This is a genomic window from Streptomyces sp. NPDC026206, from assembly GCF_040638465.1.
GTDB lineage: Bacteria > Actinomycetota > Actinomycetes > Streptomycetales > Streptomycetaceae > Streptomyces.
Window position 1 is genome coordinate 12,501 of the sequence record NZ_JBEZYL010000008.1, and the last position, 112,902, is coordinate 125,402.

Genomic DNA, 112,902 nt, shown 5'->3' on the forward strand with positions numbered 1-112,902 from the left:
TGGGAGCGGCTGCCGGGGCGGCCCGCGATCGAGCGTCCCGCCACGACGGCGGACGCCATCGAACTGGTGGCGGCGGGAGTGGGAGTGCTGATCGTCCCGCAGTCGCTCGCCCGTCTGCACCACCGCAAGGACCTCACGTACCGGCCGCTGACGGACGCCCCCGAGTCACGCGTCGCGCTGTCCTGGCCCGAGGACGAGACCACCGATCTGGTGGAGCAGTTCATCGGGATCGTCCGCGGGCGGACGGTCAACAGCACGCGGGGCCGCCCCCCGGCCCCGGCACAGCCGAAGACCAAGCGCTCCGACAAGGGCGGCGCGCAGCGCAAGCCCACGGCCGGCAAGCCGGCGACCGGCAAGAGCCCCCGGAGCGGTTCCGGCGGCCCCAAGGGCGGCTCCAAGGGGGCCGGCAAGCGCGGTAAGCCCCGCCGCCGGTCGTAGGGCGCCGGCGGGTCCGCGGACCGTCGTCGCCGGGGCGCCCGGGGGGCTTGCTCGGCTGTGATCCTGTTCGCCCCCACCCGGCTCGCGAAGCGCGTTCCGTTACGGGCTGATCACGGTACGGACGCGCACCTCCCGCTCCGCACCGCCACCGGACCGGGCTTAACGGCCCGGCGCCCCGCTCAGTCCTGGGGGCGCGGCGCGACCAGCCCCGTCTCCCAGGCCCAGGCGGCGATGCCGACGCGGTTGCGCACCTTCAGCTTGGCCTGGATGTTGGCGAGGTGGGTCTTGGCGGTGCCCGGGGTGATGAAGAGCTCGGCGCCTATCTCGGCGTTGGTGCGGCCCCGGGCGACGAGGCGGGCGATCTCCTGTTCGCGGTCGGTGAGCGGGGTGGGGCGTGCCGGGGGGCGGGGTGGCGCGGTGAGGCGGCCCAGCAGCCGCACGGTGATCTGGGGGCTGATGAGCGCGTCGCCGGCCATGGCCGACCTGACGCCCTCGATCAGCAGCGCGGGGCCGGAACGTTTCAGCAGGAAGCCGCAGGCGCCGTTGCGCAGCGCCGTGTGCACGTAGTCGTCGAGATCGAAGGTCGTGACGACCACGACCCGCGTGGGACGGTCGGCCTCCGGCCCGGCGAGCAGCCGGGTCAGTTCGAGGCCGTCCAGGCGGGGCATGCGGATGTCGGCCAGCACGACGTCCGGCCGCAGTCGCCGGGCCGCCTCGAGCGCGGTGGCGCCGTCGGCGGCCTCGCCCACGACGGTCATGTCCGGCTGCGAGTTCAGCACGAGGCGGAAGCCGCTGCGGACGTCGTCCTGGTCGTCGGCCAGCAGGATGCGCGTCGGTCCGCCGCTCATGGCGCGCCCTCCGGCGCCTGCGGCAGGACGGCGGCCACCCGCCATCCGCCCTCGTGCGGACCGTAGGACAGGGTCCCGCCGGCCGCCCGTACGCGCTCACGCAGACCGCTCAGGCCGCGTCCGCCGTGCCCGTCGCGCTCCCGGCGCAGGGCCGTGCGGTTGCCGGTCCCGGCGTCGTTGACCACCTCGACCTCGACGGCGGCCGCGCCACCGGCCGTACGGACGCGCTCCAGCCGCACCTCGACGAGGCGGGCGCCGGGGGCGTGGCGGCGGACGTTGGTGAGGGCTTCGACCACCACCCGGTAGGCCGTCGAGCCGGTGGCGCGGGAGAGGCCGTCGGTGGCGCCGGGCGCCACGGCGAGGCAGGCCCGGCCGGAGCCGGCGACGGAGAACCGCTCGACGAGCCCGGGGAGCTGGTCCACGCCCGGCAGGGGTTCGACGGCGCCGGGGACCTGCCGTCCGGTGCCGGGGTCCCGCCGACCGATGCCGGGGTCCTGTCGTCCGGTGCCGGAGCCGGCCGCCGCGTGCAGCATCGCTATGGTGCGGTCCATCGAGGCCAGCGCGTTGAGCCCGGCGGTCTCGATGCGCTCCAGGGCCGGCAGCGCCTGCCGGGGGTCGGTCGCGGCCACGAACCGGGCGGCCTGCGCCTGCGCCACGATGCCGCTGACGTCGTGCGCCACGAAGTCGTGCAGGTCGCGGGCGAGTTCGAGCTGCTGGGCGCGTCGGACCTCGGCGACCAGCAGGTTCCTGCGGTGCTCCATCAGCCGCGGATAGCCGCCCACGACGACGGCGCCCAGCACGGGTACGGACCAGAAGGCCGCGGCACCGGTCAGCGACAGGAGCGAGGTCTCCGGCAGCAGCGGCAGCGACCACGCCGCGACCGCCGAGCCCGCCAGACCGCCCGCCACGGCCGCCTGCCGGAGCGGGGCCCAGCGGGTCACGACGACGAGCAGCATCAGGAGCGCCGCGGTCTCCCCCAGCCGTGGCCACCCGCCCCCGGGCGTCGTCGGCGGGCTCGCGAGGACCGTGGTGGCCAGGGACAGGGCACCGGTGAGGGCCAGCGGCCCGGCCAGCCGGTGCCGCGCGGACGGCCAGCAGGCGAGCGTCCACAGCAGCAGCGCGGCCGCGGTGGTCGCCGGCACGACCGCGTACGGCATCGCCGCCGTCCCGTATGCGACGGCGGTGGCGATCACCGCCGCACAGCCCGTCGCGGCGGCGAACACGGCCGTGATCACGTCGCGGCGTCTCAACCTCTCGACCCTCCCCACACAGTTGATCATACGGGCGGGTGACCGCCGGTCCTCTCTGCCGATCGGCAGAGGAGGCACCACGCCGGGGACGGAGATTCGCTGTTCGGCAGATGGTCCGGAAGCCGGATTCCCCATGAGATGGGAGGCGGCCACCACCACAGGCGGTCGCCGTACCGCCCGACGAACAAGGGACTTCGCCATGCCGCGCATCCTCGCCACCCCGCGCCCGACCGCACCCACGGCACCAGCCGCACAGGACGTCCCCCGGGCGATCCGCTGGGCCGCGCACGCCGCCGCACTGACGCTGGTCCCCTCCGGGCTCTGGCGGTGCGCCATCGCCTTCGGCATGCCGTCCGGATTCGCGGAGGGCAGCGAGCTGCACGAGAGCAACTTCCCCAGCTGGACGTCGCTCAACCTGATAGCGCTGAGCGTCTTCGCCGAGTGCCTGGGTCTGCTCACCCTCGGCCTGGTGCACGCGTGGGGCGAGCGAGTGCCGCGCCGGGTGCCCGTCCTGGGCGGGCGGAACATCCCCGTCCTCGCCGCCGTCGTCCCCGCTTCCCTGGGGGCCGCCGTCGTCACCGCGCTCACGATGATGGCGGCGTGCGGCGGCTGGCAGGATCAGATGCACACCGCCGAGGCCCCGACGGGCGGCTCCGCGTGGCTCATGACCGCGTGTTACGTGCCGCTGCTGGCCTGGGGCCCGCTGCTGGCGGTGGTCACGGTGGCGTACTACCGCAGGCGCCGCGCGACGGGTGCGTGAGCCGGTACGGGCCGGGGTTTCCGTCCCTCACGCGCGCTCCGGTTCGCGGCGCTTGCCGGTGCGCGGCGCCGGGCGGCGTACCGCGTCACCGGCGGTGGGGTGCAGGAGCAGGGCGCCGGCCAGCGCGCCCAGGCAGACGAGCGCGAGCAGGCAGAAGGCCACCCCGTAGGCGGTCGCCGGACCCGCGTGGCCCGGCAGCCGGTCGCCGATGGGACCGCCGGCGCGCAGCGCGAGGGTGGCGGCGGCGATGCCGAGGCCCGCGGCGGCCTGCTGGGCGGTGGACTGGAGGGTGTTGGCCTCGCGCATCCGCTCCTGGGGGACGTCGGCGAAGGCGATGACCTGGTAGCAGGTGAGGCCGAGGGAACGGGCGGCGCCGCTGACCACGGTGAGGACGACGACGAGGGCGAGCGGCGTCGCGGCGGTGAGGAAGGCGCACAGGACCGTGGTGGCGCCGACCCCCGAGGCGGCGGCGACCAGCAGCGGCCGGAAGCCGAAGCGGCCCAGCAGGCGGTTGGTCGCGGGCTTGATGGCGATGTTGCCGACGAAGACGAACAGCACCACGGCGCCGGAGGCGACCGCGCTCCAGCCGAAGACCTCCTGGAACAGCAACGGCAGCAGGAAGGGCACGGCCGACACGACGATCCAGAACAGCGTGCCCCCGGACACCGCCGCCCGGAAGGTCGCCACCTTGAGCAGGCGCAGGTCGAGCAACGGCTGGGCCGTGCGCAGCAGATGCCGGGCCGCCGCCGCCAGCAGCAGCACGGTGAGGCCGCCGGCGGCCAGCGCCGGAGGCCAGGCCGTCCCGTTGCCGGACAGCAGGTGTGCGGTCCACGTCAGCGCGCCGAGGCCGGTGGAGGTGAGGACGACGCCCCACCGGTCCAGGCGCGGCGGGGCGGTGCCGGCCGGTGCCGCGTCGACCAGGCGCCAGGCGACGGCGAACGCCAGGGCGCCGAGGGGAAGGTTGATGAGGAACATCCAGCGCCAGCTCGCATAGGTGGTGATCAGCCCGCCGGCCAGTGGCGCGATCACCGGGGCGGCCAGGGCGGGCCAGACGACGTAGGAGACCAGCCGGGGTATGTCGGGCTTCTCCGCACCGGAGACCACCATCAGCCGTCCGACCGGCACCATCATGGCGCCGCCGGCTCCCTGCAGGACGCGCATGGCCACCAGTACGCCGAGACCGGTGCTCGCCGCGCACGCCAGGGAGGCCAGCGTGAACACGGCGATGGCGCCCAGAAAGACGCGCCGCGCCCCGAAGCGGGCGGTCAGCCAGCCGCTGAGCGGTATCAGGACGGCCAGGGTCACCAGATACGCGGTGACGACCAGCCCGATGGCGGCCGGGGCGACGCCCAGCGCCTCCCCCATCCGGGGAGCGGCCGTCGAGACGATCGTCCCGTCCAGGTTCTCCATGAAGAAGCAGCCCGCGACCAGGAGCGCGGTGTTGCGGTGTTTGGTGTCGATCATCGGGTCCCATCGCTTTCTCGTTCCCGGTTCATCGTGGAGCCGGGGGATGATTGACCACAAGTTCCGAATGCTCAAGCCAGAATTGACTCCCATGCAACTACCGGACATGAATCTGCTGCCCGCGCTGGACGCCCTGCTGCGCGAGGCGAGCGTGACCGGGGCCGCGGCCCGGATGAACGTCTCGGCCTCCGCGATGAGCCGCACCCTGGGCCGGCTCCGCCGGGTGCTGGACGATCCGCTGCTGGTTCCGTCCGGGCGGGGCCTGGTCCTCACCCCGCGGGCGGTGGAGCTGCGCCCGCAGGCCGAGGCGGCGCTCGTCGGCGCGCTGGCCGCGCTGCGGCCGGCGCAGCCGGTCGATATCGCCTCGGTCGAGCGGAAGTTCACGCTCCGGACGAACGACGCCTTCGCCGTCGTCGTCGGCCCGGCGCTCACCGACCGCGTCGTACGCCAGGCCCCCGGCATCCAGCTGCGCTTCCTGCCGGAGGGCGACGAGGACCCGGCCGACCTGCGCGACAGCGTCGACCTGGACATCGGGCACCTGCCCGACCTCCCCCACGACGTGCTCAGCGCGCCCCTGTCCCGGCACCGTTACGTCGCCGTCTGCCGCGCCGGCGCGCCGCACGCGGACGAGCCGCTGACCCTCGAACGGTTCGCGGCGCTCCCCCACATCACCGTCACCCGGCGGGGCCGGTTCCACGGTGTCGTCGACGACCGGCTCGCCGGGCTCGGGCTCGGCCGCCGGGTCCTGGCGACGGTGCCGAGCCATGTGACGGCCTGCTTCCTGGCTCTGCGCTCGGACGCCCTGGCGCTGGTGGCCGCGCCCGTCGCGGAGCATGCGGCCGAGGCCATGCCGCTGGTCGTCCGCGACATTCCGCTGTCGCTTCCCTCGGTCGGGACCGGGATGGCCTGGCATGTGCGGGTGGACGACGATCCGGCTCACCGGTGGTTGCGGGGCGCGGTGGCGGGGGTGGACGGCGGGGGGCTCCGGGACCGGGTGGGGTGATGCCCCCTCAGGCGCCGGACGGGCCCGCGTCCGTCCCCTCGTACGCCGCCCGCAAGCGCCGCACTCCTTCGGTGAGTTCGGCCGTGCCCGCGGCACCCGCGAAGCACAGGCGCAGGTGCGGCGCCGGGGGTTCCGCGGAGTAGAAGGGGCGGCCGGGGTTGACGGCCACCCCGGCGCGGAGTGCGGCGGCGGCCAGGGCACCCTCGTCGGTGCCGTCCGGGAGGCGGGTCCAGACGTGGAAGCCGCCGGGCGGGGCGAACTCCGCGTTCAGCGCGGGAAGCTCCCGGCCCAGTCCGGCGAGCAGCACCTCACGGCGGCTGCGCAGCTCGGCGGCGACCGTGCGGCGGTGTCGCGGCCAGGCGGGCGAGCCGACGAGTTCGAGCGCCGCTTCCTGCAGGGGGCGGGGCACGAAGAAGGTGTCGACGACCTGGATGGCCCGCAGCCGGTCCAGGACCGGGCCGCGGGCGGCGAGGGCGCCCACGCGCAGGCTGGGCGAGGTGAACTTGGTCAGCGAGCACACGTGGACGACGACGCCGTCGGGATCCTCGGAAGCCAGTGTGGGCGGCAGCGGCGGGGCGCCCTCGTGGACGAGGCGGCGCGCGAAGTCGTCCTCGATGACGAACGCCCCGGCCGCCCGGGCGACGCGGAGGACCTCCCGCCGCCGGTCGTCGGCCAGGACCGCGCCGGTCGGGTTCTGGAAGAGCGGCTGGCAGACGAAGACCCTGGCCCCGCTGGCGCGGAACGCCTCGGCGAGCAGGTCGGTGCGTACGCCGTGGCCGTCCACCGGTACCGGCACGGGCCGCAGGCCCGAGGCGCGGGCGGCGGCGAGCATGCCGGGGTAGGTGGGGGACTCGACGAGCACGGGTGCGCCGGGCGGGGCGAGGGCGCGCAGCGCGGTGGTCAGTGCGCTCTGGCCGCCGGCGGTGATCAGTACGCCGGAGGGGGCGACCGTGCCGGCCGGGCCGCCGATCTCGCGGGCGAACCAGGCCCGCAGCTCGCCGACGCCCTCCAGGGGCGGGCGCTCCCAGGCGCCCGGGCGGCGTCCGGCGCGGCCGAGGGCGGCGCCCAGGGCCCGTTCGGGCTGGAGGGCGGGGTGCAGGTAACCGCCGCTGAGCTCGATGACGCCGGGGGGTGGCGCGGCGAGGCTCGCCAGCACGCAGGAGGCGTCGACGGACCGGGGTACGGCCTCGTCGCCGGTGTCCGCGCTGAGCGCGACCTGCTGCCAGGAGGTGTCGCCCGGGCGGGCGGGGGCGGTGCGCGGCTCGGCGCGGAAGGCCCCCGCCCCGGGACGGGTGACGACCAGGCCCTCGGCGGCCAGGGTGGCAAGGGCGCGGGAGACGGTGACGGGGCTGACGTGGAAGCGTTCCACGAGAGCCCGGCTGGACGGCAGCTTCTCACCGGCGGAGTAGCGGTTGAGTTCTCCGCGCAGGATTCCTGCGAGATCGGCCACGCTGTTACGCTCATGCATGACAGCACAAGATAGCGCTACTCTCCCGACCGCGATAGCGGTGAACGCCGCGCGGGCGCCCGGCCGCCCGGCGGGCGGCACACTGCTGGCCGCCCTCGGGGTGAGCATGTTCTCGCTGACGTTCCCGGCGACCGCCTGGGCCCTGGAGGGGCTCGGCCCCTGGTCGGTGACGGCCTGCCGGGCCGTGCTGGCGGCGCTGATCGCCGGTGGCTGTCTGCTCGCGCGGAGGATTCCAGTGCCTGCCCGCCGCCACTGGCCGGGCCTGCTCGCCGTGGCAGCCGGCACCGTCGTGGGCTTTCCTCTGCTCACCACCTTGGCCCTGCAGACTTCCACGACCTCGCACGCGGCCGTGGTCGTGGGCCTGTTGCCGCTGACGACGGCCGCGTACGCGGCGCTGCGGACCGGCGTCCGGCACTCCCGCGGCTTCTGGGCGGCCGCCCTGGCCGGGGCCGCCGTGGTCGTGGCCTTCGCCGTGCAGCAGAGCGGCGGCCGGCCCTCGCCCGGCGACCTGTATCTGCTGGGCGCGCTGCTGATCTGCGCGGCCGGCTACGCCGAGGGCGGCAGGCTGGCGCGCGAGCTGCCGGGCTGGCAGATCATCGGCTGGGCGCTGGTGCTGTGCCTGCCGCCGGCCCTGACCGGTGCTGCCCTCGCCCTGCTCACCGAGCCCGTACGGCTCACCGGGCACGCCGTCGCCGGGGTGCTCTGGCTGGGCACCGCCCAGTTCGTCAGCCTGTGGGTGTGGTACCGGGGCATGGGCGCGATCGGGGTGGCCAGGGCCAGCCAGCTGCAGCTGGCCCAGCCGCTGCTCACCCTCGTCTGGTCGGTGGCGCTGCTGGGTGAGCAGCTGTCCCCCGCCGCGCCGGTGGCGGCCCTGGCCGTGCTCGTGTGCATCGGCGTGACCCAGCGGGCCTCGCGCTGAGAGGCCGCCGGCACATTCCTGGGCGCGCCCTATACCCCCGGTCACCCTAGGCTTGAGACTATCCGAGTGCACCTGCCCCATCACTCGACGAAAGGGTCATGGCGATGCATGCGAGCAAGGGCGACCGGTTGGTGATGCACGGCCGGGTGGTCGGGAAGCACGACCACGTCGTGGAGATCGTCGAGGTATTGGGCCCCAACGGCGCGCCTCCCTACCGCGTCCGCAAGGAAGACGGCCACGAGACCATCATGTCGCCGGGACCCGACTCCGTAGTGGAGCACCGCAAGTCCGGCGACCAGGGCTAGCCGGCGCGGCCGGCCGGCGGCCGGTCATCGCGGCGGGCGCGCGCGGTGGGGGTAGTGGTCCTTCACCACGCGCGCCATCGCCCCGATCCGGTCGGCGGCCACGTGCTTGGCGGAGAAGTAGACGTTGCCGAGCACTTCGGGATGCGACCGGCTCAGGGCAATGTGGCGGGAGAGTTCGGCGGGGTCCTGCCAGGGTGCGGGCTGCGCGGGATCGCCCGCCCGGTACAGGGCCTCGCCGATGTACAGGTGCACGTCCGTGCCGCGTACGGTCTCCGCCCACCAGGGCAGGAGCTTGGCGTAGTCGGCGGCGGCGAAGCCGATGTGCCAGTAGCACTGCGGGACGATGTAGTCGATCCAGCCCCGGCGGACCCATGTGCGGGTGTCGGCGCCCAGGTCGTCGTACGTCTGCACCCCGGCCCGGGTGTCGGAGCCGAGCGGGTCCGTGGAGCGGTTGCGCCAGACGGCGAACGGGCTGACGCCGAATCGCACATGTCTCTTGCGTCTCTTGATGCGCTCGCCCGTCTCCTTCACCAGGCGGTCGATGTTGTCGCGCCGCCAGGACGCCCGGTCGGGGAAGCCGGCACCGTAGCGCTCGTAGGCGGCGGTGTCCTCGAAGGTCTGCCCGGCCACGGGATAGGGGTAGAAGTAGTCGTCGAAGTGCACGCCGTCCAGGTCGTAGCGCCAGACCGCGTCGAGCATGGCGTCCTGGACGAAGCGGCGGACCTCGGGCAGGCCGGGGTTGTAGTAGAGCTTGCCGCCGTAGGGGACGGCCCACTCGGGGTGCACCCGGGCGGGGTGGGTGGCCACGAGCCGTCCCGGGTCGGTGTGGTTGGCGATGCGGTAGGGATTGAACCAACCGTGCAGCTCCAGGCGGCGCTTGTGCGCCTCGCGCACCGCGAAGGCCAGCGGGTCCCAGCCCGGCGAGCGGCCCTGAGTCCCGGTCAGATACTCCGACCACGGCTCGTAGCGGGACGGCCAGAAGGCGTCGGCGGTCGGCCGGACCTGAAGGATCACGGCGTTCAGCCGGCGCGCCACGGCCGCGTCGAACAGCGCCAGCAGCTCGGTCCGTTGCACCTGCGGGGGCAGGCCGGGTCTCGACGGCCAGTCGACGTTCACGACCGTGGCCACCCACATCCCGCGGAACTCCCGCCTGCGGGCCCGGTCGTCGGCGCGCTCCGGCGACTGCGCGGCGGCCACGCCCGTCGCCGGCATGACCGCCATCGCACCCGCGGCCGCCACGGTGAACCCTCTTCGACTCATACGTCCCATATGGAACCCCTCTCTCTTCAGAGACGACCGTTCCGTCACACCGCTTCGCGCAGAGCATGCCCGCCCCGGCCCACCCGGCACCGTCCCGCGCGGAGTAACGTCTTTTCCGAGGCGGGAACCGGATGACCTTCGATCCCCGCCGGTCGACGAAGATCAGCGATCAGCGAAAGGCACGATGTGACCGACATCGAACGCGTCGGAGTGGTGGGCTGCGGCCAGATGGGCGCGGGGATCGCGGAGGTGTGTGCCCGGGCCGGCCTGGACGTCAAGGTCGCCGAGACCACCGGCGAGGCGCTGGAGCTGGGCCGCACCCGCCTGACCAACTCCCTCGGCAAGGCCGCCGAACGCGGCAAGATCACCGAGGAGGAGCGCGACGCCACCCTGGCGCGCCTGACCTTCACCACGGACCTGGGCGAGTTCGCCGACCGCGACCTGGTCATCGAGGCCGTCGTGGAGAACGAGCAGGTCAAGACGGAGATCTTCCAGATCCTGGACCAGGTGATCACCCGTCCGGACGCCATCCTGGCCTCCAACACCTCCTCCATCCCGCTGGTGAAGCTGGCCGTGGCGACCTCCCGCCCCGACCAGGTGATCGGCATCCACTTCTTCAACCCGGCCCCGGTGCAGCAGCTCGTCGAGCTGATCCCCGCGCTCACCACCGGCGAGGAGACGATCAAGCGCGCCGAAGTACTGGTCGGCAACGTGCTGGGCAAGCACGCCATCCGTGCCCAGGACCGCTCCGGCTTCGTCGTCAACGCCCTGCTCATCCCGTACCTGCTCTCCGCGATCCGGATGTTCGAGTCGGGCATGGCCAGCCGCGAGGACATCGACAACGGCATGGAGATGGGCTGCGCCCACCCCATGGGCCCGCTCAAGCTCTCCGACCTCATCGGCCTCGACACGGTCGCCTCGGTCGCGGACAGCATGTATGCCGAATACAAGGAGCCGCTGTACGCCGCCCCGCCGCTGCTGCAGCGCATGGTCGACGCGGGCCGGCTGGGCCGCAAGACCGGCTCCGGCTTCTACACCTACTGACCGGTCCGCACCGGCGCACACCCGTCTTCACACGGGGTGTGCGCCGGTGACCCGCATATACCCCCCGCACACGCTCCCGCCCCGCCTGCCGACGCGGTTGACTCGCCTCGTCGGCAAGCAGCCGCAGGACTCTTCCGGAAGGGGTACGGACCGTGACCACCCATCCCGAGCACGCCGCGAAGGCGGCCGAGCTCGCGGAGCTCAGGCGCAGCCTCGATGTGGGCGTCGTCCGCATCGACGGCCACCTCGCTCTCCTCATCCAGCGCAGCGACCAGACGGAGCGCGACGTCACCGAGATGACGGAGCGGGTACGGGCTCTGGAGCACGGCAGGTGGCCGCTGCCGTCACTTGCCGCGCTCACCGGCCTCGCCGCTCTGGCGGTCGCCGTCTGGCAGGCGGCCGGCCGGTGAGCGCGGGACGCTCCCGCGGGCCCGTCAGCCGAGCCGGATGTGGTGCAGGAGCAGCAGGGCGGCCGCCATGTTGGCGGCCGGCACCTCACCGCGGGCGATCAGGTCGGGCACCAGTTTGAGCGGCACCCACTCGCGGCGGTCCGACTCGAAGCCGTCCTCGGGGTCGCCGATGTATTCGGCCTCGTCCGACCAGTAGATGTGGTGCCGGGCATCGGTGAGCCCGTTGGACGGCTCGACGGACATCAGGTGCCGCAGCCGGCCGGGCCGCCAGCCGGTCTCCTCCTCCATCTCCCGGGCCGCCGCGAAGGCGATGTCCTCGCCGTCCTCGACGACGCCGGCCGCCAGCTCCCAGCCCCAGTTGTCGGTGATGAAACGGTGCCGCCACAGCAGCAGGACCTCATTGGCCTCGTTGACCACCGTGGCCACGGCGACGGGCCGCAGCCGGATGAGGAAGTGGTCGAGATGGCTGCCGTCGGGGAGCTGGACGTCCGCGAGATTGACCTGGAACCATCGGTTCTCGTAGACGGTCAGCTCCTTGAGATTCTTCCAACGCACGTGTTTGCCACCTTCCGCCGAGGTGGCCACCTCCCGGGCGCTGTCCTGGCAACTTCCCTCACAAGGGCACGCGCAGCGCCCCGTCGATCATCTCGGCGGCCTCGGCCGTGGCCGCGCACCCACTTTCGATCAGGTGCTCGCGCACCGCACGCAGCCGGTCCCGTAAGCGCTGCGATTCCATGCCTCTCGCCTGCTCGGTCATCTCCCGTGCGGTGGCCACCGCCTTGTCCGCGTCTCCCTGACGCAGCTCGATGTGCGTGAGCATGGCGAGCCGGTGGACACGGCCCCGGTCGTGGGCGGGGGTGTCGACGGCCCGGTCCGCGTGCTCACGGGCGGGTCCGAGGTCGCCGAGGCTCAGCAGCGCCTCCGCGACCTGGACGTTCACCAGGCCGGGCTGGACGTAGCCGGTCTCGGCGGGCTCCTGGCCACGGTGGATGCGCTCGGCGGCCGCCTCGGCCCGCCGGATGCAGCCGAGCGCCCCGGCGCCGTCGCCGAGCCGTGCGTAGGACTTGGCCTGCATGGCGTAGAGGTCGGCGGCGAGGGCCGGGGTCAGCTGGGTGCCCCCGGCCCGGAGCGCGGATTCGGCAAAGGCGACGGCCTGCCGGTACTCCCCGATGAACAGCGACTGGTTGACGAGGAGGGCTATCACGTACGCGCCCAGGCCCCGGTCCCCGCTGGCCTTGGCGAGCCGCAGCGCCTGGTGGAAGTAGCGCTGCGCCAGTCCGTGCGCGTCGGAGTCGTACGCGCAGATCCCGGCGACCGCCACCAGCCCGCCGGTGGCCCGGTGCAGCTGACGCCCCATCGCGTCGGAGTAGCTGCCGCGCAGCAGGGGCGCCGCTTCGGAGTTGAGGAAGCCGACGACCCGGCCCCGGGTCGCCACGCCGCCCGCCTTGCGGTACATCTGCTCGTAGTGCGCCCGGGCCGCGCGCAGCATGTCGATGTCGTCGGCGGAGACCCGGGTCAGGCCGCGCCGGGAGACGTCGGCGTCCTCGGGCGGGTTCTCCCACTCCCAGACCGGGATGACCGCGGGGGTGCCCGTGACGGCGGGGGCCCGCACGACGTGCTCGCGCTGCTGTTCGTCGGAGCGCCACAGGGCGGTGACGCGCTCGACGAAGCCGGACAGCGGGGTGCCGGGCACCCGCGGGGAGCCGGGGGTGCCGAGGCCGATGTCGTCGAGGGTCAGCGCGCGGTGCAGCCGCTCGCCGAGGACCTCGCAGATCAGGTCCGGCACCTGGCCGCGCGGCCGCTGGCCCTTGAGCCAGCGGGCGACGGCGGTGTGTTCGTAACGCAACGCCAGCCCCCGGGCCCGGCCTGCCGCGTTGATGTGGGCGGCCAGGCCTGCGTGGGATATTCCCGCCTCGTCGAGGATGGCGTCGAGCAGTGTGTTGGGCTCCATCCTGCCCTCCGGTGCGCTCGGTGGGATCAGCGTAATGGAGATCCCTTCGCACGGGGTGTGAACGGGCCACGGCCCGGTCCGCACCTCAGGAGCGCAGGCAGGAGCGCACGAGCGGTGCGGGCGGCGCCTGGGCGGGGAGGTATTCGCGGTCGTTGCGCAGGACGAGCAGCGCGAAGTCGTCCGAGAGCTGCCCCCGGGTATGGCTCAGCAGGGCGTCCCGGACGTGCTCGACGACGCCGGCGGGGGTGACAGCCGCACCGTGGGCGGCCTCGGTCAGCGCTCCGGTGAGGGGGAAGAACGTCCCCGCGGCGTCGCGGGCGTCCTCGGCGCCGTCGGTGTGCAGGACGAGGGTGTCACCGTGGTGGAGCCGGGTGAGGGCGAGCGGGGACAGTTCGGCGGGGAGCGGGAACATCCCGAGCGGCGGCAGCGGTTCGCCGCAGGTCGCGGCGACGGCGCAAGGGCGGTCCGCCGCGCCGTGGGTGAGCCGGTGCGGCCAGGGGTGCCCGCAGTTGAGCGCCATGACCTCGCCCGACGCGCGGATCTCCAGCAGCAGCACGGTCACGAACTCCTCGGCGTCCGCGCGCTCGCGCTCCGCGGCGTCGGCGCCCCCCGGCTGCCCGGTGCGGACCCGGTCCCGCAGGTGGCGGTGCAGGGCGCGCTCCAGGCGCCGCAGTACGCCCGGGAGTCCGGGCTCGTCGTGGGCGGCCTCGCGGAAGCTGCCGAGCAGGGCGGCGACGGTGCCGAGCGCGGGCAGGCCGTGGCCGCGCACGTCACCCATGACGATGCGCACACCGTGCGGGGTGGCCTGCGCGTCGTAGAGATCGCCGCCGACCAGGGCCCCTTCGCTCGCCGAGAGATGGCCGCCGGCGAGGGTGAGCCCGTCGAGCCGGGGCGGCAGGGGGCGCAGCAGGGCGTGCTGCGCGGTGAGCGCGACCTCCTTGGCCCGCTCCAGCTCCGCCGTGAGCCGGCGGCCTCGGCCGCTGGTCAGGTAGCCGGCGCCGACCACCGCGAGGATCGCGCAGCAGGTGCCCAGCCGGTCGCCGGGGCCGGAGCGTCCGTAGGGCCCCGGGGGCAGCACGGCGACGAGCGCGCAGCAGCAGCCGAGCACGGCGCACTGGCGGCGGCCGGTGCCGGCGCAGGCGATCGCGGGCGCGGCGGCGACGAGTGGGACGAGCTGCGGGCCGAGCGGGCTCACGAGCCCCCAGACCACGACTGCGAGCACCCACAGGCCGGGCAGCGCGAACACCACACCCCGCCGGCAGTGCAGCGCCCCTGTACGGATCATGCCGTGCCCCCCATAGCAGCAATGACGGGCTCGATTCTTGCGAGCGGTCACGCGAAAGTAACGACCTGACCCCCCAATTCCACCCCATTGAGTGATATTCGGACCGTGTTTCACTGACGGTGCGTGACATGCGGAAGGGCGCCCCGGGCTTCCGGGGCGCCCCTCACGTGCCGCTACGGCGTACTCGCCGCGCGTGCTCGTGGTCGCGCTGAGCATCGCCTCCGCTGCGGGAAGGTGCCGCCCTCGTACCTCGACGAGCGACCCCTACCCTTCGCTGCGGCTCGGCTCAGCCGCTCGGCGCTACGCGCCGCGCAGCACCGCGCCCGTGCGCTCGACGGCCGCACGGACCGCCGCGTCGCGGGCCGCCGAGGCCTCGTCGGCGGTCAGGGTGCGGTCGTCGGCGCGGAAGCGCAGCGCGTAGGCCAGCGACTTCTTGCCCTTGCCGAGCTGCTCGCCGGTGAAGACGTCGAACAGGCGCAGCGACTCGAGGAGTCCACCGGCGCCCGCCCGCAGGGCGGCCTCCACGTCGGCCGCGGCGACCGAGGCGTCCACGACGAGCGCGACGTCCTGGGTGGCCACCGGGAAGGCCGAGACGTGCGGGGCCTCGACGGCGCCCGTGCCGGCCTGCTCCAGCAGGTCCAGCTCGATCTCCATGGCGCAGGTCCGCTCGGGCAAGCCGAACGCCTTGGTGACGCGCGGGTGCAGCTCACCGGCGTTGCCGACGAGGATCTCCTGGCCGTCGACCAGGGCGAGCAGGGCCGCGCAGCGGCCGGGGTGGAAGGGGGCCTGCTGGTCCTGACGGATGATCAGCTCGACCCCGGCCTCGCGGGCGACGGCCCGGCCGGCCTCGACGGCGTCCGCCCAGGTCGACGGGCGGCCCTTGCCCCACCAGCCGGCCTGCTCGCGGGCACCGGCGAGGACCACGGCGGCACGGCGCGGCTGCCGGGGCAGCGCGGCGTTCAGCCGGGCGATCTCCTCGTCCGTGGGACGGCGGTCGACGGGCAGCCGGACCGGGGCGATCTCGTCGCCGGTCGGCCGGAAGACCGCGCCGGTCTCGAAGAGCGCCAGGTCGTGCTCGCCCCGGCTGTCGTTGCGGCGCAGGGCCGCGAAGAGCCCCGGCAGCAGCGTGGTGCGCAGCGACGGCTCGGCGTCCGAGAGCGGGTTGACCAGGCGCACGGTGACCCGGCGCGGGTCGTCGGCGTCCAGGCCCAGGTGGTCCAGGGCCCAGTCCCCGACGAAGGGGTAGCTGGGCGCCTCGACGTAGCCCGCCCCGGCCAGCGCCCGGCCGACCCGGCGGTGCAGGCGCTGACGCGAGGTCAGGCCGCGGCCTGCCGGCGGGTGCGGGAGGGTGGCGGGCAGGTTCTCGTACCCCTCGAGCCGGATGACCTCTTCGGCGAGGTCGTTGGGGTCGGTGAGGTCGGGCCGCCAGCTGGGCACGGTGACGATCAGCTCGTCCTGCCCGTAGACGTCGCAGCCGACCTGCTGGAGGCGGCGGACGACGGTCTCACGGCCGTACTCGACACCGGCGACGCGGTCCGGGTGGTCGGCGTGCAGCGAGATGGTGCGCGGCCCGCTGGGGGCGACGATCTCGGTGACGCCGGCCTCGGCGCTGCCGCCGGCCAGGAGCACCAGCAGGTCGACGGTGCGCTGGGCGGCGGCGGACGCGGCCTGCGGGTCGACGCCGCGCTCGAAGCGCCTGGACGCCTCGGTGGACAGCTTGTGACGGCGGGCCGCCCGGGCGACCGCGACGGCGTCGAAGTGCGCCGCCTCGATGACGACGTCGGTCGTCGGCGCCGCGCTCTCGCCGGCCGCGTGGTCCGCGATCTCGGTGTCGGCGCCGCCCATGACACCGGCGAGCCCGATGGGGCCGCGGTTGTCGGTGATGACCAGGTCCTCGGCGTCCAGGACGCGCTTGGTGCCGTCGAGGGTGGTCAGCTTCTCGCCCGCCCGGGCCCGGCGTACGCCGATGGTGCCCTCGACGCGGGAGCGGTCGTAGGCGTGCAGCGGCTGGCCCAGCTCGAGCATCACGTAGTTGGTGACGTCGACGGCGAGCGAAACCGGTCGCATGCCCGCCTTCTGCAGGCGGCGCTGCAGCCAGATCGGGGAGCGGGCCTCGGGGTCGAGGCCGGTGACCGTGCGGGCGGTGAAGCGGTCGCAGCCGGCGGGGTCGGCGACCGCGACGGGGTAGCCGTAGCTGTTGGGCACGGGCACGTCCAGCAGGGCCGGGTCGCGCAGCGGCAGGCCGTAGGCGGTGGCGGCCTCGCGGGCGATGCCGCGCATCGACAGGCAGTAGCCCCGGTCGGGGGTGACGGCGATGTCGAGGACCTCGTCGACGAGCTCCAGCAGCTCGATGGCGTCGGTGCCCGGCTCGTACTCCTGCGGCAGCACGATGATGCCGTGCGTGCCGTCGTCGCCCATGCCGAGCTCCTCGCCGGAGCAGATCATGCCGTGCGAGGTCCTGCCGTAGGTCTTGCGGGCGGCGATCGCGAAGTCACCGGGCAGCACGGCGCCGGGCAGGACCACGACGACCTTGTCGCCGACGGCGAAGTTGCGGGCGCCGCAGACGATCTCCTGCGGCTCGCCGGTGCCGTTGGCCGTGCCTACGTCGACGGTGCAGAAGCGGATCGGCTTGCGGAAGCCCTCGAGCTCCTCGATCGTGAGGACCTTGCCGACGACGAGGGGGCCCTTGAGGCCGGTGCCGAGCTGCTCGACGCGCTCGACCTCCAGGCCGGCAGCGACGAGCTTCGCCTGTACGTCACGGCCGGTCTCGCCCGCGGGCAGGTCGACGTATTCCCGCAGCCAGGAAAGCGGGGCGCGCATCAGATCTCCATCCCGAACGGCCGGGTGAACCGCACGTCACCCTCGACCATGTCTCGCATGTCTTCGACATTGTGGCGGAACATCAGCATCCGCTCGATGCCGAACCCGAAGGCGAAGCCGCTGTACTTCTCCGGGTCGATGCCCGCGGCGACCAGCACCCGCGGGTTGACCATGCCGCAGCCGCCGAGCTCGATCCAGCCCTCGCTGGAGCAGGTACGGCAGGGGCGGTCGGGGTTGCCGACCGACTCGCCGCGGCAGACGTAGCACTCCATGTCCAGCTCGGCGGAGGGCTCGGTGAAGGGGAAGTAGTTCGGGCGCAGCCGGGTGGTGAGGCCCTCGCCGAACAGCGAGCGCACCATGTGCTCGATGGTGCCCTTGAGGTCGGCCATGGTCAGGCCCTCGTCGATGGCGAGGAGCTCGACCTGGTGGAAGACCGGGGTGTGCGTGGCGTCCAGCTCGTCGGTGCGGTAGACCCGGCCCGGGCAGACCACATAGACGGGGGGCTCACGGTCGAGCATGGAGCGGACCTGCACCGGGGAGGTGTGGGTGCGCAGCACGATGCCGGACTCGGTCTTCGCGTCCGGGCCCTGGACGAAGAAGGTGTCCTGCATGGCGCGGGCCGGGTGGTCCGGCTCGAAGTTCAGGGCGTCGAAGTTGAACCACTCGGCCTCGACCTCGGGGCCCTCGGCGACCTCGTAGCCCATGGCGACGAAGACGTCCTCGATGCGCTCGCAGAGCGTGGTCAGGGGGTGCCGGGCGCCGGCCGGGACGCGGTCGTAGGGCAGGGTGACGTCCACCGCCTCCTCGACCAGCACACGGGCGTCGCGCTCGGCCTCCAGCTCCGCCTGGCGGGCTGCGAGGGCCTTGTTCACGGCACCGCGGGCCATGCCCACGCGCTTGCCGGCCTCGGCCTTGGCCTGCGGGGGCAGGGCGCCGATCTCGCGGTTGGCGAGGGCGAGCGGGGAGCGGTCGCCCATGTGCGCGGCCTTCGCCTCCCGCAGAGCCTCGAGGTCGCCGGCGGCGGCGAAGGCGGCGAGCGCCTCGTCCCGCCTGCGCTCGATCTCTTCCGGTTTCAGTGCCTCGACCTCGACAGGGTCGTACGACTTATTGGGTGCCGACATATCTTCCCGTGCTTCCGATTATCCCCCAGCTACCGCTGGGAGGTGCCCCAGGCTTCGCTTGGCTGCGCGGTTTTCGCCCGACGGCATGGACCAGATGGACCAGGGGGCCTTCAGTTGGTGCAAAGGTGCCAAAGGTCGAGTCTAAGGGGCGCCTGTGGCCGGTTCAGCCCGCGGGGCGCGGCTTCAGGCCTGGGTGAGGAAGGCCGGGGCGCTCACGGGCAGGGTAAATCGGAACCGGGCGCCGCCCCGGGCGGCCCGTCCCACCGTGACCGTCCCGCCGTGGGCCTCGACGATTCCCTTGACGATGTACAGGCCCAGGCCGGTGCCGCCGCGCTTGCTGCCCCGCCAGAAGCGGGTGAAGACGCGGGCCATCGACTCCTCCGGGATCCCGGGGCCCTCATCGCTCACGGTGACCGCCGTCCCCTCCGTCCGGGCCTTCATCAGTGCTGGTGTCACCTCTATGGTGACCGTTCCCTCGCCGTGGCGCACCGCGTTTTCCAGGAGGTTGCCCAGCACCTGGTCGATCTTGTCCGGGTCGGCCCAGAGCGCGGGCAGCGGCTCCTCGGAGACCCGGACCACGAACCGGCCCTCGGGCTGCCCGGCGCGGACGTGCGCCTCGACGTGCCGGCGCACGGCGGCGGCCATGTCGACCGGCTGCCGGCGCACCTCCAGCCGGCCGGAGTCGATCCGCGAGATGTCCAGCAGCTCGGCGATGAGCCGGGTGACGCGGTCGGCGTCGGCGTCGACGGTCTCCAGCATCAGCCGCTTCTGGTCGTCGGTGAACCGCTCCCACTTGGCCAGCAGTGTCGCGGTGAACCCCTTGACGGAGGTCAGCGGCGAGCGCAGCTCATGGGCGACGGTGGCGATCAGCTCGGCGTGGCTGCGCTCGGCGCGCCGGCGCGCCTCGGTGCCGCGCAGCTGGACCACGACGCGCACGACGGGCCCGCCGGGCCGCTCCCGGACGTACCGGGCGGAGACCAGCACCTGGCGGCCGCCGGGCAGCAGCAGATTCCGCTCGGGCTGGCCCGTGCGCGTGGTGAGTCCGCCGTAGGGGTCCGTCAGGGGCCACCAGCGGCGGCCGTCCAGGTCCTCCAGCGGCAGGGCGCTGTCCAGGGGACGGCCGAGCACATCGCCGGGGCGTACGGCGGTGATGCGGGCGGCGGCGGCGTTGAAGCACGTCACGCGGCCGGTGGCATCGGCGACGACCAGGCCGTCGGGCAGGTCGTCGGCGTGCAGGCCGAAGCCCGCGGCAGAACCGGGAGAGCCGATGGAGGCCGTCGGACAGATGCCCGCCACCGCGCTCCCGGAAGGCCTGATGTTCCTCATCCGCACCCCCTCCCGAGCCCCCGGAGCGCCACCCTACTAGCTGGAGGTCACGGAGCGGCACCCTCCGGACGCGCGCTGCGCACGGGCGGAGGCGTAGAGGCACACGGCGGCGGCCGTGGCGAGGTTGAGGCTCTCGGCCTTTCCGTGGATCGGGACGCGCACCACGGCGTCGGCGAGCGCACGGGTCTCCACCGGCAGGCCCCAGGCCTCGTTGCCGAAGATCCAGGCGGTGGGGCCGCCCATGGTGCCCCGGTCGAGCTCCGCGTCGAGGTCCCTCTCGCCCGCTCCGTCGGCGGCCAGGATGCGCGCGCCGGCGTTCTGGAGGCCGCGGACGGCCTGCTCGACGGGGACGCCCACGGCGACCGGCAGGTGGAAGAGCGAGCCCACGGAGGCTCGTACGGACTTGGGGTTGTACAGGTCCACCGAGGCGTCGGTGAGCACCACGGCGTCGGCGCCGGCGGCGTCCGCGCAGCGCAGGACGGTGCCGGCGTTGCCGGGGTCGCGTACGTGCGCCAGGACGGCCACCAGCTTGGGCCGGGCGGCGAGGATCTCCTCGAAGGGCGAGTCGAGGAAGCGGCAGACGCCGACGAGGCCCTGCGGGGTCACGGTCTGCGAGAGGTCGGCGACCGTGGCGTCGTCGGCGTGGTGCACCCGCACCCCTGCTGCGTGGGCGGCCTCGATGATCTCGGCGTGCCGGGCCGCGGCCTCCACGGTGGCGAACAGCTCGAGCAGGGTCGGCTCGCCCGCGCTGCGGTGCTCGATCGCCTCGCGTACGGCCTGGGGGCCCTCGGCGATGAACCGGCGCTCCTTGACCCGGAAACTGCGCTTGGCCAGCCGGCGGGCGGCGATGACGCGGGGGGAGCGCGGGGAGATCAGCTCGGGGGTGCCCATGGGCGGCGGCTCACTTCGTAGTCGGTCGTGCGGGTGGTGCGAAAAGCGTCGGACCCGCAGGCCGCGGGGGCCTGCGGGTCCGTTGCACAGCCTTCGGGCGCCTGGGTCAGGCGGCCTTCGGGGCGTTCACGTCGGCCGGCAGCGCCTTCTGCGCGACCTCGACGAGCGCGGCGAACGCGTTCATGTCGTTGACCGCGAGCTCGGCCAGGATCTTGCGGTCCACCTCGATGTTGGCGGCCTTCAGACCCTGGATGAGGCGGTTGTACGTCATGCCGTTCTGGCGGGCAGCGGCGTTGATGCGCTGGATCCACAGCTGACGGAAGTCGCCCTTGCGCTTCTTGCGGTCGTTGTAGTTGTAGACCAGGGAGTGGGTGACCTGCTCCTTGGCCTTGCGGTACAGGCGCGACCGCTGGCCGCGGTAGCCCTTGGCCGCCTCGAGGATCGCCCGACGCTTCTTGTGCGCGTTGACTGCGCGCTTGACGCGTGCCACTTGTTAACTCCTTGTAGCGGGGCCGCGGTGCGTTCTCACGCGGCCCGAATTCGAATGGGTCCCGGTCCGACGCGCACCCCGTGGAACGGGGTGCGGAGCGTCACTTGCCGAGAAGCTTCTTGATCTTCTTGGCGTCGCCCGGGGCCATCTCGGCGTTGCCGGTGAGGCGACGCGTCAGCTTGGACGACTTGTGCTCGAGCAGGTGGCGCTTGCCGGCGCGCTCACGCATGACCTTGCCGGAGCCCGTGATCTTGAAGCGCTTGCTGGCACCGGAGTGCGTCTTGTTCTTCGGCATCGCGCCGTATCTCCTCGTCGGTGGCACTCCCCTGGCCCGCGAGCGGGCACACGGGAGCGTCAGCTGTGTTCGGTTACTGTCGGGGCGGGTACCCCGGAGGTAATCCAGGGCGCGCGCCCTGGGATCACGCCTCGGCGGGCTCGTCGCCGGCCGGTTCCGCCGCGACGGAACCTTCCTCGACGGGAGCCTCGTCCGCGTGGCCGGCGCCGCGGCGCTCCGCCTTACGGGCTTCGGCGAGCTCACGAGCCTCGGCCATCGCCTCGGTCTTCTTCTTGTGCGGGCCGAGAACCATGATCATGTTGCGGCCGTCCTGCTTCGGATTCGACTCGATGAAGCCGAGCTCCTCCACGTCGGACGCGAGTCGCTGCAGCAGCCGGAAGCCCAGCTCGGGCCGGGACTGCTCGCGACCACGGAACATGATCGTGATCTTGACCTTGTCGCCCTGCTTGAGGAACCGTACGACGTGACCCTTTTTGGTGTCGTAGTCGTGCGGGTCGATCTTCGGCCGGAGCTTCATCTCCTTGATGACCGTGTGCGCCTGGTTCTTGCGCGCCTCACGGGCCTTCATGGCCGACTCGTACTTGAACTTCCCGTAGTCCATGAGCTTGCAGACCGGCGGGCGTGCGTTCGCCGCCACCTCGACCAGGTCGAGGTCGTACTCCTGCGCAAGCTCCAGGGCCTTGGCAAGCGGCACAATGCCGACCTGCTCGCCACTGGGACCGACAAGTCGCACCTCGGGGACTCGGATCCGGTCGTTGATGCGGGGCTCGGCGCTGATGGGGCCTCCTCGGTAGCACCACGCGACACCCTCACGGGCGGCCACGTAACGTCTTTTCGTCAAGACCATCCGCGCCGGCACATGAAAAATGCCCCGACGGGACACAGGCGGGGCTCCATGAAACCGGAACACCGCCACGGCATGCCGCGGGGCGCATCGGGCAGCTCCATCGTCCGTACGGAACGATGGGCGCCACCTGACCGGAGACCTGCCGACCTGAGGTCGGGAGGTGGGAGATCGGAGCTCCACTTGTGGGCCGGGTACGGGAGCACCCAGCCGGTCGTTCCACAACCTTAGCAGCTGGTGAGCAGGCGTGCTAACTGGTGGCGAACCGATACTGCAATGGGACGTATCGTGTCCGCCATGAGCGACGCGACCCACAGCACCAGCGGCAGCGACGGCAGCGCTGACGAGAACAACCCCGACTTCGACACCATGACCCGCGACATCGCGGACGTCCCCGCCGTCGAGGTGATCACCACGGTCGCGGTGCACCTGATGAGCGCGGCGGCGGTCAACCTCGGCCTGGCCGAGGAGGGCGACAAGCACAAGGACCTCGACGAGGCCAGGAAGCTGATCCAGGCGCTCGCCGGTCTGGTGACCGCGAGCGCCACCGAGGTCAGCAACTTCCACGCGGCGCCGCTGCGCGACGGGCTGAAGTCGCTGCAGCTGGCCTTCCGCGAGGCCTCCGTGGTGCCGGACGAGCCGGGCCAGGGGCCCGGCGAGAAGTACACCGGGCCCGTCTTCGGCTGACAACCCCAGGCGGCCGCCTCCTTCAGGGCCGCCCTCCCGGACGCCCTCAGGCCCTCGGGAACCTCAGGCCCGGCCGCCGAAGTGCGGCCGGTCCGGCCTGCCCTCGCCCGGGCCCGCCAGGGGCTCGGGCAGCGCACGCTCGTCCGCGACGTTGGCCTCACCGTGGTACGGGTGCGTGACCCGGTGCGCGTAGGCGGCGAGGGCGCCCCCGATCAGCGGGGCCACGATGAACAGCCACAGCTGGGAGAGCGCCGCGCCACCCGCGAACAGCGCCGGGCCGAGGCTGCGGGCCGGGTTCACCGACGTACCGGTCAGCGGCACGCCGACCAGGTGGACCACGGCCAGGGCGAGGCCTGCGGCCAGCCCGTCGAAGCCGACCATCGCGATCCGGTGCGTCACCGCGAGCACCACGAAGACCAGCAGAAACGTCAGCACCACCTCCGCCAGGAACGCACCGCCCGTATTGAGGTGCACGGCCGAGCGGTCGGCGAAGCCGTTGCTGCCGAAGGTGCCGTCGGTCTTGAGCCCGGGCACCTGCTTGGCCAGCAGGAAGAGGATCGCCGCGCCCACGATGCCGCCGAGCAGCTGGGCGATCCAGTACTCGATGGCCGTGTGCAGCGATATGCGGCGCTCCAGCAGCATGCCGAGCGTCACCGCCGGATTGACGTGACAGCCCGAGACCGGACCCACGGCGTACGCAAGGGCCAGAAGAGTGAAGCCGAAGGCCAGCGCGATACCGAGGACTCCGATGTAGTCGGCCGCGAGCACCACGGAGCCGACGGCGAAGAAGACCAGCAGCAGTGTTCCGAGAAATTCGGCGGCGATGGTCCTCGTCTTCACGGGGTCGAGGTTCTCCAGGGCCGGCTTCACGTTCTTCAGGGCGTCCATGGCGTCCTCCAGAGGATCTCGTGGACCGTCCTCTGGCATTGTCGGACGATCCACGGCGGGGCGCCTCTCGGAGATCAGCGGCTGAAGAGCGCCTCTCCCGGCACGTTCGCCTCCGCCGGCAGCAGCGCCAGGTCCAGGCCCCGCACGAGCCGGGCCCGCAGCACCTCGTCGGCCGCCAGTCCCTCCGCCACCCGCCGCACCACGTCGGGGGCCTGCGCACCGCCCGCCAGGACCAGGGCCAGGGTGCCGTCGGCATCCGGGGACGGTGTGAGGTGGGCGCGCAGCACGCCGGGCTCGGCCGCCAGGACGGTCCGCAGGGCGCCGGTGACGGCGGGGTCGGCGAGCGGGTCGGCGCTGCCGCGCCCCTCGGCCAGCGCGAGCAGCGCCGGGCCGGTCAGCGGGTAGGTCACCGGGCCGGCCAGGTCCAGGACGATCGTGTCCGCCTTCTCGTGCGCGGCGGCCTGCAGCGCCTGGTGCAGGGGCACGGCCACGGGCCGGGCGTCCGCGCGCCAGCGGGCCAGCGTCTCCACGGAGGTGAACGCGGGCAGCGCCCGGCGGCCGTCGGGGGCCTGCAGCGTCGGCACGGCCATGTCGCTGGTCTTCTCGCGCTTGAGCCCGTCGGGCCCGGTCTCCACCTCGCCGAGCACGGCCACGACGGGCACGAGCAGCCGCGCGCCCGGCAGGGCGGCGAGCACCCGGCCCTCGGCGGAGCGGTCGGCCGACCAGGCGGCGAGCGCCTCGGTCAGCGCGGCGTCGGCGGAGCCGTCGTCGTCGGAGAAGCCGGGATCGGGGATGTTCTTCAGGGCCACGGTCCTGAGCCTATCCGGCCGGGCACGGGGGCCCCGCCCCCGGACCCCCGGTCCTCAATCGCCGGACGGGCTCGGTGGTTATCCGGAACCAGCAGCTGGAAAATCAGCCCGTCCGGCGTTCGAGGACCGGGGTCTGGGGCGGAGCCCCAGGACTGCCGCCGCTGCCAGCAGGACAACGCCCGCCCCACCGGCCGCCAGGGCGGGCGCGCCGGGGCCGCCACCCTCCGCATCAGAGGTCCCGGGCCGGGGGCCGGAGCCGAAGTAGCGCGGGGCGCGCGCCCCGGCGCGGCTCCCGGGCCGCTCCTGCGCGGCCCGCGCGATGGCCGCGGCCGGGTCGGCCATGCCCGCGCCGAACTCGTCGCTGCGCCCGCCCGGCGGGGCGTCGCGCGCGGTCTCGGTCAGCAGCTCGCGGACCCGCGCGGGGCTCAGGGACGGGTGGGCCGCCCGCAGGAGCGCCGCGGCGCCCGAGACGAAGGCGGCCGCGGCGCTGGTGCCCCAGCCCTCGTAGTAGCGCCGGTCCGGGTCGGCGATCACGACGTCGACGCCGGGAGCGCTGACGGTGGCGTACCAGCGGCGGGTGGAGAAGGCGGCGCGGGTGCCGTAGCGGTCGACGGCGGTCACCGCTATCACGCCCGGGTACGCCGCGGGGTAGGAGACGCGGTCGCCGTGCTCGCCGCCGTTGCCGGCGGAGGCGACGACGACGGCACCCTTGCCCATGGCGTACTGCACGGCGGCGTCCTCGCGCGGCTCGGGGTGGGCGGTGTCGCTGTCGTCGCCGAGGGACAGGTTGATCACGTCGGCGCCGTGGTCGGCGGCCCAGCGGATGCCGTCCGCGAGGGCGGCGCCGCGGGCTCCCCGGGCCTTGGAGCGGGCGGGGTCGCTGTCCTCGAGGATCACGCGGACCGGCAGGATCCGTGCCTCGGGGGCGACTCCGGTGACCCCGTCGGCGTCGTCCTCCCCGTGCCCGCGCCCGGCGATGATCCCCGCCATGGCGGTGCCGTGCCGGGCCCAGGCCCGGTCGCCGGGCCCGGCCCCGAACCCGATCAGGTCCTTGCCCGGCAGCACCCGCCCCCGCAGGTCGGGGTGGCCGTCGTCGACGCCGGTGTCGAGCACGGCGACGGTGACTCCGGCCCCCTTGGTCGTCCGCCAGGCGTCCTCGGCGTGCAGCGCGCCGAGTGCCCACTCCTGTGCCCGTACGGCGTCGGCGCGCGCGGGCGCGGCGGCCAGCAGCGCGAGGGCGACGGCGACGGCCAGGCCGCGCCCGGCGCGGCGCCGGGCCGGAAGCAACGTTGCCGGCCGCCCGGCGAACCGTTCCCGGGGCGGCTCCTCGCGCGCCGGGCGGGGCGAGGAGGCCGTTGCCCCGGCGCCGTCGGCCGGCCGTGGGGTGCCGGGGCGCGGCGCGCCGGTCCGTCCCCGCAGGGGCATACGTGTCGTCACCGGTCCGCCTCCCCCGCCGTCTTGCGCGCCGCGTCGCGGAAGATGCGCTCCACTTCCTCCGCCAGGGCTGTCGCGTCGTGGCCGAGGCCTGCCTGGGCCGCGGTGGTGCCGGCGCCCGGGGCGACGGCCTGCGCGGCCGGCTGGGGCGGGGTGCCCGTGCGGGCGTCCGCGAAGCCCGTCACGGAGAACACGACCGCCGGGACGTCCGTGAGGACTGCGAGGTGCCAGCTCACGCGCTGCGCGACGCCGAAGCGGTCGGCGACCGTGCCCTGCGGGGCGTACGGGCGGGGCATCAGGTCGGAGCGCTCGTCGAGGCGTTCGTCGGCGAACCGCCTGCGCAGGGCGCGCATGCCGGTCGTGTCGGCGTCGGTGACGAGCAGGCCGACGGTGGTGACGGCCGAGGACGTGGCGTCGGTGTAGGTGGCCCGCAGCAGGCGCTTGCAGCCGACGGGGGCGAGGGCGGTGGCGAGCAGCGGGTCGAAGGCCTCCGCGCAGTCGCTGTCGGGGGCGACGCCCACCCGGGTCCAGTCACGGCGGGCGCCGCCGGGGCCGGCCGCGTCGCGGTGCACGGCGGGCGGGAAGAGGCGGTCGACGGGGACGCTCCGCCAGAGCGTGGCGCCGCGCGCGTACGCCGCCTCGGCGGCCGAGCGCTCGCCGGGATCGTCGGTGAGGCAACTCCCGGCGACCGCCCCGGCTATGAGGCCGAGGCCCAGGACGAGGCACACGACGGCCGCGGCGGTACGCCCGCGGGCGCGGCCCGCTGCGACGGGGACCGGAGCCGGCACCGACGGGGCGTAGCGGGGAGCGGCGGGCGGCGGCATGGCATCCGCTTCGGTGCTCAACTGCGCTCCCCCTCGCGAGCCGGCTCGCCGGTACCGCCTCATGTCGGATATCGCCGCAGGTCCGAAGGCCGCGGCGTGCGCGCCACTTTACGGGGCGCGGCACGGCGGGTGCCATTTCGTCCGCGCGGTACCCCTACCCGGGGCGATTGCGCTCTGGCAGGCTGCGCGCCATGTCGTCCGACCGAGTGCGCTACGACCGGGCCACCGCCCACCTGGACGCTCCGCTGGCGGTGGTCGATCTCCAGGCGTTCGACGCGAACGCCGCCGATCTGGTGCGGCGGGCGCGCGGCAAGCCGGTGCGCGTGGCGAGCAAGTCGGTGCGCTGCCGGGCTCTGTTGGAGCGGGTGCTGGCGCGGGAGGGCTTCGCGGGCGTGCTCGGCTACAGCCTGGAGGAGTCGCTGTGGCTGGCGCGTTCGGGGGTGAGGGACGTGCTGCTGGCGTACCCCTCCGCCGACCGGGCGGGCTTCGCGGAGCTGACGTCGGATCCCAAGCTGGCCCGCGCGGTCACGGTCATGGTCGACGACCCGGCACAGCTGGCGGTGGTCGATGCGGCGCGGGCGGGGCGCGAAGAGGTGCGGGTGTGCCTGGAGTTCGACGTCTCGCTGCGGCTGCTCGGCGGCCGGGTACGGATCGGGGCATTGCGGTCGCCGCTGCGCACGCCCGAGCGGCTGGCGGAGCTGGCCCGGCTCATCGACCGCCGCCCCGGGTTCCGGCTGGTGGGCCTGATGGCCTACGAGGCACATGTGGCGGGCGTGGGTGACGCGGTCGCCGGTCACCCCGTGCGGTCCGCTGCCGTCCGCCTGATGCAGTCCACCGCGCGGAGCCGACTGACGGCCCTGCGGGCGGAGGCGGTGCGGGCGGTGCGGGCCGTCGCGGAGCTGGAGTTCGTCAACGGCGGCGGTACGGGCAGCGTGCAGCACACGGCCGCCGAGGAGGCGGTGACGGAGGTCGCCGCCGGGTCGGGGTTGTACCTGCCGCGGCTCTTCGACCACTACTCCTCCTTCCGGGGCCGCCCTGCGGCGCTCTTCGCGCTGCCGGTGGTGCGCCGGCCCGGGGTGGGCGTGGTGACCGTCCTCGGGGGCGGCTATCCCGCCTCGGGCGCGGCCGGCCGGGACCGGCTGCCGGTGCCGTACCTGCCGGCGGGGCTGCGCCTGGCGCCGCGGGAGGGGGCGGGCGAGGTGCAGACGCCGCTGCTGGGGCAGCCCGCGGACGATCTGCTGATCGGCGACAAGGTGTGGTTCCGGCACGCGAAGGCGGGCGAGCTGTGCGAGCGCTTCGCGGCGCTGCACCTGCTCGACGGCGACCGGGTGGCCAGGACGGCCCCCACGTACCGGGGCGAGGGCCGTACCTTCCTGTGAGCCCGGGCGCGTGAGCCGAGCGCGTGAGCCGGACCTGTGAGCCGGGCCTGTGAGCCGGGCCCTGCTCCGGCCGTCGGGGAATTCCGGCCGCTCAAGGGATCCCTCAGGGGATCTCAGGGGATGAGGACGAGCCGGATGGGGTCACCCTCCTTCTTCCGCAGCCGCTCGACCCCGGCGGCCGCGTCGGCGAGCGGAAGCGTCCCGCTGATGGAACGTCCCAGGTCCAGGCGGTGCAGCCGGGCGAGCGCGACGAGTTCGTCCACATGGGAGGGCGCGGAGCCGTAGTGGCCGAGGATGCGCTGTTCGCGGTAGCTGAGGGCGATGCTGTCGGTGAGGGCCAGCGGGCCCGGGTGCAGGCCGACGAGGACGAGGCGGCCGCCCCGGGACAGGCAGCGTACGGCCTGGTCACGGACGGCGGGGACGCCCGCCAGATCGAGGGCCAGGTCCAGTCCGCGGCCGCCGGTGGCGGCGAGGATCCGCTTCCGCAGGTCGGGGGCGGTGGCGTCCAGGGCGAGGTCGGCGCCGAACTCCAGGGCCCGCTCCCGCGCGGCCTCCAGCGGGTCGACGGCGATGACGGGCGCGGCGCCGGCGAGCCGCAGCAACTGGACGGCGTGGGCGCCGAGGCCGCCCACGCCCCACACGCCGGCGGGCCGGGCGGGGCGCACCTGGCCGGTGGCCGTGATGGCGGCCCAGGGGGTGGAGACGGCGTCGGGGATGACGGCGGCCTGCTCGAAGGGGAGGTCGTCGGGGATCGCGACGAGGGTGTGGTGGGTGGCGAGGGCGTACTGGGCCCAGCCGCCGTCGTAGTCGACGCCCCGGGTGCGGACCGCGGGGCACGGCTCGAAGCGCAGGCACGCCGCACAGCGCCCGCAGCGCTCTCCCGCCTGGAGCAGGACGCGCTGCCCCTCGGCCCAGGCGCCGGGTACGTCCGGCCCGAGGGTGTCGATGACGCCCGCGGTCTCGTGGCCGAGGGTGACCTGGTCGGCGGCCGGGTAGGCGGGCTTGAGGCCGCCGTCTATGAGGTGGACGTCGGACAGGCAGATGCCGGCCGCCGCGACCTTGATCCGGACCTGCCCGGGGCCGGGCTCGGGGACGGGCACCTCTTCGACGGCGAAGCGGCCGGAGAGCAGGTCGAGCCGTCCGGCGAGCATGGTGTCGGTCATGGGCTGGGGCCTCCTGGGAAGGAAAGGAACCGGTGAGCCGAAACGAATACCTCGCGTACCGGGTACATCTTGTCCCCATGGGCTCGCGGCGCACGAGACCCGGCCCCGGCCGGCGCCGTGCGCGGGCGGAGAACGGAAACGGGGACCGGCAGCGCCGATGGCCGCCGGTCCCCGTGGCTCGAAGAGCCTGCTGCGACGTTCCGTCAGAAGGCCTTGTCCGTCTGGTCCGGGATCACGCTTCCGTCGGCGCGCAGCACCGGCACCTTCGACCCGTCGGCCGCGGTGGCGCCGGTCGTGGAGCACGGGTACGTACCGGACTTGCGCGGCATCGGCTCGATGAACATCGGGTTGGCCACCCAGCGGCCGTCCGCGTCGTCGTAGGCGCGGCACATCAGCTCGGCCTTGTTGCGGTTGATCGCGACGTGCGCCCCCGTGGCGTCGTTGACGAACGTCACGTCGGTGTCGGCGTCACCCGCGCCGAGGGCGATGCGGTGGGCGAAGTCCTGCTGCTTCCAGGCCTTCGCACCCTTGACCTTGAAGATCTCCTGGTTGATCATGCAGCGCTTGCCGTCCATGTACGGCAGTGCGTCGCCGCGTCCGGTCTCGACGCCGCCGCAGCCCTTGATGGCCGTGGTGAGGCGGCCGTGCTCGGTGATGCTGCGGATGCCGATGGTGTGCTTGCGGTCGAGGCCGACGCCGCTCGACCAGGCCTCGGCGATCGGCTCGGAGGAGGCGGAGACGATGTAGACGTCGAAGCCGGCCGCCTTGAGCGTACGGATCAGGTCCTTCTGCTGGTCGTAGTAGCGGATATAGCCGGCGATGGTGTGGGTGCCGACGGTCTGCTTGGCCCCGACGGGCGCCGCGAGCTGCTCGGCGCGCGCCTGCTGGGCGAAGGAGGTCAGGGCGGCCGGGGTGTGGCCGGCGAACAGCTGAGGTATCCAGGCGTAGGCGGGCACCGTGCGCCGGAAGTTCCAGTCGCCCGCGAAGGCCGCCTCGCCGCCCATGGTCTGCGACTTCTCGCGGATCTCGAAGATCTCGTCGGCACAGGCGGTGTTCTTCGAGGTCGGCAGCGGCCTGCCCACGGGCACGGACGTGCCGCACGCCTTGGTGAGCGCCTTGTCGGCGGCCGGGGTGAGCCACGCGCTGGTGGTGCGCCAGCTCTTGGGCCGAAGGATCTTGTCGTGCTTGAGGGACCAGGCGAGCGTGGCGTCCGTGATGTCGTTCTTGACGACGGTGTTGTCCCAGTCGAAGGCGGCGACGGGGCGCGGGCCGCGCTTGCCGGAGCAGGTACCGCGCTCGTCGATCATCTTCTGCAGCCTGGCGCGGTTGTCGCCGGCCCAGGTGAGGTTCTCATCGAGCCGGGGGCAGTTCGGGCGGGGCGCGCGGTCGTGGGCGGGGGCCGCGGTGGCGGGTACCGAGGCGGCGAGGGCCGCGGCGGCAGCGAGGCCGACGACGATGGCGGACTTGGGGCGCATGTGCTCTCTTTGGTGCGTCAGGGGGCAGGGCGTACGCCGGGACCGGGCCAGGGCCTGACGGCCCGGTCCCGGCGCTTGATCATGGACCCTACAGCGGGGTCACATAGGCGCCCGCGATGCCACCGTCGACGAGGAACTCGGCGGCGTTGACGAAGGAGGAGTCGTCGCTGGCGAGGAAGGCTACGGCGGCCGCGATCTCCTCCGGCTCGGCGAACCGGCCCACCGGAACGTGCACCAGGCGCCGCGCGGCCCGCTCCGGGTCCTTGGCGAACAGCTCCTTCAGCAGCGGTGTGTTCACCGGCCCCGGGCACAGCGCGTTGACGCGGATGCCCTCGCGGGCGAACTGCACCCCCAGCTCGCGGGACATCGCCAGCACGCCGCCCTTGGACGCGGTGTAGCTGATCTGCGAGGTGGCGGCGCCCATCACGGCGACGAAGGAGGCGGTGTTGATGATGGAGCCCCGACCCTGCCGCTGCATGTACGGCAGGGCGGCCTTGCAGCAGAGGTAGACGGAGGTGAGGTTGACCTCCTGGACGCGCTTCCAGGCGTCGAGCCCGGTGGTGAGGATGGAGTCGTCGTCGGGCGGCGAGATGCCGGCGTTGTTGAAGGCGATGTCGACCGAGCCGTAGGTGTCGTAGGCGGCCTTGAAGAGCGCCTCGACCTCCTCGGGGCTGGTGACGTCGACCTTGACGAAGAGCCCGCCGGTCTCCTTCGCGGCGGCCTGGCCCGCGCTCTCGTCGATGTCGGCGCAGACGACGTTGGCGCCCTCCGAGGCGAAGCGCCGGGCGGTGGCCAGGCCGATGCCGCTGCCGGCTCCGGTGACGACGGCGGTGCGGCCGACGAGCCGGCGGCAGACTGGGGTTTCCCCTGCCGAAGGCAAGGGGCTGGTCCGGTCGGTCACTTGGTCTCCTCCAGAGGGTCGATGGCGATGAAGACGTTCTTGGTCTCGGTGAAGGCGGACAGCGCGCCGGGGCCCAGCTCGCGGCCGAGGCCGGACTGCTTGAAGCCGCCGAAGGGGGTCCAGTAGCGGACGCTGCTGTGGGAGTTGACGGAGAGGTTGCCCGCCGCGACGGCCCGCGACAGGCGCAGGGCGCGGGAGAGGTCCCGGGTCCAGAGCGAGCCGGAGAGGCCGTAGTCGGTGGCGTTGGCGATCCGGACCGCCTCGTCCTCGTCCTCGAAGGGGATGACGACGGCGACCGGGCCGAAGACCTCCTGCACGGCGACGCGGTCGCCCGCCGTCCCTTCGAGCACGGTGGCCGGGTACCAGAACCCCTTGCCGGCCGGGGCCTCGCCGCGGATGGCGGCCGGGGCGCTCTCGGGGACGTAGGACCGTACGCGCTCGCGATGCGCGGCCGAGATCAGCGGGCCCATCTGCGTCGCCGGGTCGGCGGGGTCGCCGGCGGCGAAGGCCTTGACCGCCGGCTCCAGCAGTTCCATGAACCGGTCGTACACGCCGCGCTGGACGAGGATGCGGCTGCGGGCGCAGCAGTCCTGGCCGGTGTTGTCGAGGAACGAGCCGGGGGCGGCAGCGGCGGCGCGCTCGATGTCCGCGTCGGCGAAGACGATGTTGGGGCTCTTGCCGCCGAGTTCGAGGGTCACCCGCTTCACGCCGGCCGCGCACTTGGCCATGATCTGCTTGCCGACGGCGGTGGAGCCGGTGAAGACGACCTTGGCGACGCCGGGGTGTTCGACGAGCGCGTCGCCCGCCACGGGCCCGGCGCCGGGCAGGACCTGGAAGAGCCCCTCGGGGAGCCCCGCCTCCAGGGCGAGCCCGGCCAGCCGCAGTGCGGTCAGCGGGGTGGTCTCGGCGGGCTTGAGGAGCACGGCGTTGCCCGCGGCCAGGGCGGGGGCGAAGCCCCAGGCGGCGATGGGCATCGGGAAGTTCCAGGGCGCGATGACGGCGACGACGCCCAGCGGCTCGTGGAAGGTGACGTCCAGGCCGCCGGCCACCGGGATCTGGGAGCCGGTCAGCCGCTCGACGCCGGCGGCCGCGTACTCCAGCAGGTCGCGGGCGTTGCCGGCCTCCCAGCGGGCGTTGCCGACGGGGTGGCCCGCCTCGCGGACCTCCAGCTGGGCCAGCTCCTCCAGGTGTGCGTCGACGGTGGCGGCGAAGCGCCGCAGCTGGCGCGCCCGGTCGCCCGGGGGCAGGGCCGCCCACGCCGTCTGTGCCTTCGCCGCGCGGGCGACGGCGGCGTCGACGTCCTGCCGGGTGGCGGCGGGGACGGTGGCGATGACCTCTTCGGTCGCGGGGTTGACGATGTCCAGCATCGCCGGGTCGATGGTGTCCAACGCAGGGGTCCTTACATCCGCTCGAAGGAGCGGAACCGCTCCCAGTCCGTGACGGCGGTGTCGTACGCCTCCTGCTCGACACGCGCCATGTTCAGGTAGTGCTCGACGACCTCGTCGCCGAAGGCGGCCCGGGCCACGGTGCTGGCCTCCCACAGGGCCGCGGCCTCGCGCAGGGTGGCGGGGACGTGCTCGGCGCCGCCGGTGTAGGCGTTGCCGGTGCACACCTCGGGCAGCTCCAGCTCGTGCTCGACGCCGTACAGTCCGGCGGCGACCATGCCGGCGACGGCGAGGTAGGGGTTCACGTCCCCGCCGGGCAGCCGGTTCTCGAAGCGGTGGGAGAGGCCGTGGCCGACCACACGCAGGGAACAGGTGCGGTTGTCGGGGCCCCAGGCGACGGCGGTGGGGGCGAAGGAGCCGGGCCTGAAGCGCTTGTAGGAGTTGATGTTCGGCGCGTAGAGGAGGGTGAAGTCCCGTAGGACGGCGAGCTGGCCGGCGAGGAAGTGGCGCATGGTCTTCGACATGCCGTACGGGCCCTCGTCGTCGGCGAGCACCGGCCGTCCGGCGTCGTCGCGCAGCGAGAGGTGGATGTGGCAGGAGTTGCCCTCGCGTTCGTCGTACTTGGCCATGAAGGTGAGCGCCATGCCCTCCTGAGCGGCGATCTCCTTGGCGCCGGTCTTGTAGACGACGTGCTGGTCGCAGGTGGTGAGCGCCTCGTCGTAGCGGAAGGCGATCTCGTGCTGGCCGAGGTTGCACTCGCCCTTGGCGGACTCCACCGTCATGCCGGCCGCGCCCATCTCGTTGCGGATGCGGCGCAGCAGGGGCTCGATGCGGCCGGTGCCGAGGACGGAGTAGTCGCAGTTGTACTGGTTGGCGGGGGTCATGTCGCGGTAGCCGCGGTTCCACGCCTGCTCGTAGGTGTCCTTGAAGACGATGAACTCCAGCTCGGTGCCCACATGGGCGCTCCAGCCGTGCTCGGCCAGCCGGTCGAGCTGGCGGCGCAGGATCTGGCGCGGTGAGGCGAGGACGGGCGAGCCGTCGTGCCAGGCGAGATCGGCGGTGATGAGGGCGGTGCCGGGGTTCCAGGGGGTGCGGCGCAAGGTGGCAAGGTCGCCGTGCAGGGCGAAGTCGCCGTAGCCGCGCTCCCAGGACGACATGGTGTAGCCGTCGACCGTGTTCATCTCGGCGTCCACGGCGAGGAGGTAGTTGCAGCCCTCGGTGCCGTGCTCCAGCGTGTCGTCGAGGAAGAACCGGGCGGCGAACCGCTTCCCCTGGAGCCGTCCTTGCATATCCGTGAAGGCGAGGACGACAGTGTCGATCTCCCCGGTGTCGACGAGCCTGCGCAGCTCGTCGACCGTGAGCGGGGGTATGCGGTCTGCCACGGTGTTGCCTCCTGTCGGTGCGACCGGAGGTCTTAAGGTAGGGCCGTAGACCATTGATTGGGAAGGGGGGCCGATGAACGAGCATGCGGGGGACCGGCTGTCGCCGGTCCTGCGGCCGGTCCGCGCGGGCAACGGCTTCGAGGAGGCGCTGGAGCAGATACTCCAGATCATGCGGCTCGGCCTGGTGGCCCAGGGGGAACGTCTTCCCGCCGAGCGCGAGTTGGCGGAGCGGCTGCACATCAGCCGGGTGACGCTGCGCGAGGTGCTGAAGGTGCTGCAGGACCAGGGCCTGGTGGAGAGCCGGCGCGGCCGGTACGGGGGTACGTTCGTGCTGGCCCGGGCGGCGACGGCGGGCGAGGAGGAGCTGCGCCGGCGCGTGACGGCCGTGGACGTGGAGGACACCCTGCGCTTCCGCGAGGTCCTGGAGGTGGGCGCGGCCGGGCTGTGCGCCGCACACGGGCTGACCGGCGAGCAGGCCGGGCGGCTGCGGGCCGCGCTGGACGCCACGCACGACGCGCCGCTGGCGGACTACCGCCGCCTGGATACGATGCTGCACCTGACGCTGGCCGAACTGTCCGGTTCCGCCTCGCTCGCCGCCCAGTACGCTGCCGTCCGGGCGACCGTCAACGACCTGCTGGACTGCATACCGCTGCTGGTACGGAACCTGGAGCACTCCCAGCGGCAGCACACCGCCCTGGTGGGGGCGGTGCTGGACGGTGATGCGGAGGGGGCGCGCGCGGTGATGCGGGAGCACTGCTGCGGCACGGCGGCGCTGCTGCGGGGATTCCTGGCGTAAGCGAATCGGGCGTATGGGAAGCGATGCGCCGAATCGGCGGCGCACGTAACCAGGGTTTAACGCACGGGGGTTGCCTTTCGGTCGCCGGCAAGGCAAAGGTATGGCGCAAAACCTTTGCCCCCGGTATTCCCAGGCAGGAGCGGCTCATGGCCGAACGCACGGATTCCCCCAGCGCACCTCCCGCCGGCGGCGCGCCCGGGGAGGACTCCCCCGGCTACCTCGACAGGCGCACACTGCGCCGGGGAAGCGCCGGCCCTCTCCTGCTCACGGGCCTCGGCGTGGCCTACGTCGTCTCCGGCGACTTCTCCGGCTGGAACTTCGGCCTCGCGCACGGCGGCTTCGGCGGACTGGCCGTCGCCGCCGTGCTCATGGGCCTGATGTACACCTGCATGGTCTTCGCCCTCGCCGAACTCGCCGCCATCCTGCCCACGGCGGGCGGCGGTTACGGCTTCGCCCGCCGCGCGCTCGGCCCCTGGGGCGGCTTCCTCACCGGAACGGCCATCCTCATCGAGTACGTCCTGGCCCCCGCCGCCATCTCCCTCTTCATCGGCGACTACGTCGAGTCGCTGCACCTGTTCGGCCTCACGTCCTCCTGGCCGGTGTACCTGGCCTGCTTCGTGGTCTTCATCGGCATCCACCTGTGGGGCGTGGGCGAGGCGCTGCGCTTCAGCTTCGTGGTGACCGGGGTGGCGGTCGCCGCCCTGGTCGTCTTCGCCGCGGGCGCGTTCACCGACTTCGACGCCGGGCACCTCAACGACATCCCCGCCGACCCGGACGCCTTCGCATCCTCCTCCTGGCTGCCGTTCGGGCTGCTGGGCATCTGGGCGGCGTTCCCCTTCGGCATGTGGTTCTTCCTCGGCGTCGAAGGCGTCCCGCTCGCGGCCGAGGAGACCCGGGACCCGGCCCGTACGCTGCCGAAGGCCATGGCCACCTCCATGGGCATCCTGCTGCTCCTGGCCCTGCTGACGTTCCTCGCCGCCACGGGCGCGGGCGGCGCCGACGCGCTGAAGGACGCCGGCAACCCGCTGGTGGCCGCCCTGCAGCCCGACGGGCGGGCCACGACCCTCGGCCGGATCGTGAACTACGCGGGCCTGGCCGGCCTGGTGGCGTCCTTCTTCTCCCTCATCTACGCCGGCTCCCGCCAGCTGTTCGCCCTCTCCCGGGCCGGCTACCTCCCCCGCTTCCTCTCCCTCACCAGCCGCCGCAAGGCCCCCTACCTGGGGCTGCTGGTGCCGGGCGCGCTCGGCTTCACCCTGGCGGCGGTGACGGGCGACGGGGCGCGGATGCTCAACGTCGCGGTGTTCGGCGCCACCATCTCCTATGCCCTGATGTCGCTCTCCCACATCGTGCTGCGCCGCCGGGAGCCCGGCCTGCCGCGGCCCTACCGCACGCCGGGCGGCATCGCGACGTCCACCGTCGCCTTCGTGCTGGCCTGTTCGGCGCTGGTGGCGACCTTCCTGGTGGACGTCACCGCCGCCTTCATCGCCCTGGGCGTCTACGCCGTCGCCGCCGCCTACTTCGCCCTCTACAGCCGGCACCGGCTGGTGGCGAGCGCACCGGAGGAGGAGTTCGCGGCGCTGGCCGCGGCGGAGGCGGAGCTGGCACGGGAATGACCGCACGCACAGCCGTACGCGAGGAAAGGACGAGGACGTTGGACGACCGGCCGCCGCTCATCGGCGTCACCACCTACTTCACCCGGGCCCGCTGGGGAGCGGCCTGGGACCTGCCCGCCGCACTGCTCCCGGCCGCGTACCCGCAGTACGTCCAGCGCGCGGGCGGCCTGGCGGCGATGCTGCCGCCGGACGACCCGGCGGTAGCCGCCGCCGTGGTCCGGCGGCTGGAGGGCCTGGTCCTCGCGGGCGGCGAGGACCTGGACCCGGCCCTCTACGGCGCCGCCCCGCACCCCCGCACGGGGGCGCCCGTACCGGAGCGGGACCGCTGGGAGCTGGCCCTGCTGGACGCCGCGCTGGAGCAGGGGGTCCCGGTGCTCGGCATCTGCCGGGGCATGCAGCTGATGAACGTCCACGCGGGCGGCACGCTCGTCCAGCACCTCCCGGACGAGGTGGGCCACGAGGCCCACAACCCGGTCGTGGGCGCCTTCACCGGCCACACCGTCAAGCCGGTCCCGGACACCCTGACCGGCAGGCTGCTGCCCGCTGCGCTGGAGGTCGCCACCCATCACCACCAGGCCGTGGACCGCCTCGGCGAGGGCCTCGTCGCGACGGCCCACGCGGACGACGGCACGATCGAAGCCCTGGAGTACGCGGACGGGCGCTTCGCCCTGGGCATCCAGTGGCACCCGGAGGCCCGGGAGGACCTGTGCCTGGCCGAGGCGTTGGTAGCGGCCGGCGCGGGGAAACCCGGCCCGCCCGGGGGCACCTGCCAGCGGTAGCCGGGGGAGATCGAGAACCATGGGGACAAAGGGGGCCCGGGGGCTTGCCACGCCACGCGGCGGAGCCGCACCCCGGGTGCAGCGGGAAGGGACGGGTCAGGGGCTCTCTTCCCTCCGCGGCGCCGCGTCCTGGGGGGCGGGCTCCGGGCCGCCACGGCGCCGCCGCCGCGTCAGCAGATACGTCGCTACCGAGGCGAGGACCGCGGACAGCGCCGCCGTCCCCGCGATGACGGCGGCCAGCTCACCGAGGCTTACGCCACCCTCGCCATCCTCGTCACCCTCGTCCGGCGCGGTCTCGCTGGTCCTGTCGACGGCGCTGTCGTAGCTCCTCGGGCTCTGGCAGAACTCGCGGTTGCCGGGGTCCATTGCGGCGACGACCGTCAACTCGACCGACTCCGCCGGTTCCTCCTCGCCACCGTCCTTGAGGTCGACGGGGTAGGTGCCGGGCGCGATGTCGCAGAGCACCATGCCGGCGACCTTGGTGTACAGCTCGCCGTTCCTTCCCTCGCGGAAGCGTTTCCCCTTGAGGGTCAGCTTCTTGGCGAAGGCCGGGGACTCGACGGTGAGGTAGCCGTCGTGGGCGTCCAGCGTGGCCTGGCCGGTCGTCACCGTGAAGACCGCCTCACGGCCGCGCTGCGTGGGCTCCGCGCTCGTGAGGGAGGACTCGGAGTCCGAGGAGACGGAGTCGGGCCGGGCGTCGGTGGCGGCCGTCAGCACGAGGGCCGCCACGGCCGGCACCATCAGGGCTGTCCTGGCACGATTCATGCGGGGAGGATAGCCCTGGTGATCCGTCAGCCGGGTGACGGACGGCGGCTAGGCGGCGGCTCCGGCCGCCGGGCCGCTCTCCTGCTCCGCCTCCACCTGCTGGTTCCACTCCCGCTTGGCCGCCTGCCAGCCGTCCTCGTCGTGGCCGCGCCGCCAGTAGCCGGAGATGGACAGCCGTTCGCGGGGCACCTCGCGCTCCAGCCGCAGGTGGCGCCGCAGCTCCTTCACGAAGCCGGCCTCGCCGTGGACGAAGGCGTGCACGTCACCGGCCGGGAAGTCGAGCGAGCGCACGGCCTCGACCAGGGCCTCGCCCACGGGCCGGTCCCCGCGGTGCAGCCAGGTCACCTCGACACCGGCGGGCAGCTCCGGCTTCTGCTCCTCCGCCGCATCCGCGATCTCGACGAACGCATGGACGACGGCACCCTCCGGCAGCCGTTCCAGGGACGCGGCGATCGCGGGCAGCGCGCTCTCGTCACCTGCGAGCAGATGCCAGCCGGCCGCCGGGTCGGGAACGTACGCGCCACCGGGGCCCAGGAACCGGATCTCCTCACCCGGCCGGACCCGGGCCGCCCAGGGGCCGGCCAGGCCCTCGTCGCCGTGGACGACGAAGTCGATCGTCAGCTCGCGCGCCGCGCGGTCGAAGGAGCGCACCGTGTACGTCCGCGTACGGGGCCACTCCTCGCGCGGCATGTCGCGGCGGACGGCCTCGATGTCGAAGGGCTCGGGGTAGGAGACGCCCTCCACGGGGAAGAGCAGCTTGACGTAGTGGTCGCTGTACTCGCCGGCACCGAACTCCGCGAGCTCGTCGCCGCCCAGCACCACGCGTGTCATGTGCGGCGTCAGCCGCTCCGTGCGCACCACGTGTGCCCGGGTGATCTGCGGCTTCTTGCGTACGGGACGCTCTGCCATGACGGTCTCCCCTGATCCCCTGATCATTCAAAGTAAGGACTGCCTAACCTAACAGCTCATGCGGCGAGAGTGGACAGCAACCGCTGCAGCGAGCCGCCCAGGCCCCAGCGCCCGGCGAGCGCTTCCAGCCCCCGCGAATCGCGGGGCGCAGTGGGCAGCGCGGCGTCGAAGGGCGCCAGCGGCACGTCCGAGGCGACCCGCACGACCTTCGGCGCCACCGCCAGGTAGGGGCGGGCCTCGTCCAGCCGCCGGCGCTGCGCCGGGCTCAGCTTCGCCGCCGGGTCGTCGACCGCCGCCAGGATGCCCGCCAGGTCACCGAAGGACGCCAGCAGCTTCGCGGCCGTCTTCTCGCCGACGCCCGGCACGCCCGGCAGCCCGTCGCTGGGATCGCCGCGCAGCAGGGCCAGATCGGCGTAGCCGGGTCCGTCCACGCCGTACTTCTCCCGCAGCACCGCCTCGTCCACGGTCTGCAGGGTGCCGACACCCTTCACGGGATACAGCACCCGCACCCCGCGCCGGTCGTCGACGAGCTGGTAGAGGTCGCGGTCGCCGGTGACGATGTCCACCGGTCCCCGCGCCCGCCCGGCCAGCGTGCCGATCACGTCGTCCGCCTCGTACCCCACGGCCCCGACCCGGGCGATGCCGACCGCGTCCAGCACGGCTTCGATCACCGGCACCTGCGGGGAGAGCGTGTCCGGGGTCTCCTCCTCGTCGGGGGCGCCCTCGATCTCCTCCGCCACCCGGTGCGCCTTGTACGAGGGGATCAGCGCCACCCGCCACTGGGGGCGCCAGTCGAAGTCCATGCAGGCCACCAGGTCGTCCGGGTGGTGGTCCTGGACCAGGCGGGCGATGAAGTCCAGCAGGCCGCGCACCGCGTTCACGGGCGTGCCGTCGGGGGCCTTCACGGATTCCGGCACCCCGAAGTAGGCGCGGAAGTACAGGGAAGCGGTGTCGAGGAGCATCAGGCGTCGCGTCACGGGGTCGATCATGCCGCACCCCTCCGACATGTGAACTGGATCACTGTTCGGTTTGCCCCGAATGATCGGGGGCAGGCGCGGCACCGGAGTGGCCCTGCCTCTTGGGGGAGGCGGGGCCTTGCTGTTCGACCCGAGAGGTTTATGTGTCCAGGCTGAAGGCCGAGCATCTGTACAAGGTGTTCGGCAGACGACCCGAAGCCGCCGTCCAGCGACTCGAAGGCGGCTCCGGCCGCGACGAGCTGCGCGCGGACGGCACCACCGCGGCGGTGATCGACGCGTCGTTCGAGGTCGAAGCCGGCCAGATCTTCGTGGTGATGGGGCTCTCCGGATCCGGTAAGTCGACCCTCCTGCGCATGCTCAACGGGCTGCTGGAGCCGACTGCCGGACGCGTCCTGTACGACGGACGCGACCTGACCGCGCTGTCCGCGCGCGAGCTGCGGGAGGTGCGCTCGCGCAGCATCAGCATGGTTTTCCAGCACTTCGCGCTCTTCCCGCACCGCAGCGTGCTGGAGAACGCCGCCTACGGCCTGGAGGTGCGCGGCGTGCCGCGCGAGGAGCGCCGGGCGCGCGCGGCGGAGGCGCTGGAGCTCACCGGGCTCAAGGGCTGGGAGGACTCCTGGCCCGACGAGCTCTCCGGCGGCATGCAGCAGCGCGTCGGCCTCGCCCGCGCGCTCGCCACCGACGCCGACCTGCTGCTGATGGACGAGTCCTTCAGCGCCCTCGACCCGCTGATCCGCCGCGACATGCAGGACCAGCTGCTGGACCTGCAGAAGCGGCTGAAGAAGACCATCGTCTTCATCACCCACGACCTCAACGAGGCCATGCGCCTCGGCGACCGCATCGCCGTCATGCGCGACGGCCGGATCGTCCAGAACGGCACCGCCGAGGACATCCTGGTCCGCCCCGCCAACGACTACGTCGCCTCCTTCATCCAGGACGTGGACCGCTCCCGGGTCCTCACCGCGGGCTCGATCATGGACAAGCCGGCCGGCGTCCCGGACGGTGCCGCCGCGACCGTCAGCGCCGCGACCCCCCTCTGCGAGCTGTTCGCCCCCTTTTCCCTCAGCGGCGCCCCCGTCGCCGTCACCGACGAGCGCGGCGAGGCGGCGGGCGTCGTCACCCGTGACGGGCTGCTGGCCGCGCTGGCCGAGCAGCCGGCCGTGCCGGGAGCCGCGCCGCCTGCCCCGCGACCCGAGCCGGAGGTGAGCGCCCGTGCCTAGGATCCACCTCGGCAGCTGGGCCGAGAGCGCCGTGGACTGGCTGCAGTCCCACCTCTCGTGGCTCTTCGACGCCGTCAACACCGTCCTGTCCGGCATGTACGACGGAGTCAACGCCGTCCTCGGCGCCCCGGACGCGCTGCTCATGGCCGGGATCCTGGCCGTCGTCGCCTGGTGGCTGCGCGGCTTGTCCGCCGGCGTCCTGGCCTTCGCCGGGCTCGCACTGATCGACTCCTTCGGCCTGTGGGACGAGGCGATGGCGACCCTCTCGCTCGTCCTCGTCGCCAGCCTCATCACCCTCGTCGTCGCCGTCCCGCTCGGCGTCTGGGCGGCCCGCGACCGCCGGGTCGGCGGTGCGCTGCGGCCCGTCCTGGACGTCATGCAGACGATGCCCGCCTTCGTCTACCTGATCCCGGGCGTCATGTTCTTCTCGATCGGGCCCATCCCCGGCCTGATCGCCACCATCGTCTTCTCGATGCCGCCCGGCGTGCGGATGACCGAGCTGGGCATCCGCCAGGTCGACGGCGAACTCGTGGAGGCCGCCCGGGCCTTCGGCGCCACCCCGCGCGACACCCTCACCCGGGTCCAGCTGCCGCTGGCGCTGCCGACCATCATGGCGGGCGTCAACCAGGTCATCATGCTGGCGCTGTCCATGGTCGTCATCGCCGGCATGGCGGGCGCGGGCGGCCTCGGCGAGTCCGTGTACGCGGCCGTCACCCAGGTCGACATCGGCGGTGGCGTCGAGAGCGGACTGGCCGTCGTCGTCCTCGCCATGTACCTGGACCGGATGACCGGCGCGCTGGGCACGCTCGTCTCCCCGCTGGGCCGCCGGTCCCCGGCCAGGGCCGCCGCCCCGGCGCGCGGCGCGGTCCCGAGGTTCCTGAGCCACCGTCCCGGCACGGCCGTCGCCACCGCCGGGATCGTCGTCCTCGCGCTCGTCGCCGGCGGCATGCGCCTGACCCAGGGCGCCGGCGACGGGCCCGCCGTGGCCGCGGGCAAGAACGTCGGCCACGGCAAGCAGGTCCATCTCGGCTACTTCCCGTGGGACGAGGCGGTCGCCTCCACCTACCTGTGGCAGAACATCCTGGAGGACCGCGGCTACGAGGCGGACGTCAAGCAGCTCGACCCCGGCCCCCTCTACACCGCCCTGGCGCAGGGCCAGATGGACGTCCAGTTCGACTCCTGGCTGCCGACCACGCACAAGCAGTACATGGACCGGTACGGCGACCGGCTCACCGACCTCGGCTCCTGGTACGGCCCCACGTCCCTGGAGCTGACCGTCCCCTCGTACGTCGAGGGCGTCGACTCGCTGGCGGACCTCAAGGGCAAGGGCGCGCTGTTCGGCGGGAAGATCGTCGGCATCGAGTCCAGCGCCGGGATGATGGGCACGCTCAACGACAAGGTGCTCAAGGCGTACGGGCTGGACGGCGAGTACAAGGTCGTCTCGTCCTCCACCTCCTCGATGCTGGCCGAGCTCGACCGGTCCATGAAGAAGAAGGAGCCCGTCCTCACCACTCTCTGGTCGCCGCACTGGGCCTACGCCAAGCACGACCTGAAGAAGCTCAAGGACCCCAAGGGCGCCTGGGGCAAGGGCGAGGAGATCCACGCGGTCGGCAAGAAGGACTTCGCCAAGGACTTCCCGCGGATCGCGGACTGGGTGAAGAACTTCAAGATGTCGGAGCAGGACCTCGCCTCCCTGGAGGCCGGGATCCAGAGCGGTGGCAAGGGCAAGGAGAAGGACTCCGCCCGCCGCTGGCTGGACGCCCACCCGGGCTTCGCCGACAAGCTGGCTCCTGTCGGCGCCTGACGAACAGGCGTACGGTGGGGCGGTGAGCTCGCTGAGCGGCCGCCCCGCCGTACGCCGTGTCGTCTCCCTTGTGCCCTCGCTCACCGAGGCCGTGGCCGCCACCGCGCCCGGGCTGCTCGTGGGGGCCACCGACTGGTGCGAACACCCCGCCGGTCTCGACGTCGTACGCGTCGGCGGCACCAAGAACCCCGACACCGCGCGCATCGTGGCCCTCGCGCCCGACCTCGTCATCGCCAACGAGGAGGAGAACCGCGCCCCCGACCTCGCCGCGCTGCTCGCCGCCGGGTTGGACGTGCTCGTCACCGAAGTGCGCACCCTGGACCAGGCGTTCAGCGAGCTGGAGCGTGTCCTGGTGCGCGGCTGCGGGCTGGCCCGGCCCACCTGGCTGGACGACGCGCGCGACGCGTGGCGGGACGCCTGCGCAGCCGGCCCCTTCCTGCGGGCCGTCGTGCCGGTGTGGCGCAGACCGTGGATGGTGCTCGGCCGGGACACCTTCGCCGGTGACGTCCTGGCCCGGCTCGGTGTCGTCAACGTCCACGCCGGGCACGCCGAGCGCTATCCGCGCATCCCGCTCGCCGAGCTGAACGCCTGCGGCGCGGAGCTGGTCGTCCTGCCCGACGAGCCGTACCGCTTCACCGCCGACGACGGGCCACAGTCCTTCCCCGGCCTGCCGTCCGCGCTGGTCAGCGGCCGTCACCTCACGTGGTACGGGCCATCGCTGACGCGAGCGCCGGCGGTGCTGGGCGCGGCGCTGCGAGCAGCCTCCCGCTGACCAGGCCGGCCAGCGTACGGGCCCCCGCGACCGCCCAGGCGGCCACCAGCAGGGCGTACAGAGCGACGGCCAGCCAGGTCAGGGCGTGCAGGCCCGTGTGGCGCGCGAGCGCGGCGGCGCCCGTGACGCAGGTACCGAGCGGGAAGGTGAAGGCCCACCACGTCATCGCGAAGCCCATGCCGCCGCGGAAGGCGCGGACCACCATGGCGGTGGCCAGGACGAGCCACAGCAGGGCGAAACCCATGACCGGCGTGCCGTAGAGCACCGCGAAGCCGGCCATCGCCTGCGCGTAGGGGCCCGCGACGGCGCCCGGGGCGGCGTCGGCGAGGTTGTTCACGGCGGTCGTGGACTGGCCCAGCGGGCCCAGGACGAGGAACAGCGTCGGCGTCAGCACGAGCGGCAACGGGCCGTGGTGCACCAGCCGCGCGAAGACCACCGGCAGGATGACCAGCGTCGCCAGCAGGCTCACCCCGAACAGCGCGTAGCAGCCCAGCAGCATCGCCTCCCGCCACTGGCCCGGCGGCAGGTGCGGTACGAGCGCGGGGCCCAGCGCCGCGGAGACCATGGGCGCCACCACGGGCAGCAGCCACACCGGGGAGGCGTCGCCGGGCGCTATCCGGTGCCGGGTCACCATCAGGTACGGGATGGCGGCGGCCGCACCGAGCCCGATGACGGTGCCGCACGTCCACAGCACGGTGTCGGCGGCGACGGCGGCGCGCTCGCCGGTCACCCCGGTCCCCACGGAGAGGGTGGCGCCGCCGACGGCCAGCAGGGCCATCGCCAGACAGCCGTAGAAGGGTGCCACCGCCGGGTCGCCCAGATGCCGCCGGGCCTGGTCGGGATGGCGGGCCCAGTGCGCGGCACGTGCGCCGAGGAGGGTGAGCAGCACCATCGCCGCCAGCGCCCACAGGCTCTCGTACGCCCCGCGCAGCCCGGGCCCGTGCAGGGGCAGCGCCGCCCCGGCGGAGGCGACGATCGCGGTGCCCATGACGGTGGCGTACCAGTTCGGGCCGAGCTGACGGAGGCGGGTGCGGGGGTGCGGGCTCATGCCTCCACCGTCCCCGGGCCCGGGCGCCCTCACCAGGGACCGCCCGGCTATGAGGGCATAAGCTGGGGTTATGAGCCAGGACCGGCCGTCGCCGCTCGCGCACCGGGTGCCCGACCTCGGGGCGCTCGAGCTGCTGCTCGCCGTGGCCCGGCTCGGCAGCCTCGGGCAGGCGGCACGGGAGCTGGGCATCACCCAGCCCGCCGCGAGCGGCCGGGTGCGCAGCATGGAGCGGCTGCTCGGCGTCGCCCTCGTGGAGCGCTCGCCGCGCGGCTCGCGGCTGACGGACGCCGGGGTGCTCGTCACGGACTGGGCGCGGCGGATCGTGGCGGCGGCGGAGGCGTTCGACGCGGGCGCGCAGGCCCTGCGGGGGCGGCGCGACTCGCGGCTGCGGGTAGCCGCCAGCATGACCATCGCCGAGTACCTGCTGCCCGGATGGCTGATCGCACTGCGCACGGAGCGGCCCGGTACGGCCGTCTCGCTGCTCGCCGGCAACTCCGCGGCCGTCGCCGGGCGGCTGCTCGCCGGGGAGGCGGACCTCGGCTTCGTCGAGGGGCTGGACGTGCCGCCCGGGCTGGACGGCACGGTCATCGCCCACGACCGGCTCGTCGTGGTCACCGCACCGGGCCACCCGTGGGCCCGCCGGGCCGCACCGCTCGGCGCGGCGGAGCTGGCGGCCACACCGCTGATCCTGCGCGAGCGCGGCTCGGGCACACGACAGGTCCTGGACGCGGCGCTGTCCTCGCGCGGCCCTCTCGTGGCGGCCGAGCCGCTGCTCGAACTCGCCTCCACCACGGCGGTGAAGGCCGCGGTGGTGAGCGGCGCGGGCCCTTCGGTCCTCAGCGAGCTCGCGATCGGCGAGGAGCAGGCGGCGCGGCGCCTGGTGGAGATACCGGTGGCGGATCTGCCGCTGCGCCGCGCCCTGCGCGCGGTCTGGCCGACGGGCCACTACCCGGCGGGGCCGGCGCGGGATCTTCTGGGGCTGACGCGGTCCCCTGCGGGGAGTGCGTAGTCCTCAAGCGCCGTACGGGCTGCATTCAGCCCGTACGGCGTTTGAGGACCGGGGGTCCGGGGGCGGAGCCCCCGCTACCCCACCGACGAGTACGCCACGACCCCGCGCAGCAACCCATCGACCGCCTTGCGCGCGTTCCGCGCGACAGGACTGCCGGCCGGGGCGGCCGCCGCGATCTGGCCCAGCACGTCGATCAGCTGCTTCGACCAGCGCACGAAGTCACCCGCCGGCATGTCGATCTCCCGCAGCACCTCGTCCAGGCCGTGGCCGGAGGCCCACCGGTACGCGGGCCAGGCGAAGCCGAGGTCCGGCTCGCGCTGGCCGACGCCCTCGGCCTGACTGATCTTGTGCTCCTCCTCCAGGGCGTCCAGCCGGCCCCAGATGCGGATCATCTCGGCGAGCGCCTCCTTCGCCTCCCCCGTGGGCAGCTTCGGCGCCACCGCGTCGTCGGCGGCCCGCGACTCGTACACCAGCGCCGACGCGCACGCCGCCAGCTCCGCCGGCTTGAGGCCGTCCCAGACGCCGTCGCGCAGGCACTCGGAGGCCAGCAGGTCCAGCTCGCCGTAGAGGCGGGCCAGCCGGCGGCCGTTCTCGGTCACCTCGTCGCCCCGCAGATAGCCGAGCTCGCTCAGCAGCGCACAGATACGGTCGAAGGTGCGCGCGATCGTATTCGTGCGGCCCTCGATGCGCCGCTCCAGCTGGCGGTTGTCGCGCTGCAGCCGGTGGTAGCGCTCGGCCCAGCGGGCGTGGTCCTCGCGCTCGTCGCAGCCGTGGCAGGGGTGGGCGCGGATCGCGGCGCGCAGCCGGGTGATCTCGGTGTCGTCGGCCGCGGCGGCCCGCGACGTGCGGTGCCGGCCGGGGTCGAGGTGCCCGGCCTTCGTCCGCAGGGCGGAGGCCAGGTCGCGGCGCGACTGGGGGCTGCGCGGGTTGAAGGACTTCGGGATGCGCATCCGCTCCAGCGCCTCCACCGGGACGGGGAAGTCGATGGCGGCGAGCCGCTTGACCTGCCGCTCGGCGGTGAGCACCAGCGGGCGCGGCCCGTCGTACTGGTCGAAGCCGCGGTGGCGGTCGGTGCGCCCGGCGGGCAGGCCCGGGTCCAGCACCAGGGCGAGGCCGGCGAACTTGCCCGTCGGCACATGGATGACGTCGCCCGGCTTGAGCCGCTCCAGCGAGGCAGCGGCGGCGGCCCGCCGCTGCACGGCGCCCTGCTTGGCCAGCTCGGTCTCCCGGTCCTTCAGCTCGCGGCGCAGCCGGGCGTACTCCTCGAAGTCGCCCAGGTGGCAGTCGATCGCCTCGCGGTAGCCGGCCAGGCCCTCCTCGTTCTTCTGCACCTGGCGCGAGATGCCGACGACCGACTTGTCCGCCTGGAACTGCGCGAACGAGGTCTCCAGCAGCTCCCGCGAGCGGTGCCGCCCGAACTGCGAGACCAGATTGACCGCCATGTTGTACGACGGCTTGAAGCTGGAGCGCAGCGGGTACGTGCGCGTACCGGCCAGGCCTGCCAGGGCGGCCGGGTCCATGGCGCGCTGCCACAGCACGACGGCGTGGCCCTCGACGTCGATGCCGCGGCGTCCGGCGCGGCCGGTGAGCTGGGTGTACTCACCGGGCGTGATGTCGGCGTGCTGCTCGCCGTTCCACTTGACGAGCTTCTCCAGCACCACGGTGCGGGCGGGCATGTTGATGCCCAGGGCGAGGGTCTCGGTGGCGAAGACGGCCTTGACCAGGCCCTTGACGAAGAGCTCCTCGACGACCTCCTTGAAGGTCGGCAGCATGCCGGCGTGGTGCGCCGCGATGCCGCGCTCCAGGCCCTCCAGCCACTCGAAGTAGCCCAGGACGTGCAGGTCCTCGTCGGGGATGGGGGCGGTGCGCTCCTCGACGATCTCACGCACCTTCGCGCGCGCCGCGTCGTCGTTGAGCCGCAGCCCGGCGTACAGGCACTGCTGCACGGCGGCCTCGCAGCCGGCGCGGCTGAAGATGAAGGTGATGGCGGGCAGCAGGCCCTCGGCGTCGAGGCGCTCGATGACCTCGGCGCGGCTGGGCGTCCAGATCCGGTTGCGCTGGCGGCGCTCGCGCTCGCGCTCCGCCTCGCGCACCATCTTGCCCCGGCGGCGCTCGCGCGGGTTGTAGGTGCTGCTGTTCTCCATGCGGGCCATGCGCAGCAGGTCGGGGTTGACCTCGCGCCGCGCGGCACCCCGGCCGCCGTGGTCCGTGCGCTCCTCGAAGAGGTCGTACATCCGCCGGCCCGCCAGCACGTGCTGCCAGAGCGGGACGGGCCGCTCCTCGGCGACGATCACCTGGGTGTCGCCGCGCACGGTGTCCAGCCAGTCGCCGAACTCCTCGGCGTTGGAGACGGTGGCCGACAGGGAGACCAGGGTCACCGACTCCGGGAGGTGGATGATGACCTCCTCCCAGACGGCACCGCGGAAGCGGTCGGAGAGGTAGTGCACCTCGTCCATGACCACGTGGCCGAGGCCTATCAGGGCCTGCGAGCCCGCGTAGAGCATGTTGCGCAGCACTTCGGTGGTCATCACGACCACAGGAGCGTCGGGGTTGACGCTGTTGTCGCCGGTCAGCAGGCCGACCTTGGCGGCGCCGTAGCGCTTGACGAGATCGCTGTACTTCTGGTTGGAGAGCGCCTTGATGGGCGTGGTGTAGAAGCATTTGCGGCCCTGGGAGAGGGCCAGGTGGACGGCGAATTCGCCCACGATGGTCTTTCCGGAGCCGGTCGGCGCCGCGACCAGTACCCCCTTGCCGGCTTCCAGGGCCCGGCAGGCCTCGATCTGGAAGGGGTCGAGCTCGAAGTCGTACATCTCGCGGAAGGGGGCGAGCGCGGTGGCCTGCTCCGCGGCGCGGTGCCGTGCCAGGGCGTAGCGCTCAGCAGGGGACATGTCCTCGGTCATCTTGTCTACGAGCCTACCGGGGACCTCCGACAGTCACCCGATCTTTATTGAGCTCCCAGCAGCCGTACGGCCCCGGGTACCGTTTCGGCGGTGACCGGCAGCGGGCCGAGCGGCTCGCCGTCCGCGTAACCGGTGACGCCGCCCGGCTCCAGTTCGGTCGCCAGTGTCACCTTCGCCGCACGGTAGGTGGTAACCCGCGGGTGGCCCAGGTGGGTGCCCCGGTAGACCTTCGGGAAGACCCTGAGCAGCGTCGAGCGGCGGCAGGGGCCGACGACGGTGATGTCGAAGAGCCCGTCGTCCAGGCGCGCGCCCGCACAGATGCGCATGCCGCCGCCGTAGGAGCCGCCGTTGCCGACGGCGACCAGGGTCGCCTCGATCCGCTGCTCCGGCCCGTCGTCGAGCCGTATCCGGTACGGGACGGTCCGCAGCGCGGCCAGCTCGGCGAGCATGGCCACGTCGTAGCGCAGCCGCCCGGTGGGAAAGCGCATCCGGTTGCCGCGGTCGTTGACCCGCGAGTCGAAGCCGGAGGCGAGGACCGTGCCGAACCAGGTCTCCCCCACCCTGCCGAGGTCGACGGCCCGGCCGCCGTCGCCCTTGAGCGCCGCGGCCACGATCCCGGCCGCCGCGAGCGGGTCCCGTACGGGCAGGCCGGCGGCGCGGGCGAAGTCGTTGCCGGTGCCTACGGCCACCACCCCGAGCGGGGTGCGCGTCCCGGCGACCGCCCGCAGCGCCAGCGACATCATGCCGTCCCCGCCGACGGCGATCAGCGCGCCCGTGCCGGCGGCCACCGCCTCGCGCGCCCGGCGCAGCGCGTCGGGGGCGTCCACGCCCACGACCGTACGGACGCCGAAGCCGGCGTCGCGCAGCACCCGGGCCGCGGGCTGGGCGGCGCGGGCGCCGCGGCCCCGGCCCGCCGAGGGGTTGACGAATAGCGTGATGTCGCTGGTCACGCGGGGACACTACCGCCTTGCGCGAGGCGGCATGAACACGACCAGGCGGCCGCCGTTTCCGGCGACCGCCCAGGGGTCTTAAGTTTCCGCGGCGGCGGATCAGGTCACGTCGTCGTAGCCGCTGTGGTGCTGAACCTGCTCCGGCAGGGCCGGCATCGGCGCGCTGTCACCGACGGGCTGCGGGGTGAGGTCCAGCGGGGCCGCCTCGTCGTCGGCGAGCAGACGGTCGGGGTCGGCCTCCCGCTTGCGCTTGTCGTTGAGGAGCGCGATGCCGACGGCGATGAAGTAGAGCACGATGATCGGCCCGGCCAGCAGGAACATCGAGAACGGGTCCACGGTCGGCGTGGCCACGGCCGAGAAGACCGTGACGCCCATGATCATGCCGCGCCACCAGCCCAGCATGCGGCGTCCGGTGAGCACGCCGCCGAAGTTGAGCATCATCAGCAGCAGCGGCAGCTCGAAGGACAGCCCGAAGACGACCACGAGGCGGGTGACGAGGTCGATGAGCTCGTCGAGCGGCAGGAGGTTGTTGACGCCGTCCGGCGTGAAGTCGATGAGGACCTTCGCCGCCGACGGAAGGATCTTGTACGCGAACCAGCCGCCCGCGGCGAACAGCGGGACACCGGCCGCGACGAAGCCGAGCGCGTACTTCTTCTCGTTCCTGTGCAGCCCCGGCGCCAGGAACGCCCACAGCTGGTAGAGCCACACGGGGGTGGCCAGCACGACGCCGGAGACCAGCGAGACCTTCACCATCAGGGTGAAGGGTCCGACGAGACCCGACATCGTGATGCTGCCGCAGTTGGCCCGGCTGTCCTTCTTCGCAAGCTCCGCGAAGGAGACCTTGCAGCCGATCGCGTCCTGGATCGGGTGCTTGAAGACCTCGATGATGTCCCTGTAGTAGAAGGCGGCCACCACGGCCACGACCACGATCGCCAGCACGGACTTCGCCAACCGGTTGCGCAGCTCGCGGAGGTGCTCGGCGAGCGGCATCCGCCCCTCGGGGTCCTTCTCCAGCTTCCGGGCAGACTTCAGCAACCCACGTCCCTATCTCGTGCGGCAGACGGACGCCCTCGGCGGCCGTCTCAGTCTGTCCTGGGTCAGCGCTGCTGCGTCGTACGGTCGCTCGGCTCGTTCACCGGGCGGGAGGTCACATCGCCGGGCGCGGCCTTGATCGTACGGGGGGCCTGCTCGGCGGCCGGCGGGTCGGCGGGGGCCGCGGCGTTGTCCTGGCCCTCGGTCTTCATCGCCTTGGCCTCGCTCTTGAGGATGCGGGCCGACTTGCCGAGGGCGCGTGCCATGTCCGGAAGCTTCTTCGCACCGAACAGCAGGACGATGACGACAAGAATGAGGATGATCTCGGTGGGGCCGAGCCGTCCGAACATGTGGTTTACCTTCTCACCGAGGCGGCATGGGTGTGGGGCTGACCGACTGATCGGACATATGTCCATCAGCCGTACCGCAGCGATCGTAACGCGCAGGGGTAAACGCTGGGCAATCCCTGTGCATGCTCCCAGTCGCGACCCTCCGCCTCGTCAACAGGGCCACCCCGACCAGCGTACCGTCCGCCCCGGCGGGGCAGCAGGGCACCGGATGCGGCCGCCGGAGGGACCCCGTCCCGTCAGTCCCCGCGTACCACGTGCGCGGTGTGCGCGGCCAGCGGTGCCGCGGCCCGCTCCAGGTCCTCGGCGGCCCGGGTGACGCGCCGCGAGGCCTCGTCCACCTGCCGCGCCAGCCGCCGGGTCTCGGCGAACACGCGCGCGGCGAGGACACCGAGTACGGCGATGCCGCAGAAGCCGAGGGCGATGGCGAGCATGGGCCAGAGCATGGGACGAGCCTATCGGGGGATGCCGCAGGACGCGGAAACGGCCGGAACGCGGGGGCCGGCGGCCGGACGGCGGCCGGGACGGGCGAAGCGGTGGTCAGGCGGTGATGTGCAGCCGCAACGTGCGGACCCCGCCGCCCGTCAGCAGCTCGACGATCCGCTCCCCCGCCGGCTTGCGGACCGCGGAGCCGCAGTCGGGGCAGGTGAAGGAGTAGAAGGTGGTGCGGTCACTGGCGCCGATCGCCAGCCGCAGCGCACCCGCGGCCAGCTCGAAGCAGCCCCGGCAGTCCGGGCACGCGGCCTTGAAGACCGCGGCAGCGGTCGTCCTCGCGTCCCTCACGTCCCCTGCCCATTCCACTGTGCGGTTCCCCTTCACTCTCCGTATGCCGCCAGCGCCTCGCGGGCGGCGTCCCGTGCGCTGTCGGCCAGCGCGGCCGGGGCGGCGATCCGCCCGTCCCGGCCGAGCCGCAGCGCCAGCCGGCGCAGGGAGGCCGGGTCGGGGGTGCGCAGCGTGATCCGCAGGCCGCCGTCGGGCAGCTCCTCGGCCCGGTCGTGCGGGTAGTACTCGGCGACCCAGCGGCCGCCGGGCCCCACCTCGATGACGACCTCGGGGTCCTCGGCGGCCGGCTGCACCAGCCCCTCGGACAGGTCGCGCAGCTCGACGGGGGGCGGGTCGGAGGGCTCGTCCAGCAGCCGGATCTCGGCCACCCGGTCCAGGCGGAAGGTGCGCCGCGCCTCGGACAGCCGGCACCACGCCTCCATGTAGGTGTGGCCGACGGCGAACAGCCGGATCGGGTCGACCTCACGCTCGGTGAGCTCGTCGCGCGCGGGCGAGTAGTAGCGCAGCCAGACGCGGCGGCGCTCGGAGATGGCCCGGTCGACGTCGGCGAAGACGCCGCCCTCGGACTCGAAGGTCACCGAGAGCCGGGAGCTGGCGCCCGCCGCCTCCCCGGCCGCCGCCTCGATCTTGGCGGTGGCGCGCACCAGCGCCTGCCGGTCGCTCTCGCGCAGCCCGGGCAGGGTCGCCACGGCGCGGGCGGCGACCAGCAGCGCGGTGGCCTCGTCGGCGGCGAGCCGCAGCGGCTCGCCGGTGCTCGTGCCGGAGGCGTCGGGGTTGTGCCACCAGATGCGGTCGCCGTCGGTGTCGATGTCCAGCAGGTCACCGCCCCGGAAGCTGGTGCCGCACATGGGCAGCACGTCGAGGTCGCCGATCAGCTCGTCCTCGGTGATGCCAAAGGCGCGGGCCACGTCGGTGACCCGGGCACCGGGGCGCTCGCGCAGGTAGGTGACCAGCGACAGCATCCGCCGGGTCTGGTCAATGGCGTTGGTGGCCATCAGTGGTCGGTTCCGTTCCTCTCAGCCCTTGGCCACGGCACGCAGCCGGTCGATCACTTCGGCCCGCAGTTCGGCGGGCTCGAGCACGATCACATCGGGCCCGAACTCCACGAGCCAGGCGTCCAGCCCGTGCCCGTAGGGGATCTCCAGCTCGTCCCAGCCGCCGCCGAGGTCGTGCGTGCTCAGGGCGCGGGCGCGCAGTGGGTAGCCATGGCCCGCCCGTACCTTGATGCGGGCCGTGCCGGTGGCCTTCTCGCCCGCCCAGCTCTCGACCGTGGTGCGCACCGTGACGTGGTCGGGCACGGGTGCGGTGAACGGCAGGGCCCGGGAGCGGACCTTGCCGGTGATGCGGGAGAGCCGGAAGACCCGCTCGGCCTCGCGGTCGCGGTCCCAGCCCGCCAGGTACCAGTGGCCGCGCCAGCACTCCAGGGCCCAGGGCTCGACACGGCGCTGCTCCGGGTGGGCGGCGTTGCCCTTGCGGTAGTCGAAGACCACGGGCCGGCGGTCCCGGGCGGCGAGCATCAGCGGCTCGAAGGCGGCCTCGTGGACGGGGATGCGGGTCTCGAGCGCGCTGTGGGTCCCGTACGGGTCCTCCGCCAGCGGCATGCCGGCCGCGCGCAGCTTCTGCAGCGCGCCGCTGGCGGCAGAGGCGAGACGGGCCTGCTGCCAGACCTTGGCGGCGAGACCCAGGGCGGCGGACTCCTCGACGTCGAGGGGGATCGCCGGAAGGCGGTTGCTGTCCCGGCGGGCGAGGTAGCCGGTCTCGCCGTCGAGGCCCTCGACGGTCTCGATGATCAGGCCGAGCTCACGCAGGTCGTCCTTGTCGCGCTCGAACATCCGGTTGAAGGCGTCCTCGCCCGCGGAGTCACCGGCCGCGCTCGCCGACGCAGCAGCTGCCTCGATGTAAGCCTCGATCGAGGACCGCAACTCCCCTTTGCTGAGCGGCCGACGCGTACCCAGCAGGCACAGCGCCAGATTCATCAACCGCTCGGCCTTGGCAATCGCCATCGACGCCCTCTCTACTTGTGCTCTCAACCGTTGACCGTACCGCTCGCGGCTCCCACGGCAAAAGCCGAGGGCCCGCGCCAGGCAGGCACGGGCCCTCGGCCTTCGTTCGGGGTGTATCAGACGGCGATCAGGTCGCAAACGAAGATCAGCGTCTCGCCCGGGGCGATGACGCCGCCACCGGCGCCGCGGTCGCCGTAACCGAGGCGGGCGGGGATGACCAGCTTGCGGCGGCCACCGACCTTCATGCCCTGGATGCCCTTGTCCCAGCCCTGGATGACCTGGCCGGCGCCGAGCTTGAACTCCAGCGGCTCGCCGCGGTTCCAGCTCGCGTCGAACTCCTCACCGGAGGAGAAGGCCACGCCGACGTAGTGGACCTTGACGAAGTCCCCGGCCTTGGCCTCGGCGCCGTCGCCCTCCCAGATCTCGGTGATCTCGAGGTCCGCCGGCGGCTGACCCTCCGGGAAGTCGATCTCGGGCTTGTCGATGCTCACGAAAATGCTCCTACGAACGGAATCTTGCTGACAACCGTGCAATTCTGGCAGATCTCGATCAGAGGATCAGACCTTGCCCACGATGTCCACGACGAAGACCAGCGTGTTCTTGTCGAGACCGCTCTGCGCCTGACCCTCATACCCGAGCTTCGGCGGGATCACCAGCTCGACCCGGTCCCCCACATGCTTGCCGACCAGGCCCTTGTCCCAGCCCTGGACGACCGAGCCGGTGCCGATCTGGAAGGCCGTGGCGCCGGCGTGGTCCCAGGAGGAGTCGAACTTCTTGCCGTCCTCCCACTTCACGCCGGTGTACTGGGCGATCAGGCCGTCACCGGCCTTGATCTCCGGGCCGGTGCCCTTGATCAGCACCTGCTCCTTGAGGTCGGACGGCGCCTTCTCGTCCTTGGGGATGGTGATGTCGGCGGCCTTCTGCCCATTGGGCTTGACCTCCGGCATGCCCGCCTCGGGCTTGGCCTGCTCGCCCTTGACCTCACTCTTCGCGTCGACCTTCTGGGCGCCGACGAGATCGATGACCCACACCAGACCGTCCTCGGGCTTGACGCCGGCCTGCGGGTTGAGCTGGTCACCGATCAGCGCCTTGGCCGTGCCCTCGACCTCGATGCGGGAGCCCGCCTTCTGGCCGATCACGGCGTCCAGCACCTTGGCGGGCATCTCCTGGCTGGGCTGCCCCAGCTGCTGCACCATCTGACGGCGCGGGCCCTTGGCCGCCGCCTTGTCCTCGTTCGCCCAGGTGCCGCCGAGCGGCTTGTTGTCCTTCATGGTCTGCCCGGCGAAGTCCATCCGGACGTAAGAGCCCTTCTCCGCCTTCTCGCCGCTGCCCTCGGTCAGGGTCTTGACGACGAGCTTGTCCGCCGGCTTGGCGTCCTTCGGCACGGTGATCTCGGGCTTCTCCCCGAACTTCCCCTCCACCTTCACCTTGGCGCCGGAGGAGCCGCCGTCCTCGGACCCGCACGCCGCGGCGGTCAGCAGCAGGACGGGCACGGCCAACGCCGCGGCGAGGCGACGCGCGTTCTTCGTGTGGTTCATGAAGTCCAACTCGGCTATAGAGGTCGCTGGGCAGTGCCCGTCACTCTACGGCCTGCGCCCCGCCGATCAACCCCGTCCGACACGGATCTGCGCCGGGTCCGGTGAACCCGGCGCACACCCGTGCCCTTTACGACGCGTCACATCCCGGCGATGAGCTTCTCCACCCGGTCGTCGACCGACCGGAACGGGTCCTTGCACAACACCGTGCGCTGAGCCTGGTCGTTGAGCTTGAGGTGCACCCAGTCGACCGTGAAGTCCCGGCGCTGCTCCTGGGCACGGCGGATGAAGTCGCCGCGCAGCCGCGCGCGAGTGGTCTGCGGGGGCACCGACTTACCCTCGAAGATCTTGAGGTCGTTGCACACCCGGGCCGCCTGGCCGCGCTTCTCCAGCAGGTAGTACAGACCGCGGCGGCGGTGGATGTCGTGGTAGGCGAGGTCTATCTGCGCGATTCTCGGATGCGACATGGTGATGTTGTTCTTCGCCCGGTACCGCTCGATGAGCTGGTACTTCATCACCCAGTCGATCTCGGTGGAGATCCGGTCCAGGTCCTCGTCCCGGATGGCCTCCAGCGAGCGGCCCCACAGCTCCAGCACACGCTCGACCGTGCCCGTACGGATCCCGCGGCGCTCGCAGAAGTCGACGGCCTTCTCGTAGTACTCCTGCTGGACTTCGAGCGCGGACGCCTCGCGGCCGCTGGCGAGGCGGACCTTGCGCCTGCCGGTGATGTCGTGGCTGACCTCACGGATGGCCCGGATGGGGTTCTCCAGGGTCAGGTCACGCATGACCGTACCGGCCTCGATCATGCGCAGGACGAGGTCGGTGGCGCCGACCTTGAGCAGCATGGTCGTCTCGGACATGTTGGAGTCACCGACGATGACGTGCAGCCTGCGGTAGCGCTCGGCGTCGGCGTGCGGCTCGTCCCTGGTGTTGATGATCGGGCGCGAGCGGGTGGTGGCGGAGCTGACGCCCTCCCAGATGTGCTCGGCGCGCTGGCTGACGCAGTACACCGCGCCGCGCGGGGTCTGGAGGACCTTGCCTGCCCCGCAGAGCAGCTGCCGGGTCACCAGGAAGGGGATGAGGATGTCCGCGAGACGGGAGAACTCCCCGTGCCGTGCCACGAGGTAGTTCTCGTGGCAGCCGTAGGAGTTCCCCGCCGAGTCCGTGTTGTTCTTGAAGAGATAGACGTCGCCCGCGATCCCCTCCTCGTGCAGGCGGCGTTCGGCATCGACGAGCAGGCCCTCGAGGATGCGCTCGCCCGCCTTGTCGTGGGTGACCAGCTCGGTCACGCTGTCGCACTCGGGTGTTGCGTATTCCGGGTGCGAGCCCACATCGAGGTAGAGGCGGGCACCGTTGCGCAGGAAGACATTGCTGCTGCGGCCCCAGGAAACGACACGGCGGAAGAGGTAGCGCGCCACTTCGTCAGGCGACAGTCGGCGCTGTCCCCTGAACGTGCACGTGACGCCGTACTCGTTCTCCAGCCCGAAAATGCGGCGGTCCATGCCTGAACATTACGCCTGATGCCCTGCGCTGAAACCGGGTTCGACAGCCCCGTTCCGATCATTTTCCGACCGGGCCACGACCGGCGACGGGGTCGCGGGAGCCCGCAGGGAGCGCCGCGCCACCAGAAGGACGAGCAGCGCGGCGGCCCCGCCGCCCACCGCCACCACAAACCCGGCGGTGGAACCGCCGTATTCGACGGCCGGGCCCACGAAGGCCGTACCGATGGCGGCGCCGACGCCGAAGGACGTCACCAGCCAGGAGAACGCCTCCGTGACGGTGCCGCGCGGGGCGTGCCGGTCGACGACGACGAACGCGCAGGCCAGCGCGGGCGCCAGGAACAGACCCGCCACTGCGGCGAGGACCGTCATGGCGGCGACGCCCGGCACCAGCAGCAGCGGCACGTACCCCACGGCCAGGCCGGCGACGAGCACCCGCAGCCGCTGCTCGGGGCTGCCGGACCACTGCCGGGCGCCGTAGACCGAACCGCCGATCAGGGCGCCGACACCGAGGGCCGACAGGAGGTAGCTGGCGACGTTGCCGCCGCCGTGGCTGTCACCGTAGGCGACCGCCGCCACGGCTATCGAGCCCAGGGCCGAGCCGATGAAGAAGAACGCGCCGAGCAGCACCAGCAGGCCGCGGGAGCGCAGCGCACCGAGCCAGTGGGCCTCGCGGGGCGCGCTGCGCCACTTCCGCGAGGGCGGCGAGGTGACGACCGCGAGCGCGCCGAGGACGCCCAGCAGGTGGAGGGCGTTCAGCGCGGCGGCCTCGGACCACAGGGCGACGATCCGGGTGACGATGAGCGGGCCGACCACGTAGATCAGTTCCTGCGCGATGGCATCCATGGAGTACGCGGCATGGATGTCGTCCTCGTTCTTGAGGACGGCCGGCCACAGCGCTCGCAGGCTGCCCTCCAGCGGCGGCGCGAAGAGGCCCGCCACAACCATGGCCGCGTACGTCAGCGGCAGCGTGTCCAGGCCCGCCATGGTGAAGAGACCCATGCCCAGGGCGGTCAGGACGGCCGAGGGCAGCAGGACGCGCGGCTGGCCGTAGAGGTCGACGGCACGGCCCAGCAGCGGCTGGCCGACGGCGTTCGCCACACCGTAGACGGCCGAGAGGGCTCCGGCGAGGGTGAAGCTGCCGCCCTCGGCACGGACGAAGAGGACGATGGCCAGCGCGGCCGTGGCATTCGGCAGCCGGCCCACCAGGGTGCCGGTGAGCAGTCGCGCCGCGTGCCGCGTCTTGAGCATGTCGACGTAACCGCCGCCCGCCGCCGCCATTGTCCGCCTCTCGTTCTCCGGCCGGGCCGTCCCGGCCGGCTCACTTTGACCGAGCCATCCCGGTTTTACGTATAACTAGCGTCGTTATACGTACCATGGCCGCAGCCCGCGGGTCCAGCCGCAGGCAGCACCGGAGAGGGGCGTCACAGCCGTGACGGAGGTCGAGCGCGGGGGCGGACACGGCGACGGGCAGAGCGGGCCTCGCCGGCCCACCGTCCGGGGGCGGCACGCGGACACCCTCCGCGCCACCAGCCGGGACGTGGCACGGGCAGCGGGGGTCTCGCAGGCGACCGTCTCCCTCGTGATGGGCGGCAAGTGGCGGGGCCGGGTGTCCGAGCCGACCGCCGAGGCCGTGCGCTCGGCCGCCCGTGAGCTCGGCTACCGGCCCAACCTCGCCGCCCGGAACCTGCGCCTGGGCCGCACCCGTACCGCGCTGCTGGTCGTGCCCGCCCTCACCAACGACTTCTTCGCCCGCGTCTACACCGGCGCGGCCCGGGCCGCCGCCGAACACGGCATGGGCGTGGTGCTCTACCCCTCGCCGGAGGGCACCGGCCCCGCCCCCGACCCCTTCGCCTCGGCGCGGGCTACCCTCGACGGCGTCATCGCCTCTTCCATGGCGGCCGACGCCCTGGCCGACATCCGCGAGGGCGGCCTCCCCCTGGTGATGATCGACAGCGACCCCGGGCGGACCGCCGCCGCGGCGACGGTCAACCTCGACATCGCCGACGGCATGCGGCAGGTGGCGCAGCACCTGCTCGCCCTCGGGCACCGGCGGCTCGCGCACATCGCAGCCGACATCGACTCCTGGACCTTCCAGGTACGCGCCCGTGCCCTGGCCGAGACCCTGCGCGGAACCGACGGCACGACCCTGCGCACCGAGCCCGCCGCGCTGGACGTCAACGCGGGGCGCCGGGCCGCCGAGCGGGCCCTGACCGGGCCCGGGCCCCGTCCGACGGCGCTGATCTGCGACGGGGACGTGCTGGCCGCGGGTGCCTGCAAGGCCGCCCGGCGGCTCGGGCTGCGGGTGCCCGACGACGTCTCGGTGACCGGCTTCGACGACCTGCCCCTGGCGACCGCCCTCGAACCCGAGCTGACCACGGTCAGGCTGCCCGCCGAAGCCGTGGGCGAGGCCGGCATGCGGGCGCTGGTGGCCGTACTCGACGAGCGGCCCGTCGCACCGGCCGCCCTGCCGGTGGAACTGGTGACCCGGAACTCCACCGGACGGGCCGACGGCAGCCCGTCCGGCGTTTGAGAGCCGGGGTCCGGGGCGGGGCCCCGGGGATTACTCCTCGGTGTCCTCGGCGTCGGAGGAGGCGGCAGCCGACCCGGACGCGCTGGAGCTCTCCTCCAGCAGCCGGGAGAGCTGGCGCCCCAGCAGCCGCTTGAACTTCCGCTGCTGCGGCCGCTTACGGTCCAGGACCGCGACCTCCAGCTGCTCGGCGGTCAGCGTGCGCTCGCTGCCGTTGGCGTCCCGGGTCAGCGACTCGACCGCCAGCTTGAGCGCCTCGGACAGCGTCATCCCGTCCCGGTGCCGCTGGTCGAGATAGCTGCTGATCTGGTCGGCGTTACCGCCGACCGCCACCGAGCCGTGCTCGTCCACGATCGAGCCGTCGTGCGGCAGCCGGTAGATCTGGTCGTCCTCGGGGGCCGGACCGACCTCCGCGACGATCAGCTCGACCTCGTACGGCTTCTCGCCCGCACTGGAGAAGATCGTGCCCAGCGTCTGCGCGTAGACGTTGGCCAGGCCACGGGCCGTGACATCGCCGCGGTCGTAGGTGTAGCCGCGCAGGTCGGCATAGCGCACCCCGCCGATGCGCAGGTTCTCGAACTCGTTGTACTTCCCGACCGCCGCGAAGGCGATCCGGTCATAGATCTCGCTGACCTTGTGCAGCGCGCGGGACGGGTTCTCGGCGACGAAGACAACGCCATCGTTGTACTGGAGGACCACGACACTGCGGCCGCGCGCGATGCCCTTGCGGGCGTACTCGGCGCGATCGGCCATGGCCTGCTGGGGTGAGACATAGAACGGCGTCGACACCGTTATCCGTCCCTTCTTGTCTGGAGTTCCGTCGGTGAGGAGGGCATCACAGGAGCGCGGCCCGCGGACCGTCGGGCTCCTCGAGCCGCCGCTCATGAATGGCGCGGACGACCTCGGAGCACTCGGCCTCCGTGAGCTTGCGGAAACCTTCCTCGGTGATGACGGTGACGATCGGATAAATACGGCGTGCGAGGTCGGGACCGCCGGTCGCCGAGTCGTCGTCGGCGGCGTCGTACAGCGCCTGGACGACCAGCGTGGTGGCCTGCCCCTCGGTCAGGTCCTCCCGGAAGAGCTTCTTGAGCGACCCCCGCGCGAACAGCGAGCCGGAACCGGTGGCCGAGAAGCCGTGCTCCTCCGAGCGCCCGCCGGTGACGTCATAGGAGAAGATGCGGCCCTTCTGCCGGTCCACGTCCCAGCCCGCGAAGAGCGGCACCACGGCCAGGCCCTGCATGGCCATGCCCAGGTTGCTGCGGATCATCGTCGACAGGCGGTTCGCCTTGCCCTCCAGCGAGAGCTGAGCCCCCTCCACCTTCTCGAAGTGCTCCAGCTCCAGCTGGAAGAGCTTGACCATCTCCACGGCCAGCCCCGCCGTGCCCGCGATACCCACGGCCGAGTACTCGTCGGCGGGGAAGACCTTCTCGATGTCGCGCTGCGCGATGATGTTGCCCATGGTGGCCCGCCGGTCACCGGCGAGCACCACCCCGCCGGGGAACGTCGCGGCCACGATGGTCGTCCCGTGCGGGGCCTCGATGACCCCGGGCGCGGGCAGCGTCCGGTTGCGCGGCAGCAGATCCGGCTGATGCGCACCGAGGAAGTCCATGAAGGACGACGAGCCCGGCGTCAGGAAGGCAGCTGGTAGACGCCCGGTGCTACGAGGGTTGGCTTCCACACGTTTCCTTCCACGTATTCGGCGGCACGCCTCATGGCGTCCGGCCGATCCTTGAACTGCCCCAGGGCGGCGTTGCAGCTGAAGCACAGCACGCCACGCACAGCACCCGTTTCGTGATCATGATCCACGTGCTCCGGCGGAGCGGCAAGGCAGATCACGCGGACGCCTCCTTGGGCGGCCACGAGCTGGTTTCGCTCGTCCTCTGTCATGCCGTACTGCCGCTTGCTGTAAGCCACTCGAATCGAAGGCAAATCGCCCCTACTGCCCGCCCTTCTGGACGAATGACCTCACGAAGTCCTCGGCATTCTCCTCCAGGACGTCGTCAATCTCGTCCAGCACAGAGTCCACGTCGTCCGACAGTTTCTCCTGGCGCTCCTTGAGGTCCTCGGATGCCTGCGCTTCCTGCGCCTGCTCCTCGACCTCCTCTGTCGAACGCGTGGCCTTCTGCTGCCCGCCGCCGGTGTCCTTGGTCGCCATACCCCTCACCCCGCTCGGTTTCGACGTACACGTACACGAGACCTACAAGATCAGACCCTACAAGCAGGGTCCGGCATCGGCCCTGCACTTCCTACAACGTCCCGGAACCACCCTGATGATTCCCGCTTCACGTGCTTCTCAGACCCTCTCCCGGCTACCGCTGGAGGGATCCCCGCTCAGCCGCCCGACAGGACACGGACCAGTTCCTCCGCCGTGCGGCAGCGGTCCAGGAGTTCCTTGACGTGGTTGCGGGTGCCGCGCAGTGGCTCCAGCGTGGGGACGCGTTGCAGCGAGTCACGGCCCGGGAGGTCGAAGATGACCGAGTCCCAGGAGGCCGCCGCCACGTCGTCGGCGTACTGCTCCAGGCAGCGGCCGCGGAAGTAGGCCCGCGTATCCTCCGGCGGGGCCGTGCGGGCGCGGGCCACATCGGCCTCGTCCAGGAGCCTCTTGATCTTGCCGCGGGCCGCCAGGCGGTTGTAGAGCCCCTTGTCGGGGCGTACGTCCGCGTACTGGAGGTCGACCAGGTGCAGCCGGGCCGCGTCCCAGTCCAGGCGGTCGCGGCGGCGGTAGCCCTCGAGCAGCTCGCGCTTGGCCACCCAGTCCAGCTCGCCGGCCAGGCTCATGGGGTCGTGCTCCAGCCGGCCCAGGACGTCCTCCCAGCGGGTGAGCACGTCCTTGGTCTGCTCGTCCGCGTCCGCCCCGAAGCGGTCCTCCACGTACTTGCGCGCCAGCTCGTAGTACTCCATCTGCAGCTGGACGGCCGTGAGTGTGCGGCCGCTGCGGAGCGTGATCAGGCGGCGCAGCGAGGGGTCGTGGCTGACCTGGTGGAGGGTGCGGACGGGCTGGTCCACGGCGAGGTCGGCGGCGATGAAGCCGTCTTCGATCATCGAGAGCACCAGAGCGGTGGTGCCCAGCTTGAGGTAGGTCGAGATCTCGGAGAGGTTGGCGTCGCCGATGATCACGTGCAGTCGGCGGTATTTCTCGGCGTCGGCGTGGGGCTCGTCGCGGGTGTTGATGATGGGGCGCTTGAGGGTGGTCTCCAGGCCTACCTCGACCTCGAAGTAGTCGGCGCGCTGGCTGATCTGGAAGCCGTGTTCGTGGCCGTCCTGGCCGATGCCGACCCGGCCGGCCCCGGTGACGACCTGGCGGGAGACGAAGAAGGGCGTCAGGTGGCGCACGATGTCGGAGAAGGGGGTCTCCCGCTTCATCAGGTAGTTCTCGTGCGTGCCGTAGGAGGCGCCCTTGTTGTCGGTGTTGTTCTTGTAGAGGTGGATGGGCTGGGCGCCGGGGAGCTGGGCGGCGCGCTCGGCGGCCTCCGCCATGATGCGCTCGCCCGCCTTGTCCCAGAGGACGGCGTCGCGGGGGTTGGTGATCTCCGGCGAGCTGTACTCGGGGTGGGCGTGGTCGACGTACAGGCGTGCGCCATTGGTGAGGATGACATTGGCCAGGCCGATGTCCTCGTCCGTGAGCTGGCTGGAGTCCGCCGCCTCGCGGGCGAGGTCGAAGCCTCGGGCGTCCCGCAGCGGGTTCTCCTCCTCGAAGTCCCAGCGGGCACGGCGTGCCCGGTGCATCGCGGCCGCGTAGGCGTTGACGATCTGGGACGAGGTGAGCATGGCATTGGCGTTCGGGTGACCGGGGACGGAGATCCCGTACTCCGTCTCGATGCCCATTACTCGCCGTACGGTCATGCGGCCCTCCTTGCCCGGCGGCGCCCCCTGGTGGGGTCGGCGCTCAAGTACCGCTGCGCTTCCGGTCCGTATACGGTCCCCGATCCCCCACTGCGCTGTGCGGCGGTACCGAAGAGCCTAGAACGGCTTTGCGGCGCTGGGGAGATCATTACAGTCATTGCTCCGGTTCGTGCAGTGCGCGGAACAGGTCGTTGTACGAGTCCTACAAGTGGGGCAAAACGCGTCCGGCTGCGGACGCCCTGGGTCCCTCCGCCGGGAGGCGGGGGGACGAGAACAACAGGGACATCCGCAGCCGGACGGCGGTGTTACAGGTACTGGCCCGTATTGGCCACGGTGTCGATGGAGCGGCCGGTGTCCGCGCCCTGCTTTCCGGTGACCAGGGTGCGGATGAAGACGATTCGCTCGCCCTTCTTGCCGGAGATCCGGGCCCAGTCGTCCGGGTTGGTGGTGTTGGGCAGGTCCTCGTTCTCCTTGAACTCGTCCACGCAGGCGGCGAGCAGGTGGGAGACGCGCAGACCCTTCTGGTTGTGGTCGAGGAAGGCTTTGATGGCCATCTTCTTGGCCCGGTCCACGATGTTCTGGATCATCGCGCCGGAGTTGAAGTCCTTGAAGTAGAGGACTTCCTTGTCTCCGTTGGCGTACGTGACCTCGAGGAAGCGGTTTTCCTCGGACTCCGCGTACATCTGCTCGACGACGGACTGGATCATGCCGTCGACGGCGGCCCTGGCCGATCCGCCGTGCTCGGTGAGATCGTCCGCGTGCAGGGGGAGGGTCTCGGTCAGGTACTTCGAGAAGATGTCCTTGGCGGCCTCCGCGTCCGGACGCTCGATCTTGATCTTCACGTCGAGCCGGCCGGGGCGCAGGATCGCGGGGTCGATCATGTCCTCGCGGTTGGAGGCGCCGATGACGATGACGTTCTCCAGGCCCTCCACGCCGTCGATCTCGGAGAGCAGCTGCGGGACGATGGTGTTCTCCACGTCCGAGCTGACCCCGGAGCCGCGGGTGCGGAAGAGGGAGTCCATCTCGTCGAAGAAGACGATCACCGGGGTGCCCTCGCTGGCCTTTTCCCTGGCCCGCTGGAAGATCAGCCGGATGTGCCGCTCGGTCTCGCCGACGTACTTGTTGAGCAGCTCGGGGCCCTTGATGTTGAGGAAGAAGCTCTTCCCCGCGGGCTTGCCGGTGACCTCGGCGACCTTCTTGGCAAGAGAGTTGGCGACGGCCTTGGCGATGAGCGTCTTGCCGCAGCCGGGCGGGCCGTAGAGCAGCACGCCCTTGGGCGGGCGCAGTTCGTGCTCCTTGAAGAGGTCGGGGTAGAGGTAGGGGAGCTCGACCGCGTCGCGGATCAGCTCGATCTGGTTTCCCAGGCCGCCGATCTTCGTGTAGTCGATGTCCGGGACCTCTTCGAGGACGAGTTCCTCGACCTCGCTCTTCGGGATGACCTCGTAGACGTAGCCGGAGCGGGATTCGAGCAGCAGGGCGTCGCCGGGGCGGATGGTGATGTCCAGCAGCGGCTCGGCGAGCCTCACCACCCGCTCCTCGTCCGTGTGTCCGATGACCAGGGCGCGTTCGCCGTCCTCGAGGATCTCCTTGAGGGTGACGATGTCCCCGGCCCGCTCGTATTCCATGGCGTCGACCACGTTGAGCGCCTCGTTGAGCATGACCTCCTGGCCGGGCCGGAGGTCCTCGATCTCAACGCTCGGGCTGACGTTCACCCGGAGCTTGCGGCCCCCGGTGAAGATGTCGGCCGTGCCGTCCTCGTTCGCCTGCAGGAAGACGCCGAAGCCGGCGGGCGGCTGTGCGAGCCGGTCCACTTCTTCCTTGAGGGCCACGATCTGGTCGCGAGCTTCACGGAGGGTGTTCGCGAGCCGTTCGTTCTGTGCGGACACCCCGGCCAGGTTCGTCTGGAGCTCGACGATCCGCTCTTCGAGGATCCTCGTGTGACGCGGAGAGTCGGCGAGCTTGCGTCGCAGGACGGCGATCTCCTGCTCGAGATAGGCAACCTGGCCCGCGGGGTCGTCAGACCCTCGTCCCGGCCGGATGCCGCGGTTCATGTCGTCGTCGTGGGCTGCCACGGTCCTCACCTCCTCCAAGGGGAGCTGGACGCTTCCTGACCCTACCTGGGCCGGTGCAGGTTGAAACCCCTAGATCACAAACCCGGTCGGAGTGTGTCCGATCTTCACCCTTGCGCACGTCCTCACGTCAGGGGGATACCCACCCACCAACATCGGAAAGCGGGCGGTTGTATCGTCGACTCGGTCAACACCCGTCAGTGCTGGCTCCAATTGATTCACATACGTAGGGAACGGCAGGCGAGATGACCGTGCAGGAAGACGGACTCGGCGAACTGGAAGTCTGGATCGACCAGGATCTGTGCACCGGGGACGGCATCTGCGCGCAGTACGCCCCCGAGGTCTTCGAGCTGGACATCGACGGTCTGGCCTATGTGAAGAGCGCCGACGACGAGCTGCTCCAGGACAAGGGTGCCACCACGCCCGTCCCGCTGCCGCTGCTGAACGACGTCCGGGACTCGGCGAAGGAGTGCCCGGGCGACTGCATCCATGTCAGGCGCGTTTCCGACAAGGTCGAGGTTTACGGGCCGGACGCCGGGTAACAGGACGTTACGGATCAGACGCTTCCCGCGACGGGCTGTGCTGTCAGGACGAACTTCCCGTCCCGCCAGTGCCACTTGACCACACGGCGCATGTCCGGGCAGCAGCGCGGCACACTCGCGGCGGAGTAGCCGAGGAGAGTGGCCGAAACGGTGCCTCCGGCGGCCTCCAGGCCGGTGACGCCCATCTTCTCGCGGGGGTCCACGAGGGTCGCCACGACCCGTGGCGCACCCCTCTCGGCGGCCGGGGGCGCGAGGACGTACACACCGCTGGGCCGGGTGCCCGCGCCGGAGGGGCAGCGCACGACCACGACGGTCTCGGGCCGCCCGTCGCCGTCCAGGTCGGCGGGGGCCTGCCGGACGACGTCCGGGCCGGCGGAGCCGCAGTCGACGGGATAGCGCGCGGCGTGCGCGTCCGGTGCGGCCGTCGCCGCGGCGGGCGCGGTGGCCGTGGCGTCGCCGGGACCGGCGAGGGCCGCGCCGGCGAGCACGGCGGCCAGCGCGGCGGCGGTGGCGAGCCAGTGGGCCGGGCGGGGACGGGAGTGCGGGTGGGGCTCGGGTCCTGCTGGCTGCACGCGCGCCGACTCCTGTGAGAGCTGCGGGGGACGAGGATCTTCCGCATCGTGCCATACGGCCACCCGGTCGCGGAACAGGGACTCGCGCGCCGCAGGCCCTCGAAGGACCCCCAACGAAGAGGCGCCACCGCCGAGTTCCGCGAAGTGCGATCCCGGCGGCGGCGCCTGTGCGTGGTGTGGGGTCAGCCCTTGTTGGGACCCTCGTAGTCGTCGCCGTACGCGCCCTTGGCGGGGCGGCGGCGGCGCATCGGGGGCTCCACGCCGTCGGCGAGGCGGCGGGCGGTGACCAGGAAGCCGGTGTGGCCGATCATCCGGTGGTCCGGGCGGACGGCGAGGCCCTCCACGTGCCAGTTGCGGACCATCGACTCCCACGGCTGCGGCTCGGCGAAGCAGCCGATCTCACGGATGGACTCCACGGTCCGCCCGAGCTGGGTGGTGGTCGCCACGTAGCAGCACAGGATGCCGCCGGGCACGAGTGCCTTGGAGACGGCCTCCAGGCACTCCCACGGGGCGAGCATGTCGAGGACGACACGGTCGACGTCGGTGTCGGAGAGGTTGTCCTGCAGATCGCCGACGGTCAGCTGCCAGGCGGGGTGCGGGCCGCCGAAGTAGCGCTCCACGTTCGCCTGGGCGATCTCGGCGAAGTCCGCGCGGCGCTCGTAGGAGTGCAGCATGCCCTGGTCGCCGATGGCACGCAGCAGGAAGGCGCTGAGCGAGCCGGAGCCCACTCCCGCCTCGACGACGCGTGCGCCGGCGAAGATGTCGGCGAAGGCCAGGATCTGCCCCGCGTCCTTGGGGTAGACCACGGCGGCACCGCGGGGCATGGACAGGACGTAGTCGGGGAGCAGGGGGCGCAGCGCGAGGTAGGCGACGTTTCCCGTGGTACGGACAACACTGCCCTCGGGAGCACCGATCAGCTCGTCGTGGGGGAAGGAACCCTTGTGGGTGTGGAAGTTCTTCCCGGCCTCGAGCGTGAAGGTGTAGTGGCGTCCCTTGGGATCGGTGAGCTGGACCTGGTCCCCGACCTGGAAGGGGCCGCGACGGCGGGCGGCACCGGTCGGTTCGGACATGTGACCAGCCTACCGGGCGCCGGGAGGGCCCGGCACCACGAGGCTCAGGGGGAGGGCCTGGCCATCGCGGCCACGAAGGCGCGCTCCACGTCGGAGGTCGACAGGACGCCGTAGACCTCGCCGCTGTCCTCGGTCACCAGGTATTCGGTGGCGGGCGTGGCCCGCAGGGTCTCCAGGAGCTCCTCGCCGGAGAGGTCGGCGGACAGGCGCATGCCGTCGGTGAGGTCCTGGGCGAGGGTGCCGGCCTCGACCCAGGGGCGGCGGTGCTCGGGGATGCCGACGATGGCGGCCTCGCGGACCAGTGCGGTGGGCCGGCCCTGTCCGTCGACGATGACCAGGGCGCGGGCTCCCGCCTCGTTGGCGCGGCGCAGCGCCTCGGAGAGCGGGGTGGTGGCCTGGACGGGCACGGCGCGCCGGGTGAGCGTTCGGGCGCGCAGGGCGGGCAGGTGTTCGCGGAGCCGGGCCATGCGCAGGCTGTTGCCGGCGCCGGTCCAGATGATCGCAGCGAGGATCGCGGCGAGCAGGGCGTCGGTGAGCATGTCGACGCCGCCGAAGTCCGCGGAGTCGCTGCCGCCGAGGCCGCCGCCGTGGGTGAGCAGCGGGAGGCCGACGAGGACGGCGACGGCCAGGGCGCGGCCGACCCAGGCCGCGGCGACGGTGCCGGTCATGGGCTTGCCGCTGATCTTCCAGACGACGGCGCGGAGCATCCGGCCGCCGTCCAGGGGCAGGCCGGGCAGCAGGTTGAAGACCGCGACCAGCAGGTTGGAGACCATCAGTCCGGCGAGCAGGACGCCGGGTACGGAGTCGGGGTCGACGGCGAGCAGGCCGAGGTAGAAGACGCCGGCGAGGAGGAGCGAGAGCAGGGGGCCGACGAAGGCGAGGACGAATTCGCGGCCGGGGGTCTCGCTCTCCTTCTCGATCTCCGATACGCCGCCGAAGAACTGCAGCTGGATGCGGCGCACGGGGAGCTTGAAGCGCAGGGCCGCGACGGTGTGGGCCAGCTCGTGGACCAGCACGGAGGCGTAGAAGGCGACGGCGAAGAAGAGGGCGACCAGGTAGCGGGCGCGGCCCAGCTCGGGCAGGACGTGGTCGAGCTGGCCGCCGAAGACCCAGGTGATGAGGGCGGCGACCAGGAACCAGCTGGGCGCGACGTAGACGGGCACGCCGAAGGGGCGGCCCATGAGGATGCCGCCGCCGGCCTCGCGCGGGCGCTTCGGCTTGCGGTCCCCGGGCCCGGCCGGCCGGCCTGTGCCCCCGCCGCCGGATTGGCCCTGCCCGCTGTTGTCCACGGTGTCCCCTCGTCGGCTCCGGCCCCCCGCACCCGCCTGGTGCGCTGTCACGATCATGCAGTGCGAGGGGGTCTACCGTCGATGGTATGCGGCCGACTGTCAGTGACGGGCCGTAGGGTCTCTGTCATGGATACCGCCACCGATAATTCCGCCGGGCAGTCCGGCGAGCCGGCCGGGGACCGCTGCGCCGCCCCGTCGGGGGCCGTGCGCCCGGCCTCGCTGTCGCCGTCGCGCGCGGCCGATTTCATGCGGTGCCCGCTGCTCTACCGCTTCCGGGTGATCGACAAGCTGCCGGAGAAGCCGAGCCCGGCGGCCACACGCGGCACGGTGGTGCACGCGGTGCTGGAGCGGCTCTTCGACGCGCCGGCGGCCGAGCGGACGGCACCGCGGGCGCGGGGGCTGGTGCCGGGCGAGTGGGAGAAGCTGCTGGCGGGCCGGCCGGAGCTGGCGGAGCTGTTCCGCCGGGAGGACGGTTCGCACGACGAGGAGCAGCTGGCGACGTGGCTGGGGGACGCGGAGCGGCTGGTCGAGCGGTGGTTCGAGCTGGAGGACCCGACGCGGCTGGAGCCGGCCGAGCGGGAGCTCTTCGTGGAGACCGTGATCGAGGGTGCGGGCGAGGCGGGGCTGAAGCTGCGGGGCATCGTCGACCGGGTGGATGTGACGCCGTCGGGTGACGTGCGGATCGTGGACTACAAGACGGGCAAGGCCCCGGCCCCGCAGTACCGGGGGGACGCCCTGTTCCAGATGATGTTCTACGCCCTGGTGGTGTGGCGGCTGCGCGGCCGGGTGCCGCGCCGGCTGCAGCTGGTCTATCTGGGCAGTGGCGATGTGCTCACGTACGACCCGGCCGAGGCGGAGCTGCTGGCGGTGGAGCGCAAGCTGCGCGGCCTGTGGGAGGCGATCTCGCTGGCCACGGAGACGGGCGACTGGCGGCCCCGGCCGACGAAGCTGTGCGGCTGGTGCGACCACAAGGCCCTGTGCCCGGAATTCGGTGGCACTCCCCCGCCGTACCCGCTGCCCGTGCCCGCGCAGCGCGTGGAGTCCGCGCCCGGACCGGCTGCCCCGGGCGAAGCGGGTCAGGGCAGAATGGAGCCGGTCTAGCGAAGGAGTTCTCCTGTGGCGATCCGCGTCCTATTGGTCGATGACCAGCCGTTGTTGCGCACCGGCTTCCGCATGATCCTGGAGGCCGAGCAGGACCTGGCGGTCGTCGGGGAGGCCGGGGACGGTCTGCAGGCGCTCGACCAGGTCCGGGCGCTGCAGCCCGATGTGGTGCTGATGGACATCCGGATGCCCCGCATGGACGGCGTCGAGGCGACCCGGCAGATCACCGGGCCGGAGCGCGACGGCCCGGCGAAGGTGCTGGTGCTGACCACCTTCGACCTCGACGAGTACGTGGTGGAGGCGCTGCGCGCGGGGGCCAGCGGCTTCCTGCTGAAGGACGCGCCCGCCAATGAGCTGGTGCAGGCGATCCGGGTGGTGGCGGGCGGCGAGGCGATGCTGGCGCCGAGCATCACACGGCGGCTGCTGGACAAGTACGCCGGGCATCTGCCGTCGGGCGAGGAGCCGCTGCCGGACACGCTGCACACGCTGACCGAGCGTGAGGTCGAGGTGCTGAAGCTGGTGGCGCGCGGCCTGTCGAACGCGGAGATCGCGGCGGATCTGTTCGTCAGCGAGACGACGGTCAAGACGCATGTGGGGCACGTCCTGACGAAGCTGGGCCTGCGGGACCGGGTGCAGGCCGCGGTCTACGCCTACGAGAGCGGACTGGTACGCCCCGGCGCGCAGTAGCGGCACCGGGGCGTCCTGGGGTCGGAGCCGGTCAGGACTCCTTGGCGGCCTTGCTGATCTCCCAGAATCGGAAGACGGTCGAGGCGTCGAGGGTCCACTGGAGACCGGAGATGCGGCCGTTGGCCACCGCGTACTGCTTGCCCTGCCACAGCGGCAGCACGGGCACCTCGTCGGCGACGGTCTTCTGCAGCCTGATGAAGTCGCTGACGGTCGCCGGGCGGCTGCCCTGGGCGGCAGTGGCCGGCAGGATGCCGGCTATCTCCTTGGACTGGTAGTTGTTGGCGAGGACGTTGTCCTCGCCGAAGAACGGCGCGGTGAAGTTGTCGGGGTCCGGGTAGTCGGGCACCCAGCCCTTGACGTAGACGCCGTACTTCCCGGCCTCGATGCCCTTCTCGTACTCCTCCAGGGGGACGCTCTGGACGTCCGCCTCGAAGAGGCCGCTGGCGTTGAGCTGCTTGGCGATCTCCTGGAACTCGGCCACGGTGGCGGGGCCGTAGCGGACCGGGGTGGCCCACAGGGTGAGCTTGACCTTGCCGGTGACGCCCGCGGACTTCAGGGCGTCGGCCGCCTTGTCGGGCCTCGGCCGGTCCCCGTAGAGGTCGAAGAACGGCGTCTTGTGGCCGGTGATCCCGCTGGGGACGACGGAGTACAGCGGCTCGGCGGTGCGCTTGTAGACGTCCCGCACGAGGGTGCTGCGGTCGACGAGGTAGGCGATGGCCTTGCGCACGCCGACCTTGCCGACCACCGAGTCCTTGGTGTTGAAGACCAGGTGCTGGACCTCGGCGCTGGTGCCCTCGACGACCTTGAGACTGGTCTTGTCACCGAGGGAGGCGGACTCCAGGTCGGCGATGTCCTTCATGGCCAGACCACGGTAGGCGAGGTCGACGTCGCCCTTCTGGACGGCGGACTTCAGCGCGTCCTGCTGACCGTGGAAGAACTTGATGGTCATGCCGTTGTTCTGCACGGTCGCGGCGCCCTGGTAGGAGCCGTTGACCTTGAAGACGGCCTTGGACTTGTCGAAGGACGACAGCTTGTAGACGCCGGAGCCGATGGCCTTGCCGTCGGACCGGAGCTTGTTGGCCGGGTACTCCGTGTGGTCGACGATCGATCCCGCGCCGGAGGCTATCTTCTGCGGGAATGTGGCGTCGGACCGCTTGAGCTGGAAGACGACGGTCGACTTGTCCGGCGTCTTGATGTCCTGGATCGACGAGAGCATCGTCGCCGCCGGACCGTTCTTGTCGTTGATCTTCAGCGTGCGGCGGAAGGAGAAGGCGACGTCCTCGGAGGTGAGGTCGTGGCCGTTGCTGAACTTCAGCCCGTCGCGCAGCTCGCACTGGTAGACCGTGCTGGTCTCGTTCTTGAACTTGCAGCTCTTGGCGGCTTCCGGGACGGGCGTGGTGCTGCCCTTGGGGAAGGCCATCAGCGACTGGAAGACGTTGTTGAACAGAAGCCAGGAGCCCGGGTCGTAACCGGATGCCGGGTCGGTGGCGAGCACCTCGTCCGACATTCCCATGACCACCGACTCCCCGGTGCCGGCCGCCTTGCCGTCTTCCGATCCGCACCCGCTGAGCAGGGCGGCGGCAAGCCCCGCGCCGAGCGGGGCGGCGAGCCACTGGTCACGTTTCCTCACGTGCACGTTCCTCACAGTTCCTGTATCGCTGAAGAGACCGTCTGAAGCTGTAGAACTCGTTCTGTGGAGCTTGGTGGAGCGGGTGGAGCGGGTTGATCAGGTGGAGCGGTGGAGCGGGGTGTCACGCGCCGCGGCCGAGCTCCCACGGCTGCAGCTCGGAGGAGGCGTTGAGGGCCCACTCGGCGCCGGTGATCTTGTCGCGGACCGCCACGTACTGCTTGCCCTGCCACAGCGGCAGCACCGGGACCTCGTCGGCGACGATGTCCTGGGCCTGCTGGAAGTACTTGGCGGCCCCGTCGCGCTGGGACGCCTGGCGCGACTGCGGGATCAGTTCCTCGATCTTGGAGTTCCGGTAGGCGGAGCCGAGGAAGTTGTCCTTGCCGACGAACGGTGCGACGTAGTTGTCGGGGTCCGGGAAGTCGGGGAACCATCCCATGCCGTAGACGGCGTACTTGCCCTTGGCAGCCTCGGGGCGGAAGTCCGACCACTTGACGCCCTGGAGCTTGACGCTGAAGAGGCCGCTGGCGTTCAGCTGCTTCTGGATCGTCTTGAACGCCTTGGCGGTGGCCTCACCGTAGTGGTCCGTGGTGTAGGTGAGGGTGATCGGCACCGATGAGGTGACGTTGGCGTTCTTCAGGATGGAGCGCGCCTTGTCGACATTGGGCTCGCCGTACCTGTTGGCGAACGCGTTCTGGTGGCCGGTGATACCGGTCGGCACCATCGAGTACAGCGGCTCGCTCGTACGGTTGTAGTCGTCGCGCGTCAGGGTCTGCCGGTCGATCAGCTGGGCCATGGCCTGGCGCACGGCCTTGGACTTCACGGAGGAGTCCTCGGTGTTGAAGGCCAGGTAGCTGATCTCCTGCCCCGGCGACTCGAGCAGGCGGACGCCCTTCTCCGCCGAGGAGCGCAGCCGGCCGATCTGCTCGGGCAGCATGGCGCGGTTCATGATGTCGATGTCGCCGTCCCCCAGCGCCTTCTCCATCACCTTGGAGTCGTCGTAGAAGCGCATCTCGACCTTGTCGTTCTGCATCTTCACGGAGCCCTTGTAGTCCGGGTTCTTCGTGAAGGTGGCCTTGACGACGCGGCCGTCCTTCTGCTCGGTCTTCAGGGTGTACGGACCGGAGCCGACGGTCTTGAAGCCGTTGCCGAGCTTGTTCTTCTCGTAGGACTCGCTGTCGACGATGGCCGCGGCCGGCGTGGCGATCTTCTGCGGGAAGGTCGCGTCGGGCGACTTCAGGTGGAAGACGACCTCGCGCTCGCTGGGGGTCTCCACGACGTCGATGACGTTCAGCAGCGCCACCGGGCCGTTCTCGAAGTTGATGGCCCGGGCGCGGTCGATGGAGAACTTGACGTCCTCGGCGGTCAGCGCGTGTCCGTTGGAGAATTTCAGGCCCTCGCGCAGGGTGCACCGGAACTGTTCGTTGTTGCGGTCCGCGAAGGAGCACTTCTCGGCCGCGTCGGCGACGGGGGCCGTGCCGGAGCGGGGCAGCCGCAGCAGGGTCTGGAACGTGCTGTGCAGGACGTTCCAGGCGCCGATGTCGTACGCGGCCGCCGGGTCGAAGGGCGCGGGCGCGTCGGTGGTCTCCTCGAACCGGTCGGTGGTCCCGACGACGATGGCCTTGGCTCCGCCGGCTCCCTCGCTCCCGCCACAGGCGACGAGTACGGGGGCCAGCAGGCCCGCCACGGCGGGCAGGACCAACGTCTTGCGGTTCATTGTCTGGGGTTCTCCCTGTGGTGCGTTCGGTGCCCGGACCTTACCGATACCTGATGTGCTGGTCATACGGGCAGCCGTGAAGTTCTCGCGAAAAGATTAGTGCGCGCGGCCACCGGCCCCGGAACATGATGAAGTTGATGCGATATCACGCGGTGATAACGGCAGGCGAATGTCCGATATCCGGACGCCGGAACGATTCCGGCACTGGTTGATCAATCGGGACACAAGGGTGCGCTTCAGCCTCCGTGAGAGCACTTTCGCGAGCACGCAAGCCGACGCGCGGACATCAGGGCCGGTGACGAACGTCACTTCTTCGAGGGCGCCCTCGCCCGGAGGAATTCGGCCGCCGTATTCGTCACGGAAAACAATCGGCCGAGCGCCCAGAGTTCTTGGTCATTCCGCACCGCACGCTCGGTGCATCCCCGCCGTCAGACCGTGATCAGGCCACGGAGAAAAGAGAGATCGACATCCTCGAGCGAGCCGACGACCGTACGGCCCAGGGCCGGCGGGATCGGCGCGAGGGACGGCACCGCCACCACCCGGCACCCCGCCGCCTCCGCGGCGGTGACGCCCGTCATGGTGTCCTCCACGACGGCGCACCGGGCCGGATCCACCCCCAGCCGGGCGGCAGCCAGCAGGTACGGGTCCGGATGCGGCTTCGTACGGGCCAGCTCGTCGCCCGCGACGGTCAGGGTGAAGTGCTGCGGCCCGAGGCTGTGCAGCACCCGGTCGATGATCGTCCGGTGCGAGGCCGAGACCAGGGCCGTGGGCACCGAGTGGGCCGCGAGCTCCGCCAGCAGCCGCCGCGCGCCCGGCATCAGCGGCACGCCCCGGCCGATCATCTCGGCGAAGCGGGTGTTCAGGAGCACGCTCAGCTCGGCGACGGCGATCCTGGCGCCCGTCGCCTTGATCAGGAAGGAGGCGCTGCGCGTCATCGGGCCCCCGACCACGACCTCGCGCCACTCCTCCAGCAGCTGGTGCCCCAGCTCGGCGAAGACGGCGACTTCCACCTCCCACCAGAAGCCCTCGGTGTCGACCAGCGTGCCGTCCATGTCGAGCAGGACGGCCTGCAGGGCCGATGCCGCCGAACGGGTGTCGACTGCGGGAATGGTGCTGGTCATCCGCACACCTCCTGAGGGGACGAGAAGGCCGGTCCGCGCACCCTGTGACAGGTGCAGCGAACCGGCCTTCACCGGACCGACAAGTGTACGACCGACCGTTACGGTGCGTCGCGTCAATATCCCGTGAACGTCAGCCCACGGGGCGCACGGGCCTCAGCCCTCGCCGTCCGGGCCGTCCACGTCCTCCTCCGGGGCCGCACCGGCACCACCGGTGCCCCCGGCCCCCTCCGCACCGGCCTCTTCGTCCTTGGCCTTCCGGCGCGGGGGCCGCGTACGGCCGCTGGTGGTGTCGCGGAGGTACGAGCCGTCCCGGCCGCCCTCGGCCAGGCCGGGCTCGGCCGCGAGGCCGCCGGCCTGGCCCGGCTGTGCGGGGCCCGGCTGCCCGTCCCGGCGGCGCAGATAGCGCTCGAACTCGCGCGCGATGGCCTCACCGGAGGCCTCCGGCAGATCGGCGGTGTCCCGCGCCTCCTCCAGCGACTGCACGTACTCCGCGACCTCGCTGTCCTCGGCCGCCAGCTGGTCCACTCCCAGCTGCCAGGCCCGGGCGTCCTCGGGGAGCTCGCCCTGCGGGATGCGCAGGTCGATCAGGTCCTCCAGGCGGTTGAGCAGGGCCAGGGTGGCCTTCGGGTTCGGCGGCTGGGAGACGTAGTGCGGCACGGCGGCCCACAGGCTCACCGCCGGGACTCCGGCGTGGGTGCACGCCTCCTGGAGGATGCCGACGATGCCGGTCGGGCCCTCGTAGCGGGACTCCTCCAGATCCAGGCTCCGGGCCAGGTCCGGGTCGGAGGTCACCCCGCTGACCGGCACGGGCCGGGTGTGCGGGGTGTCGCCGAGCAGGGAGCCCAGGACCACGACCATCTCCACGCCCAGCTCGTGGGCGAAGCCCAGGATCTCGTTGCAGAAGGAGCGCCAGCGCATGCTCGGCTCGATACCGCGCACCAGGACCAGGTCGCGGGAGGCGCCCTTGCCGTCGGCCCCGCCCGTGCGCACCACGGAGAGCCGGGTGGTCGGCCAGGTGATCTTGCGTACGCCGCCGTCGAGCCAGACCGTGGGCCGGTTGACCTGGAAGTCGTAGTAGTCCTCGGCGTCGAGCGCGGCGAAGACCTCGCCCTTCCACTCCCGGTCCAGGTGCGCGACCGCACTGGACGCGGCGTCACCGGCGTCGTTCCAGCCCTCGAAGGCACAGATCATGACCGGGTCGATCAGCTCGGGAACCCCCTCAAGCTCGATCACCCAGCGCCTCCTTCCGACCGGGGCGCACGGGTTGGGTCCGTGGCGCCGCCGGTTGCCGTTCCGTGCAGTTGCGGTTGCCTTGCGTGTGCCCCCAGCCTACGACTTCGAAGACCCCGGTTCGCAGCCCCTGAGGGGGAGGGACTTTCAGCCACGCACACCCCATCCGGCGCGGTAGGCACGCCAGTCCGCCTCGGTGGCCGCGAAGTCCACGTACAGCGCCAGCCCGAACCGCTGCCGGTGCCGGTCCTCGCGGCTGAGCCCCAGGCGGGTGCCGCGCACGGCGGCCGCGGCGGTCTCGGCCCGGCTCTGGTGGCCGAGATTGTCGGTGTGGTAGAAGGGCACGCCCATCAGCAGATCCGTTTCCTTGGGCGTGACCTGCAGGGCGAGGGTGGTCTGCCGGGCCACGTAGCCGCCGTAGAGGTTCTCCCACGGCAGCGCGGTGTCGTAGGACATGACGGCTATCTGGTCCGTACGGCGGGCGACCTTGCCGAAGTAGCTCTGTGTCCACCACTTCTGGCCGCCCCACAGTCCCGAGGCGCTGTGCATCGAGGGCAGCGGGTCGATCTGCTGGGCGGCCACCGACAGCACTCCGCCGGCCGAACGCACCGCCGGGCGCAGCGAGTCCAGCAGCTTCAGGAAGTCGTCGTCACCGGTGGGTACCGGCTCGACGTCCAGGTGCACGCCCTCGAACCCGGCGCCCATGACCTGCCGGGCGCTCGCCACGACCGCGTCGCGTGCGGGCGCCGAGGCCAGCCGCAGCCCGCCGCCGCCCCGGCGGACCAGCTTGTCGCCCAGCCAGGCCTGCACCCGTACGCCCGGCAGTTCGCGGTGCACGGAGTCGATCAGCCAGCGGGCGTTGCGGTAGGCGGAGGGGGGCAGGGTGCCGTCGTGCTCCAGTGGGCCCGCGTGCACGTACAGGTCGCGGATGCCGGTGTCGCCGATCCGCTTGCGCAGCCGGGCCAGGTCGGCCGGGCCGCGCCGGCCGTCCACCCAGGCGTGCCCGAGCCACACGGCGTCGCGGCCCCGGGTGACGGCCTCGTCCGCGGGTGCCCCGGCGTAGGAGGCCCGTAGCGCGCTGCCCGCCGCCACGACGGGTGCCAGCACCAGCAGGAGCAGCGCCAGTGCGATGCGCGTCACCAGGCGCCTGCGCGGCAGCCTGCGGCGTGTCTTTGGCCGGTTCATGTCGCCCCCTCTTCCCTCCGAGGGACGAGCGGGGGCGCGCGTTGGTTGCCTGCCGGTGCCGACGCGCGGAGGGGAGGGGCGCCGGGCGCCCCTCCCCTTTCGTCACTGCGTCGTGAGGTCAGCTCTTGTCGCCGAGCATGTCCTTGACGCGGGTGCGGACGTCCTCGGTGTCCAGACCGCGGACCGTCAGCGTGGTACGGCGGCGCACGACGTCGTCCACCGTCTCGGCCCACTCGTGGTCACGGGCGTAGACGACCTGGGCCCAGATCTCCGGGCCGTCCTCGTGGATCCGCTCGCCGAGCGAGGGGTCCTCGTTGACCAGGCGCGCGATGTCGAAGGCCAGCGAGCCGTAGTGCGTGGCCAGGTGGCGGGCCGTCAGCGGGTCCATGCGGCTGCCGGGGTCGCGGTCCACGAGCAGGCGGTGGGCGACCGCGTTGGGGTTGGCGACACCGGGCAGCGGGGTGCGGCGGACCAGGCTGGAGACGGGCTCCATGTCCTCGGTCAGCGGGCTGCCCGGCACCTGCGCGAGCTTCTTCATGACCGTGCGGCCGATGTGGCGGTAGGTCGTCCACTTGCCGCCGGCGACGGAGAGCATGCCGCCCTTGCCCTCGGAGACGACGGTCTCGCGCTTGGCCTGGGACACGTCGCCGGGGCCGCCGGGCAGCGCGCGCAGGCCGGCGAAGGCGTACGTCATCAGGGAGGGGTCGAGGTCCGCGTCCTTGATGGAGAACGCCGCCTCGTCCAGGATCTGCTGGATGTCGGCCTCGGTGGCGTGCACGTCCGCCGGGTCGCCCTCGTACGCGGTGTCGGTGGTGCCGAGGAGGAGCTGGTCCTCCCAGGGCAGGGCGAAGGTGATGCGGTACTTGTCGATCGGGGTGGCCATGGCGGCCTTCCACGGCGACTTGCGCTTCATCACGATGTGCGCGCCCTTGGACAGGCGGATCGACGGCGCGGCGCCCTTGTCTTCCAGCTTGCGCAGGTGGTCCACCCACGGGCCGGTGGCGTTGAGGACGACACGCGCGTCGATGCCGAACTCGGTGCCGTCGGTGCGGTCCTTGAGGTCGGCGCCGGTGACCTTGCCGTGCGTGAAGCGCAGGCCGGTCACCTCGGCGTGGTTGAGGACGACCGCGCCGGACTCGACGGCCGCGCGGACCGTCATGACGGCCAGGCGGGAGTCGTTCATCTGGTGGTCGTAGTAGACCGCGACGGCCTTGAGGTTGTCCGTGCGCAGACCCGGGTTGTCGGCCTGGGCCTTGGCCGGGGAGATCACCTTGCCGACGCCGTCGCCGAAGGCGGACAGCGCCGAGTAGGCGAACACACCGGCGCCGAGCTTGGCCGCGCCCACCGGCCCGCCCTTGTAGACGGGCAGGTAGAAGGTGAGCGGGTTGACCAGGTGCGGGGCCACGTCCTTGGCCAGCACCCGGCGCTCGTGGTGGTTCTCCGCGACCAGCTTGACCGCGCCGGTCTGCAGGTAGCGCAGACCGCCGTGGACGAGCTTGGAGGACGCGGAGGAGGTGGCGCCGGCGAAGTCACCGGCGTCCACCATCGCGACCCGCAGTCCGGCCTGCGCGGCATGCCAGGCCACCGAAGTGCCCAGGATGCCGCCGCCGATCACCAGGAGGTCGTACGTCGCGTTGGACAGCCTGTCCCGGGTCTCGGCGCGGCCCGGGGTGGTACCGGCGGCCGGGTGCGTTCCCAGGGTCGGAACGCTCTGCGGGGTTGTCATGATTACTCCTCGTCCTCGATCCAGCCCATGGTCCGCTCGACGGCCTTGAGCCAGCTCTTGTACTCGCGGTCACGCGTTTCCGCATCCATGCGGGGGGTCCACTCGGCGGCACGGCGCCAGTTGGCACGCAGCGCGTCGGTGTCCGGCCAGAAGCCGACGGCGAGGCCGGCGGCGTAGGCAGCGCCGAGGCAGGTGGTCTCCGCGACCATCGGGCGCACCACGGGGGCGTCCAGGAAGTCCGAGAGCGTCTGCATCAGCAAGTTGTTGGAGGTCATGCCGCCGTCGACCTTGAGCGCGGTCAGCTCGACGCCGGAGTCCTTGGTCATGGCGTCGGTGATCTCGCGGGTCTGCCAGGCGGTGGCCTCGAGCACGGCGCGGGCGATGTGCGCCTTGGTGACGTAGCGGGTCAGGCCCGCGATGACACCGCGCGCGTCGGAGCGCCAGTAGGGGGCGAACAGGCCGGAGAAGGCCGGCACGAAGTAGGCGCCGCCGTTGTCCTCGACGGAGCTGGCGAGCGTCTCGATCTCGGCCGCGCTCTTGATGAGGCCCATCTGGTCGCGCATCCACTGCACGAGGGAGCCGGTGACGGCGATGGAGCCCTCGAGGGCGTAGACCGGCTTCTGGTCGCCGATGCGGTAACCGACGGTCGTCAGCAGGCCGTTGTAGGACTGGACGGGCTCGTCACCGGTGTTCATCAGCATGAAGGTGCCGGTGCCGTAGGTGGACTTGGCCTCGCCCTTCTGGTAGCAGGTCTGGCCGAAGAGGGCCGCCTGCTGGTCGCCGAGCGCGGAGGCGACGGGGACGCCGGCGAGGGCGCCGTCCTTGGCGCTGCCGTAGACCTCGGCGGAGGAGCGGATCTCCGGCAGCACGGCGGCCGGGATGTCCATGGAGGCCAGGATGCGCTCGTCCCACTCCAGGGAGCGCAGGTTCATCAGCATGGTGCGGGAGGCGTTGGTGACGTCCGTGACGTGCACGCCGCCGTCGACGCCGCCGGTGAGGTTCCAGATGACCCAGGAGTCCATGGTGCCGAAGAGGATGTCGCCGCGCTCGGCACGCTCGCGCAGGCCCTCGACGTTGTCCAGCAGCCAGCGGACCTTGGGGCCGGAGAAGTAGGAGGCCAGGGGGAGGCCGGTCTCACGGCGGAAGCGGTCCTGGCCGACGTTGCGGCCGAGCTCCTTGCACAGGGCGTCGGTGCGGGTGTCCTGCCAGACGATGGCGTTGTAGACCGGCTCGCCCGTGTTCTTGTCCCACAGCAGCGTGGTCTCGCGCTGGTTGGTGATGCCGATCGCCTTGACGTCGGCGGAGGTGATCCCGGCCTTCTCGACGGCGCCGGCCACGACCTCCTGGACGTTCGTCCAGATCTCGACGGCGTCGTGCTCGACCCAGCCCGGCTTCGGGAAGATCTGCTCGTGCTCCTTCTGGTCGACGGAGACGATGCGGCCGTCGCGGTCGAAGACGATGCAGCGGGAGGACGTGGTGCCCTGGTCGATCGCGGCAATGAACGGACCGTGGCCGTGGCTGCCGGTGGTGTCGGTCATGGTGTGTCTGCTCCTGGGAGTCTGAAGGTCTCGGCGGGTGCTCAGAAGGCGAGCTTGTGGATGCCTGCGGCGAGGGCGGCGCCGACGAGCGGGCCGGCCACCGGGATCCAGGCGTAGCTCCAGTCGGAGCCGCCCTTGTTCGGCAGCGGCAGCAGCGCGTGGGCGATGCGGGGGCCGAGGTCACGTGCCGGGTTGATCGCGTAGCCGGTGGGGCCGCCGAGCGAGAGGCCGATGCTCACCACGACGAAGGCGACCATCAGCACGCCGGTGCCGCTGACGGCCAGGCCCTTGGTCTGACCCTGGGTGAGGATGGCGAGCACCAGCACCGCGGTGGCGATGATCTCGGTGGCCAGGTTCTGCACCACGTTGCGGATCTCGGGGCCCGTGGAGAAGATGCCGAGCACCGGGCCGGCCTTGGGGGCGGCGGTCTGGTCGACCATGCCCTCCTGCGGGTTGAGGCTGCCGACGATCTCGGGGTCGGTCAGGTGGGCCTGGAACTGTCCGTAGTACGTGACCCACACCAGGGTGGCGCCGAGTATGGCGCCGAGCAGCTGGGAGCCGATGTACAGCGGCACGTCGCTCCACTCGACCGCGCCGTCGATCGCGAGACCGAGGGTGACGGCCGGGTTGAGGTGCGCGCCGGACGGCTGGGCGATGTACGCCGCCGCCAGGACGGCGAAGCCCCAGCCGAACGTGATGGCGAGCCAGCCCGCGTTGAGTGCCTTAGAGCGCTTCAGAGTGACGGCGGCACACACGCCGCCGCCGAGCAGAATCAATACTGCGGTACCGATGAACTCACCGGTGAAGATGTCGGAGCTGGACACCCGCGACTCCTTTGTCCTTCGTCCAGGGGAAGGCGAACCCCGGGTCCCTCCGGTGGTCCGCGCCCTCCGAGAGGGCGTTGATCGGTCCCGTGGCACTGCACACCATAGCGAATATTGTCGTCAGGTGTTCGACAATGCCGACCGATGAACGGCAGCTTCCTGCACGGTTAAGGGCGCGTCAAGGGCTCTGTGACCGGAAACTCCCGGCCATCTGGCCTTAAATCTACGTTCGGATACCAGCCGGTAACGGGCCGGTCTCGGGCACCTCCGATCGGGCTCATTATCCGACCGGACCACCTGTTTTCAGAAGCGTCCGGCACCAAGATCGCGGGAGACCGCACGCGCGCAGTCCCGCACCGCGGCGACCAGCTGCGCCCGCAGCTCGCCGCCCTCGCACACCCGCTCCACCGCACCCGTGATGCCCACCGCGCCGACCGGCATCCGCCGCCGGTCGTGAATGGGGGCGGCGACGGACGCGACGCCCGCCCATGTCTCCTCGACGTCCGCCGCCCAGCCGCGGGCGCGGGTCAGGTCCAGCACGCCCTCCAGGTCGGGCAGGGCCGTCACCGTCCGCGGGGTGAACGCCTCGCGGTCGTTCTCGGTGACCTCCGAATGCGCCACCGGGTCGTAGGCGCACAGCACCTTGCCGAGCGCACTGCTGTGCAGCGGCTGCATCGCGCCGACCTCCAGCACCTGGCGGCTGTCGTCGGGGCGGAAGACGTGGTGGATGATGAGGACGCCCTGTTGGTGGAGGACACCGAGATAAACGCTCTCGCCGCTGGAGCGGGCCAGGTCGTCCGCCCAGACCAGGGCGCGCGCCCGCAGCTCGTGCACGTCCAGGTAGCTGTTGCCCAGCCGCAGCAGCTCGGCCCCGAGCTGGTAGCGCCCCGAGGCGGGGTCCTGCTCGACGAAGCCCTCCTGCTGCAGCGTCCGCAGGATGCCGTGCGCGGTACCCTTCGCCAGCCCCAGCGCGGAGGCCACGTCGGACAGGCCGAGCCGCCGCTCGCCACCCGCGAGCAGCCGCAACATCGCCGCCGCCCGCTCGAGCGACTGGATGGTCCGTGCCATCGAGCTACCTCCTCACCCGCCGCCCGGCTCTCCGTTCGGCAATGCTGAACACTATCGGCCGATGCCGACCAGGGGGTACTGGACAGCAGCCATGACCATGATCATCCAGATGGTCCCTCCGGCCCAATCCGGGTGGCCGGGTCCATGGTGACCCAGGCCGTCCAGGGGATGGGACGCCCTCTGCCGCCGACGGTGCCGCCAGCTACGCTTGCCGCGTACGCCCCCCTGCAGGGAGGGCGTAAAGCCGACAGCCGTCGCACACCCGGGAGCATTTCCATGGCCTCGCACACGCCATCGACCCTTTCCGCCCGAGCCGCGCAACTGCGCGAGGCCCTCGCCACCCGAGTGGTGGTGGCCGACGGAGCGATGGGCACGATGCTCCAGGCGCAGGACCCAACCCTCGAGGACTTCCAGCAGCTCGAAGGCTGCAACGAGATCCTCAACGTCACCCGCCCCGACATCGTGCGCTCGGTGCACGAGGCCTACTTCGCGGTCGGCGTGGACTGCGTGGAGACCAATACCTTCGGCGCCAACCTCGCCGCGCTGGGCGAGTACGACATCCCCGAGCGCATCTTCGAGCTCTCCGAGGCCGGCGCCCGCATCGCCCGCGAGGCCGCCGACGAGTACGCCACCGGCGACGGCCGCACGCGCTGGGTGCTGGGCTCGGTGGGACCCGGCACCAAGCTGCCGACCCTGGGACACGCCCCGTACGGCAGGCTGCGCGACGCCTACCAGCAGAACGTCGAGGGCCTGATCGCGGGCGGCGCCGACGCGATCCTGGTGGAGACCACCCAGGACCTGCTGCAGACCAAGGCCTCCGTCATCGGCGCCCGGCGGGCGATGGAGGCGGCGGGCGCGGATGTGCCGCTGCTGGTGCAGGTGACGGTCGAGACGACGGGCACCATGCTGCTCGGCTCGGAGATCGGTGCGGCCCTCACGGCACTGGAGCCGCTCGGCATCGACATGATCGGCCTGAACTGCGCGACGGGCCCCGCCGAGATGAGCGAGCACCTGCGCTACCTCTCCCGGCACGCCCGCACCCGCGTCTCCGCCATGCCCAACGCCGGCCTGCCCGTCCTGGGCAAGAACGGCGCGCACTACCCGCTCTCGCCGGCCGAGCTGGCGGACGCGCACGAGACGTTCGTCCACGAGTACGGGCTCTCCCTGGTCGGCGGCTGCTGCGGCACCACCCCCGAGCACCTGCGCCAGGTCGTCGAGCGGGTCCGCGACCTGACGCCCACCGAGCGCAGCCCGCGCCCGGAGCCGGGCGCCTCCTCGCTCTACCAGACCGTCCCCTTCCGCCAGGACACCTCCTACCTCGCCATCGGCGAGCGGACCAACGCCAACGGCTCGAAGAAGTTCCGCGAGGCCATGCTGGCCGGCCGCTGGGACGACTGCGTCGAGATGGCCCGCGACCAGATCCGGGAGGGCGCGCACCTGCTCGACGTGTGCGTCGACTACGTGGGCCGCGACGGCGTCGTGGACATGGCCGAGATCGCCGGCCGCTTCGCCACCGCCTCCACGCTGCCGCTGGTGCTGGACTCCACCGAGCCCGCGGTCCTCCAGGCGGGCCTGGAGAAGCTGGGCGGCCGGGCCGTGATCAACTCCGTCAACTACGAGGACGGCGACGGGCCGGACTCCCGCTTCGCGAGGATCACCCGGCTGGCCGTCGAGCACGGTGCGGCGCTGATCGCGCTGACGATCGACGAGGACGGCCAGGCCCGTACGCCCGAGCACAAGGTCGCCGTCGCGGAGCGGCTGATCGCCGACCTCACGGGGAACTGGGGGGTGCAGGAGTCCGACATCATCGTTGACTGCCTCACCTTCACCATCGCCACCGGCCAGGAGGAGTCCCGCAAGGACGGCATCGCCACGATCGAGGCGATCAGGGAGCTCAAGCGCCGGCACCCCGATGTCCAGACGACGCTGGGCCTGTCCAACATCTCCTTCGGCCTCAACCCGGCCGCCCGCATGGTCCTCAACTCCGTCTTCCTCAACGAGTGCGTCGAGGCCGGCCTGGACTCGGCCATCGTGCACGCCTCGAAGATCCTGCCGATCGCCCGGCTGGAGGACGAGCAGCGCGAGGTCGCCCTCGACCTCATCCACGACCGGCGGCGCGAGGGATACGACCCGCTGCAGCGGTTCCTGGAGCTGTTCGAGGGCGTGGACACCAAGTCCATGAAGGCCGGCAAGGCGAAGGAGCTGCTGGCCCTCCCGCTGGACGAGCGGCTCCAGCGGCGCATCATCGACGGTGAGAAGAACGGCCTGGAGGCCGACCTGGACGAGGCGCTGCTGGGCCGTCCCGCGCTGGAGATCGTCAACGACACGCTGCTGGAGGGCATGAAGGTCGTCGGTGAGCTCTTCGGCTCCGGCCAGATGCAGCTGCCGTTCGTGCTGCAGTCGGCCGAGGTGATGAAGAACGCGGTCGCCTACCTGGAGCCGCACATGGAGAAGTCCGACGCCGAGGGCAAGGGCACGATCGTGCTGGCCACGGTCCGCGGCGACGTCCACGACATCGGCAAGAACCTCGTCGACATCATCCTCTCCAACAACGGTTACAACGTCGTCAACCTCGGCATCAAGCAGCCGGTCTCGGCGATCCTGGAAGCCGCCGAGGAGCACAGGGCGGACGTCATCGGCATGTCCGGGCTCCTGGTGAAGTCCACCGTGATCATGAAGGAGAACCTGGAGGAGCTGAACCAGCGCAAGCTGGCGGCGGACTACCCGGTGATCCTGGGCGGTGCCGCGCTGACACGGGCGTACGTCGAGCAGGACCTGCACGAGATCTACGAGGGCGAGGTGCGCTACGCCCGCGACGCGTTCGAGGGCCTGCGTCTGATGGATGCGCTGATCGCCGTCAAGCGCGGCGTGCCGGGCGCGTCGCTGCCGGAGCTCAAGCAGCGGCGGGTGCCGAAGCGGACCGTCGCCGTCGAGGAGGCCGAGGAGCCGGAGGGCTCCGTGCGCTCGGACGTCGCCACCGACAACCGCGTTCCCGAGCCGCCCTTCTGGGGCACGCGGGTCGTCAAGGGCATCCCGCTGAAGGACTACGCGTCCTGGCTGGACGAGGGCGCGCTGTTCAAGGGCCAGTGGGGCCTGAAGCAGGCCCGTACGACCGGCCCCACGTACGAGGAGCTGGTGGAGACCGAGGGCCGGCCGCGGCTGCGCGGCTGGCTGGAGAAGCTGCATACGGAGAACCTGCTGGAGGCGGCCGTCGTCTACGGCTACTTCCCCTGCGTGAGCAAGGGCGACGACCTCATCCTCCTGCATGAGGACGGCACCGAGCGCACCCGCTTCACCTTCCCGCGCCAGCGCCGCGGCCGGCGGCTGTGCCTGGCGGACTACTTCCGCCCGGAGGACTCCGGCCAGCGGGACGTGATCGGCCTTCAGGTCGTCACGGTCGGTTCGCGGATCGGCGAGGCGACGGCGGAGCTGTTCGCCTCCGACTCCTACCGCGACTACCTGGAGCTGCACGGCCTGTCCGTCCAACTGGCGGAGGCACTGGCCGAGTACTGGCACGCGCGCGTCCGCTCGGAGCTGGGCTTCGGTGACGAGGACCCCGACGACGTCGAAGACATGTTCGCCCTGAAGTACCGTGGCGCCCGCTTCTCCCTGGGCTACGGCGCCTGCCCCAACCTGGAGGACCGCGCCAAGATCGCGGACCTGCTGCAGCCGGAGCGGATCGGCGTACAGCTCTCGGAGGAGTTCCAGCTGCACCCCGAGCAGTCCACCGACGCGATGGTGATCCACCACCCGGAGGCGAAGTACTTCAACGCCCGCTGAACCGGGCGCGCCGGCGCCCGGGGGCCCCGCCGGTTTGCGGGGCCCCCGGGCGGCTGGGCCGCACAGGGGAACGCTGTGCCCCGGCCGGGGCCCGCCCGCCCGCCGTCCGCGTCCGGCACCGCACCAGGTGCGAACCTGACGTCGTCCGGCAAGAGACCGACGATCGGGAACTCCACATGGGCGGTTCGCAGACCCCTCCCCCTCCGACCCTCGAAGAGATCCAGGCCGCCCTCGGCAAGCGCCTGGACGACGTGGCCAAGATCCTCGCAGGCGCCCTCGTGGCGGTGGCCGGCATCATGACCACGCTCGGCCTCACCAGCCGGTTCGTATTCGTCGCCCTCAACAACAGGTCGTGGCCCATCTACGTGGCCTCGCTGTGCGCCATCATCGCCATCGTCTGCAGCATCGCCGCCCTGCTCATCCGCCCCACGGGCCGCGGGGTCCTGTGGGAGACGGGCGTCCTCGTCCTCGGCGTCGTCTTCTACATGACGTCCCTGAGCGTGGCCGTGGTCGGCGCCGCCCAGGCCGCGGGCGGCAACGGCCGCCCGACCATCACCGAGGTCAGACTCGACGGCCCCCGCTCCCACATGAGGCTGCACTTCAACATCCACGCGGACGGCGTGCAGAAGTGGGCGCGGATCGCGGTGGCCGTGACCCCCGAAGGCCTTCCTGACGACAAGAAATCGCATGACCTCTACTGGAGCATGCTCCGGCCGGACGACCAGGGCGAGGTCGACCAGCGGATCGACGTCCCGCTCGTGCCTCCTGCGGGGGTCTCGCTCATCGACATCTCGGCCTCCAACCCCGAGGAGCCAAGAGGGGAGGAGTGCGAGTCGAAGTCGGAGCACGGCCCCGCCTGCACGACGCTCACCCTCGGCTAGTGCTCTGACCACATAGGTTCGCCGGGTCGGGGTCCGGGTCTGCACCCACGGGTTGCCACGCAGACACTCCAGCGACCGCACCCGCAACCGCTGCGCCGTCCGCGCCGCACTGGCAGCAGTCCACAGCCTGGCTACGTCCCTGGCTGCGTAATCGCTTGCCGCGACTTGCCTTCCCCACCCGCAGCCTCCCCCTACCGCAACGGCTGGTGCGTTGACCGCGAAGGTCGGCCGGGTAGGCCCAGGCCCGCGTATCGGCGTAGAGAAAATCTCACTGGATCAGGTCCGTATGCGGATGGTCTGGCGATGCCGGGCAGGCGTAGAGCTGCAGATCGTAGCCCCCGGCGATCTCGACTTTGGCCGGGGTCGCGGGGTGAGGGTTGGCGGTGGAGGGTGTGCTGTGGGCTTGCTCCTCGTACGGGATCCAACTGCGGGTGCTGTCGTCCCATTCGGTCGAGGCGATGGTCAGTAGCGGGTCCATCTCGGCGTCGCAGGCGGGGCAGACCCGGGGGACGGGGTCGGTGAGGCCCCAGCGCGTCCAGCCGCCGGTCTTCCAGCCGGGAGCGACGGACAGCATATTCCGGTAGAACTCCTGCGGGGCGGGCGCGTAGGAGCTGTCCGGAGCGGCGCCGGCTGCCTGCCACGTGCTCCAATCTCCTAGCCGTTCCTGCAACTCCTTGCTCAGCTCCATGGGGTGGGCGTATTCGGTGGTCGGCTCCGGGTCGAGCAGGCACGGCTCCGGCACGTAGCCGCCTAGCTGAACCACGGCCGGCTCCGGAGGTGTGGTGAGGACGTCGGTGACCGCGGCGGCGGACCGCCAGAACAGCGCGGTCCTGGGCTTGGGCTCCGGCGGGTGGTCGTAGGGGCACCACAGCACCTGCAGCAGGTCGGCCTGCCCGGGCGGGCGCAGCAGAGGGATGTCGCGCGCGTACACACGGTGACGTTGCCCGCGTGGTCCGGGGTTCTGGTGACCAGCTCCGTCACCCGCACCGTGGTCATCCTAGACGTGACGGTATGTTCCGCCGGGCCCGTCGTGACGGCGCTTATGCGGTCGGCAGGATGCGCGGGCGCGGCGGCGGCCGTCGCTGTGCCACCGAATGCGACAGCGGCTGCCGTTGCGGCCACGGTCGCCCCTGACAGGGCACGGCGCAGCCTGTTCGGCTTTCGGTCCCGTCCTCCATGGTGGCGACGTATACCTGGTAAAGACATGATCGTCCCCTCTCGCTTTTCTGGTTGATACGGCCTGCCCGTAACGGAGTTGCCCGGGGCTCATCCCGACGCTGCCGGGCCGGCCACCGGGCGTGGTGAGCCATCAGCTACGGATTGCTCGGCAGGGCGGCAGGCGAGCGTTTCTACCGCGCCGCTACACGCCTGGTCTGCTTAAACGACGGCCGGCTCTGGCGTTCGAGCTCACGGACGGTCCAGCAAACGCGCGCCTGATCGCGGTTCACCAGGGATTTCCCTGTGCTGAGCAGATGAGGCCCTGGGCGGGCCTGCCTCTCCTCCGGTAGACGGCGTTGCCTGAAGCGAGACGCGGCATCAGTGATAGGCGCGACGAAGGTCGGCCAGCTTGCCCTGGACATGGTCTCCTCAACCGAAATGCCTGCCTCCGGCCCGGACAGAGCCTCCAGAGAGCAGGCGCGCCGCCTTCGCTGGATTCCCTTCGCCGTACCAGCGACGGTCTGCCTCCGTTGTTCATAGAGCTGTTCGGGCAAGCGCGCAAATACCCAGCCCGCCATGACCCACCGAAGGAACTCGATTTCGGAACCCGAAAGTTGACCGAATGCCGTGACTGTTTGGTGGCACTCGGACGCACCGGCAAACGACGAGGAACTGTAATGGCAGTCGCTGATCGTCGGGTTGGCGGCAGCAGATTCACGGCCAATCAGCCCATGTGCACGATGGTGGCGGCGGATCATATCTCCGCCCATGAAATTCTGATTGAACCCGGGCAGGTCAAGGCCGCCGGACAGCCCATGAAGGGCCATGCGTTTCGCCCCGGACCGACTGATTCCGTCATCGTCACTCCGCCGCTGCCGACGCTAAGTTCACCTCAATCGAGCACCGCACCCCACCACACAATTGGCAGAGCCCCGGCCTGAGGCGGCAGAGCGCCCGGCCAGAGAAAGGGCATCATGAATCCTTTAAGAACCTCCGGCCGCTGGGCCAGAGGGCTGGCCGCCCTCGCCGTGACCGCTACGTCGACGCTCACCGCCCTCACTGTCATGGCCGGCCCCGCCGCCGCGACCGGGCATCCGAAGCCCGCTACAACCGCCGACCAGCCGAAGCTCGGCGACGCCTGTACCTCCGCCGACCTCGGCAAGCGGTACCCGTTCATCAAGAGCGCCCAAGTGCAGCCGACGATCACCCACTTCAAGGGCTGGTACGTCACCGAGGGGTCGACGGGCTCCCAGACGATCGAGACCAGTACACAGACCGTGGTCACGGTCCAGGTCGGCCTCTCCGCCAACATCCAGGGCAGCTTCCAGGTCGGAGTGCTCGGCCAGGTGGGCGGGAGCCTGGGCCTGAACGTGCAGATGTCCTCCTCCACCACCAGCAGCCAGTCCAAGTCCATCTCCTGGGACTTCCGCAGGCCCGGCTACTACGGCCTCTATGAGGGGACCCGCAAGGTCAGCGGGCAGTACGGCAGCCTGAACTGCAACCGTGCCGACCAGGGCAACGGCACCTACGCCACCAAATGGATCGAAGGCCCGGAGAGCGGCAGCTTCACGACATACACCACGCTGGAAGAGGGCGCGGTCCGATGCGAGGACGCCGTGCCCGCCAGCAGCATCATGCGCAAGGCGCAGGATCTCCTCGGCTGCGGGACTGCTGCGGCCGGTGCCAAACTCGCACCGGCGGCGAAGGCATCCGCGCCGGCAAAGGCAGCGAAGCAGGATCTGGCCGGCTCGCCCACCGCCCGCAACGCGCTGACAGGCTTCACATGCGACGGGGGCTACTACAAGATCGGCACAGCTGACCGGTCCCTGTTCTGGACCGCGCCCCTCCTGCAGGACGACAGTGTCCGGCTCAGGCCCTCCACGGTGTTCAGCGGCAACCTGGACCAATGGCAGATGTGCCACGGACCGGAGACCAACGGCATCGCTGAGCAGATCCTCATCAACCACCGCAGCAACAAGTGCCTGGCCATCGCGGAGCAGAACGCGGCCGTCGAGGGGTCCCCTCTGGTGCAGGCCGACTGCAAGGCGGACGACCTCCAGCGGTTCTACATCTACCGGGATGTTCCCGGCTCCAACAAGATCGGCATCCAGAACAAGTACACCGGCTACATGATCGGCCATGACCGCTACGCCGACGGCCAGCCCCTGCGCCAATACAGCATGGGCAAGCCCGACGGCACCGGAACGTACGTCCTGGTGAAGGCGTAGCCGTCCTGCCCATCCCGTCCGTCGACTTCCGCCAGCACCCGCGTACCGCGATGTAATCGGCCACCGGGCACTCGCGCAGCAGATCGCCGGGAAGAGCAGCGCCGCGCCCTGACCGCCTTCTTCGGTGGCTGGGGCGCGGCGGGCGGAACTGCCCGAGCCGGATGGGGCCGCGCCTGGTCCGCCTGCCGCGTTGACCGCGGACGTCGGCCGGGTAGGGGCGTGATGATCTCGGCTGTCGACGGGATGCTGGTTTTGACTGCCTGTTCGGGGAGGTCAGCCGCCGCTTCCCCGACCGGTGCTTTCGCCTTCGACCAGTTCGGGCCGCTGTCTATCCAGCCCTGTCACGGCACCTGCTGGGCCCGGCGCACGCACCCTGACCGGTTGCCCGCCCAACCACGCCGTCCTCGCCCGGGGCATCCACGCCTACCTGTGCTGGCGCAACGCTCATCGCAGACACCCGGATGTGCTGGCCGCGCAGCGCCGCGAACGCGCCCGCATTCGCAGCGAGCGCCAGCACCACTGGGGCCGCCCGCACCAGAAGACTGCATGCCCAACGGCCTCGGCCAACGCTCCACAGGAAGCCGCGTGGGTAATCGGGAGGCCGTGCGCATGAGGGTTGCGGCACACTCACCAGGTGATCGTTTTGCAACCTGTTCTGGAGATCTGCGCCCCCGACGGCTTCGCCCTCTGGCCGGTCGCCAAGTTCGAGCCGTACGACTTCCTGCCCCTCAGCGGCGCGCTCAGCCCGGCCGAACTCGGCACGGCGATCATGCGCATCGCCGACTGCAACAACATCGATACCGACGACGATCGACCGCCGTGGCCCGCCGACCCGCTCGGATCCTTCTTGCACGGACTGCTCACCATGGACGACCTCTTCGCGGCCGGCGGCCTGCGGGTCACCGACACCATCACCGGCACCGCCTTGCTGCCCGGCTGCTGCAACGGGCTGGAAGAGTGGCGTGACTGGCTCGAGGTCCTCGACGGCGACGGCTGGGCCTCCTTCGGCCATGACCCCTCTCCGCTCGCCGAACGCCTCGGCGACACGGTCCGGCTGACCGTCGATGCCGAGCAGGACGACGGCCCGGTGATTGAACTCCCCCTCTCCGAGCTGCGCCGTCTGCTCGCAACGGCAGAGGGCGATCTGACCGACTTCCTCCAGCTGGCTGCCGACTGGGCCGTCCAGCACCTGCCTGACCACGCCGCCGCGGTCACCGCAGCCCTCGCACGCGCCTTGAACCTGCCCGCGTTGGCCCTACCCCCGAAGCCGTAGGCTGACACGATGGCACCGCCGGTGAGGGCAACCAGGCATTCCTCCGCGAACTCGGCGCACACCCGGTGACCTACGGCGACGGCCTCTTCGACCGGGTGCGGAACGCGGCCCCGCAGGGCGTCGACGTCGTCCTCGACGCGTCCGGCCGCGACGCCCTGGCCGTGTCCCTGGAACTGACCGGCGGAGACCCGGCCAAGGTCCTCACCATCGCCGACCCGCGCGCCGGGCAGTACGGCGTTCACTTCTCCACCGAGGTCCTGCCCCTCCCGCAGGTCATGGCCGAACTCCTGCCCCTGTTCGAGGACGGCCGGCTGCAGCTGCCCGTCGAGGCCGTCTTCCCGCTGGAGCAGGCCGCCGACGCCTACCGACGCCTGGACGAAGGCCACCTGCGCGGAAAGATCGTCATCACCGCGGCCTGACCCGCCCGGCCCGTGCGGGGCCGCGTCCGCCGCCGCCCCGCACGGGCCGGTCGCCTCATGGCATATCGGCCCAGCGCCGGTCCTCCGGCAGAGCGAGCTGGTCGAGGCGGTACAGCAGGTCGGGGTCCGCATCGCCGCGGGTCCTGATCCGCGGTCCGGCGTATTGCAGTACCCAGGAGATCAGGTCCGCGTCCGGCCGGGGGTCGGCCGTCACCCAGCCCTGCGGGGTGAACGTGAGCGCCGCCGACAGGAGGTCGTCGATCCGGTACTCCACGAAGTCCAGCAGGTGCGCGTCGGCCACCGGGCCGGTCTCACTCTCCCACCGTGCCAGGCAGGGCGCCGGGGAACCATGCGCCTGCGCGCAGAACGCGAAGGCGTCGAAGACGGTGTGGGCGGGCCATGGCGCACGCAGGGCGGCGGACCAGTAGGTGTCCAGGAACGCGTGGACGGCATCGAACCGGTGGCCGGGCCACTGCTGCCAGTGGGCGCCGCCCAGGCCGAGGCCCCAGGCATCACTGACGTGCGCCCCCTCCGCCGCCAGGGCCGCCAGGCGCGGCAGGATGCGGCGGATCACTGCCGCGCCGTCCGTCCAGTGGCTCGGCACCTCGCGCGCCACTTGCAGCACGAATTCGTCCGGGAGCGCGGCATCGGGGTCGCGCAGCCATGCGATCTCTTCTTCGCCGTAGCAGAAGAGACACCCGGTCTCCTGCGGGTCGGCCGCCTGACCGGCGAAGACTTCGGCAACACGGGCCACGGCTGCGGTCAGCTCAGGGGTGGTGAGGCGGTTCACGGGTATCCCGTCCGAGACTCCGGCCGGTGACGGCCGAAGAGGGTGACGTTACCGGACGCGTCTGCGGCCGAGTCAGCCGGCCGTCCCGACCAGGGATGGGTACATGCAACGTGCCCGGAAGTCAGGGCGAGGCGCCTTCGACGGGGATCTCATAGGCGATTTCCCAACGGGCGTCCGGCACTGCGATGTCGGCCGTCTCGACCGGACGACCATCGGCGTCGTAGTACGTACGCTCGATCTCCATGATCAGATCACCCAGGCTGATGCCCAGGAGGTTGGCCTGCGCCTGCGTGGCCCGGGCCGGCCGGGGGACCTCGACCGCTGTTTCGATCACAACTCCGATGGAACGCATCCGCTCGACCACCCCCAGGCCCGCGCAGGGTCCGAGCTCAGGGAGGACGATCGGACTGTCTCCGGTGATGGCCATGGGCTCCCAGCTCTCGGAGACCTGTACGGGCCAACCGTCCGCCAGGAACTCGTAGACCGTGCGGACGCACGGGTCACCGGGCGCGATGGCGAGACGCTCCGCAATGCGTTCGGGCGCCGCCACGCGCGCCTCGGAGTGGGACTCCCATGAACTACGCCGACCCTGCTCACGCATGTCGGACCGGAAGGGAGAGTCCTCACGCCGCTCGCGGCGCCGGGACCGGACCATGCGCAAGCGCTCGCGGGGCATGCGCACATACGTGCCGGATCCGGCACGCCCCTCCAGCAGCCCCTCGACGATCAGGCGCTCCTGCGCCTTCTGCAGCACGTTCGGGCCCACTTCGTACTCGGCGGCCAGCCGGGCTCGCGAGGGGAGCCGATCCCCAACCGCCCACTCACCGGCGGCGATACGGCGCCGCAAGTCGTGTGCGACGCGCAGGTATGGCGGTTGTTCTGCGGCCATGGGCTCTCTCCGTGCTGCCCGTGAGGCTGGGGTTGCGGCGGCATTGACAACCTAATGCATCAGGTGGATTCTAATGCATTAGAAATGCGCTACGTGATCGCTCGCTCACCCGGGGGCATCTGTGTGCATCACAAAAGCCCAGGCCAAAGCACTGGCCGCGCTCCTTGCAGCAGCAACCGGGTGTACGCCGCGCACCAATGAGACACGGCAACGGATCCGCGTCGAGGTGGACCTCCCGCCCGACCTGAGCGAACAGGCCCGACGCGCCGTCCTGGTCAGCCTCATCGGCACGGACCGCTACGGACACGACCGCACCCGACACGGCGCGGTCGTCTGGGCCGAACTGGACCACAGGAGCAGCAGATGACCCGCAACCCTTTCACCCACTGGCTCGCACGAGCCGCCACCGACCCCCACGCCACCACTCACCTCTGGAACATGGGCTGCACCGCCCCGCTCCTGACCGGCAGGCGGTGGGACGTCGTGCAGGTGGACTTCGCCCTGGCCACGGCCGCCGTCCGTGAGCTCCGGGCGCAGGGCCACCACGTCGGCCCGCACCTCATGAGCGGTGCGGAACGCGCCACCTGGTGGCCACTTGCGCCAGGAGCGGGGCGTGGGCTGGCCGGGGTGGACGGGGTCATCGTCTACCCGCCCGGCTGGGCCCTCCTGTCGCCGCCGCCCGGCAAGTACCTCCGCGACCGTGTCTGGGTCTTCCCGGAAGAGGAGGAAGGAGACGGGGAAGGCCCCCGTCTCACCTCCCCCGGCCATCTGCGCTCCGCGCTCGACGCGGCGGGCCGGGTACTCGCCCGCACGGGGCGCGTCTCCTAGGAAGCGAGGACCACCGTCAACGCCCGGTCCGTCGGCAGCACTCCCGTCTTGACGCGTACGACCCCGCCCCGGTCGGCGGCGTCGTACCACCAGCCCTGCTCCGCCCGCTCGAACGCGTCCTTCGACGCGAACCGCGGCAGGTCCCGGCCGGCCAGCGTGGCCGTGGCCGGTGCCGTGCCCGTGTGGACGGTGAACTGGGCCGGGCGGGACGTCTGCTTGCCGCGGTAGTCACCCGTGAGGGGGCTCAGCTCCAGGGTCACGTCGGCCGCGGACCGTGCCTGTACCGTCAGCTTCTGCTGGGCGTACGCGCCCGTCCGGTGGGCGCGCGTCACGCCGTCGTCCTCGTACAGGGTGAAGGACGAGGTCCCCTGCGGGTAGACGTCCCAGGCGACCGGGGAGCCGGCCGTGCGGTCCTCGTAGGAGCGGATGCCGGGCCACATGGGGATGTTGGCCCCGGCCTTGACGAACAGCGGGAGGGTGTCCAGCGGGGCGCGGTAGCCGTCGACGGTGGTCGGGCCCTGGTAGGTGCGGCCCGTCCAGTAGTCGGTCCACTTCCCCTTGGGGAGATAGATGCCGTCGCGGACCTCCTTGTCCTCGTACACCGGGGCCACGAGGAAGTACTCGCCCGTCAGGAACTCGTACTTGGCCGCCTCCGACGACGCCTTGGGATCGTCCGGGTACTCCAGCGCCAGCGGGCGCACCGGCCCCACACCCGTCCGTGTCGCCTCGGCCGCGTAGGAGTACATGTAGGGCAGCAGCGACTCCTTGAGCTTGAGGTACTTGCGGTTGATGGAGGTGTACGGATCGCCGTAGCGCCACGGCTGCTTGTCGCTCGGCGCCCAGCCGTCCATGGTCATCACGGCCGGCAGGAACGCCTTCCACTGCAGGTCGCGCACGTACGTCTTCGGGCTGCCGCCGAAGATGCCGTCCACGTCGCCCGTCGTGTACGCCAGGCCCGACATGGTCGCGCCCGCATATGTGGGGATCTGCCAGCGGATGTACTCCCACGAACCCTTCTGGTCGCCGGACCACTGCACGCCGCAGCGCTGGGCACCGGACCAGCTCTCGGGGGCCCAGGTGAAGCCGCGGGCGTCGCTGTTGTCCTCGATGCCCTTGTAGGCGTCCTTGCAGCCGTCGAGCGCGAACTTGTAGCCGTCGCCGACCCAGGCGACGTCCAGCTTGGCGACCCGCTGGCCCGCCTTGACCTGGTCGGCGAGTTTCCCGAGGCCGTCCTCGGTCCACAGGCCCATCTTCGTGTTCCGGTCGCCGAGGCCCTTGTTCACCTCGCTCAGGTTCTCGTAGCCGCAGCCGTAGCCGTCGTTGACGAGCATCCAGCCGAGCGGCAGGTCGCCCGCGGTGTAGCCGTCGGCGACCTTCAGGGCGTCGAGCGTGCGGCGCTCGCCGCGGTTCTTGTTGTGCAGGTAGCAGTCGGAGTCGCCGATCTCCAGCCCGTACAGCGGCGGCAGGAAGGGCCGGCCGGTCAGCTTCGTGTACTGGCCTATGACGTCCTTCGCCGAGCCACCCGCGAAGTAGTAGGCGTCGAAGCGCCGTTCCCGCTCGGTCGTCGTGACTGGGTCGTCGAACGCGTACGTGCCGGGCGCGTAGGTGTTGCGGTAGACGCCGTAGCCGGCCGACGACAGGTAGAACGGCACGGAGTTGGGGTGGCCGCCGTCGTCCCAGTTGTAGTCGACGCCGACCTCCACCGTCCGGCCCCGGTGCGAGGTGTTGCCGCGCCCGTTCTGCATCCCGGCGCCGTAGAACTGCTCGTCGGCGCCACGGGCGAGGGTCTGGGTGGTGCGGTCCCCGCTCCAGGTGAGGCCCTTGGTCTCCGCCCACAGCCGGGTGCCGTCCGCGCGGTGCAGGGCGAAGCGCAGCGGGCTCTTGTACGCGCGCAGGGTCACCGCCGACGTGCTCATCTCGTAGCGGTCGGCCCGCTCGCGCCAGCGGGTGGCCGGGGGCGGCCCCTGGCGCTGCACGATGTCCTTGCCGGCCGGGTCGGTGAACGTGCCGTCGGGAGCCAGCTCGACGCGGAAGGTGTCGGCGGCGACGAAGCTGACCCGCACCCGGGCCTCGCCTGCCTTCAGGTGGAAGACGGGCCCCGCCGTGGAGAAGCCGGTGACGTCGCCGACGGTCCGTTCGGCGGGGCCGGGCGGGCCGGCGTGCGCGCCGCCGGCCGGGCCGGCCAGGGCCGCCATGAGCCCGAGGAGGGCGGTGGCGGCCACCGCTCTGAGTCGTCGTGGTGTTCTCATGCTGGCGTGCATAGTGCGTGGAGCATGCGCGGGACCATGGACTGGTGTGCGGGAGGCCTGGACTTCCCGTGCCGGCGGGCCCCGATGACGAACGGGGCGCTGTCCCCGCAGGTACTCCTGCGGGGACAGCGCCCCATGGCGGAAGGGAGGGTCAGCGCGTCACAGCGCCACGCCCAGCAGGGCGTCGGCCGCGCGGGACACCAGGCCCGGTGCCCCCTCGTCCGTGCCGCCGTCGGCCGCCTGGGCCGCGGCCCAGCGGTCGATCGCGGCGAGCGCGGCCGGGGCGTCGAGGTCGTCGGCGAGGGCCTGGCGGATCTCCTCGACGAGCGCGTCGGCAGACGGGCCGTCGGGGCGGGAGACGGCGGCGCGCCAGCGGGCCAGGCGCTCCACGGCCTCGGTCAGGACGTCGTCCGTCCACTCCCAGTCGGCCCGGTAGTGGTGGGACAGGAGCGCGAGCCGGATGGCGGCCGGGTCGACGCCTTCGCGGCGCAGCGTGGAGACGAAGACCAGGTTGCCCTTGGACTTGGACATCTTCTGGCCGTGGAGGGCGACCATGCCGGCGTGCACGTAGGTCTTGGCGAAGGGGTGCTCGCCGGTGAGCGCCTGGGCGTGCGAGGCGCCCATCTCGTGGTGCGGGAAGATCAGGTCGGAGCCGCCGCCCTGGACGTCGAAGCCCATGCCGAAGTACTCCAGGGCGATGGCGACGCACTCGATGTGCCAGCCGGGCCGTCCGGGGCCGAGGGTGGCCCCGTCCCAGCTGGGCTCGCCCGGGCGGGCGGCCATCCACAGCATGGGGTCGACGGGGTTCTTCTTGCCCGGGCGCTCCGGGTCGCCGCCGCGCTCGGCGGACAGCAGGCGCATCGCCTCTGCGTCGAGGTGGGAGACGCCGCCGAAGGCGGGGTCGGAGGCGACGGAGAAGTAGATGTCGCCGTCGAGTTCGTAGGCGGCGCCAGCGTCGCGCAGCCGCTCCACCAGGGGGACGATCTTCGGTATCGACTCCACCGCACCCACGTACTGGCGGGGCGGGAGGATGCGCAGGGCGGTCATGTCCTCGCGGAAGAGGGCCGTCTCGCGCTCGGCGAGGGCAGTCCAGTCGTCGCCGTTGGCGATGGCCCGCTCCAGCAGCGGGTCGTCGACGTCGGTGACGTTCTGGACGTAGTGAACCTGCCGCTTGGTGTCGAGCCACACGCGCTGCACCAGGTCGAACGCGTTGTAGGTCGCCGCGTGTCCCAGGTGGGTGGCGTCGTACGGCGTGATGCCGCAGACGTAGATACGGGCGACGGGACCGGGAACGAGGGTCACCCGTTCACCGGTCGCGGTGTCGTGGATCCGGAGGTCGCGGCCACTGCCGGGCAGGGCGGGTACCTCTGAAGCGGGCCAGGCATGCATGCCCTGAGCGTAACCGGATGCACGTTCCGGATACGAACCGGGCAGGGCGGTTGGCCGAATCTGCTGTCTTGCGCGGGGCGCGGTGGGTGTGCTTTTCCCCAGTCCCGCCCCTTCCCGGAACCGGGCTCCGCCCCGGACCCCCGACACCGCGCGCGGCGCGGTCCCGGAGATCTACACCGGCGGCCAGGGTATCGCCGGCCACTGACCGCTGGGCTCACGGTGGCGCCCGGTGCGCAGAAGGTCCGCCACCCGCTCCCTCAGCGCATCGATCTCAGCCGAACTGATCAGTTCCCCCAGCCGCGTGGCCAGCGGCCGGCCCTCGGCCAGATCGGCCGAAAGTCGCCGCAACGCGGTCAGCGCCTCCTCGGGCAGCGGCTCCCCGGCCCAGCCCCACAGCAGGGTGCGCAGCTTGTCGTCCGCGTTGAATGTCACACCGTGGTCGATGGCGTAAAGCCGCCCGTCCGCGGCGGGCAGCAGATGACTGCCCTTGCGGTCACCGTTGTTGATCACCGCGTCGAGGACGGCGAGCCGGCGCAGCCGCTCGTCGTCGGCGTGCACCAGCAGCGCGGTGCGGTCCTCGCCGACGTCCGCGAAGCCGACGGCCTTCCAGCCGGGCCCCGGCTCCTCGCCCTCGACCAGGGCCAGCAGCGCCTGAGTGGTCTCCTCGCCGGCCGACGCCTCGATCCACAGCTGGCACATGCCGCGGCCGTAGGGGCCCTCGCGCAGCACGGTCGGCGGGATCAGTCCCCAGCCCATGGCCTCGGAGAGCTCGTAGGCCGCGACCTCGCGCTGGGCCAGCGTCCCATCGGGGAAGTCCCACAGGGGCCGCTCCCCGGCCTCCGGCTTGTAGACGCAGGCGGCGCTCACGCCCTCGTACTCGACCGTGCAGTAGAGCACCGCGTTGGACGCCTCACGGACGCGCCCGCGCACCGTCAGCTCGCCCTCGGCAAGCAGCTCGTGCGGGGTCACGCTCCGCGGCGGTATCCGTTCTGGCGCGGACATACATGTCCCTCCGGGTCGAGCGGCAGGCTGCACAGCGGGCACGGGGGCCGGCCGGCGTTGACGACTTCCAGGGCGCGCTTGGCGAACGCGCGGGCCATGGTGCCGGTGAGCCGCACGCGCAGCATCGGCGGGCCGTTCAGCTCGTCCTGCAGCAGCCGCTCCTCGGCCTCGGCGAGGTCCTCGTCGGTGTCGGCCTCCAGCTCGACGAGCGCCTGGGCCTCGACCACCATGCGCTGGCCGTCGCCGTCCCAGGCCAGGGCCATGGTGCCGACCCGGAACTCCTCCTCGACGGGGGACTGGAGGGGCTCGGTGTCGGTGAACTCGACGGGCGCCACGGCCGGCACCGGGGCGCTGCCGCCGGTGCGCCGGACGACCTCGTCGAGGAGCTCGTCGATGCGCTCGGCGAGCGCCTCCACCTGGGCCTTCTCCAGCGCGACGCTGGTCGTCCGGCCGGCCGCGGCGGCCTGGAGGAAGAATGTGCGGCGGCCCGGCAGCCCGACCGTACCGGCGACGAAGCGGTCCGGCGGGTCATAGAGGAACACCTGACGGGACAACGTCCTGCTCCATTGGGTTCGGTGGTCGGAGTGTCTTTACCGGGTGCGGGGTCACCAGCGCCGGCAGCCGGCGGCCCGGGCGCTCCCGCCTCACCACCCTACTGCGCGCAACGATCACGGTGCTCCCGCACCGCCCCCCACGGCCGCGTCCGCGGCGGCCCCCTCGCGAGCGGGCTCCCGGGGGGCGAGAGCGGCCAGGTCGCCGGTGTCGCCCAGGCGCAGCAGGTAGGGACGCAGGCGGGTGTAGCGGATGGCGGTGACCGAGCAGGGGTCGGCGGTGATCCGCTGGAAGTGGTCGAGGTGCAGGCCCAGGGCATCGGCGACGAGCGACTTGATCAGGTCGCCGTGGGTGCACACCAGGTAGGCGGCGTCCTCGCCGTGCTCCCGCTCGATCCGCTCGTTCCACTCCCGTACGGCGTCGACCGCGCGCGCCTGCATGGCGCGCAGGGACTCACCGCCGGGAAAGGCGGCCGCGGCCGGGTGGCGCTGGACGACCTCCCACAGCGGTTCGCCGGCGAGGTCGGCGAGCTTGCGGCCCGACCAGTCGCCGTAGTGGCACTCGCCGACGCGCTCGTCGGTGTGCAGCGGCAGTCCGGGCCGGGCGGCGAGCAGCGGCTGGAGGGTCTCGCGGCAGCGCTGCAGGGGGCTGGTGACGGCGGCGGCGAGCGGGACGTCCGCCAGCCGGGCCGGCAGGGCGGCGGCCTGCGCGGCGCCGCGCTCGTCCAGGGCCACGCCGGGGGTCCATCCGGCGAGCACTCCCCCGGTGTTGGCGGTGGACCGGCCGTGCCGGACCAGGATCAGCGTGGGCATGACCGCCAGCCTACGATGCCGTCGGGCACCACAGGGGTGTGATGGAGGTGTCATGGGAAACGGGATGCGGGGGAAAGAGCCGGGGAAGCTCAGGGAAGGATGTCTCGCGTGATCGTGGACTGCGCCATCTACCGGGACGGGCACCGCACCGAGGGCCCCGCCGACTTCTCCGACGCGCTGGACCAGGCGCGCGCGGACGGCAACTCGTTTTTGTGGATCGGCCTGCACGAGCCCACGGAGAAGGAGTTCGAGCTGGTCACCAGCGAGTTCGCCCTGCACCCGCTGGCCGTGGAGGACGCTCTCAACGCCCATCAGAGGCCGAAGCTGGAGGTGTACGACGACTCGCTGTTCATGGTCCTCAAGCCCGTGGTGTACGACGACGACGCGGACACCGTCACCACCGGCGAGCTGATGCTGTTCGTCGGCGACTCCTTCGTGGTGACCGTCCGGCACGGGGAGGGCAGCCCGCTGGCGCGCGTGCGGCAGCGGCTGGAGCGGGACCCGGAGCTGCTGTGCCACGGGGCGACGGCGGTGCTGTACGCGGTGAGCGACGAGGTCGTGGACCAGTACACGGAGGTGGCGGCCCTGCTGCAGGCGGACCTCGACGAACTGGAGGCCGAGGTGTTCGCGCCGCCGGGCGGGGACACCAAGCACACCGCGTCGCGGATCTACTCCTTCAAGCGCCAGGTCGTGGAGTTCCGGCGGGCCACGAACCCGCTCAACGAGCCGGTCGCGCGGCTGGCGGGGGCGGGGCTGCCGTTCGTGGACGAGCGCTCGCGGCCCTTCTTCCGCGACGTCGGCGACCACCTGACGCGGGCCAACGAGTCCGTGGAGGGCCTGGACCGGCTGCTCACGGACATCCTCTCGGCGCACCTCGCGCAGATGGGCGTGCAGCAGAACGACGACATGCGCAAGATCTCGGCCTGGGCGGCGATGGCGGCCGTCCCGACGATGGTGGCCGGGGTGTACGGGATGAACTTCGACCACATGTGGGAGTTGCGGCAGCCGTGGGGCTACCCGGCGGTGCTGGTGCTGATGGCCGGGCTGGTCCTCTGGCTCTACCGGATGTTCAAACGGCGGGGCTGGCTGTAGCGGCCGCCGCGAGGGCCGGGGCCGGCCCGGCGCGCGCCCGGCGGCGCACGCTCGGCCGGACGAAGGATTCCGGGCGGGGATCCGAGGGCGGTCCGGCGCGTAACCACCCGGGCGCACGGGCGTTGTGTTAGGTGTCGGCCGTGGCGGGGATGACAACCCCCGAGCCCCCACCACGGCCGCGGACTTCCCCGCTCAGGCCCCGCTCAGGCCCCGCTCAGGCCAGTCCCGCCAGCTCCAGCGCCTCGATGCCCGTGCGCAGGTTCGCGATCCGCTCGTCCAGGGTGAACCCGGCCGGGGCCAGCGACAGGGTGGTGGTTCCCGCGTCGGCGTAGGCCTGCATGCGGTCGGCGATGCGCTCCACGGGGCCCAGCAGGGCGGTGGAGTCGATGAGCTCGCGCGGGATGGCCGCCGCCGCGCCGGCCTTGTCGCCGGCCAGGTACTTCTCCTGGATCTCGGCGGCCTCCTTCTCGTACCCCATCCGCTGCGCGAGCTTGTTGTAGAAGTTCTGCTTGGCGCTGCCCATGCCGCCCACATAGAGGGCGGTGTACGGGCGGAAGAGGTTCGCGAGGGCGTCGACGTCGTCGCCCACGGCCATGGGGACGGTCGGGACGAGGTCGAAGCCGTCGAGGTCCTTGCCCGCCTTGGCGCGGCCCGCGCGCAGGGCGCCGAGGGTGGTCTCCTCCGCGTGCTCGGGGGCGAAGAAGACGACGAGGGCGCCGTCGGCGAGCTCGCCGGTCTGCTCGAGGTTCTTCGGGCCGATCGCGGCGATGTACAGCGGGATGCGCTCGCGCACGGGGTGCACGGTCAGCTTCAGGGGCTTGCCGGGGCCGTCGGGCAGCGGCAGCGTCCAGTGCGCCCCCTCATGGGTCACGCGCTCGCGGGACATGGCCTTGCGGACGATCTCGACGTACTCGCGGGTGCGGGCGAGCGGCTTGTCGAACTTCACGCCATACCAGCCCTCGGAGACCTGCGGGCCGGAGACGCCGAGGCCGAGCCGGAAGCGGCCGCCGGAGAGCGAGTCGAGGGTGGCGGCGGTCATCGCCGTCATCGTGGGCGTCCGGGCGGGGATCTGCAGGATCGCCGAGCCGACGTCGATGCGCTCGGTCTGCGCCGCGACCCAGGACAGCACGGTGGGGGCGTCCGAGCCGTAGGCCTCGGCGGCCCAGCAGACCGCGTAGCCGAGCCGGTCCGCCTCGCGGGCGACCGCGAGGTTGTCCGCGTCCATCCCGGCTCCCCAGTAGCCGAGGTTGATTCCGAGCCTCATGCGACTCATTCGGGCGCCCCTTACCGATCAGTAACGTCGTTGTCGCCCGGACTCTAGCGCGCGGACCTGGGTCACGTCACCGGCGACTTCCTCACCCCAAGTGGCGGCCCGGCACCGCAATGCGGCGCGGACAGTACCCTCAGCGCTCATGGAACAAAGGCATCTCGGCCACACCGGCCTGCGGGTATCCCGGCTCGGGCTCGGCACCCTCACCTGGGGCCGGGACACCGGGGAGCACGAGGCGGCCGGGCAGCTCAAGGCCTTCTGGGACGCGGGCGGCACGCTCGTCGACACCGCCGACGTCTACGCGGACGGGGGCGCCGAATACCTCCTCGGGCAGCTCCTGGAGGACCTCGTGCCGCGCCGGGACCTGGTCATCGCGACCAAGGCCGGCAGCGTCCTGGACCCCGGCCGGCGCGTCGACTGCTCGCGCGGCCACCTCCTCGCCGCACTCGACGCCTCGCTGGAACGGCTCGGCACCGACTACGTCGACGTGTGGCAGATACACGCCTTCGACCCCGGCACCCCGGTCGAGGAGACGCTGCACGCCATCGACCTCGCCGTGCACAGCGGCCGGGCCCGCTACGCGGGGGTCGCCGGCTTCTGCGGCTGGCAGCTCGCCAAGGCGGCGACCTGGCAGCTCGCCGAGCCGGGGGCGCGGACGCGGCTGGCCTGCACGCAGATGGAGTACTCGCTGCTGCAGCGCGGCATCGAGCGCGAGGTGCTGCCCGCCGCGCTCGACCTCGGCATCGGCGTCCTGCCGTCCTCGCCGCTGGGCCGGGGCGTGCTGACGGGCAAGTACCGCCACGCCACCCCCGCCGACTCGCGGGGTGCCTCCGAGCACCTCGCCCCCTTCGTCGCCCCCTACCTCGACGACACGGCGAGCCGCATCGTCGACGCGGTCACCACTGCGGCCCACGGTCTCGCCACGACGCCCCTGCAGGTGGCCCTGGCCTGGGTCCGCGACCGTCCCGGCGTCGTCGCCCCGCTCGTCGGCGCCCGCACCGCGCAGCAGCTCGAAGCGGCGCTGTCAGTGGAGACCCTTAGTCTTCCGGACGAGATCTGCCAGGCGCTGGACGACGTATCGGCGCCCGTGCACCGCTACCCCGACCAGGACTGGAGCACGCTGTGACCAACGACCGCGGTCCCCTCGCCGGTGAGCCCGCCACCGCGCCCGCGGAAGAGGCCGCCGCCCAGGCACCCGCCCCCGCCCCCGGCGGCGAAGAGCCCCCGCAGGCCGCGCCGGAATCCGACGCCGCACGCGCCGGCACCGACGGCTCCGGTACGCAGCCGGGCGCGGAGACCGCCACTCCGGCGGGCAGCAGCGCCGGGAACTCCGCCGCGGAGTCGGCCGCGCCGGGCGGGGAGGACGAGCCCGCCACGGAGGACGCGGAGGCCGCCACTCCGGGGCACGGCGGTGCCACGGACCTGAGTGCCGCGCCGAGCGGAGAGGACGAGCCCGCCACGCCGGATGCGGAGACCCCGTCCCCGGCGCACGGCGCCGGGAACCCCGGAGCCGAGCCGGGCGGAGAGGACGAGCCCGCCACGGACGACTCGCGTACGCAGCCGGGCGCGGGGAGCGCCGGCGGGGAGTCGCCGGCGAGGGAGCGGTCGGCTGTGGCCGAGGCGCTGGCGGCCGCGGTGCGGGCCGTGGAGAGTGGGGAGCGGCCCGCGGCGTCGTTCTTCAGCGAACCCAAGCCGGCGGCGCGGCCGGCCCGGCCGGCGCCGGTCGCGCGGCCCGCCGCCGCGGCGGCGCCCGTGCGCGCCGGCGTCCGGGCGATCACGCCGAGCGCGGGCCTCGTCGAGGTGCTCGCCGCAGGCGGTGCGCCGGAGCAGCTCGCGGCCGCGGCCGCCGAAGCGCTCGGCGAGAACGCCGCCGACACCCTCCGGGAGGACCCGTGGCAGCTGCTGGCCGTGCCGGGGGTGCGGCCCGAACAGGCCGACGGGTTCGCCCGTGCCCTGCTGGGCGCGGAGTGCGGGCCGGGCGACGAGCGCCGGGCCCAGGCGCTCGTCGTATGGCTGCTGGAGCGCGCCGCCCTCGCGGGGCACACCGTGCTCGAGGCCCCGGCGCTGGGCGCCGAGCTCGCCCGGCGCTCCGTGCCGGAGCCGGACGAGGCGCTGCAGAGCGCCATCGCGGACGGCGCGGTGCTGGTGTTCCACGAAGGCCCCGGAGGCGAGGGCGGGAGCGAAGGCGAAGGCGAAGGCGAAGGCGAAGGCGAGGGCGAGGACGCCGGGGCCCCGGTGTCGCTGCTGCTCGGCCTGGACCGGTACGCCATGGCGGAGGAGAGCCTCGCCGACGGCCTCGGCCGTCTGATCAACGCCACCTTCCCGGAAGCACCGGAAGCCGACTGGGAGGCCGCGGCGGCCACCGCCCCCTCCCCGTCCGCCGCCGAGCTGATCCGCACCGCCGCCGGCTGCGGCCTGGCCGCGCACAGCGGCGGCGAGGCGGCCCGCGCCGAGCCCGCCGCCCTGGTCGCGGCAGCGGCCGGACTCGGCCTGCGGGCCTGCGCCGCCGCGCACACCGAGGACGGGCGGCGCCGCCTCGCCGGGCTCGGCGTCCCCGACGCCGTGACCGTCGCCGGCCTGCTGTCCGGACAGCAAGGGCCCGGACGCGCCGAGGACGGCTCCCTCGCCCTGGACCTGCTCGTCGTGCTGGACGCCCCGCAGCTGGATGTGGAGACGGCGGCGCTGCTGGTGGAATCGCTCGCGGACGGCACCCGGCTGGTGCTCAGCGGCGACCCGGGCGTGCTGTGGTCGGCGGGCCCGGGCCGCGTGTTCGCGGACGTCGTGGCGGCCCGCGCCTGCCCGGTGGTCGTCTCCCGCACCCCCGACCCGGGCCCGCTCGGCGAGCTCGTATCGGGCATCGGCGTCGGCGAGCTGCACCAGGTGGACGCCCCCGGCAAGGAGATCGTGATCGTCCCGGTCCGGGACCCGGGCGAGGCGGTGCACCGCACGGTGCAGCTGGTCGCGGACTCCGTGCCGCGCGCGATCGGCGTGCCCGCCGAGCACACCCAGGTGATCACCCCCGGCCACGGCGGCCCGGCCGGCACCCGCGCGCTGAACGCGGCGCTCAAGGAGCGGCTGAACCCCGGCCCCGGCCGGTTCGGCGGCTTCGACCCGGGCGACAGGATCGCCCACGTCCCCGCGCCCGGCCGGATGCTCCCCGGGACCGTGGTCTCGGCGGACGCCGAAGGCCTGCGGCTGGACTGCGGCGGCACCCCCGTCGTCGTACCGCCGGAGCGCGTGGGCGAGGAGGTGCGCCACGGCTGGGCCGTGACCGCCCACCAGGCGGCCGGGACGCGCTGGCCCGCGGCCGTGGTGGTGCTGCCGGGCGACGCCGCCGGGACGCTGACGAGGTCCTGGGTCTACACGGCGTTCAGCCGTGCCGAGCGGCATCTGTCGGTGGTGCACGGCGTCGACCAGGCACTGCCCCGCGCGGTCGCCGAGGTGCCGGCGAAGGAGCGGACCACCCGGCTGCGGTCCCTGCTCCAGGCGCAGGCCCGTCCCACGGAGTGATCAGCGGCCGTCCCGGGGCTCCGGCGGAGCCCCGGGACGGCCGTAATCCCCGGGGTCAGCGTCCCCGGGCCCGTACGGCGCCGCCGCCCTCCCCGTCGCCTTCATCGGCATCGGCATCGGCGTCCAGCTCGTCCTCGATGCCTTCGATGCCGTCGTCGTCACCATCGTCACCGTCGTCGAGGCCGAGCTCCTCGTCGAAGACGGCGCTGACGTCGAAGCGGCACACGACCCGCTGCGGGTCGGCCTGGTCGAAGGGGGCGGCCAGCCACTCCCCCGGCTCGGCCGGCTCGTCGGCGGCCGACACCCACAGCGTGGAGTCGCCCTCCTCAAGGCCGAATTCCTTGTGCCGGGAGGCGATTTCGTCCGGCTCGTACTCGCCGAAGAGCACCCCGAGAGCGGCGTGCATGCTGTGGCCGACGATGCCCGCCGCGCCGCCGTGGCCTCCCGCGTCCGTGTCGACGTCGACGTCCGGGTCGAGGTCGGCGACGCGCTGGGCCTGGGCCAGCAGCCGCTGGGGCTCGACGACCGCGTAGTCCCGGCGGATCAGCACACTGAGCGCGCTGGGCTCGTCCGGCCCGGCGTAGGCCGGCAGTGTGTCGTCCCCGGGGATCTCGAAGGGGGTGACCTCGTCGTAGGCGTCGTAGAGGAGCTCGTCGTACGCCTCGGCTGTCGCGGCCAGCTCGTTGAACGCGGCGTAGACGGCCGGGTCGTCCTCCCCCGTACGGCGTTCGACGGCCTCGAGGTGGCGGTCCAGAGCGGCTTTGACCGCCTCGGCGGCGGCCCGAACCTCGTCAGCGGTTGGCTGCGCAGCATCAGACATAGTGCAGACGCTATCCGCACCGGACCCGTTCCCGCACAATAGATGCGATGCCGGAATACGAATTCTGCGATGTGTATGTACCCCGGGGGATCTCCCGGAGGGCCACCACACGCCTGCTGACCGAACACGCCGAGTACGGACACTGGGAGTTGGACCGACTTCGCCTCTACCCCGACGGCAGTCGCAGGGTGCGGCTGCGCCGCCGGATCATTCGCCAGATCCGCGCCACGTGGTGACTCGGTACCGCCTTCGGTACCGCACGGCGACCGGGTGACCACCCGGGAGTGAACGCATACAGAGCGGGCCCCGCGGCTGCGGGGCCCGCTCCGTGCCGGTTGATACCGGTTCAGCCGTTCAGGCGGTGTCAGCCCCGGGCGCCACGCGAGCGGCGGTACAGCATCGCACCGCCGAGCAGCAGGCCGGCGCTGGCGGCACCGGCCGCACCGAGCTGGCCCGCACCGGTGTGCGCGAGCTCCGCGGCCTGCTGGGCGAGCGGCGCCTCGGCACGGTGCGCGTCCTTCACCTCCATGGTCGGCTTGGCCTGGTGACCGGGCGCACCGGGGTGGCCGGCCGGCTCGTCGTGGTGCTTGGCCGGCGGCTTGTGGCCGGGCTTCTCCTCGTGGTGCCCACCGCCGGGCTTGTCGCCCGGGTGACCCGGCTTGTCACCGTGCGGCGGCTTGTGGCCGTGCGGCGGCTTGTGGCCGTGGCCCTCGTGGGCCGGGCCACCGTGGCCGTCGTTGACGCAGGTGTTGCCGGTCGTGGAGTTGCCGATCCCGACGATGTTCACGCTGTTGCCGCAGGCGTTGACCGGGATACCGACCGGCACCTGCGCGGTGTTGCCGGAGGCCACACCGGGCGAGCCGACGCTCTTGCCGTTCGCCAGCTCGCCGCCGTAGCCGCTGCCGCCGTGACCGCTGTTGCCGTGGCCGCCGTGACCGCTGCCGCCGTGTCCGCTGTTGCCGCCGTGACCACTGTTGCCGTGGCCGCTGTTGCCGCCGTGACCGCCGTTGACACAGCGGTTGCCCGTGGCGGAGTTGAGCAGCCCGACCACGTTCACGGTGTTGCCGCAGGCGTTCACCGGCACGTGGACCGGAGCCTGGACGGTGTTCCCGGAGCCGACGCCCGGGGAGTTCACCGCGGCGCCGTTCGCGCCGGCGTCGGCCTGGGCGTAGCCGCCGGTGACGGCGGCGATCACCCCACTGGCCGCCGCTACGGTGATCAGGCCCTTCTTGGTGACCTGTCGCATTTCGTCTTGCCCCTCTGCTGCTTCTTACCATGCGGAATGCGCAAGGACGCGTGTTCCGCCCATGCGCGGAAAACCTGGTCCCAAAGCCCCGCGGCCCCGGAGGCATGACACGCGCCCCGGAGCCACTGCGGGTCTCAGCCCCTCACGGGTTGGGACACGACGTCACTTGTTGACGCAGGTGTTACCGAACGTGGGGTTGAGCAGCCCAACGATGTTGATCGAGTTGCCACACAGGTTCACCGGCACAGCCACCGGGACCTGGACGACGTTGCCCGAGACGACGCCGGGAGAGCCCACAGCAGCACCCTGGGCACCCCCGCTGGCAGCGGCGACGCCCGCTCCGACGAGTACGAGACCACTGGTGGCTGCCGCGGCGGCGACGACCTTCTTGAGCATGTAGTTCCTCCTTGTTGGCAATGCGGTCCCAGCCGCGGACCGCACACCTGTAACGACGAGGAGGAAATTGAGCTACGCAAGAGGGAAGCCGTTCACTCTTTCCGGCGAAGAAAGCGCCAAATACGCGCAGCCTGACACCTATTCAGGACTGAAGTCAGCACTGATCCAGGAAGCGGTCGAGCACGCGCGCACCGAATTTCAGACCATCGACGGGCACCCGCTCGTCCACCCCGTGGAACATCCCGGCGAAGTCCAGCTCCGGCGGCAGCTTGAGCGGCGCGAACCCGAAGCAGCGGATGCCCAGGTCGTCGAAGGACTTGGCGTCGGTGCCGCCGGAGAGCATGTACGGCACGGCCCGCGCGATGGGGTCCTCCGCCTTCAGCGCCGCCTGCATGGCGCCGACGAGGTCACCGTCGAAGCTGGTCTCCAGCGCCTTGTCCGCGTGCACGTCCTCGCGCTTGACGCGCGGCCCGAGGACACGGTCGAGGTCGGCGAGGAACTCCTCCTCGTAGCCGGGCAGGAAGCGGCCGTCGACGTGGGCGGTGGCCTGCCCCGGGATGACGTTGACCTTGTACCCGGCGCCGAGCATCGTCGGGGCCGCGGTGTTGCGCAGCGTGGTGCCGATCATCTTGGCGATGCCGCCGAGCTTGGCGAGCGTGGTCTCCATGTCCTCGGGGTCGAGCGGGGTGCCGAGCGCGTCCGAGAGCTCGTCGAGGAAGGACCGTACGGTCTTGGTCACGCGCACCGGGAACTCGTGCCGACCCAGCCGGCCGACCGCCTCGCAGAGCTCGGTGATGGCGTTGTCCTTGTTTGTCATCGAGCCGTGGCCGGCCGTGCCGTCCACGGTGAGCCGCATCCAGTGCATGCCCTTCTGGGCGGTCTCGATCAGATAGAGCCGCAGGTTCTCGTTGACCGTGAAGGAGAAGCCGCCGACCTCGCCGATCGCCTCGGTGACCCCTTCGAAGAGCCCCGGGTGCTTGTCGACCAGGTAGCGGGCGCCGTAGGTGCCGCCTGCCTCCTCGTCGGCGAGGAAGGCCAGCACGACGTCGCGCGGCGGCTTGCGGCCGGTGCGCAGCCGGTCGCGGACGACCGCGAGGGTCATCGCGTCCATGTCCTTCATGTCGACCGCGCCGCGCCCCCACAGGCACCCGTCCACGATCTCCCCCGCGAAGGGGTGGTGGGTCCAGTCGTCTGCGTTGGCGGGCACGACGTCGGTGTGGCCGTGGATGAGCAGCGCCGGCCGGGACGGGTCCTCGCCCTCGATCCGCGCCACGGTGGAGGCCCGGCCCTTGTGGGACTCGATGATCTGCGGTTCCAGCCCGACCTCGGCCAGCTTCTCGGCCACGTACTCGGCGGCGAGCCGCTCACCGGGCCCTGAGTGGTCGCCGTAGTTGCTGGTGTCGATCCGGATCAGGTCGCGGCAGAGATCGACCACTTCATTCTCGGCGTGCCCGGCGTGCCCGGCGTTCCTGCCCGTGCCGGCGGTGGCCGGCTTCGACTCGCTCACGCTGCCTCCTCGTGGTTGGCCGCCGGTCGGCCGCCGCGGGGGCGCCGCGGGCCTCCGGCGTGGGGTCCAGGGCCATCCTCCCCCTCCTGTTCCCCCAGCCCAAGGCCGCAATACGGCCGACACACCGCCGCAATGATCACGCGGCCGGGCGCCCGGCCGCGTGATCGAGCACCGCTGAATGTTTGGTATTGTTTTCCATGTCGCCGCGGGGAACACCCCGCAGAGACAGACACCTGGTCCGGGTGGCGGAATGGCAGACGCGCTAGCTTGAGGTGCTAGTGCCCTTTATCGGGCGTGGGGGTTCAAGTCCCCCCTCGGACACCAGCAGAGACCCCAGTTCATCTGGGGTTTTTCTGTTTCCTGGGCAGTGGCGTGACCAACCACGTGACCAACGGCCCAGCGAACTTCCTGGTCAGACCAGGGATGACAAGCCGATCCGGCCCGCTCCGGAGGCGGCCAGGCGCCGCGCTCCGTCCTTCCGTGAGTGCCCGTACCGGGCCATGGTGTAGCCCGGCGAGTGGTGCCGGACGTTCGCGGAGACCTCCACGGGGTTCTCCCCGGCCTCCAGGTCGTTTGTGACCTTGCTGTGCCGCCAGTCGTGGATGCGGAACTCCTCAGGAAGCTTCAGCCGGGTCCGCAGAGTCCGCCAGCGGGCGGATACCTTCTCCGGGTCCTGGGGGCCTCCCGCCTCGCCCCGGTAGAGCTTGAAGCCGTCCCGGGCGAATACGAGGTCGTGATCCGACCAGGCATCCCCGAGGCGTTCCCGCTCAGCGTCCTGTCGCTGCTTCTGCCACTTCAGGACGTTCATCACGGACTGATCCACATAGATGACGGCGTTGTCGTCGCCGTCCTTGGTCAGCTTCCGGAGACGGTACCCGTTGCCCTCTTCGACCACGACCCAGCCCAGTTCGATGGCGCCCTCGTCCCAGCGGACGAGGGACCACTTCATACCGAGGGCTTCGCTGCGCCGGACGCCGGTGGCGACGTACACGCTCCACAGGGGAGCGTCCCGGAGGCAGTGATGAGTCGAGCCCCCGTCGCAGGCCCGGTTCCCACACGGCTCCCACACTGCCGACAGGAACCGTCTGGACTGCTCATCATCCAGGGTCGGGAACCGGCTCTCCTGGGCTTTGATCTGCCGCTGGGTGGGCGGGTGTGCCGTCGCGGCCGGGTTGATCGGTATTAGTTTCGGCACGGCTGCCCCGAGGGCGCCGGAGAGAATGTTGTGCACGTGCCGGACGCTCTTGGCTCCCAGCGGCTTGCCCTTGTTGGTCGGGCACGGCGCGGTCTCCAGGAGTCTGTACAGGTCGTCCAGGGTGTCGTCCGTGACTTCGCACAGCTTCACGCCGCCGATGTGCGGCTTGATGTGCAGTCGGATCTTCGTCTCGTACCCGGCCATAGTCGTCCCCTCCTTCCTGTGGTTCGCCAGCCACTTGTCCAGCCAGTCACCCAGCTTCATGTCCGACCGGGGCGCGATCTTCCCGGCCTCGTAGTCGGTGAGCCATTTGCGAAGCGCCCTCTCCGCCTCGGTCTTGGTCTTGAACTCCCGCCCTATCCAGGAGCGCTCCTTCTTCCCCGTTGCCTTGTTGAGGTGGAGGGGCGTGCGCACGCCCCAGGTGTTCAGTCGGCCCTTGCGCGGGATCTCCACCGGAGTCCCCCCGAGCCCGTTACCGCGCTTTGCCACGTGCGTCAGATGCCTTCCTGCTCCTGGCGCCACTGAGTGAGGAGTGACCATGCCTTCTCGGTGGGCTTCTGGCCGTCCCACAGGCCGAGTTCCTTAGATCGTTTGACGCGCTCGGACACGGTGGCTTT

Annotated in this window: 103 protein-coding genes, 1 tRNA gene and 3 pseudogenes (2 of these 107 running past the window's edge); 33 read left to right on the plus strand and 74 right to left on the minus strand. The window is 72.0% G+C overall.

Going from position 1 to position 112,902, the window contains the following annotated elements:
• A protein-coding gene (locus tag AB0F13_RS14005; RefSeq protein WP_362080325.1) for a LysR family substrate-binding domain-containing protein crosses the window boundary here: on the plus strand, positions 1–438 show its 3' portion. It extends 342 nt beyond the left edge of the window; 438 of the gene's 780 nt are visible here — the last part of the coding sequence; the start codon falls outside the window, past its left edge; its stop codon occupies positions 436–438.
• A gap of 179 nt (positions 439–617) precedes the next feature.
• Here AB0F13_RS14005 and AB0F13_RS14010 read toward each other — a convergent pair whose 3' ends face one another.
• Both AB0F13_RS14010 and AB0F13_RS14015 read right to left on the minus strand, forming a co-directional pair.
• Positions 618–1,286: a response regulator transcription factor gene (locus AB0F13_RS14010; protein ID WP_362080327.1), complete on the minus strand. Its 669-nt coding sequence runs from the start codon at positions 1,284–1,286 to the stop codon at positions 618–620.
• Positions 1,283–2,536 carry a histidine kinase gene (locus tag AB0F13_RS14015; protein ID WP_362080330.1) on the minus strand — a complete coding sequence of 418 codons (1,254 nt, stop codon included), beginning with the start codon at positions 2,534–2,536 and terminating at the stop codon, positions 1,283–1,285. Before AB0F13_RS14015 ends, AB0F13_RS14010 begins: the two co-directional genes overlap by 4 nt.
• Before the next feature lie 199 nt (positions 2,537–2,735).
• Here AB0F13_RS14015 and AB0F13_RS14020 point away from each other — a divergent pair, with 199 nt between their 5' ends.
• Positions 2,736–3,296: a hypothetical protein gene (locus AB0F13_RS14020; RefSeq protein ID WP_362080333.1), complete on the plus strand. Its 561-nt coding sequence runs from the start codon at positions 2,736–2,738 to the stop codon at positions 3,294–3,296.
• Between the two features lie 27 nt (positions 3,297–3,323).
• Here the strand turns inward: AB0F13_RS14020 and AB0F13_RS14025 are convergent, their stop codons facing one another.
• A complete protein-coding gene (locus AB0F13_RS14025) occupies positions 3,324–4,760 on the minus strand; it encodes an MFS transporter (protein WP_362080336.1) in 1,437 nt (478 codons plus the stop codon).
• Positions 4,761–4,851: 91 nt separating this feature from the next.
• On the opposite strand from AB0F13_RS14025, the gene AB0F13_RS14030 reads away from it, so the two are divergent.
• On the plus strand, positions 4,852–5,763 hold the full coding sequence (locus AB0F13_RS14030; RefSeq protein WP_362080339.1) for a LysR family transcriptional regulator: 912 nt from the start codon (positions 4,852–4,854) through the stop codon (positions 5,761–5,763).
• 7 nt (positions 5,764–5,770) lie between these two features.
• Here AB0F13_RS14030 and AB0F13_RS14035 read toward each other — a convergent pair whose 3' ends face one another.
• Positions 5,771–7,231, minus strand: a complete 1,461-nt coding sequence (locus tag AB0F13_RS14035; RefSeq protein WP_362080342.1) for a PLP-dependent aminotransferase family protein — start codon at positions 7,229–7,231, stop codon at positions 5,771–5,773.
• Here AB0F13_RS14035 and AB0F13_RS14040 point away from each other — a divergent pair.
• Both AB0F13_RS14040 and AB0F13_RS14045 read left to right on the plus strand, forming a co-directional pair.
• Positions 7,230–8,150: a DMT family transporter gene (locus AB0F13_RS14040; RefSeq protein WP_362080345.1), complete on the plus strand. Its 921-nt coding sequence runs from the start codon at positions 7,230–7,232 to the stop codon at positions 8,148–8,150. The two genes, AB0F13_RS14035 and AB0F13_RS14040, sit on opposite strands and share 2 nt — an antisense overlap.
• Positions 8,151–8,254: 104 nt before the next feature.
• Entirely contained in the window at positions 8,255–8,455 is a 201-nt protein-coding gene (locus AB0F13_RS14045) for a DUF1918 domain-containing protein (RefSeq protein WP_362080920.1), read from the plus strand.
• 24 nt (positions 8,456–8,479) lie between these two features.
• Here the strand turns inward: AB0F13_RS14045 and AB0F13_RS14050 are convergent, their stop codons facing one another.
• The gene (locus AB0F13_RS14050) at positions 8,480–9,724 is read right to left on the minus strand and encodes a family 10 glycosylhydrolase (protein ID WP_362080348.1); all 1,245 of its coding nucleotides are present in this window, start codon (positions 9,722–9,724) and stop codon (positions 8,480–8,482) included.
• 177 nt (positions 9,725–9,901) lie between these two features.
• Here AB0F13_RS14050 and AB0F13_RS14055 point away from each other — a divergent pair, with 177 nt between their 5' ends.
• The gene (locus AB0F13_RS14055; RefSeq protein ID WP_362080351.1) at positions 9,902–10,759 is read left to right on the plus strand and encodes a 3-hydroxybutyryl-CoA dehydrogenase; all 858 of its coding nucleotides are present in this window, start codon (positions 9,902–9,904) and stop codon (positions 10,757–10,759) included.
• Between the two features lie 152 nt (positions 10,760–10,911).
• On the plus strand, positions 10,912–11,169 hold the full coding sequence (locus AB0F13_RS14060; protein WP_362080354.1) for a hypothetical protein: 258 nt from the start codon (positions 10,912–10,914) through the stop codon (positions 11,167–11,169).
• Between the two features lie 24 nt (positions 11,170–11,193).
• On the opposite strand, the gene AB0F13_RS14065 is transcribed toward AB0F13_RS14060, so the two are convergent.
• The 10 genes from AB0F13_RS14065 to infC all read right to left on the minus strand — a co-directional run bounded on the left by AB0F13_RS14065 (position 11,194) and on the right by infC (position 22,195).
• Positions 11,194–11,724, minus strand: coding sequence for an NUDIX hydrolase (locus AB0F13_RS14065; RefSeq protein ID WP_362080357.1), 531 nt, complete (start codon positions 11,722–11,724; stop codon positions 11,194–11,196).
• Positions 11,725–11,782: 58 nt separating this feature from the next.
• Complete coding sequence (locus AB0F13_RS14070; RefSeq protein WP_362080359.1) at positions 11,783–13,120, minus strand: transcriptional regulator; 1,338 nt, start codon at positions 13,118–13,120, stop codon at positions 11,783–11,785.
• 85 nt (positions 13,121–13,205) lie between these two features.
• Positions 13,206–14,405 (minus strand): PP2C family protein-serine/threonine phosphatase, encoded by a 1,200-nt coding sequence (locus AB0F13_RS14075; protein WP_362080362.1) that lies wholly within the window; start codon positions 14,403–14,405, stop codon positions 13,206–13,208.
• A gap of 300 nt (positions 14,406–14,705) precedes the next feature.
• On the minus strand, positions 14,706–17,225 hold the full coding sequence (gene pheT / locus AB0F13_RS14080; protein ID WP_362080365.1) for a phenylalanine--tRNA ligase subunit beta: 2,520 nt from the start codon (positions 17,223–17,225) through the stop codon (positions 14,706–14,708).
• Complete coding sequence (gene pheS / locus AB0F13_RS14085; RefSeq protein WP_362080368.1) at positions 17,225–18,346, minus strand: phenylalanine--tRNA ligase subunit alpha; 1,122 nt, start codon at positions 18,344–18,346, stop codon at positions 17,225–17,227. The genes pheT and pheS overlap by 1 nt, the downstream gene beginning before the upstream one ends.
• A gap of 183 nt (positions 18,347–18,529) precedes the next feature.
• Positions 18,530–19,672: an ATP-binding protein gene (locus AB0F13_RS14090; RefSeq protein ID WP_362080371.1), complete on the minus strand. Its 1,143-nt coding sequence runs from the start codon at positions 19,670–19,672 to the stop codon at positions 18,530–18,532.
• 36 nt (positions 19,673–19,708) lie between these two features.
• Entirely contained in the window at positions 19,709–20,563 is an 855-nt protein-coding gene (locus AB0F13_RS14095; protein ID WP_362080374.1) for an RNA methyltransferase, read from the minus strand.
• 106 nt (positions 20,564–20,669) lie between these two features.
• The gene (gene rplT, locus AB0F13_RS14100) at positions 20,670–21,053 is read right to left on the minus strand and encodes a 50S ribosomal protein L20 (protein ID WP_215082054.1); all 384 of its coding nucleotides are present in this window, start codon (positions 21,051–21,053) and stop codon (positions 20,670–20,672) included.
• A gap of 100 nt (positions 21,054–21,153) precedes the next feature.
• The gene (rpmI, locus tag AB0F13_RS14105; protein WP_071964711.1) at positions 21,154–21,348 is read right to left on the minus strand and encodes a 50S ribosomal protein L35; all 195 of its coding nucleotides are present in this window, start codon (positions 21,346–21,348) and stop codon (positions 21,154–21,156) included.
• Between the two features lie 124 nt (positions 21,349–21,472).
• Complete coding sequence (gene infC, locus AB0F13_RS14110; protein WP_362080378.1) at positions 21,473–22,195, minus strand: translation initiation factor IF-3; 723 nt, start codon at positions 22,193–22,195, stop codon at positions 21,473–21,475.
• A gap of 294 nt (positions 22,196–22,489) precedes the next feature.
• Here infC and AB0F13_RS14115 point away from each other — a divergent pair, with 294 nt between their 5' ends.
• The gene (locus AB0F13_RS14115; protein ID WP_362080381.1) at positions 22,490–22,879 is read left to right on the plus strand and encodes a DUF1844 domain-containing protein; all 390 of its coding nucleotides are present in this window, start codon (positions 22,490–22,492) and stop codon (positions 22,877–22,879) included.
• Between the two features lie 63 nt (positions 22,880–22,942).
• Here the strand turns inward: AB0F13_RS14115 and AB0F13_RS14120 are convergent, their stop codons facing one another.
• The 4 genes from AB0F13_RS14120 to AB0F13_RS14135 all read right to left on the minus strand — a co-directional run bounded on the left by AB0F13_RS14120 (position 22,943) and on the right by AB0F13_RS14135 (position 26,855).
• Complete coding sequence (locus tag AB0F13_RS14120; RefSeq protein WP_362080923.1) at positions 22,943–23,719, minus strand: MIP family channel protein; 777 nt, start codon at positions 23,717–23,719, stop codon at positions 22,943–22,945.
• A gap of 122 nt (positions 23,720–23,841) precedes the next feature.
• Positions 23,842–24,576: an SseB family protein gene (locus AB0F13_RS14125; protein WP_362080383.1), complete on the minus strand. Its 735-nt coding sequence runs from the start codon at positions 24,574–24,576 to the stop codon at positions 23,842–23,844.
• Between the two features lie 78 nt (positions 24,577–24,654).
• Positions 24,655–26,013 (minus strand): type VII secretion-associated serine protease mycosin, encoded by a 1,359-nt coding sequence (mycP, locus tag AB0F13_RS14130; protein WP_362080386.1) that lies wholly within the window; start codon positions 26,011–26,013, stop codon positions 24,655–24,657.
• Positions 26,010–26,855 (minus strand): hypothetical protein, encoded by an 846-nt coding sequence (locus AB0F13_RS14135; protein WP_362080388.1) that lies wholly within the window; start codon positions 26,853–26,855, stop codon positions 26,010–26,012. The genes mycP and AB0F13_RS14135 overlap by 4 nt, the downstream gene beginning before the upstream one ends.
• Before the next feature lie 161 nt (positions 26,856–27,016).
• Here AB0F13_RS14135 and AB0F13_RS14140 point away from each other — a divergent pair, with 161 nt between their 5' ends.
• The gene (locus AB0F13_RS14140; RefSeq protein WP_362080926.1) at positions 27,017–28,213 is read left to right on the plus strand and encodes an amino acid deaminase/aldolase; all 1,197 of its coding nucleotides are present in this window, start codon (positions 27,017–27,019) and stop codon (positions 28,211–28,213) included.
• 113 nt (positions 28,214–28,326) lie between these two features.
• Here AB0F13_RS14140 and AB0F13_RS14145 read toward each other — a convergent pair whose 3' ends face one another.
• From AB0F13_RS14145 to AB0F13_RS14165, 5 genes are all read right to left on the minus strand, one after another.
• Positions 28,327–29,376, minus strand: a complete 1,050-nt coding sequence (locus AB0F13_RS14145) for a zinc-binding dehydrogenase (protein WP_362080391.1) — start codon at positions 29,374–29,376, stop codon at positions 28,327–28,329.
• 203 nt (positions 29,377–29,579) lie between these two features.
• The gene (locus tag AB0F13_RS14150) at positions 29,580–30,851 is read right to left on the minus strand and encodes a haloacid dehalogenase-like hydrolase (protein WP_362080394.1); all 1,272 of its coding nucleotides are present in this window, start codon (positions 30,849–30,851) and stop codon (positions 29,580–29,582) included.
• 88 nt (positions 30,852–30,939) lie between these two features.
• Positions 30,940–31,752, minus strand: a complete 813-nt coding sequence (locus AB0F13_RS14155; RefSeq protein ID WP_362080397.1) for a 3-oxoacyl-ACP reductase — start codon at positions 31,750–31,752, stop codon at positions 30,940–30,942.
• Positions 31,749–33,119, minus strand: coding sequence for an aldehyde dehydrogenase family protein (locus AB0F13_RS14160; RefSeq protein WP_362080929.1), 1,371 nt, complete (start codon positions 33,117–33,119; stop codon positions 31,749–31,751). The genes AB0F13_RS14155 and AB0F13_RS14160 overlap by 4 nt, the downstream gene beginning before the upstream one ends.
• Positions 33,120–33,151: 32 nt before the next feature.
• A complete protein-coding gene (locus AB0F13_RS14165) occupies positions 33,152–34,519 on the minus strand; it encodes a glutamine synthetase family protein (RefSeq protein ID WP_362080400.1) in 1,368 nt (455 codons plus the stop codon).
• Between the two features lie 73 nt (positions 34,520–34,592).
• Here AB0F13_RS14165 and AB0F13_RS14170 point away from each other — a divergent pair, with 73 nt between their 5' ends.
• From AB0F13_RS14170 to AB0F13_RS14180, 3 genes are all read left to right on the plus strand, one after another.
• Complete coding sequence (locus AB0F13_RS14170; protein ID WP_362080403.1) at positions 34,593–35,315, plus strand: FCD domain-containing protein; 723 nt, start codon at positions 34,593–34,595, stop codon at positions 35,313–35,315.
• Between the two features lie 146 nt (positions 35,316–35,461).
• Positions 35,462–36,928 (plus strand): ethanolamine permease, encoded by a 1,467-nt coding sequence (gene eat / locus AB0F13_RS14175; protein WP_362080406.1) that lies wholly within the window; start codon positions 35,462–35,464, stop codon positions 36,926–36,928.
• A complete protein-coding gene (locus tag AB0F13_RS14180; protein ID WP_362080409.1) occupies positions 36,925–37,707 on the plus strand; it encodes a gamma-glutamyl-gamma-aminobutyrate hydrolase family protein in 783 nt (260 codons plus the stop codon). Before eat ends, AB0F13_RS14180 begins: the two co-directional genes overlap by 4 nt.
• Before the next feature lie 96 nt (positions 37,708–37,803).
• Here the strand turns inward: AB0F13_RS14180 and AB0F13_RS14185 are convergent, their stop codons facing one another.
• Genes AB0F13_RS14185 through AB0F13_RS14195 form a run of 3 tightly spaced genes read right to left on the minus strand, consistent with a single transcriptional unit; the run spans position 37,804 to position 40,343 of the window.
• Complete coding sequence (locus AB0F13_RS14185) at positions 37,804–38,472, minus strand: hypothetical protein (RefSeq protein WP_362080412.1); 669 nt, start codon at positions 38,470–38,472, stop codon at positions 37,804–37,806.
• A gap of 48 nt (positions 38,473–38,520) precedes the next feature.
• Positions 38,521–39,381, minus strand: coding sequence for a siderophore-interacting protein (locus AB0F13_RS14190; RefSeq protein WP_362080414.1), 861 nt, complete (start codon positions 39,379–39,381; stop codon positions 38,521–38,523).
• 56 nt (positions 39,382–39,437) lie between these two features.
• Positions 39,438–40,343: a 5'-3' exonuclease gene (locus AB0F13_RS14195; RefSeq protein WP_362080932.1), complete on the minus strand. Its 906-nt coding sequence runs from the start codon at positions 40,341–40,343 to the stop codon at positions 39,438–39,440.
• A gap of 158 nt (positions 40,344–40,501) precedes the next feature.
• On the opposite strand from AB0F13_RS14195, the gene AB0F13_RS14200 reads away from it, so the two are divergent.
• The 3 genes from AB0F13_RS14200 to AB0F13_RS14210 are packed head-to-tail and all read left to right on the plus strand — an operon-like array spanning position 40,502 to position 44,154.
• Complete coding sequence (locus tag AB0F13_RS14200; protein ID WP_362080417.1) at positions 40,502–41,578, plus strand: betaine/proline/choline family ABC transporter ATP-binding protein; 1,077 nt, start codon at positions 40,502–40,504, stop codon at positions 41,576–41,578.
• On the plus strand, positions 41,571–43,382 hold the full coding sequence (locus AB0F13_RS14205) for an ABC transporter permease/substrate binding protein (protein WP_362080420.1): 1,812 nt from the start codon (positions 41,571–41,573) through the stop codon (positions 43,380–43,382). The genes AB0F13_RS14200 and AB0F13_RS14205 overlap by 8 nt, the downstream gene beginning before the upstream one ends.
• A 31-nt stretch (positions 43,383–43,413) precedes the next feature.
• Positions 43,414–44,154: a helical backbone metal receptor gene (locus AB0F13_RS14210; protein WP_362080935.1), complete on the plus strand. Its 741-nt coding sequence runs from the start codon at positions 43,414–43,416 to the stop codon at positions 44,152–44,154.
• Here the strand turns inward: AB0F13_RS14210 and AB0F13_RS14215 are convergent.
• On the minus strand, positions 44,081–45,202 hold the full coding sequence (locus tag AB0F13_RS14215; RefSeq protein ID WP_362080423.1) for a TDT family transporter: 1,122 nt from the start codon (positions 45,200–45,202) through the stop codon (positions 44,081–44,083). The genes AB0F13_RS14210 and AB0F13_RS14215 overlap by 74 nt on opposite strands.
• A 70-nt stretch (positions 45,203–45,272) precedes the next feature.
• Here AB0F13_RS14215 and AB0F13_RS14220 point away from each other — a divergent pair, with 70 nt between their 5' ends.
• Positions 45,273–46,211, plus strand: a complete 939-nt coding sequence (locus AB0F13_RS14220; RefSeq protein ID WP_362080426.1) for a LysR family transcriptional regulator — start codon at positions 45,273–45,275, stop codon at positions 46,209–46,211.
• Positions 46,212–46,285: 74 nt separating this feature from the next.
• Here the strand turns inward: AB0F13_RS14220 and AB0F13_RS14225 are convergent, their stop codons facing one another.
• The 12 genes from AB0F13_RS14225 to AB0F13_RS14280 all read right to left on the minus strand — a co-directional run bounded on the left by AB0F13_RS14225 (position 46,286) and on the right by AB0F13_RS14280 (position 58,541).
• Complete coding sequence (locus tag AB0F13_RS14225) at positions 46,286–49,111, minus strand: DEAD/DEAH box helicase (RefSeq protein ID WP_362080429.1); 2,826 nt, start codon at positions 49,109–49,111, stop codon at positions 46,286–46,288.
• Positions 49,112–49,155: 44 nt separating this feature from the next.
• Positions 49,156–50,061, minus strand: a complete 906-nt coding sequence (locus AB0F13_RS14230; protein WP_362080432.1) for a diacylglycerol kinase — start codon at positions 50,059–50,061, stop codon at positions 49,156–49,158.
• A 99-nt stretch (positions 50,062–50,160) separates the two neighbouring features.
• Positions 50,161–51,096: a twin-arginine translocase subunit TatC gene (gene tatC, locus AB0F13_RS14235; RefSeq protein WP_362080434.1), complete on the minus strand. Its 936-nt coding sequence runs from the start codon at positions 51,094–51,096 to the stop codon at positions 50,161–50,163.
• Positions 51,097–51,158: 62 nt separating this feature from the next.
• Positions 51,159–51,443, minus strand: a complete 285-nt coding sequence (gene tatA, locus AB0F13_RS14240) for a Sec-independent protein translocase subunit TatA (protein WP_362080437.1) — start codon at positions 51,441–51,443, stop codon at positions 51,159–51,161.
• Positions 51,444–51,679: 236 nt separating this feature from the next.
• On the minus strand, positions 51,680–51,886 hold the full coding sequence (locus AB0F13_RS14245) for a hypothetical protein (protein WP_362080440.1): 207 nt from the start codon (positions 51,884–51,886) through the stop codon (positions 51,680–51,682).
• 94 nt (positions 51,887–51,980) lie between these two features.
• Positions 51,981–52,223, minus strand: coding sequence for a hypothetical protein (locus tag AB0F13_RS14250; protein ID WP_362080443.1), 243 nt, complete (start codon positions 52,221–52,223; stop codon positions 51,981–51,983).
• Between the two features lie 32 nt (positions 52,224–52,255).
• A complete protein-coding gene (locus AB0F13_RS14255) occupies positions 52,256–53,218 on the minus strand; it encodes a WYL domain-containing protein (RefSeq protein WP_362080445.1) in 963 nt (320 codons plus the stop codon).
• Between the two features lie 21 nt (positions 53,219–53,239).
• Positions 53,240–54,226: a WYL domain-containing protein gene (locus tag AB0F13_RS14260; protein WP_362080448.1), complete on the minus strand. Its 987-nt coding sequence runs from the start codon at positions 54,224–54,226 to the stop codon at positions 53,240–53,242.
• A gap of 116 nt (positions 54,227–54,342) precedes the next feature.
• Positions 54,343–54,717 (minus strand): FKBP-type peptidyl-prolyl cis-trans isomerase, encoded by a 375-nt coding sequence (locus AB0F13_RS14265; RefSeq protein WP_362080450.1) that lies wholly within the window; start codon positions 54,715–54,717, stop codon positions 54,343–54,345.
• 66 nt (positions 54,718–54,783) lie between these two features.
• Positions 54,784–55,764: an FKBP-type peptidyl-prolyl cis-trans isomerase gene (locus AB0F13_RS14270; protein WP_362080453.1), complete on the minus strand. Its 981-nt coding sequence runs from the start codon at positions 55,762–55,764 to the stop codon at positions 54,784–54,786.
• Between the two features lie 137 nt (positions 55,765–55,901).
• Positions 55,902–57,263: a Pup--protein ligase gene (gene pafA, locus AB0F13_RS14275; RefSeq protein ID WP_099202142.1), complete on the minus strand. Its 1,362-nt coding sequence runs from the start codon at positions 57,261–57,263 to the stop codon at positions 55,902–55,904.
• A gap of 9 nt (positions 57,264–57,272) precedes the next feature.
• Positions 57,273–58,541, minus strand: coding sequence for an MFS transporter (locus AB0F13_RS14280; protein ID WP_362080456.1), 1,269 nt, complete (start codon positions 58,539–58,541; stop codon positions 57,273–57,275).
• A gap of 259 nt (positions 58,542–58,800) precedes the next feature.
• Between AB0F13_RS14280 and AB0F13_RS14285 the strand changes: the two genes are divergently transcribed.
• A complete protein-coding gene (locus tag AB0F13_RS14285; RefSeq protein ID WP_362080938.1) occupies positions 58,801–59,793 on the plus strand; it encodes a LacI family DNA-binding transcriptional regulator in 993 nt (330 codons plus the stop codon).
• Between the two features lie 30 nt (positions 59,794–59,823).
• On the opposite strand, the gene prcA is transcribed toward AB0F13_RS14285, so the two are convergent.
• The 6 genes and pseudogenes from prcA to arc all read right to left on the minus strand — a co-directional run bounded on the left by prcA (position 59,824) and on the right by arc (position 65,705).
• A complete protein-coding gene (prcA, locus tag AB0F13_RS14290; protein WP_362080458.1) occupies positions 59,824–60,579 on the minus strand; it encodes a proteasome subunit alpha in 756 nt (251 codons plus the stop codon).
• 46 nt (positions 60,580–60,625) lie between these two features.
• Entirely contained in the window at positions 60,626–61,468 is an 843-nt protein-coding gene (gene prcB / locus AB0F13_RS14295; RefSeq protein ID WP_362080461.1) for a proteasome subunit beta, read from the minus strand.
• Positions 61,420–61,698, minus strand: a pseudogene (locus AB0F13_RS14300) (endonuclease VII domain-containing protein); the annotation flags it as partial. The gene prcB and the pseudogene AB0F13_RS14300, both read right to left, overlap by 49 nt.
• A gap of 28 nt (positions 61,699–61,726) precedes the next feature.
• Positions 61,727–61,945, minus strand: a complete 219-nt coding sequence (locus AB0F13_RS14305; protein ID WP_030918434.1) for a ubiquitin-like protein Pup — start codon at positions 61,943–61,945, stop codon at positions 61,727–61,729.
• Between the two features lie 176 nt (positions 61,946–62,121).
• Positions 62,122–63,633 (minus strand): depupylase/deamidase Dop, encoded by a 1,512-nt coding sequence (gene dop, locus AB0F13_RS14310; protein ID WP_362080464.1) that lies wholly within the window; start codon positions 63,631–63,633, stop codon positions 62,122–62,124.
• A 305-nt stretch (positions 63,634–63,938) separates the two neighbouring features.
• Positions 63,939–65,705 (minus strand): proteasome ATPase, encoded by a 1,767-nt coding sequence (gene arc, locus AB0F13_RS14315; RefSeq protein ID WP_362080467.1) that lies wholly within the window; start codon positions 65,703–65,705, stop codon positions 63,939–63,941.
• A 242-nt stretch (positions 65,706–65,947) separates the two neighbouring features.
• On the opposite strand from arc, the gene AB0F13_RS14320 reads away from it, so the two are divergent.
• On the plus strand, positions 65,948–66,244 hold the full coding sequence (locus AB0F13_RS14320) for a ferredoxin (RefSeq protein WP_362080470.1): 297 nt from the start codon (positions 65,948–65,950) through the stop codon (positions 66,242–66,244).
• Between the two features lie 14 nt (positions 66,245–66,258).
• Here the strand turns inward: AB0F13_RS14320 and AB0F13_RS14325 are convergent, their stop codons facing one another.
• From AB0F13_RS14325 to AB0F13_RS14335, 3 genes are all read right to left on the minus strand, one after another.
• Positions 66,259–66,816: a hypothetical protein gene (locus tag AB0F13_RS14325; RefSeq protein WP_362080473.1), complete on the minus strand. Its 558-nt coding sequence runs from the start codon at positions 66,814–66,816 to the stop codon at positions 66,259–66,261.
• A 182-nt stretch (positions 66,817–66,998) separates the two neighbouring features.
• Entirely contained in the window at positions 66,999–67,886 is an 888-nt protein-coding gene (locus AB0F13_RS14330; RefSeq protein WP_362080475.1) for a tRNA (adenine-N1)-methyltransferase, read from the minus strand.
• A gap of 44 nt (positions 67,887–67,930) precedes the next feature.
• Positions 67,931–69,175 carry a site-2 protease family protein gene (locus tag AB0F13_RS14335; protein WP_362080477.1) on the minus strand — a complete coding sequence of 415 codons (1,245 nt, stop codon included), beginning with the start codon at positions 69,173–69,175 and terminating at the stop codon, positions 67,931–67,933.
• A 126-nt stretch (positions 69,176–69,301) separates the two neighbouring features.
• Between AB0F13_RS14335 and AB0F13_RS14340 the strand changes: the two genes are divergently transcribed.
• Complete coding sequence (locus AB0F13_RS14340; protein ID WP_362080480.1) at positions 69,302–70,276, plus strand: PD-(D/E)XK nuclease family protein; 975 nt, start codon at positions 69,302–69,304, stop codon at positions 70,274–70,276.
• Between the two features lie 15 nt (positions 70,277–70,291).
• Entirely contained in the window at positions 70,292–70,963 is a 672-nt protein-coding gene (locus AB0F13_RS14345) for a response regulator transcription factor (RefSeq protein WP_362080482.1), read from the plus strand.
• Between the two features lie 31 nt (positions 70,964–70,994).
• Here AB0F13_RS14345 and AB0F13_RS14350 read toward each other — a convergent pair whose 3' ends face one another.
• The 9 genes from AB0F13_RS14350 to AB0F13_RS14390 all read right to left on the minus strand — a co-directional run bounded on the left by AB0F13_RS14350 (position 70,995) and on the right by AB0F13_RS14390 (position 82,999).
• Complete coding sequence (locus tag AB0F13_RS14350) at positions 70,995–72,593, minus strand: ABC transporter substrate-binding protein (RefSeq protein ID WP_362080485.1); 1,599 nt, start codon at positions 72,591–72,593, stop codon at positions 70,995–70,997.
• A 121-nt stretch (positions 72,594–72,714) separates the two neighbouring features.
• Positions 72,715–74,307 carry an ABC transporter substrate-binding protein gene (locus tag AB0F13_RS14355; protein ID WP_362080488.1) on the minus strand — a complete coding sequence of 531 codons (1,593 nt, stop codon included), beginning with the start codon at positions 74,305–74,307 and terminating at the stop codon, positions 72,715–72,717.
• A 428-nt stretch (positions 74,308–74,735) separates the two neighbouring features.
• Positions 74,736–75,428 carry an HAD family phosphatase gene (locus tag AB0F13_RS14360; RefSeq protein WP_362080491.1) on the minus strand — a complete coding sequence of 231 codons (693 nt, stop codon included), beginning with the start codon at positions 75,426–75,428 and terminating at the stop codon, positions 74,736–74,738.
• A 153-nt stretch (positions 75,429–75,581) separates the two neighbouring features.
• Positions 75,582–76,661: a PAC2 family protein gene (locus tag AB0F13_RS14365; RefSeq protein WP_362080494.1), complete on the minus strand. Its 1,080-nt coding sequence runs from the start codon at positions 76,659–76,661 to the stop codon at positions 75,582–75,584.
• 144 nt (positions 76,662–76,805) lie between these two features.
• Positions 76,806–77,843: a glycosyl hydrolase family 18 protein gene (locus AB0F13_RS14370; RefSeq protein WP_362080497.1), complete on the minus strand. Its 1,038-nt coding sequence runs from the start codon at positions 77,841–77,843 to the stop codon at positions 76,806–76,808.
• A 118-nt stretch (positions 77,844–77,961) separates the two neighbouring features.
• Entirely contained in the window at positions 77,962–79,569 is a 1,608-nt protein-coding gene (locus AB0F13_RS14375; protein ID WP_362080500.1) for a glycerol-3-phosphate dehydrogenase/oxidase, read from the minus strand.
• Positions 79,570–79,571: 2 nt separating this feature from the next.
• Positions 79,572–81,107, minus strand: a complete 1,536-nt coding sequence (gene glpK, locus AB0F13_RS14380) for a glycerol kinase GlpK (protein ID WP_362080503.1) — start codon at positions 81,105–81,107, stop codon at positions 79,572–79,574.
• A 41-nt stretch (positions 81,108–81,148) separates the two neighbouring features.
• Positions 81,149–81,931, minus strand: a complete 783-nt coding sequence (locus AB0F13_RS14385) for an MIP/aquaporin family protein (RefSeq protein WP_362080506.1) — start codon at positions 81,929–81,931, stop codon at positions 81,149–81,151.
• 303 nt (positions 81,932–82,234) lie between these two features.
• A complete protein-coding gene (locus AB0F13_RS14390) occupies positions 82,235–82,999 on the minus strand; it encodes an IclR family transcriptional regulator (protein WP_362080509.1) in 765 nt (254 codons plus the stop codon).
• A gap of 276 nt (positions 83,000–83,275) precedes the next feature.
• On the opposite strand from AB0F13_RS14390, the gene metH reads away from it, so the two are divergent.
• Together metH and AB0F13_RS14400 are read left to right on the plus strand one after the other, a co-directional pair.
• Positions 83,276–86,779 carry a methionine synthase gene (gene metH / locus AB0F13_RS14395; RefSeq protein ID WP_362080512.1) on the plus strand — a complete coding sequence of 1,168 codons (3,504 nt, stop codon included), beginning with the start codon at positions 83,276–83,278 and terminating at the stop codon, positions 86,777–86,779.
• A 176-nt stretch (positions 86,780–86,955) separates the two neighbouring features.
• Positions 86,956–87,660 carry a hypothetical protein gene (locus tag AB0F13_RS14400; protein WP_362080515.1) on the plus strand — a complete coding sequence of 235 codons (705 nt, stop codon included), beginning with the start codon at positions 86,956–86,958 and terminating at the stop codon, positions 87,658–87,660.
• A gap of 268 nt (positions 87,661–87,928) precedes the next feature.
• Here the strand turns inward: AB0F13_RS14400 and AB0F13_RS14405 are convergent, their stop codons facing one another.
• Positions 87,929–88,591 (minus strand): hypothetical protein, encoded by a 663-nt coding sequence (locus tag AB0F13_RS14405; RefSeq protein ID WP_362080518.1) that lies wholly within the window; start codon positions 88,589–88,591, stop codon positions 87,929–87,931.
• 418 nt (positions 88,592–89,009) lie between these two features.
• Positions 89,010–89,645, minus strand: coding sequence for a hypothetical protein (locus AB0F13_RS14410; protein ID WP_362080521.1), 636 nt, complete (start codon positions 89,643–89,645; stop codon positions 89,010–89,012).
• A 147-nt stretch (positions 89,646–89,792) separates the two neighbouring features.
• Between AB0F13_RS14410 and AB0F13_RS14415 the strand changes: the two genes are divergently transcribed.
• The 4 genes and pseudogenes from AB0F13_RS14415 to AB0F13_RS14430 form a co-directional block, all read left to right on the plus strand.
• Positions 89,793–91,046: an RICIN domain-containing protein gene (locus AB0F13_RS14415; protein ID WP_362080524.1), complete on the plus strand. Its 1,254-nt coding sequence runs from the start codon at positions 89,793–89,795 to the stop codon at positions 91,044–91,046.
• 331 nt (positions 91,047–91,377) lie between these two features.
• Positions 91,378–91,557 (plus strand): annotated as a pseudogene (locus tag AB0F13_RS14420) (IS630 family transposase); the annotation flags it as partial.
• A 123-nt stretch (positions 91,558–91,680) separates the two neighbouring features.
• Positions 91,681–92,319 carry a hypothetical protein gene (locus tag AB0F13_RS14425; RefSeq protein WP_362080526.1) on the plus strand — a complete coding sequence of 213 codons (639 nt, stop codon included), beginning with the start codon at positions 91,681–91,683 and terminating at the stop codon, positions 92,317–92,319.
• A 62-nt stretch (positions 92,320–92,381) separates the two neighbouring features.
• Positions 92,382–92,738, plus strand: a pseudogene (locus AB0F13_RS14430) (zinc-binding dehydrogenase); the annotation flags it as partial.
• 55 nt (positions 92,739–92,793) lie between these two features.
• Here the strand turns inward: AB0F13_RS14430 and AB0F13_RS14435 are convergent.
• A complete protein-coding gene (locus tag AB0F13_RS14435; RefSeq protein ID WP_362080528.1) occupies positions 92,794–93,528 on the minus strand; it encodes a hypothetical protein in 735 nt (244 codons plus the stop codon).
• Between the two features lie 121 nt (positions 93,529–93,649).
• Positions 93,650–94,417, minus strand: coding sequence for a GntR family transcriptional regulator (locus AB0F13_RS14440; protein ID WP_362080531.1), 768 nt, complete (start codon positions 94,415–94,417; stop codon positions 93,650–93,652).
• A gap of 226 nt (positions 94,418–94,643) precedes the next feature.
• Between AB0F13_RS14440 and AB0F13_RS14445 the strand changes: the two genes are divergently transcribed.
• Both AB0F13_RS14445 and AB0F13_RS14450 read left to right on the plus strand, forming a co-directional pair.
• Positions 94,644–94,784: a hypothetical protein gene (locus AB0F13_RS14445; protein ID WP_362080534.1), complete on the plus strand. Its 141-nt coding sequence runs from the start codon at positions 94,644–94,646 to the stop codon at positions 94,782–94,784.
• Entirely contained in the window at positions 94,781–95,245 is a 465-nt protein-coding gene (locus AB0F13_RS14450) for a hypothetical protein (protein WP_362080537.1), read from the plus strand. The genes AB0F13_RS14445 and AB0F13_RS14450 overlap by 4 nt, the downstream gene beginning before the upstream one ends.
• Here AB0F13_RS14450 and AB0F13_RS14455 read toward each other — a convergent pair.
• The 5 genes from AB0F13_RS14455 to AB0F13_RS14475 all read right to left on the minus strand — a co-directional run bounded on the left by AB0F13_RS14455 (position 95,242) and on the right by AB0F13_RS14475 (position 101,249).
• The gene (locus AB0F13_RS14455) at positions 95,242–97,494 is read right to left on the minus strand and encodes a TIM-barrel domain-containing protein (RefSeq protein ID WP_362080540.1); all 2,253 of its coding nucleotides are present in this window, start codon (positions 97,492–97,494) and stop codon (positions 95,242–95,244) included. The genes AB0F13_RS14450 and AB0F13_RS14455 overlap by 4 nt on opposite strands.
• A 159-nt stretch (positions 97,495–97,653) precedes the next feature.
• Positions 97,654–98,883: a cysteine--1-D-myo-inosityl 2-amino-2-deoxy-alpha-D-glucopyranoside ligase gene (gene mshC, locus AB0F13_RS14460; RefSeq protein WP_362080543.1), complete on the minus strand. Its 1,230-nt coding sequence runs from the start codon at positions 98,881–98,883 to the stop codon at positions 97,654–97,656.
• Between the two features lie 171 nt (positions 98,884–99,054).
• Positions 99,055–99,885 (minus strand): SCO1664 family protein, encoded by an 831-nt coding sequence (locus tag AB0F13_RS14465; RefSeq protein WP_362080546.1) that lies wholly within the window; start codon positions 99,883–99,885, stop codon positions 99,055–99,057.
• Positions 99,849–100,439, minus strand: coding sequence for a DUF3090 domain-containing protein (locus tag AB0F13_RS14470; RefSeq protein WP_362080549.1), 591 nt, complete (start codon positions 100,437–100,439; stop codon positions 99,849–99,851). The genes AB0F13_RS14465 and AB0F13_RS14470 overlap by 37 nt, the downstream gene beginning before the upstream one ends.
• A 114-nt stretch (positions 100,440–100,553) precedes the next feature.
• Complete coding sequence (locus AB0F13_RS14475; protein ID WP_362080552.1) at positions 100,554–101,249, minus strand: histidine phosphatase family protein; 696 nt, start codon at positions 101,247–101,249, stop codon at positions 100,554–100,556.
• Positions 101,250–101,348: 99 nt separating this feature from the next.
• Here AB0F13_RS14475 and corA point away from each other — a divergent pair, with 99 nt between their 5' ends.
• Complete coding sequence (gene corA / locus AB0F13_RS14480) at positions 101,349–102,341, plus strand: magnesium/cobalt transporter CorA (RefSeq protein WP_362080555.1); 993 nt, start codon at positions 101,349–101,351, stop codon at positions 102,339–102,341.
• Positions 102,342–102,555: 214 nt separating this feature from the next.
• On the opposite strand, the gene AB0F13_RS14485 is transcribed toward corA, so the two are convergent.
• Entirely contained in the window at positions 102,556–103,605 is a 1,050-nt protein-coding gene (locus AB0F13_RS14485; protein ID WP_362080558.1) for an LLM class F420-dependent oxidoreductase, read from the minus strand.
• A gap of 148 nt (positions 103,606–103,753) precedes the next feature.
• Between AB0F13_RS14485 and AB0F13_RS14490 the strand changes: the two genes are divergently transcribed.
• Positions 103,754–104,737, plus strand: coding sequence for an aldo/keto reductase (locus AB0F13_RS14490; protein WP_362080561.1), 984 nt, complete (start codon positions 103,754–103,756; stop codon positions 104,735–104,737).
• The gene (locus AB0F13_RS14495; protein ID WP_362080564.1) at positions 104,734–107,121 is read left to right on the plus strand and encodes a helix-hairpin-helix domain-containing protein; all 2,388 of its coding nucleotides are present in this window, start codon (positions 104,734–104,736) and stop codon (positions 107,119–107,121) included. The genes AB0F13_RS14490 and AB0F13_RS14495 overlap by 4 nt, the downstream gene beginning before the upstream one ends.
• 55 nt (positions 107,122–107,176) lie before the next feature.
• Here AB0F13_RS14495 and AB0F13_RS14500 read toward each other — a convergent pair whose 3' ends face one another.
• Entirely contained in the window at positions 107,177–107,941 is a 765-nt protein-coding gene (locus AB0F13_RS14500; protein ID WP_362080567.1) for a hypothetical protein, read from the minus strand.
• 47 nt (positions 107,942–107,988) lie between these two features.
• Between AB0F13_RS14500 and AB0F13_RS14505 the strand changes: the two genes are divergently transcribed.
• A complete protein-coding gene (locus AB0F13_RS14505) occupies positions 107,989–108,177 on the plus strand; it encodes a DUF5703 family protein (protein ID WP_362080570.1) in 189 nt (62 codons plus the stop codon).
• 128 nt (positions 108,178–108,305) lie between these two features.
• On the opposite strand, the gene AB0F13_RS14510 is transcribed toward AB0F13_RS14505, so the two are convergent.
• The 3 genes from AB0F13_RS14510 to AB0F13_RS14520 form a co-directional block, all read right to left on the minus strand.
• Complete coding sequence (locus tag AB0F13_RS14510; RefSeq protein WP_362080573.1) at positions 108,306–109,187, minus strand: chaplin; 882 nt, start codon at positions 109,185–109,187, stop codon at positions 108,306–108,308.
• Between the two features lie 162 nt (positions 109,188–109,349).
• Positions 109,350–109,583 (minus strand): chaplin, encoded by a 234-nt coding sequence (locus AB0F13_RS14515; RefSeq protein WP_362080576.1) that lies wholly within the window; start codon positions 109,581–109,583, stop codon positions 109,350–109,352.
• A 154-nt stretch (positions 109,584–109,737) separates the two neighbouring features.
• On the minus strand, positions 109,738–111,090 hold the full coding sequence (locus AB0F13_RS14520; protein ID WP_362080579.1) for a M20/M25/M40 family metallo-hydrolase: 1,353 nt from the start codon (positions 111,088–111,090) through the stop codon (positions 109,738–109,740).
• Between the two features lie 236 nt (positions 111,091–111,326).
• Here AB0F13_RS14520 and AB0F13_RS14525 point away from each other — a divergent pair.
• A tRNA-Leu gene (locus tag AB0F13_RS14525) sits at positions 111,327–111,414 on the plus strand.
• An 88-nt stretch (positions 111,415–111,502) separates the two neighbouring features.
• On the opposite strand, the gene AB0F13_RS14530 is transcribed toward AB0F13_RS14525, so the two are convergent.
• Positions 111,503–112,774 carry a tyrosine-type recombinase/integrase gene (locus tag AB0F13_RS14530; RefSeq protein WP_362080582.1) on the minus strand — a complete coding sequence of 424 codons (1,272 nt, stop codon included), beginning with the start codon at positions 112,772–112,774 and terminating at the stop codon, positions 111,503–111,505.
• A gap of 5 nt (positions 112,775–112,779) precedes the next feature.
• Positions 112,780–112,902, minus strand: partial view of a hypothetical protein gene (locus AB0F13_RS14535; protein ID WP_362080585.1) — the 3' portion only. The gene runs 441 nt beyond the window's last position; the window shows 123 of its 564 coding nt (coding positions 442–564); the start codon falls outside the window, past its right edge; the stop codon is at positions 112,780–112,782.

Excerpts from the sequence above, each read along its gene's own strand:
- AB0F13_RS14475 (WP_362080552.1), bottom strand. The coding sequence starts at position 101,249 with ATGCCCACGCTGATCCTGGTCCGGCACGGCCGGTCCACCGCCAACACC.
- AB0F13_RS14255 (WP_362080445.1), bottom strand. The coding sequence starts at position 53,218 with ATGGCCACCAACGCCATTGACCAGACCCGGCGGATGCTGTCGCTGGTC.
- pafA (WP_099202142.1), bottom strand. The coding sequence starts at position 57,263 with ATGGACCGCCGCATTTTCGGGCTGGAGAACGAGTACGGCGTCACGTGC.
- AB0F13_RS14505 (WP_362080570.1), top strand. The coding sequence starts at position 107,989 with ATGCCGGAATACGAATTCTGCGATGTGTATGTACCCCGGGGGATCTCC.
- AB0F13_RS14225 (WP_362080429.1), bottom strand. The coding sequence starts at position 49,111 with ATGACCGAGGACATGTCCCCTGCTGAGCGCTACGCCCTGGCACGGCAC.
- AB0F13_RS14090 (WP_362080371.1), bottom strand. The coding sequence starts at position 19,672 with ATGAGGAACATCAGGCCTTCCGGGAGCGCGGTGGCGGGCATCTGTCCG.
- AB0F13_RS14195 (WP_362080932.1), bottom strand. The coding sequence starts at position 40,343 with ATGCTCCTCGACACCGCTTCCCTGTACTTCCGCGCCTACTTCGGGGTG.
- AB0F13_RS14035 (WP_362080342.1), bottom strand. The coding sequence starts at position 7,231 with ATGCATGAGCGTAACAGCGTGGCCGATCTCGCAGGAATCCTGCGCGGA.
- AB0F13_RS14485 (WP_362080558.1), bottom strand. The coding sequence starts at position 103,605 with ATGAGGCTCGGAATCAACCTCGGCTACTGGGGAGCCGGGATGGACGCG.
- AB0F13_RS14355 (WP_362080488.1), bottom strand. The coding sequence starts at position 74,307 with ATGAACCGCAAGACGTTGGTCCTGCCCGCCGTGGCGGGCCTGCTGGCC.
- AB0F13_RS14070 (WP_362080359.1), bottom strand. The coding sequence starts at position 13,120 with ATGGAGCCCAACACACTGCTCGACGCCATCCTCGACGAGGCGGGAATA.
- AB0F13_RS14030 (WP_362080339.1), top strand. The coding sequence starts at position 4,852 with ATGCAACTACCGGACATGAATCTGCTGCCCGCGCTGGACGCCCTGCTG.
- AB0F13_RS14145 (WP_362080391.1), bottom strand. The coding sequence starts at position 29,376 with ATGACCGACACCATGCTCGCCGGACGGCTCGACCTGCTCTCCGGCCGC.
- AB0F13_RS14050 (WP_362080348.1), bottom strand. The coding sequence starts at position 9,724 with ATGGGACGTATGAGTCGAAGAGGGTTCACCGTGGCGGCCGCGGGTGCG.
- AB0F13_RS14170 (WP_362080403.1), top strand. The coding sequence starts at position 34,593 with ATGAACGAGCATGCGGGGGACCGGCTGTCGCCGGTCCTGCGGCCGGTC.
- AB0F13_RS14305 (WP_030918434.1), bottom strand. The coding sequence starts at position 61,945 with ATGGCGACCAAGGACACCGGCGGCGGGCAGCAGAAGGCCACGCGTTCG.
- AB0F13_RS14040 (WP_362080345.1), top strand. The coding sequence starts at position 7,230 with ATGACAGCACAAGATAGCGCTACTCTCCCGACCGCGATAGCGGTGAAC.
- AB0F13_RS14510 (WP_362080573.1), bottom strand. The coding sequence starts at position 109,187 with ATGCGACAGGTCACCAAGAAGGGCCTGATCACCGTAGCGGCGGCCAGT.
- AB0F13_RS14440 (WP_362080531.1), bottom strand. The coding sequence starts at position 94,417 with ATGGCCGCAGAACAACCGCCATACCTGCGCGTCGCACACGACTTGCGG.
- AB0F13_RS14320 (WP_362080470.1), top strand. The coding sequence starts at position 65,948 with ATGACCGTGCAGGAAGACGGACTCGGCGAACTGGAAGTCTGGATCGAC.
- AB0F13_RS14515 (WP_362080576.1), bottom strand. The coding sequence starts at position 109,583 with ATGCTCAAGAAGGTCGTCGCCGCCGCGGCAGCCACCAGTGGTCTCGTA.
- AB0F13_RS14360 (WP_362080491.1), bottom strand. The coding sequence starts at position 75,428 with ATGACCAGCACCATTCCCGCAGTCGACACCCGTTCGGCGGCATCGGCC.
- AB0F13_RS14215 (WP_362080423.1), bottom strand. The coding sequence starts at position 45,202 with ATGAGCCCGCACCCCCGCACCCGCCTCCGTCAGCTCGGCCCGAACTGG.
- AB0F13_RS14410 (WP_362080521.1), bottom strand. The coding sequence starts at position 89,645 with ATGGCCCTTCATGGGCTGTCCGGCGGCCTTGACCTGCCCGGGTTCAAT.
- rpmI (WP_071964711.1), bottom strand. The coding sequence starts at position 21,348 with ATGCCGAAGAACAAGACGCACTCCGGTGCCAGCAAGCGCTTCAAGATC.
- AB0F13_RS14280 (WP_362080456.1), bottom strand. The coding sequence starts at position 58,541 with ATGGCGGCGGCGGGCGGCGGTTACGTCGACATGCTCAAGACGCGGCAC.
- AB0F13_RS14095 (WP_362080374.1), bottom strand. The coding sequence starts at position 20,563 with ATGGGCACCCCCGAGCTGATCTCCCCGCGCTCCCCCCGCGTCATCGCC.
- AB0F13_RS14025 (WP_362080336.1), bottom strand. The coding sequence starts at position 4,760 with ATGATCGACACCAAACACCGCAACACCGCGCTCCTGGTCGCGGGCTGC.
- AB0F13_RS14220 (WP_362080426.1), top strand. The coding sequence starts at position 45,273 with ATGAGCCAGGACCGGCCGTCGCCGCTCGCGCACCGGGTGCCCGACCTC.
- AB0F13_RS14270 (WP_362080453.1), bottom strand. The coding sequence starts at position 55,764 with ATGAACCACACGAAGAACGCGCGTCGCCTCGCCGCGGCGTTGGCCGTG.
- AB0F13_RS14340 (WP_362080480.1), top strand. The coding sequence starts at position 69,302 with ATGGATACCGCCACCGATAATTCCGCCGGGCAGTCCGGCGAGCCGGCC.
- AB0F13_RS14465 (WP_362080546.1), bottom strand. The coding sequence starts at position 99,885 with ATGTCCGCGCCAGAACGGATACCGCCGCGGAGCGTGACCCCGCACGAG.
- AB0F13_RS14160 (WP_362080929.1), bottom strand. The coding sequence starts at position 33,119 with ATGCTGGACATCGTCAACCCCGCGACCGAAGAGGTCATCGCCACCGTC.
- AB0F13_RS14390 (WP_362080509.1), bottom strand. The coding sequence starts at position 82,999 with ATGGCACGGACCATCCAGTCGCTCGAGCGGGCGGCGGCGATGTTGCGG.
- AB0F13_RS14330 (WP_362080475.1), bottom strand. The coding sequence starts at position 67,886 with ATGTCCGAACCGACCGGTGCCGCCCGCCGTCGCGGCCCCTTCCAGGTC.
- pheT (WP_362080365.1), bottom strand. The coding sequence starts at position 17,225 with ATGCGCGCCCCGCTTTCCTGGCTGCGGGAATACGTCGACCTGCCCGCG.
- AB0F13_RS14415 (WP_362080524.1), top strand. The coding sequence starts at position 89,793 with ATGAATCCTTTAAGAACCTCCGGCCGCTGGGCCAGAGGGCTGGCCGCC.
- dop (WP_362080464.1), bottom strand. The coding sequence starts at position 63,633 with ATGACCGTACGGCGAGTAATGGGCATCGAGACGGAGTACGGGATCTCC.
- metH (WP_362080512.1), top strand. The coding sequence starts at position 83,276 with ATGGCCTCGCACACGCCATCGACCCTTTCCGCCCGAGCCGCGCAACTG.
- AB0F13_RS14115 (WP_362080381.1), top strand. The coding sequence starts at position 22,490 with ATGAGCGACGCGACCCACAGCACCAGCGGCAGCGACGGCAGCGCTGAC.
- AB0F13_RS14245 (WP_362080440.1), bottom strand. The coding sequence starts at position 51,886 with ATGCTCTGGCCCATGCTCGCCATCGCCCTCGGCTTCTGCGGCATCGCC.
- mshC (WP_362080543.1), bottom strand. The coding sequence starts at position 98,883 with ATGCATGCCTGGCCCGCTTCAGAGGTACCCGCCCTGCCCGGCAGTGGC.
- eat (WP_362080406.1), top strand. The coding sequence starts at position 35,462 with ATGGCCGAACGCACGGATTCCCCCAGCGCACCTCCCGCCGGCGGCGCG.
- AB0F13_RS14450 (WP_362080537.1), top strand. The coding sequence starts at position 94,781 with ATGACCCGCAACCCTTTCACCCACTGGCTCGCACGAGCCGCCACCGAC.
- AB0F13_RS14370 (WP_362080497.1), bottom strand. The coding sequence starts at position 77,843 with ATGAACCGGCCAAAGACACGCCGCAGGCTGCCGCGCAGGCGCCTGGTG.
- AB0F13_RS14260 (WP_362080448.1), bottom strand. The coding sequence starts at position 54,226 with ATGGCGATTGCCAAGGCCGAGCGGTTGATGAATCTGGCGCTGTGCCTG.
- infC (WP_362080378.1), bottom strand. The coding sequence starts at position 22,195 with ATGGTCTTGACGAAAAGACGTTACGTGGCCGCCCGTGAGGGTGTCGCG.
- AB0F13_RS14010 (WP_362080327.1), bottom strand. The coding sequence starts at position 1,286 with ATGAGCGGCGGACCGACGCGCATCCTGCTGGCCGACGACCAGGACGAC.
- AB0F13_RS14180 (WP_362080409.1), top strand. The coding sequence starts at position 36,925 with ATGACCGCACGCACAGCCGTACGCGAGGAAAGGACGAGGACGTTGGAC.
- glpK (WP_362080503.1), bottom strand. The coding sequence starts at position 81,107 with ATGACCGACACCACCGGCAGCCACGGCCACGGTCCGTTCATTGCCGCG.
- tatA (WP_362080437.1), bottom strand. The coding sequence starts at position 51,443 with ATGTTCGGACGGCTCGGCCCCACCGAGATCATCCTCATTCTTGTCGTC.
- AB0F13_RS14490 (WP_362080561.1), top strand. The coding sequence starts at position 103,754 with ATGGAACAAAGGCATCTCGGCCACACCGGCCTGCGGGTATCCCGGCTC.
- AB0F13_RS14375 (WP_362080500.1), bottom strand. The coding sequence starts at position 79,569 with ATGACAACCCCGCAGAGCGTTCCGACCCTGGGAACGCACCCGGCCGCC.
- AB0F13_RS14185 (WP_362080412.1), bottom strand. The coding sequence starts at position 38,472 with ATGAATCGTGCCAGGACAGCCCTGATGGTGCCGGCCGTGGCGGCCCTC.
- pheS (WP_362080368.1), bottom strand. The coding sequence starts at position 18,346 with ATGTCGGCACCCAATAAGTCGTACGACCCTGTCGAGGTCGAGGCACTG.
- AB0F13_RS14045 (WP_362080920.1), top strand. The coding sequence starts at position 8,255 with ATGCATGCGAGCAAGGGCGACCGGTTGGTGATGCACGGCCGGGTGGTC.
- AB0F13_RS14075 (WP_362080362.1), bottom strand. The coding sequence starts at position 14,405 with ATGATCCGTACAGGGGCGCTGCACTGCCGGCGGGGTGTGGTGTTCGCG.
- AB0F13_RS14150 (WP_362080394.1), bottom strand. The coding sequence starts at position 30,851 with ATGCGCCCCAAGTCCGCCATCGTCGTCGGCCTCGCTGCCGCCGCGGCC.
- corA (WP_362080555.1), top strand. The coding sequence starts at position 101,349 with ATGTCTCGCGTGATCGTGGACTGCGCCATCTACCGGGACGGGCACCGC.
- AB0F13_RS14500 (WP_362080567.1), bottom strand. The coding sequence starts at position 107,941 with ATGTCTGATGCTGCGCAGCCAACCGCTGACGAGGTTCGGGCCGCCGCC.
- AB0F13_RS14400 (WP_362080515.1), top strand. The coding sequence starts at position 86,956 with ATGGGCGGTTCGCAGACCCCTCCCCCTCCGACCCTCGAAGAGATCCAG.
- AB0F13_RS14020 (WP_362080333.1), top strand. The coding sequence starts at position 2,736 with ATGCCGCGCATCCTCGCCACCCCGCGCCCGACCGCACCCACGGCACCA.
- AB0F13_RS14455 (WP_362080540.1), bottom strand. The coding sequence starts at position 97,494 with ATGAGAACACCACGACGACTCAGAGCGGTGGCCGCCACCGCCCTCCTC.
- AB0F13_RS14190 (WP_362080414.1), bottom strand. The coding sequence starts at position 39,381 with ATGGCAGAGCGTCCCGTACGCAAGAAGCCGCAGATCACCCGGGCACAC.